The sequence below is a fragment of the Streptomyces sp. NPDC005496 genome, assembly GCF_042872045.1.
In the GTDB taxonomy this organism is placed as follows: Bacteria; Actinomycetota; Actinomycetes; order Streptomycetales; family Streptomycetaceae; genus Streptomyces.
Genome location: NZ_JBIAJQ010000004.1, coordinates 110,918 through 224,872, shown reverse-complemented (window position 1 = coordinate 224,872; position 113,955 = coordinate 110,918). Strand labels below are relative to the sequence as shown.

98 protein-coding genes and 3 pseudogenes (2 of these 101 only partly in view) are annotated in these 113,955 nt (G+C 72.4%); 54 read left to right on the top strand and 47 right to left on the bottom strand.

The window, feature by feature from the left end; all coding sequences use genetic code 11:
• On the top strand, positions 1–257 hold the 3' end of the coding sequence (locus tag ACFYQQ_RS13490; RefSeq protein ID WP_355787218.1) for an endonuclease NucS domain-containing protein. The gene continues 859 nt to the left of window position 1, outside the view; 257 of the gene's 1,116 nt are visible here — the last part of the coding sequence; the start codon falls outside the window, past its left edge; its stop codon occupies positions 255–257.
• Positions 258–306: 49 nt separating this feature from the next.
• Here the strand turns inward: ACFYQQ_RS13490 and ACFYQQ_RS13485 are convergent, their stop codons facing one another.
• On the bottom strand, positions 307–972 hold the full coding sequence (locus ACFYQQ_RS13485) for a hypothetical protein (RefSeq protein ID WP_355787221.1): 666 nt from the start codon (positions 970–972) through the stop codon (positions 307–309).
• Positions 973–1,078: 106 nt separating this feature from the next.
• On the opposite strand from ACFYQQ_RS13485, the gene ACFYQQ_RS13480 reads away from it, so the two are divergent.
• Complete coding sequence (locus tag ACFYQQ_RS13480) at positions 1,079–1,993, top strand: aldo/keto reductase (RefSeq protein ID WP_355787224.1); 915 nt, start codon at positions 1,079–1,081, stop codon at positions 1,991–1,993.
• A 64-nt stretch (positions 1,994–2,057) separates the two neighbouring features.
• Here the strand turns inward: ACFYQQ_RS13480 and thrS are convergent, their stop codons facing one another.
• The 4 genes and pseudogenes from thrS to ACFYQQ_RS13460 all read right to left on the bottom strand — a co-directional run bounded on the left by thrS (position 2,058) and on the right by ACFYQQ_RS13460 (position 5,157).
• On the bottom strand, positions 2,058–3,293 hold the full coding sequence (gene thrS, locus ACFYQQ_RS13475; RefSeq protein ID WP_388904552.1) for a threonine--tRNA ligase: 1,236 nt from the start codon (positions 3,291–3,293) through the stop codon (positions 2,058–2,060).
• A 308-nt stretch (positions 3,294–3,601) separates the two neighbouring features.
• Entirely contained in the window at positions 3,602–4,003 is a 402-nt protein-coding gene (locus ACFYQQ_RS13470; protein ID WP_356164222.1) for a hypothetical protein, read from the bottom strand.
• A 164-nt stretch (positions 4,004–4,167) separates the two neighbouring features.
• Positions 4,168–4,346: pseudogene (locus tag ACFYQQ_RS13465) on the bottom strand (MerR family transcriptional regulator); the annotation flags it as partial.
• 100 nt (positions 4,347–4,446) lie between these two features.
• Positions 4,447–5,157, bottom strand: coding sequence for a dienelactone hydrolase family protein (locus ACFYQQ_RS13460; RefSeq protein ID WP_355795406.1), 711 nt, complete (start codon positions 5,155–5,157; stop codon positions 4,447–4,449).
• Positions 5,158–5,536: 379 nt separating this feature from the next.
• Here ACFYQQ_RS13460 and ACFYQQ_RS13455 point away from each other — a divergent pair, with 379 nt between their 5' ends.
• Together ACFYQQ_RS13455 and ACFYQQ_RS13450 are read left to right on the top strand one after the other, a co-directional pair.
• Positions 5,537–5,935, top strand: a complete 399-nt coding sequence (locus ACFYQQ_RS13455) for a VOC family protein (protein WP_356164218.1) — start codon at positions 5,537–5,539, stop codon at positions 5,933–5,935.
• A gap of 70 nt (positions 5,936–6,005) precedes the next feature.
• The gene (locus tag ACFYQQ_RS13450) at positions 6,006–7,118 is read left to right on the top strand and encodes an adenosine deaminase (RefSeq protein ID WP_356242847.1); all 1,113 of its coding nucleotides are present in this window, start codon (positions 6,006–6,008) and stop codon (positions 7,116–7,118) included.
• 4 nt (positions 7,119–7,122) lie between these two features.
• Here ACFYQQ_RS13450 and ACFYQQ_RS13445 read toward each other — a convergent pair whose 3' ends face one another.
• From ACFYQQ_RS13445 to ACFYQQ_RS13435, 3 genes are all read right to left on the bottom strand, one after another.
• Positions 7,123–7,626 (bottom strand): DinB family protein, encoded by a 504-nt coding sequence (locus ACFYQQ_RS13445; protein ID WP_356242850.1) that lies wholly within the window; start codon positions 7,624–7,626, stop codon positions 7,123–7,125.
• Positions 7,627–7,914: 288 nt separating this feature from the next.
• Positions 7,915–9,225 (bottom strand): PHB depolymerase family esterase, encoded by a 1,311-nt coding sequence (locus ACFYQQ_RS13440; protein WP_355790212.1) that lies wholly within the window; start codon positions 9,223–9,225, stop codon positions 7,915–7,917.
• Positions 9,226–9,315: 90 nt separating this feature from the next.
• Positions 9,316–10,704 (bottom strand): endo-1,4-beta-xylanase, encoded by a 1,389-nt coding sequence (locus ACFYQQ_RS13435; protein ID WP_356242874.1) that lies wholly within the window; start codon positions 10,702–10,704, stop codon positions 9,316–9,318.
• A gap of 336 nt (positions 10,705–11,040) precedes the next feature.
• On the opposite strand from ACFYQQ_RS13435, the gene ACFYQQ_RS13430 reads away from it, so the two are divergent.
• The 4 genes from ACFYQQ_RS13430 to ACFYQQ_RS13415 are packed head-to-tail and all read left to right on the top strand — an operon-like array spanning position 11,041 to position 16,499.
• On the top strand, positions 11,041–12,345 hold the full coding sequence (locus tag ACFYQQ_RS13430) for an extracellular solute-binding protein (RefSeq protein WP_355792218.1): 1,305 nt from the start codon (positions 11,041–11,043) through the stop codon (positions 12,343–12,345).
• Positions 12,346–12,352: 7 nt separating this feature from the next.
• Positions 12,353–13,309: a sugar ABC transporter permease gene (locus tag ACFYQQ_RS13425; RefSeq protein WP_355792215.1), complete on the top strand. Its 957-nt coding sequence runs from the start codon at positions 12,353–12,355 to the stop codon at positions 13,307–13,309.
• Positions 13,306–14,124: a carbohydrate ABC transporter permease gene (locus ACFYQQ_RS13420; RefSeq protein WP_355792213.1), complete on the top strand. Its 819-nt coding sequence runs from the start codon at positions 13,306–13,308 to the stop codon at positions 14,122–14,124. The genes ACFYQQ_RS13425 and ACFYQQ_RS13420 overlap by 4 nt, the downstream gene beginning before the upstream one ends.
• Positions 14,121–16,499: a glycoside hydrolase family 3 N-terminal domain-containing protein gene (locus ACFYQQ_RS13415; protein WP_356242853.1), complete on the top strand. Its 2,379-nt coding sequence runs from the start codon at positions 14,121–14,123 to the stop codon at positions 16,497–16,499. Before ACFYQQ_RS13420 ends, ACFYQQ_RS13415 begins: the two co-directional genes overlap by 4 nt.
• Before the next feature lie 51 nt (positions 16,500–16,550).
• On the opposite strand, the gene ACFYQQ_RS13410 is transcribed toward ACFYQQ_RS13415, so the two are convergent.
• A complete protein-coding gene (locus ACFYQQ_RS13410) occupies positions 16,551–17,459 on the bottom strand; it encodes a LysR family transcriptional regulator (protein WP_356164207.1) in 909 nt (302 codons plus the stop codon).
• A gap of 111 nt (positions 17,460–17,570) precedes the next feature.
• On the opposite strand from ACFYQQ_RS13410, the gene mgrA reads away from it, so the two are divergent.
• The gene (gene mgrA, locus ACFYQQ_RS13405; protein ID WP_355788343.1) at positions 17,571–18,572 is read left to right on the top strand and encodes an L-glyceraldehyde 3-phosphate reductase; all 1,002 of its coding nucleotides are present in this window, start codon (positions 17,571–17,573) and stop codon (positions 18,570–18,572) included.
• Positions 18,573–18,587: 15 nt separating this feature from the next.
• On the opposite strand, the gene ACFYQQ_RS13400 is transcribed toward mgrA, so the two are convergent.
• Both ACFYQQ_RS13400 and ACFYQQ_RS13395 read right to left on the bottom strand, forming a co-directional pair.
• Complete coding sequence (locus ACFYQQ_RS13400) at positions 18,588–18,884, bottom strand: DUF1905 domain-containing protein (RefSeq protein WP_355788340.1); 297 nt, start codon at positions 18,882–18,884, stop codon at positions 18,588–18,590.
• 70 nt (positions 18,885–18,954) lie between these two features.
• Positions 18,955–19,341, bottom strand: a complete 387-nt coding sequence (locus ACFYQQ_RS13395; RefSeq protein WP_355788337.1) for a nuclear transport factor 2 family protein — start codon at positions 19,339–19,341, stop codon at positions 18,955–18,957.
• A 357-nt stretch (positions 19,342–19,698) separates the two neighbouring features.
• Here ACFYQQ_RS13395 and ACFYQQ_RS13390 point away from each other — a divergent pair, with 357 nt between their 5' ends.
• The 4 genes from ACFYQQ_RS13390 (at position 19,699) to ACFYQQ_RS13375 (ending at position 25,022) form a co-directional block, all read left to right on the top strand.
• Positions 19,699–20,109, top strand: coding sequence for a hypothetical protein (locus ACFYQQ_RS13390; RefSeq protein WP_355788334.1), 411 nt, complete (start codon positions 19,699–19,701; stop codon positions 20,107–20,109).
• Between the two features lie 91 nt (positions 20,110–20,200).
• Entirely contained in the window at positions 20,201–22,540 is a 2,340-nt protein-coding gene (locus ACFYQQ_RS13385; protein WP_355788331.1) for an FHA domain-containing protein, read from the top strand.
• Positions 22,541–22,545: 5 nt separating this feature from the next.
• A complete protein-coding gene (locus ACFYQQ_RS13380) occupies positions 22,546–24,021 on the top strand; it encodes a hypothetical protein (RefSeq protein ID WP_388904546.1) in 1,476 nt (491 codons plus the stop codon).
• Positions 24,021–25,022, top strand: a complete 1,002-nt coding sequence (locus tag ACFYQQ_RS13375; RefSeq protein WP_356164200.1) for a serine/threonine-protein kinase — start codon at positions 24,021–24,023, stop codon at positions 25,020–25,022. Before ACFYQQ_RS13380 ends, ACFYQQ_RS13375 begins: the two co-directional genes overlap by 1 nt.
• Positions 25,023–25,025: 3 nt before the next feature.
• Here the strand turns inward: ACFYQQ_RS13375 and ACFYQQ_RS13370 are convergent, their stop codons facing one another.
• The gene (locus tag ACFYQQ_RS13370) at positions 25,026–26,315 is read right to left on the bottom strand and encodes a streptophobe family protein (protein ID WP_356243396.1); all 1,290 of its coding nucleotides are present in this window, start codon (positions 26,313–26,315) and stop codon (positions 25,026–25,028) included.
• 166 nt (positions 26,316–26,481) lie between these two features.
• Here ACFYQQ_RS13370 and ACFYQQ_RS13365 point away from each other — a divergent pair, with 166 nt between their 5' ends.
• The gene (locus ACFYQQ_RS13365; protein ID WP_356164196.1) at positions 26,482–27,804 is read left to right on the top strand and encodes a DUF6777 domain-containing protein; all 1,323 of its coding nucleotides are present in this window, start codon (positions 26,482–26,484) and stop codon (positions 27,802–27,804) included.
• Between the two features lie 19 nt (positions 27,805–27,823).
• On the opposite strand, the gene ACFYQQ_RS13360 is transcribed toward ACFYQQ_RS13365, so the two are convergent.
• The 3 genes from ACFYQQ_RS13360 to ACFYQQ_RS13350 are packed head-to-tail and all read right to left on the bottom strand — an operon-like array spanning position 27,824 to position 29,057.
• On the bottom strand, positions 27,824–28,249 hold the full coding sequence (locus ACFYQQ_RS13360) for a PRC-barrel domain-containing protein (protein WP_356243540.1): 426 nt from the start codon (positions 28,247–28,249) through the stop codon (positions 27,824–27,826).
• Positions 28,249–28,896: a PRC-barrel domain-containing protein gene (locus tag ACFYQQ_RS13355; RefSeq protein WP_355782187.1), complete on the bottom strand. Its 648-nt coding sequence runs from the start codon at positions 28,894–28,896 to the stop codon at positions 28,249–28,251. The genes ACFYQQ_RS13360 and ACFYQQ_RS13355 overlap by 1 nt, the downstream gene beginning before the upstream one ends.
• Entirely contained in the window at positions 28,893–29,057 is a 165-nt protein-coding gene (locus ACFYQQ_RS13350) for a hypothetical protein (RefSeq protein ID WP_355782185.1), read from the bottom strand. Before ACFYQQ_RS13350 ends, ACFYQQ_RS13355 begins: the two co-directional genes overlap by 4 nt.
• Before the next feature lie 354 nt (positions 29,058–29,411).
• On the opposite strand from ACFYQQ_RS13350, the gene ACFYQQ_RS13345 reads away from it, so the two are divergent.
• Positions 29,412–29,750, top strand: a complete 339-nt coding sequence (locus ACFYQQ_RS13345; protein WP_355782182.1) for an STAS domain-containing protein — start codon at positions 29,412–29,414, stop codon at positions 29,748–29,750.
• Positions 29,751–29,762: 12 nt separating this feature from the next.
• On the opposite strand, the gene ACFYQQ_RS13340 is transcribed toward ACFYQQ_RS13345, so the two are convergent.
• Positions 29,763–30,248, bottom strand: a complete 486-nt coding sequence (locus ACFYQQ_RS13340; protein ID WP_355782179.1) for a MarR family transcriptional regulator — start codon at positions 30,246–30,248, stop codon at positions 29,763–29,765.
• Between the two features lie 253 nt (positions 30,249–30,501).
• Here ACFYQQ_RS13340 and ACFYQQ_RS13335 point away from each other — a divergent pair, with 253 nt between their 5' ends.
• From ACFYQQ_RS13335 to ACFYQQ_RS13320, 4 genes are all read left to right on the top strand, one after another.
• A complete protein-coding gene (locus ACFYQQ_RS13335; RefSeq protein ID WP_355782176.1) occupies positions 30,502–30,954 on the top strand; it encodes an ATP-binding protein in 453 nt (150 codons plus the stop codon).
• A 190-nt stretch (positions 30,955–31,144) separates the two neighbouring features.
• Positions 31,145–32,344, top strand: a complete 1,200-nt coding sequence (locus ACFYQQ_RS13330; protein ID WP_355782192.1) for a fused response regulator/phosphatase — start codon at positions 31,145–31,147, stop codon at positions 32,342–32,344.
• Positions 32,341–34,002, top strand: coding sequence for an ATP-binding protein (locus ACFYQQ_RS13325; RefSeq protein ID WP_388904542.1), 1,662 nt, complete (start codon positions 32,341–32,343; stop codon positions 34,000–34,002). The genes ACFYQQ_RS13330 and ACFYQQ_RS13325 overlap by 4 nt, the downstream gene beginning before the upstream one ends.
• A complete protein-coding gene (locus tag ACFYQQ_RS13320; RefSeq protein ID WP_355794499.1) occupies positions 33,999–34,442 on the top strand; it encodes a response regulator in 444 nt (147 codons plus the stop codon). The genes ACFYQQ_RS13325 and ACFYQQ_RS13320 overlap by 4 nt, the downstream gene beginning before the upstream one ends.
• 12 nt (positions 34,443–34,454) lie before the next feature.
• Here ACFYQQ_RS13320 and ACFYQQ_RS13315 read toward each other — a convergent pair whose 3' ends face one another.
• The 3 genes and pseudogenes from ACFYQQ_RS13315 to ACFYQQ_RS13305 form a co-directional block, all read right to left on the bottom strand.
• Positions 34,455–34,838 (bottom strand): STAS domain-containing protein, encoded by a 384-nt coding sequence (locus ACFYQQ_RS13315; protein WP_388904779.1) that lies wholly within the window; start codon positions 34,836–34,838, stop codon positions 34,455–34,457.
• Between the two features lie 33 nt (positions 34,839–34,871).
• Positions 34,872–35,920: pseudogene (locus ACFYQQ_RS13310) on the bottom strand (B12-binding domain-containing protein); the annotation flags it as partial.
• Complete coding sequence (locus ACFYQQ_RS13305; RefSeq protein WP_388904540.1) at positions 35,917–37,596, bottom strand: PP2C family protein-serine/threonine phosphatase; 1,680 nt, start codon at positions 37,594–37,596, stop codon at positions 35,917–35,919. The pseudogene ACFYQQ_RS13310 and the gene ACFYQQ_RS13305, both read right to left, overlap by 4 nt.
• A gap of 260 nt (positions 37,597–37,856) precedes the next feature.
• Here ACFYQQ_RS13305 and ACFYQQ_RS13300 point away from each other — a divergent pair, with 260 nt between their 5' ends.
• A complete protein-coding gene (locus ACFYQQ_RS13300; RefSeq protein ID WP_356243403.1) occupies positions 37,857–39,317 on the top strand; it encodes a diacylglycerol kinase family protein in 1,461 nt (486 codons plus the stop codon).
• A 99-nt stretch (positions 39,318–39,416) separates the two neighbouring features.
• Here ACFYQQ_RS13300 and ACFYQQ_RS13295 read toward each other — a convergent pair whose 3' ends face one another.
• The 4 genes from ACFYQQ_RS13295 to ACFYQQ_RS13280 all read right to left on the bottom strand — a co-directional run bounded on the left by ACFYQQ_RS13295 (position 39,417) and on the right by ACFYQQ_RS13280 (position 43,485).
• The gene (locus ACFYQQ_RS13295) at positions 39,417–40,313 is read right to left on the bottom strand and encodes an RNA polymerase sigma factor SigF (protein ID WP_355794149.1); all 897 of its coding nucleotides are present in this window, start codon (positions 40,311–40,313) and stop codon (positions 39,417–39,419) included.
• Between the two features lie 106 nt (positions 40,314–40,419).
• On the bottom strand, positions 40,420–40,647 hold the full coding sequence (locus ACFYQQ_RS13290) for a DUF5133 domain-containing protein (RefSeq protein ID WP_356164183.1): 228 nt from the start codon (positions 40,645–40,647) through the stop codon (positions 40,420–40,422).
• 344 nt (positions 40,648–40,991) lie between these two features.
• Positions 40,992–42,458, bottom strand: coding sequence for an esterase (locus ACFYQQ_RS13285; RefSeq protein ID WP_356164181.1), 1,467 nt, complete (start codon positions 42,456–42,458; stop codon positions 40,992–40,994).
• A 244-nt stretch (positions 42,459–42,702) separates the two neighbouring features.
• Positions 42,703–43,485: a class I SAM-dependent methyltransferase gene (locus ACFYQQ_RS13280; protein WP_355783833.1), complete on the bottom strand. Its 783-nt coding sequence runs from the start codon at positions 43,483–43,485 to the stop codon at positions 42,703–42,705.
• A 106-nt stretch (positions 43,486–43,591) separates the two neighbouring features.
• On the opposite strand from ACFYQQ_RS13280, the gene ACFYQQ_RS13275 reads away from it, so the two are divergent.
• Positions 43,592–44,062: a helix-turn-helix transcriptional regulator gene (locus ACFYQQ_RS13275; RefSeq protein WP_356164177.1), complete on the top strand. Its 471-nt coding sequence runs from the start codon at positions 43,592–43,594 to the stop codon at positions 44,060–44,062.
• A 556-nt stretch (positions 44,063–44,618) separates the two neighbouring features.
• On the opposite strand, the gene ACFYQQ_RS13270 is transcribed toward ACFYQQ_RS13275, so the two are convergent.
• The 4 genes from ACFYQQ_RS13270 to ACFYQQ_RS13255 form a co-directional block, all read right to left on the bottom strand.
• Positions 44,619–45,221 (bottom strand): ATP-dependent Clp protease proteolytic subunit, encoded by a 603-nt coding sequence (locus ACFYQQ_RS13270; RefSeq protein ID WP_355792151.1) that lies wholly within the window; start codon positions 45,219–45,221, stop codon positions 44,619–44,621.
• A 1-nt stretch (position 45,222) separates the two neighbouring features.
• Positions 45,223–45,876, bottom strand: a complete 654-nt coding sequence (locus tag ACFYQQ_RS13265) for an ATP-dependent Clp protease proteolytic subunit (protein WP_355792154.1) — start codon at positions 45,874–45,876, stop codon at positions 45,223–45,225.
• 128 nt (positions 45,877–46,004) lie between these two features.
• Positions 46,005–47,213 (bottom strand): epoxide hydrolase family protein, encoded by a 1,209-nt coding sequence (locus ACFYQQ_RS13260; protein ID WP_355792156.1) that lies wholly within the window; start codon positions 47,211–47,213, stop codon positions 46,005–46,007.
• A gap of 21 nt (positions 47,214–47,234) precedes the next feature.
• Positions 47,235–48,182, bottom strand: a complete 948-nt coding sequence (locus ACFYQQ_RS13255) for a LysR family transcriptional regulator (RefSeq protein WP_356243413.1) — start codon at positions 48,180–48,182, stop codon at positions 47,235–47,237.
• A 51-nt stretch (positions 48,183–48,233) separates the two neighbouring features.
• On the opposite strand from ACFYQQ_RS13255, the gene ACFYQQ_RS13250 reads away from it, so the two are divergent.
• Together ACFYQQ_RS13250 and ACFYQQ_RS13245 are read left to right on the top strand one after the other, a co-directional pair.
• Positions 48,234–48,842 (top strand): RBBP9/YdeN family alpha/beta hydrolase, encoded by a 609-nt coding sequence (locus tag ACFYQQ_RS13250; protein ID WP_388904535.1) that lies wholly within the window; start codon positions 48,234–48,236, stop codon positions 48,840–48,842.
• Between the two features lie 106 nt (positions 48,843–48,948).
• Complete coding sequence (locus tag ACFYQQ_RS13245; protein WP_356164168.1) at positions 48,949–49,431, top strand: VOC family protein; 483 nt, start codon at positions 48,949–48,951, stop codon at positions 49,429–49,431.
• Positions 49,432–49,544: 113 nt separating this feature from the next.
• Here ACFYQQ_RS13245 and ACFYQQ_RS13240 read toward each other — a convergent pair.
• Positions 49,545–50,253 (bottom strand): annotated as a pseudogene (locus ACFYQQ_RS13240) (ATP-binding cassette domain-containing protein); the annotation flags it as partial.
• Positions 50,254–50,504: 251 nt separating this feature from the next.
• On the opposite strand from ACFYQQ_RS13240, the gene ACFYQQ_RS13235 reads away from it, so the two are divergent.
• Positions 50,505–54,800 (top strand): discoidin domain-containing protein, encoded by a 4,296-nt coding sequence (locus ACFYQQ_RS13235; RefSeq protein ID WP_388904533.1) that lies wholly within the window; start codon positions 50,505–50,507, stop codon positions 54,798–54,800.
• Positions 54,801–55,011: 211 nt separating this feature from the next.
• Positions 55,012–56,631 (top strand): MFS transporter, encoded by a 1,620-nt coding sequence (locus ACFYQQ_RS13230; RefSeq protein ID WP_388904531.1) that lies wholly within the window; start codon positions 55,012–55,014, stop codon positions 56,629–56,631.
• Positions 56,632–56,639: 8 nt separating this feature from the next.
• Here the strand turns inward: ACFYQQ_RS13230 and ACFYQQ_RS13225 are convergent, their stop codons facing one another.
• On the bottom strand, positions 56,640–57,572 hold the full coding sequence (locus tag ACFYQQ_RS13225; protein ID WP_356243424.1) for an SGNH/GDSL hydrolase family protein: 933 nt from the start codon (positions 57,570–57,572) through the stop codon (positions 56,640–56,642).
• Positions 57,573–57,783: 211 nt separating this feature from the next.
• Here ACFYQQ_RS13225 and ACFYQQ_RS13220 point away from each other — a divergent pair, with 211 nt between their 5' ends.
• The gene (locus tag ACFYQQ_RS13220; RefSeq protein ID WP_355789663.1) at positions 57,784–58,986 is read left to right on the top strand and encodes an SGNH/GDSL hydrolase family protein; all 1,203 of its coding nucleotides are present in this window, start codon (positions 57,784–57,786) and stop codon (positions 58,984–58,986) included.
• 263 nt (positions 58,987–59,249) lie between these two features.
• Here the strand turns inward: ACFYQQ_RS13220 and ACFYQQ_RS13215 are convergent, their stop codons facing one another.
• Positions 59,250–60,266 (bottom strand): zinc-binding alcohol dehydrogenase family protein, encoded by a 1,017-nt coding sequence (locus ACFYQQ_RS13215; protein ID WP_355789666.1) that lies wholly within the window; start codon positions 60,264–60,266, stop codon positions 59,250–59,252.
• Between the two features lie 155 nt (positions 60,267–60,421).
• Between ACFYQQ_RS13215 and ACFYQQ_RS13210 the strand changes: the two genes are divergently transcribed.
• The 3 genes from ACFYQQ_RS13210 (at position 60,422) to ACFYQQ_RS13200 (ending at position 63,294) form a co-directional block, all read left to right on the top strand.
• Positions 60,422–61,222 carry a VOC family protein gene (locus ACFYQQ_RS13210; protein WP_355789660.1) on the top strand — a complete coding sequence of 267 codons (801 nt, stop codon included), beginning with the start codon at positions 60,422–60,424 and terminating at the stop codon, positions 61,220–61,222.
• Positions 61,223–61,544: 322 nt separating this feature from the next.
• Complete coding sequence (locus ACFYQQ_RS13205) at positions 61,545–62,591, top strand: helix-turn-helix domain-containing protein (protein WP_356243430.1); 1,047 nt, start codon at positions 61,545–61,547, stop codon at positions 62,589–62,591.
• Complete coding sequence (locus ACFYQQ_RS13200; protein WP_356164156.1) at positions 62,572–63,294, top strand: ribonuclease H; 723 nt, start codon at positions 62,572–62,574, stop codon at positions 63,292–63,294. The genes ACFYQQ_RS13205 and ACFYQQ_RS13200 overlap by 20 nt, the downstream gene beginning before the upstream one ends.
• A 58-nt stretch (positions 63,295–63,352) precedes the next feature.
• On the opposite strand, the gene ACFYQQ_RS13195 is transcribed toward ACFYQQ_RS13200, so the two are convergent.
• The 4 genes from ACFYQQ_RS13195 to ACFYQQ_RS13180 form a co-directional block, all read right to left on the bottom strand.
• Complete coding sequence (locus ACFYQQ_RS13195; RefSeq protein WP_356243433.1) at positions 63,353–63,805, bottom strand: SRPBCC family protein; 453 nt, start codon at positions 63,803–63,805, stop codon at positions 63,353–63,355.
• A gap of 337 nt (positions 63,806–64,142) precedes the next feature.
• Complete coding sequence (locus ACFYQQ_RS13190; protein ID WP_355794259.1) at positions 64,143–64,967, bottom strand: tyrosinase family protein; 825 nt, start codon at positions 64,965–64,967, stop codon at positions 64,143–64,145.
• A 34-nt stretch (positions 64,968–65,001) separates the two neighbouring features.
• Positions 65,002–65,370: a tyrosinase cofactor gene (locus ACFYQQ_RS13185; RefSeq protein WP_355794258.1), complete on the bottom strand. Its 369-nt coding sequence runs from the start codon at positions 65,368–65,370 to the stop codon at positions 65,002–65,004.
• Between the two features lie 349 nt (positions 65,371–65,719).
• Complete coding sequence (locus ACFYQQ_RS13180) at positions 65,720–66,211, bottom strand: hypothetical protein (RefSeq protein ID WP_388904526.1); 492 nt, start codon at positions 66,209–66,211, stop codon at positions 65,720–65,722.
• Positions 66,212–66,447: 236 nt separating this feature from the next.
• On the opposite strand from ACFYQQ_RS13180, the gene ACFYQQ_RS13175 reads away from it, so the two are divergent.
• The 3 genes from ACFYQQ_RS13175 (at position 66,448) to ACFYQQ_RS13165 (ending at position 69,835) form a co-directional block, all read left to right on the top strand.
• Positions 66,448–67,653, top strand: a complete 1,206-nt coding sequence (locus ACFYQQ_RS13175) for an FAD-dependent monooxygenase (RefSeq protein ID WP_388904524.1) — start codon at positions 66,448–66,450, stop codon at positions 67,651–67,653.
• A 92-nt stretch (positions 67,654–67,745) separates the two neighbouring features.
• A complete protein-coding gene (locus ACFYQQ_RS13170) occupies positions 67,746–69,245 on the top strand; it encodes an MFS transporter (protein ID WP_356243448.1) in 1,500 nt (499 codons plus the stop codon).
• A complete protein-coding gene (locus ACFYQQ_RS13165) occupies positions 69,242–69,835 on the top strand; it encodes a TetR family transcriptional regulator (protein ID WP_356164146.1) in 594 nt (197 codons plus the stop codon). The genes ACFYQQ_RS13170 and ACFYQQ_RS13165 overlap by 4 nt, the downstream gene beginning before the upstream one ends.
• Positions 69,836–69,911: 76 nt before the next feature.
• Here ACFYQQ_RS13165 and ACFYQQ_RS13160 read toward each other — a convergent pair whose 3' ends face one another.
• Positions 69,912–70,538, bottom strand: a complete 627-nt coding sequence (locus ACFYQQ_RS13160; protein WP_356243452.1) for an alpha-ketoglutarate-dependent dioxygenase AlkB — start codon at positions 70,536–70,538, stop codon at positions 69,912–69,914.
• A 310-nt stretch (positions 70,539–70,848) separates the two neighbouring features.
• On the opposite strand from ACFYQQ_RS13160, the gene ACFYQQ_RS13155 reads away from it, so the two are divergent.
• Positions 70,849–72,015, top strand: coding sequence for a tetratricopeptide repeat protein (locus ACFYQQ_RS13155; protein WP_388904522.1), 1,167 nt, complete (start codon positions 70,849–70,851; stop codon positions 72,013–72,015).
• Positions 72,012–73,151 carry a polyprenyl synthetase family protein gene (locus ACFYQQ_RS13150; protein ID WP_388904520.1) on the top strand — a complete coding sequence of 380 codons (1,140 nt, stop codon included), beginning with the start codon at positions 72,012–72,014 and terminating at the stop codon, positions 73,149–73,151. The genes ACFYQQ_RS13155 and ACFYQQ_RS13150 overlap by 4 nt, the downstream gene beginning before the upstream one ends.
• A gap of 149 nt (positions 73,152–73,300) precedes the next feature.
• Here the strand turns inward: ACFYQQ_RS13150 and ACFYQQ_RS13145 are convergent, their stop codons facing one another.
• On the bottom strand, positions 73,301–73,978 hold the full coding sequence (locus ACFYQQ_RS13145; RefSeq protein WP_355781627.1) for an AIM24 family protein: 678 nt from the start codon (positions 73,976–73,978) through the stop codon (positions 73,301–73,303).
• A 178-nt stretch (positions 73,979–74,156) separates the two neighbouring features.
• Between ACFYQQ_RS13145 and ACFYQQ_RS13140 the strand changes: the two genes are divergently transcribed.
• Together ACFYQQ_RS13140 and ACFYQQ_RS13135 are read left to right on the top strand one after the other, a co-directional pair.
• Complete coding sequence (locus ACFYQQ_RS13140) at positions 74,157–75,221, top strand: NAD(+)/NADH kinase (protein WP_388904518.1); 1,065 nt, start codon at positions 74,157–74,159, stop codon at positions 75,219–75,221.
• 109 nt (positions 75,222–75,330) lie between these two features.
• The gene (locus ACFYQQ_RS13135; RefSeq protein ID WP_356243462.1) at positions 75,331–76,335 is read left to right on the top strand and encodes a WYL domain-containing protein; all 1,005 of its coding nucleotides are present in this window, start codon (positions 75,331–75,333) and stop codon (positions 76,333–76,335) included.
• 167 nt (positions 76,336–76,502) lie between these two features.
• Here ACFYQQ_RS13135 and katG read toward each other — a convergent pair whose 3' ends face one another.
• Complete coding sequence (katG, locus tag ACFYQQ_RS13130) at positions 76,503–78,734, bottom strand: catalase/peroxidase HPI (protein ID WP_388904516.1); 2,232 nt, start codon at positions 78,732–78,734, stop codon at positions 76,503–76,505.
• Between the two features lie 433 nt (positions 78,735–79,167).
• Between katG and ACFYQQ_RS13125 the strand changes: the two genes are divergently transcribed.
• Complete coding sequence (locus ACFYQQ_RS13125; RefSeq protein WP_355795832.1) at positions 79,168–79,578, top strand: Fur family transcriptional regulator; 411 nt, start codon at positions 79,168–79,170, stop codon at positions 79,576–79,578.
• A 63-nt stretch (positions 79,579–79,641) separates the two neighbouring features.
• Here the strand turns inward: ACFYQQ_RS13125 and ACFYQQ_RS13120 are convergent, their stop codons facing one another.
• From ACFYQQ_RS13120 to ACFYQQ_RS13090, 7 genes are all read right to left on the bottom strand, one after another.
• Positions 79,642–81,537, bottom strand: coding sequence for a DUF2264 domain-containing protein (locus ACFYQQ_RS13120; RefSeq protein WP_388904511.1), 1,896 nt, complete (start codon positions 81,535–81,537; stop codon positions 79,642–79,644).
• On the bottom strand, positions 81,534–82,562 hold the full coding sequence (locus ACFYQQ_RS13115) for a hydroxyacid dehydrogenase (protein WP_355792177.1): 1,029 nt from the start codon (positions 82,560–82,562) through the stop codon (positions 81,534–81,536). Before ACFYQQ_RS13115 ends, ACFYQQ_RS13120 begins: the two co-directional genes overlap by 4 nt.
• A gap of 91 nt (positions 82,563–82,653) precedes the next feature.
• A complete protein-coding gene (locus tag ACFYQQ_RS13110; RefSeq protein WP_355792180.1) occupies positions 82,654–83,517 on the bottom strand; it encodes a carbohydrate ABC transporter permease in 864 nt (287 codons plus the stop codon).
• A complete protein-coding gene (locus tag ACFYQQ_RS13105) occupies positions 83,514–84,500 on the bottom strand; it encodes a carbohydrate ABC transporter permease (RefSeq protein WP_388904510.1) in 987 nt (328 codons plus the stop codon). Before ACFYQQ_RS13105 ends, ACFYQQ_RS13110 begins: the two co-directional genes overlap by 4 nt.
• A 33-nt stretch (positions 84,501–84,533) precedes the next feature.
• Positions 84,534–85,865, bottom strand: coding sequence for an ABC transporter substrate-binding protein (locus tag ACFYQQ_RS13100; protein WP_388904508.1), 1,332 nt, complete (start codon positions 85,863–85,865; stop codon positions 84,534–84,536).
• 92 nt (positions 85,866–85,957) lie between these two features.
• Positions 85,958–87,061: a substrate-binding domain-containing protein gene (locus ACFYQQ_RS13095; RefSeq protein WP_388904506.1), complete on the bottom strand. Its 1,104-nt coding sequence runs from the start codon at positions 87,059–87,061 to the stop codon at positions 85,958–85,960.
• A gap of 151 nt (positions 87,062–87,212) precedes the next feature.
• A complete protein-coding gene (locus tag ACFYQQ_RS13090; protein WP_388904504.1) occupies positions 87,213–88,409 on the bottom strand; it encodes a glycoside hydrolase family 64 protein in 1,197 nt (398 codons plus the stop codon).
• 290 nt (positions 88,410–88,699) lie between these two features.
• Here ACFYQQ_RS13090 and ACFYQQ_RS13085 point away from each other — a divergent pair, with 290 nt between their 5' ends.
• The 4 genes from ACFYQQ_RS13085 to ACFYQQ_RS13070 all read left to right on the top strand — a co-directional run bounded on the left by ACFYQQ_RS13085 (position 88,700) and on the right by ACFYQQ_RS13070 (position 93,483).
• Positions 88,700–89,386, top strand: a complete 687-nt coding sequence (locus ACFYQQ_RS13085; RefSeq protein WP_388904502.1) for a FadR/GntR family transcriptional regulator — start codon at positions 88,700–88,702, stop codon at positions 89,384–89,386.
• On the top strand, positions 89,383–90,801 hold the full coding sequence (locus ACFYQQ_RS13080) for a hypothetical protein (RefSeq protein ID WP_388904500.1): 1,419 nt from the start codon (positions 89,383–89,385) through the stop codon (positions 90,799–90,801). Before ACFYQQ_RS13085 ends, ACFYQQ_RS13080 begins: the two co-directional genes overlap by 4 nt.
• A complete protein-coding gene (locus ACFYQQ_RS13075) occupies positions 90,798–92,675 on the top strand; it encodes a GMC family oxidoreductase N-terminal domain-containing protein (protein WP_388904498.1) in 1,878 nt (625 codons plus the stop codon). Before ACFYQQ_RS13080 ends, ACFYQQ_RS13075 begins: the two co-directional genes overlap by 4 nt.
• Before the next feature lie 112 nt (positions 92,676–92,787).
• Positions 92,788–93,483, top strand: coding sequence for a hypothetical protein (locus tag ACFYQQ_RS13070; RefSeq protein WP_355791504.1), 696 nt, complete (start codon positions 92,788–92,790; stop codon positions 93,481–93,483).
• Positions 93,484–93,514: 31 nt separating this feature from the next.
• Here ACFYQQ_RS13070 and ACFYQQ_RS13065 read toward each other — a convergent pair whose 3' ends face one another.
• Positions 93,515–95,635: an alpha-galactosidase gene (locus ACFYQQ_RS13065; RefSeq protein ID WP_388904496.1), complete on the bottom strand. Its 2,121-nt coding sequence runs from the start codon at positions 95,633–95,635 to the stop codon at positions 93,515–93,517.
• 183 nt (positions 95,636–95,818) lie between these two features.
• Here ACFYQQ_RS13065 and ACFYQQ_RS13060 point away from each other — a divergent pair, with 183 nt between their 5' ends.
• The 12 genes from ACFYQQ_RS13060 (at position 95,819) to ACFYQQ_RS13005 (ending at position 112,248) form a co-directional block, all read left to right on the top strand.
• Positions 95,819–96,997, top strand: coding sequence for an ROK family transcriptional regulator (locus ACFYQQ_RS13060; RefSeq protein WP_356164118.1), 1,179 nt, complete (start codon positions 95,819–95,821; stop codon positions 96,995–96,997).
• Between the two features lie 91 nt (positions 96,998–97,088).
• The gene (locus tag ACFYQQ_RS13055; protein WP_356164116.1) at positions 97,089–98,402 is read left to right on the top strand and encodes an ABC transporter substrate-binding protein; all 1,314 of its coding nucleotides are present in this window, start codon (positions 97,089–97,091) and stop codon (positions 98,400–98,402) included.
• 26 nt (positions 98,403–98,428) lie between these two features.
• Complete coding sequence (locus tag ACFYQQ_RS13050; RefSeq protein ID WP_355795148.1) at positions 98,429–99,367, top strand: sugar ABC transporter permease; 939 nt, start codon at positions 98,429–98,431, stop codon at positions 99,365–99,367.
• Entirely contained in the window at positions 99,364–100,284 is a 921-nt protein-coding gene (locus ACFYQQ_RS13045; RefSeq protein ID WP_356164114.1) for a carbohydrate ABC transporter permease, read from the top strand. The genes ACFYQQ_RS13050 and ACFYQQ_RS13045 overlap by 4 nt, the downstream gene beginning before the upstream one ends.
• A 68-nt stretch (positions 100,285–100,352) precedes the next feature.
• Entirely contained in the window at positions 100,353–102,173 is a 1,821-nt protein-coding gene (locus tag ACFYQQ_RS13040; protein WP_355793913.1) for a carbohydrate-binding protein, read from the top strand.
• Positions 102,174–102,294: 121 nt separating this feature from the next.
• Positions 102,295–104,712 (top strand): glycoside hydrolase N-terminal domain-containing protein, encoded by a 2,418-nt coding sequence (locus tag ACFYQQ_RS13035; RefSeq protein WP_356164110.1) that lies wholly within the window; start codon positions 102,295–102,297, stop codon positions 104,710–104,712.
• Positions 104,709–105,950, top strand: coding sequence for an SGNH/GDSL hydrolase family protein (locus ACFYQQ_RS13030; RefSeq protein ID WP_388904492.1), 1,242 nt, complete (start codon positions 104,709–104,711; stop codon positions 105,948–105,950). Before ACFYQQ_RS13035 ends, ACFYQQ_RS13030 begins: the two co-directional genes overlap by 4 nt.
• A 61-nt stretch (positions 105,951–106,011) precedes the next feature.
• Entirely contained in the window at positions 106,012–107,505 is a 1,494-nt protein-coding gene (locus ACFYQQ_RS13025; RefSeq protein ID WP_356164106.1) for an FGGY-family carbohydrate kinase, read from the top strand.
• A 223-nt stretch (positions 107,506–107,728) separates the two neighbouring features.
• Positions 107,729–108,724, top strand: coding sequence for a LacI family DNA-binding transcriptional regulator (locus ACFYQQ_RS13020; protein ID WP_355789889.1), 996 nt, complete (start codon positions 107,729–107,731; stop codon positions 108,722–108,724).
• 170 nt (positions 108,725–108,894) lie between these two features.
• Positions 108,895–110,784, top strand: a complete 1,890-nt coding sequence (locus ACFYQQ_RS13015) for a discoidin domain-containing protein (protein ID WP_356243507.1) — start codon at positions 108,895–108,897, stop codon at positions 110,782–110,784.
• Between the two features lie 125 nt (positions 110,785–110,909).
• Complete coding sequence (locus ACFYQQ_RS13010) at positions 110,910–111,512, top strand: hypothetical protein (protein ID WP_355787230.1); 603 nt, start codon at positions 110,910–110,912, stop codon at positions 111,510–111,512.
• A gap of 10 nt (positions 111,513–111,522) precedes the next feature.
• Positions 111,523–112,248, top strand: a complete 726-nt coding sequence (locus tag ACFYQQ_RS13005; protein ID WP_356164100.1) for a fibronectin type III domain-containing protein — start codon at positions 111,523–111,525, stop codon at positions 112,246–112,248.
• Positions 112,249–112,287: 39 nt separating this feature from the next.
• Here the strand turns inward: ACFYQQ_RS13005 and ACFYQQ_RS13000 are convergent, their stop codons facing one another.
• The gene (locus ACFYQQ_RS13000) at positions 112,288–112,644 is read right to left on the bottom strand and encodes a hypothetical protein (RefSeq protein WP_355790191.1); all 357 of its coding nucleotides are present in this window, start codon (positions 112,642–112,644) and stop codon (positions 112,288–112,290) included.
• 182 nt (positions 112,645–112,826) lie between these two features.
• Here ACFYQQ_RS13000 and ACFYQQ_RS12995 point away from each other — a divergent pair, with 182 nt between their 5' ends.
• On the top strand, positions 112,827–113,492 hold the full coding sequence (locus ACFYQQ_RS12995; RefSeq protein ID WP_355790194.1) for an NUDIX domain-containing protein: 666 nt from the start codon (positions 112,827–112,829) through the stop codon (positions 113,490–113,492).
• Positions 113,493–113,501: 9 nt separating this feature from the next.
• Here the strand turns inward: ACFYQQ_RS12995 and ACFYQQ_RS12990 are convergent, their stop codons facing one another.
• A protein-coding gene (locus ACFYQQ_RS12990) for a PP2C family protein-serine/threonine phosphatase (RefSeq protein WP_355790189.1) crosses the window boundary here: on the bottom strand, positions 113,502–113,955 show its 3' end. 728 nt of this gene lie beyond the right edge of the window; 454 of the gene's 1,182 nt are visible here — the last part of the coding sequence; its start codon lies off the right edge, out of view; the stop codon is at positions 113,502–113,504.

Genomic DNA, 113,955 nt, shown 5'->3' with positions numbered 1-113,955 from the left:
TCGACGGTGACAGTCGGCGGATGGCCGACCTCCCCCTGACGGGCACCTACCGACGGGCCGGGGAGACGGCGGACCCGGGCGGGGAGGACGCTCGCGAGTGGGTCGTCCCGGTCACCTGGGAACGTGCCGTGCCGCGTGAGGCGGCGTTGTGGCGCACCGGGTTCTTCGCCAACCAGAACTCCGCGTGCAAGCTCCGCGCCCGCTTCACGATCGAAGAAGTGTCCCGCCACTTCGGCATCGACGCGGAGATCTCCTGATCGACGTCCAGCACGACCCAGCCCACCCGGGCGGATCCCGGCCCCGAACTCACCCCCGCGGAAGGCCGATCTCCGCGAGGTCCTTCGTGAGGTCGGCCAGGGTGATGTCCGGGTTCAGGAGTGTGACCACTTCCTCCGTCAGGGGGAGGGACGAGTAGACGTGGCGGACCGCCTCCAGGGGGACCGGGACCTCGTAGTAGTCCTCGGCCCACCGCTGGTACGCCTCGGGTGAGCGGTCCACCAGCAGCTGGAAGAGGTGTCCGGCACCGTCCGGGTCCCCGGTCCGCGAGTCCGGGAAGTCGATCGCCCCGGCGCGCCAGGCGTCGTCGCCCGCCTCGCGCCACAGGCACACGGTCACGACGGGCATCCCGTCCTCGTCGCAGAACGCGGGCTCCTCGACGCACCCCCGGAACACCTCGGGCACCTCGTCCAGCACCCCGGGCCACGGGCCGTCGTTCGCGTAAGGGCTCATGGGCGACTCGTGGTCGAATCCACGGATGTAGACACCGGCGGACGAGAAGACGACGGAGTACTCGTCGCCGGAGCCGTTGCTCATCAAGGCCGAAGACTCCCGCTCCGGCCAGCGGTCGGCGAAGGAGTGGTGGCGGTCCGGCCCGTCAGGGTCCAGAACCGCATCCAGGACGGCCAGGGCACGGCAGTGCTCACGCAGAACGGCTGCACCGGGCAGCTGCCGCGCGACATCAAGTACGGTCACCCGCACATCAAAGCGCACGGCACTGACAGGGCGTAGGCCGAGAGCGGCTCCGAGCGACCCTTGCGGCTCGCGCCCGCGTTCACCTGACCTGTGGCACACTGCCGCGATGACTCCAGAGGCGATCACCGCGGCCGCCGCCGGCACGTGGACCATGGGCGATCTCGTCGTCAACCGCGTCGGGTTCGGCGCGATGCGGCTGACGGGCAGTGCCGCCTTTCACCAAGGGAAGCCAAGCGACCGGGACCGTTCGATCGCCGTGCTGCGGCGGGCGGTCGAGCTGGGCGTCAACCACATCGACACCGCCGCGTTCTACTTCTCGTCCCTGCGCTCCGCGAACGAACTCATCAACAGCGCACTGGCCCCGTACCCGGACGACCTGGTGATCGCGGCCAAGGTCGGGCCGTACCGCGACTACTCGGGGGAGTGGCTCGCCCCGGCGCGACCCGAGGACCTGCGCGGCCATGTCGAGGAGAACCTGCGCCAGCTCGGCCGCGACCACCTCGACCTCGTGTACCTGAGGCGCATGCGGCAGGAGTCGATCTCCGAGCACTTCGGCGCGCTGGCCGAGCTGCGCCAGGCCGGACTGATCCGGCACCTCGGTGTCTCCTCCGTCGAACTCCGGCACCTCGCCGAGGCCCAGGCCATCGCGCCGGTGGTGAGCGTGCAGAACCAGTACGGACTCGGTGCGTCGGATCCCGGGACCGACAACGTCCTGCGGTCGTGCGCGGAACAGGGCATCGCCTTCGTGCCGTTCTTCGCCATCGCGGGCAAGGGCGGTGCGCAGGGCGCGGACGCCCCGGCAGGCCCGGACGACGACGCCGTACAGGCCGTCGCGCGGGCGCACGATGAGACGCCCGCGCAGATCCGCCTGGCCTGGACGTTGCGGCAGGGCCCGCACGTGCTGGCCATCCCCGGCACCGGCAATCCGGACCACCTTGCCGAGAACGTGGCAGCGGGCGCGCTCCGACTCACGGACGAGGAGACGGCCCGCCTCGACGCGGTGCATCAGGCGGCCCGATGAGAGTGGCCCGCACGCACGGCGGGCCACTCCCCGCCCGCCTCAACCCCCGCTCGCCCGAGGTCTGTTACGCGGTGTCACCGGCCCACAGTTCGGTGCTGTGGGCGCCGACGAGAGCGCCGATGCGGGTGAGTACGTCACCGGCCGGACGCGGGTCCAGCCGGCGGCCGTCACGCAGGCGCAGAGCGACCTGATCGTCGGCTGCCTCCTTGGCGCCGATGACGGCCTGGTAGGGAACCAGGCGTTCCTCCCTGATGCGGGCGCCCAGGCTGCCGCGTCCCGGTCCCACGATCCGGGCACGCAGTCCGAGACGGGCGCAGCGATCGGCGAGGGCCGCGGCGTCGGTCAGTTCGTCGTCGGAGACCGGGAGCACGACCAGCTGAGTGGGGGCGAGCCAGGCGGGGAAGGCGCCGCCGTGCTGTTCGACGAGATGGGCGACGGCTCGCTCCACGCTGCCGATGATGCTGCGGTGGACCATGACCGGGCGGTGTCTGGCGCCGTCCGCACCGATGTAGTGCAGGTCGAACCGCTCGGGCTGGTGGAAGTCGACCTGGACGGTGGACAGGGTCGACTCCCGGCCCGCCGCGTCGGTGACCTGGACGTCGATCTTGGGCCCGTAGAACGCGGCCTCTCCCTCGGCTGCCTCGTAGGCCAGACCGGAGCGGTCGAGGACGTCGGTCAGCAGGGCGGTGGACCGTTCCCACTTCTCGGGTGCGGCGACGTACTTGCCACCGCGGCCCGGCAGGGAGAGACGGTAGCGGGTCGCGGTGATGCCGAGCGCCGCGTACGCCTGCGCGATCAACTCCAACGCCGCCCGGGCCTCCTCGGCGACCTGGTCCAGGGTGCAGAAGATGTGCGCGTCGTTGAGCTGGATGGCCCGCACGCGGGTCAGTCCGCCCAGCACGCCCGAGAGTTCGGACCGGTACATGCCGCCGAGTTCGGCCATGCGCAGCGGCAGTTCGCGATAACTGTGCGAGCGGGAGCGGTAGATCACCGCGTGATGCGGGCACAGGCTCGGCCGCAGGACGACGTGCTCCCCGCCGAGGTCCATCGGGGGGAACATGTCGTCGCTGTAGTGCGCCCAGTGCCCGGAGATCTCGTACAACTCCCGCTTGCCGAGGACGGGTGAGTACACGTGCTGATAGCCCGCCCGCCGCTCGGCGGCACGGATGTACTCCTCCAGGGCGTGCCGCACGGCGGCGCCGTCGGGCAGCCAGTACGGCAGGCCGGCGCCGATCAGGGGATCGGTGTCGAACAGGTCCAGTTCACGGCCGAGTCTGCGGTGGTCGTGCGCGGTGGTCATCGCGGTCTCCTCGCTGGTGGCGGAGCGAGTGGCCGGGCATACGACGCAGCCCCGGGGCACTCGCCCCGGGGCTGCGGATCAGGTCGTCTGTCAGCGCGCCGGGACACTCTCCGGCGTCGTCGTGATCATGGCAGCGCGCTTCATGACGGGGACGTTAGCAGGGCGCGGCGATGTCCACAGGTCATTTTTCGTCGGCCGTGCCCGGGCGTGCGGAGGTGGCGACCCGCCGTACGGAAGCCTGAACGCCCCGCTGTGACAACGCAGTTGCCCGATCGTGCACCGCACGCGGTGAACGGGCCGACGGCGAACTACGACTGGCGCGCGTCGGCGATCCGGTCCAGTTCCCGCATCGCCTCGCTGTGCGCGCTCATCCGGCGGCTCACCGTGCCGGTCGTGAACAACGCGACGCCGACGACCGACACCGGCACGGAGAGACCGAGTACGGCGAGCGCCTCGGGCCAGTCGCGCTCGTTCCCGCAGTAGTCGTATCGCTGCAGCCCGTCGTTGGCCGTGCCGCGATCCGTGAACAGCCGCGACTCGCACTCCCTGGGGTACTGGTCGTCGGGCTTCCTCTCGACCTCGTAAGGCGTCAGTACGAGCACGGCGCACCACGCCCACAGGAGTCCCGCCAGAGCCAGCAGGCCGATGCCCCAGCCGCGTATCCGGCCGGACCGGTCGCGGAAGTCGAGGTCGTACTCACGTGATCGCATGACGGACGAATCTAGTGGCCGCGCAGCCGTCTTCACACATCGGCCGGACGGACGAGAGCGCCCCGCGGGAGCCGAAGCCGCCCTCGCTGCCGGAGCCGCCGCGAGGGGCGAGCCGCGAACAGTGAGGAGCCGGCCGCCGATCCGCACGGCAGCGGCCCCCGCGGCTAGCCGAGCCGCGCCGCGGCGTACGCCTCGATCGCGCCCCGCTGGTACGCGGCCGGCCCCGGAGCGATCGCCTCGTACGCGGCGGGCCAGGCGTCGTTGTCCACACACGCGCGCCCGATGGCCCGGTAGTTGCCCGGTAGTCCTCGGCGGACACGGCGCGCAGCCCCGTCAACGCCCTGCGCGAGTTCCCCGAGTCGGCCGGGACCCTTCGGTGTCACCACCGACGCCGTTTTGGACGGGCACAACGACGCCGTTCCGGACCGCCGTGTGCCCGCCGGTCAGTCCAGCTGGTCGTGCAGGAAGGACACCGTGCTCTGCCAGGCCTGCGCGGAGGACTTCGGGTCGTGGACCTCGGGGCGGCCGTCGTTGAAGAAGGCGTGCTGGGCCGGATAGACGCGGAAGTCCGGCGTGATGCCGGACTGCTGCTGGATCGCGGCCCGCAGCTGGTCCAGCTTCTCCGGCGGGATGCTCGTGTCGAGCTCGCCGTAGTGCCCCTGGACCTGGGCCTTGAGGGCGGAGAAGTCGGGCAGCTCACCCTGGATGACGCCGTAGTACGGGACGGCCACGCCGACCCGCGGGTCGGCCGCCGCCAGGTAGATCACGAAGCCGCCGCCCATGCAGAAGCCGACCGCGCCGACCGTCTCCGAGGTGACCTCGGGCAGGCCGAGCAGGTGGTCGACCGCGCCGGAGAGCAGCTCGACGCCGCGCGCCACGGGCAGGTCCTGCATCATCCGCAGGGCCTCGCCGCTCTCGTGGGCGACGTTGCCGCCGTAGAGGTCGGGAGCGAGGGCCACGAAGCCCTCCTGAGCGAGCCGGTCCGTGACGTCGGCGATGTGGTCGGTGAGGCCCCACCACTCCTGGATGACGATCACGCCGGGGCCCTGCCCGGACGGGGGCAGTGCCAGGTACCCGTGCGCGGTGGACCCGGCGCTGGGGAAGGTGACGTTCTGGTGGGCGGGGGCGCCGGTCGGCCTCGGCTTCTCGGTCATGCTCTCAACTCCTTTGGGGACAGCGCTGGGCGGGGGACTGGGTCCCGAGTCGATCTCCACGATGTCACGGGCGGACCCACACCCCGGTACCGGCCCGCGTGACCCGCCGGTACCGTCCGGCGACACCTATCCGTGCCGGTCCGCGACACCTACCCGTACCATCCGACGGCCCCCCCGGTACCGAGACGTAGGACCCGGCCGTACCGATCCGTGGGCCCGCAGACCCAGAGACCCTTCGTCCCGCCTCCAGGCGCCCGCGAGGACTCCCGAACACCGCCCCCGAACAGACGCCGCCGACCCCAGGCACCCCACCGTGGACACAGGCCCTTCGCCGATGCCGTACCCTAGCGTGTTACGTATAACTTCCGGAGAGGTCCTGATGAGACGCATCGCCCTGGTCACCCTCGTCGTCGACGACTACGACGAGGCGATCCGCTTCTACACCGAAGCCCTCGGGTTCCGGCTCGCCGAGGACGCCCCGCGGCCCGACGGCTCCCGCTGGGTCGTCGTCGAGCCGGGCGCCCCGGGCCAGGGCACCGGGCTGCTGCTGGCCCGCGCCAAGGACGACGCCCAGCGCGGCCGGGTCGGCGACCAGACCGGCGGGCGCGTGGGCTTCTTCCTGCACACCGACGACTTCGCCCGGGACCAGGAGAGGATGCGCCGCGCCGGTGTGACCTTCCTGGAGGAGCCGCGCCACGAGCCCTACGGCACGGTCGCCGTCTTCCAGGACCTGTACGGCAACCGCTGGGACCTGCTCCAGCCCGCCCCCGGCGCCTGAGCCCGCGCCCGCACCCCACTCCGCCCCACAAAGCCCGCCACCCGCACGACCAGCCGAGGAACCGAGACGCATGACCGCGCACCGCATCGACATCGACACCATCCGCCGCCTGCCGAAGGCGGTGCTGCACGACCACCTCGACGGCGGCCTGCGCCCCGCCACCCTGGTGGAGCTGGCCGCCGAGGTCGGCCACACGCTGCCCACCACCGACCCGCAGGCGCTCGCCGACTGGTACTACGAGGCCGCCAACTCCGGTGACCTGGTGCGGTACATAGCCACCTTCGAGCACACCCTCGCCGTCATGCAGACCCGCGAGGGCCTGCTGCGCACCGCCGAGGAGTACGTCCTCGACCTGGCCGCCGACGGGGTGGTCTACGGCGAGGTGCGCTACGCCCCCGAGCTGATGCTGAACGGCGGGCTGACCCTGCCCGAGGTCGTCGAGACGGTCCAGGAGGGCCTCGCGGCCGGTATGGCGAAGGCGGCGGCCGCCGGCACCCCGGTGCGGGTGGGCACCCTGCTGTGCGGGATGCGCATGTTCGACCGGACCCGGGAGATCGCGGACCTCGCGGTGGCGTTCCGGGACGGCGGTGTCGTCGGCTTCGACATCGCCGGCGCCGAGGACGGCTTCCCGCCGGCCGACCACCTGGCCGCCTTCGAGCACCTGCGCCGCGAGAGCGTGCCCTTCACCATCCACGCCGGTGAGGCGCACGGCCTGCCCAGCATCCACCAGGCCCTCCAGGTCTGCGGCGCCCAGCGCATCGGGCACGGCGTGCGCATCACGGAGGACATCGTGGACGGCAAGCTGGGCCGGCTCGCGGGCTGGGTGCGCGACCGCCGTATCGCCCTGGAGATGTGCCCGACGTCCAACCTCCAGACCGGCGCCGCGACCTCGATCGCGGACCACCCCATCACGGAGCTGCGCGACCTGGGCTTCCGCGTCACCCTCAACACCGACAACCGTCTGGTGTCCGGCACGACGATGACCCGCGAGATGTCCCTCCTGGTCGAGCACGCCGGCTGGACCGTCGAGGACCTGCGCACGGTCACGGTCAACGCCCTCAAGAGCGCCTTCATTCCGTTCGACGAGCGGGCCGCCCTCATCCGCGACGTCGTACTGCCCGGCTACGCCGCCGCCGCGTCCGGGCGTACGGACGCGGCGGCCGCCGCTCACGCGGGCGTCTGACTCCTCAGCGCCGCAGACCCCGGACGTACGCCGCCTGGCCGACGTGCTGGAGGTCGTCGGCCAGGACGCTGACCAGGCGCACGCCCAGGGTGACGGGCGGGTCCCACCGCTCGTCCACCACGCGCTCCAGGTCCTTGTCGGCCAGTCCGCGCAGGAGCGCCGACGTCTGTTCGTGCACGGCGTCGAAGTAGCCCGTCAGGAGGTCGCCCGAGTCCACCCGGACCCGGGCGACCTCCTCCGGCGTGTGCCCGTATCCGGTGTCCGACTCGGGCAGTCCGAGCGCGAAGCGGTCCGCCCAGCCGGCGGACAGCCAGACCTGTTCGCGGCCGGCCACGTCCGCGACGTGGTCGTCCTGCACGCGCGTGAGATGCCAGATCAGCCAGGCGATCGAGTTGGCCCCGTCCTGGGGCGGGGTGTTCAGCTCGTCGGCGGAGAGACCGCCGACGGCAGCGTGCACCTCCTCCTGGATGCGTCCGTAAGCTTCGGCGAGAACGTCCTTGGAATGCATGCCCCCCACCCTCTCTCAGCGGTGGCGTGAACGCGATCGACGCGCTGGCGTGTGTCCGTCACCGCCTCGGCGGCTCCCCGGGGGCCGAGCCGTGCCACTGAGCGGCCGGAATCCGACGGCCCGACCGCCTCCACCCCGCCCCGGCACACCCTGCGCCCGGCGTGAACTCACCCCGGCGGAACGGAAGGTGTCGCCGGCGACGGCGACGGCAAGAAGACGACGGGCTGCTCCGCAGGTACAAGTAGGGGTGGCGCGGTCCCGGCGGGTGTCCGGCCGGGACCGCGGCCCTCATCCGGTGGTGCAGGGCGTCCCGTTCAGCGTGAACGACGCCGGTTTCCCGGTGTCGCCGGAGTGGCTCGCCTGGAAGCCGATCTGCGTGGCGGCCCCGGCGGGCAGCGTGGAGTTGTACGACAGGCCCCGGGCGGTGACCGCGCCGCCGGCGGGGCTGTAGGCCGCTCCCCAGCCGGAGGTGATGGTCTGTCCGGGCGGCAGGGTGAAGGCGAGCGACCAGTCACGGACGGCGGCCGTCCCCGTGTTGGTGAGGGTGATGGTCGCCGTCAGGCCGCTGTTCCAGGCGTTGACGGTGTAGCCCACCCGGCACGCTCCCGGCGAGGGCTCGGGGCCCGGAGCGGTCGCGTCGAGACCGAAGAACGCGATCGCGCGTGCCGCCATGCCGGCGGTCGGCAGGGTGTGGCCGGTCCCCTGGATGCTGATCGCCTCCACGGGCGCCTGGGCGCCGGTGCCGCCGTGACGGGTCCGGGTCCAGCCGGACTGCGGCTGGTCGGTGTACGCGGGGGTCCGGCTCACCCCGTGCACGTTCGTCCACTGGTCGATCTCCTCGCCGAAGTTCGGGTAGCGCAGTGTGGTGTCCTCGGTGCCGTGCCAGATCTGCACGCGGGGGCGAGGACCGCTGTATCCGGGGTAGGCGGCCCGGGCCAGGTCGCCCCACTGCTGCGGGGTCCTGTCGACGGTGCCGTTGGCGCAGGCGCTGTTCCAGCCCGAGCCGTCGGTGGTGGCGAAGCAGGAGTGCGGTACGCCCATGAAGGCGGCCCCGGCCTTGAACACGTCGGGGTAGTCGCCCAGCAGCACGTTGGTCATCATGGCGCCCGAGGAGGCGCCGGTGACGTACACCCGCTCCGGGTCCGCGTTCAGATGCTGCTCGACGTACCCGACCATCGACCTGATGCCCACCGGGTCGCTGCCCCCGTCACGCCGGAGCGCCTGGGGCGAGGAGACGTCGAAGCAGTTCCCGCCGCGGGTCGCCGAGGGGTAGACGACGACGAACCCGTACCGGTCCGCGAGCGACGCGAACTCCGTGCCGGTGTGGAAGGCGGGTCCCGAACCGGTGCAGTAGTGCACCGCCACCAGCACGGCCGGCCGTGCGCGGACGCTGTCCGGCACGTACAGGTGCATCCGCAGACCGCTCGGGTTGGTGCCGAAGGAGGTCACCTCGGTGAGGGTGGCGGCCGACGCCGGGGGAGCGGCGGCGACGAGCAGGAGCGACGACAGCAGGGGCAGGACTCCCGCGAGGAGAGCCGTCAGCAGGGCTCGCACCGGTCGCCGTACGGCGGCAGGCTCGTGCGTGGATCCGCAGGTCATGTGCGCGTCCTTCCTGTGCGGGTTGCCGTACCGGGGAAGGCCGTCCGAACCCGCCTCGCGGGGCGGGGCGGACGGCCCGGACGACGCCGGTCAGGAGGCGGTGCAGCTCCCGAGCAGCGGCGGCGACGTGTTGCCGTTGGTCATGACGGTGAAGCCGAAGCTGGTCGACGCCCCGGCGGCCAGGCTGCCGTTGCCGTTCGGCCGCATCGTCATCACGTTGCCGCTGCTGTCCCAGGTGGGGGACCCGTTCCAGGTGGCGGAGACCTTCTGCGGCGGGGTCACGGTGACCGTCGCCGTCCAGCCGGTGATCGCGGTGCTGCCCGCGGTCACGGTCACCTGCCCGTTGAAGCCGCCGTTCCACTGCGCGGTCGTCGTGTAGGACACGGAGCAGGTGGCACCGCCGCCTCCGCCTCCGCCGCCCGTACCGCCGAGAGCGGAGATCACGGCGTCGTAGGCGGGCTTGGCGGCGTAGTTGCCGTCGAAGAGCAGGGGAGTGCCGCTGCTGCGCCAGGAGTACTTGTCGGTGATGCCCCAGACGGTGATGCCGGTGCACCGCGAGACCCCCAGACAGGCCTTGACCACGTTGCCGTAGCTGGTCGCCTGGGAGGAGCCGGAGCCCTCGATGTCCAGCTCGGTGATCTGTACGTCGACTCCGAGGTCGGCGAAGCGCTGGAGGTTGGCCCGGTAGTCGGAGGGCACCGGCGAGGCGCTGTTGAAGTGGGACTGGAAGCCCACGCAGTCGATCGGCACGCCGCGGGACTTGAAGTCCTTCACCATGTTGTAGACCGCGTTGCTCTTCGCGTTGACGCCGTCGGTGTTGTAGTCGTTGTAGCAGAGCTTGGCGGCAGGATCGGCGGTGCGCGCGGTGCGGAACGCCTCCTCGATGAAGCCGTTGCCGAGCCTGTCCTGGAACGGCGAGCTACGCCGTGCGCCGCTGCTCCCGTCCTGGAAGGCCTCGTTGACCACGTCCCACGAGTGGATCTTGCCCTTGTAGTGCTGCATGACCTGGGTGATGTGGTTGTTCATCGCGGAGCGGAGGTCGGAGGCGCCGAGTCCGCTCACCCAGCCGGGCAGTTGGGAGTGCCAGACCAGCGTGTGGCCGCGGATCTTCATGCCCTTGCTCTGAGCGTGGCCGACGATCTGGTCGGCCTGGCCGAAGCTGAACGAGTTCCGGTTCGGCTCGACGGCGTCCCACTTCATCTCGTTCTCCGGGGTCACCGAGGTGAACTCCCGGTCGAGGGTGGCCGCGTACGCCGACTCGCCGAGGTGGCCGGCCGCCACGGCGGTGCCGAAGTAGCGGCCCTGCGCGGCCGCCGCCGAACCGAGCGTGGTGGCGGCGTGGGCCGTGTCCGAGAGGGCTCCGACGCCGCCTGCGGCGAGGAGTCCCGCCGTGGCGAGGACGAGTGCCCTGCGGGCGCGGGACCGGCGGCGGGGCGGGGGTGCGGGCCCGCGGTCGACGGGCGGCGGGCTTGCAGTCATGTGCATGTCATCCCCTTCTACGGGTTGCCGGAGAGGTCCGGCAGCGTGCATGAGGGTGGGGCGGATGAGAGCGCGAGGCGCTGCATTCGAAAGTTGCGAGTGTGTTTCCGAATTGCTGCGCAGAACGTACGGGCAAGGGTCGTGCCGGTCAACTACTTGCGCGCAGATCCCGGGCCGTTGGGCCGAAAGGTGTGCAGGCGCGAAGGCGGTCCGGCCTCGTCGGTAACGGTTTGATCGCACGCCTGCACCCCCGTTGACCCCTGCGAAGTGCTCCTTTACGGTCCAGGAATCGCAGCGACTTTCGGCAATACAGCCGAAACTTTCGAAAGGTGCGCCATGAAGACACGTGCGCGGTTCCCCCGGATGCTCGCCGGAGGCGTGACGATGGCCCTGGCCCTGAGCCTGTCCGCCTGCGGGGACGGGGACAGCACGTCGTCCTCCGACGGGGGCAAGATCCACGTCCTCGTGTACGGGGACGCCACCAACAAGGTCGAGAAGCAGCTCGTCGCCGACTTCAACAAGACGTCCAAGGTCAAGGCCGTCCTGGACACCATCCCGGGCGCCGACTACCAGCAGAAGCTCCAGACGATCATCAGCACTCCGCAGGCTCCGGACGTCTTCTTCAACTGGGGCGGCGGCAGCATCCAGCCGTTCGTCAAGGCGGACCTGCTCCTGCCGCTGGACGACATGATCAAGGACGACCCCGACCTCAAGGCCAAGTTCCTCCCCTCGGTCTTCAACACGGCCGTGATCGACGGCAAGTCGTACGGCATACCGATGCGCGGCACCCAGCCCGTCCTGCTGTTCAGCAACAAGAAGGTGCTCTCCGAGGCGGGCGTCGAACAGCCCAAGACCTGGGACGAGTTGCTCGCCGCTGTCAAGAAGCTGAAGGCCGCCGACGTCACGCCGATCGCCCTCGGCGGCGGCGACCAGTGGCCGACACTGATGTGGTTCGAGTACCTCTACGACCGCGTCGCCGGTCCCGGGCTCTTCAAGAAGGCGCTCGACGGGGACAAGGACGCCTGGGCGAGCGCGGACAGCAAGAAGGCGCTGAGCATGCTCAAGGAGCTGATCGACGCCGGTGCCTTCGGGACCAACTTCGACTCGGTGAAGTTCACCGACGGCGGGTCGCCCGCCCTGCTGGCCGGCGGCAAGGCCGGCTTCGAACTGATGGGCTCCTGGGAGTACTCCACGCAGCAGGACGCCAACAAGGAGTTCGCCGAGAAGAACCTCGGCTACAGCGCCTTCCCGAGCATCGACGGCACCAAGGGCGACCCGGCCAACCTCGTCGGCAACACCAACAACTTCTACTCCGTGCTGAAGAAGACCAAGCACCCGGAGGCCGTCGCGGAGTTCATGAAGCTGATGTACTCGGACGGGTTCGTGAAGAAGCAGCTGTCCATCGGCAACCTGCCGACCACCACGAACACCGAGAAGTTCCTCGACACCGCCGCTAGCCCCGAGTACTCGCGCTACCAGTTCGACCTGGTGAAGAAGGCCCCGTCGTTCCAGCTGTCGTGGGACCAGGCGTACCCGCCGGCGGCCATCACGCCCATCCACCAGGCCGTGCAGCAGTTCTTCAACGGCCAGCTCGACGCGGACGGCTTCATCAAGGCCATGCAAGCCCTTCCGACCGCCTGAGTCCGGCATGACGACACAGATGACGCCCGTCCGTCCTCCCGCCCCGGCGCAGAAGTCGGCACCGCGCCGGGTGCGGAGCTCCCAGGTCTCCGGCGTGGGGCAGCCGGGATTCGCCTGGGCGCTGCCCGCCACCGTGTTCTTCGGCCTCTTCGCGATCGCCCCGCTGATCATGGTGGGGGTGCTGTCCTTCACGAGCTGGAGCGGCCTCGGCTCACCCGAGTTCGTCGGCATGGACAACTGGACCCGGGTCTTCGAGGACCCGGTCATGATCAAGAGCATCTGGCTGAGCCTGCTGATCACCGCGCTCGGCGTGGCCCTGCAGACCCCGCTGAGCATCCTGCTCGGCGTGTGGGCCGCCGGAAAGCAGCGCAACCGCGCCGTCCTCTCGACGATCTACTTCGTCCCGCTGCTGCTGTCCTCGACAGCCGTCTCCGTGCTGTGGCGGGCGCTGCTCGACCCGAACTTCGGGGTGCCGTCGCAGGCGAAGTGGCTGTTCGGCGACGGCAACCTGTTCGGGAGCCAGTCCACCGCGATCGGTGTCCTGGCCTTCGTGAGCACCTGGCAGTTCACGCCGTTCCACACGCTGATCTACCAGGGGGCCGCCCGCGCGATCCCCCAAGTGCTCTACCAGGCAGCGGAGATCGACGGCGCGGGACGCTACCGGCAGTTCTTCCACATCACCCTGCCGCAGCTGCGCAACTCGATCATCACCTCGATGATCCTGATGGTGGTCGGCGGACTCACGACCTTTGAGACGGTGCTCATCCTGACCCAGGGCGGGCCCGGCACCGACACCACCATCAGCGCCTACTACATGTACCAAAAGGCCTTCAAGGGCTTCGACTTCGGCGCCGCCTCGGCCATCGCGCTGGTCCTGGTGATCGCGGCCACGATCATCTCGCTGATCGTGGTGCGCGTCTCGGGCTACGACAAGATGCGCGGCTCAACGGAGGGTCTGTCATGAAACGACGCCCCAACTACGTGGCCGGGGCGGCCTCCATCGGCTGGCTCTTCCTCGTCGGGCTGCCGCTGTACGTCATGCTCGCCGCGACGGTCCAGTCCCGCTCCGAGTACGCCCGGAACGGCCCCCTGTCCTTCCCGGACAGCTTCACCTTCGACAACTACACCGGGGCCTTCTCCAACGGCTTCGGACGCTACTTCCTCAACACCGTCATCGTCACCGTCTGCGTCGTCGGCCTGGTGCTCCTGCTCGTGCCACCGCTCGCCTACGCCATCGTGCGGGCCCGCGGCAGGGTCACCTCCGGGATCTTCCGGCTGTTCCTGCTGGGCCTCGCCATCCCGGCCCAGGCCGTGATCGTCCCGATGTTCTACCTGATCAGCAAGGCCGGCCTCTACGACAACCTCATCGGTGTCATCCTGCCGACGGCCGCCTTCTGCATGCCGATCACCGCGCTCATCCTCAGCGGCGCCATGCGCGACATCTCCCAGGAGCTGTTCGAGGCCATGGCCATGGACGGCGCCTCCACCCGGCGGGTGTTCTTCCAGCTCGTGCTGCCGCTCTCCAAGAGCGGGCTGTCCACGATCGTGGTGTTCTCCGCGCTCCAGGCGTGGAACGGCTTCCTGTTCCCGCTCGTCCTGACCCAGTCCGACTCGACCAAGTTGATCACGCTGGGCCTCTACAACTTCCAAACCGAGCACGGCATCAACATCCCCGGCCTGCTGGCCGCCGTGGTCCTGTCCATGATGCCCGTCCTGCTCGTCTACCTGTTCGCCCGTCGCGCCCTGGTCCAGGGCCTGATGGGCGTCGGAGGAAAGTGACCGCCAACGTGGCAGTTGAGACAACCCCCGTCACCGTCCCGCACCTCTGGAACGACCCCGCCCAGGACATCGACACCAGGGTCTCGGCCCTGATCGACGCCATGACCGTCGAGGAGAAGGTCGCCCAGCTCTTCGGTATCTGGGTCGGCGCGTCCGACGAGGGCGGCGAAGTGGCCCCGCACCAGCACGACATGGAGGAGGCCGTCGACATCGAGACCCTCCTGCCGGCCGGCCTCGGCCAGCTGACCCGGCCCTTCGGCACCGCTCCCGTCGACCCCGCACTCGGCGCGCTCTCCCTCATGCGCACCCAGCAGCGGATCACCTCGGCCAACCGCTTCGGCATCCCGGCCGTCGCCCACGAGGAGTGCCTCACCGGCTTCGCCACCTGGGGTGCCACCGCCTACCCCGCGCCCCTGTCCTGGGGAGCCACCTTCGACCCGGACCTCGTCCGCCGGATGGCCACCGCCATCGGGCGCGACATGCGCTCCCTGGGCGTCCACCAGGGCCTCGCGCCCGTACTCGACGTGGTGCGGGACGCCCGCTGGGGCCGCGTCGAGGAGACCATCGGGGAGGACCCCTACCTCGTCGGCAGCATCGGCACCGCCTACGCGCAGGGCCTGCAGTCGGCCGGAGTCGTTGCCACCCTCAAGCACTTCGTCGGGTACTCGGCGTCGCGCGCCGGACGCAACCTTGCACCCGTCGGCATCGGGCCGCGCGAGCGCGCCGACGTCCTCCTGCCCCCCTTCGAGATGGTCCTGCGCGACGGCGCCGCCCAGTCGGTGATGCACGCCTACACCGACACCGACGGCGTGCCCTCCGCGGCCGACGAGGAACTGCTGACCGGGCTGCTGCGCGACACCTGGGGCTTCGAAGGGACGGTCGTCGCCGACTACTTCGGCATCGCCTTCCTCAAGATCCTGCACGGTGTCGCCGGGGACTGGGCCGACGCCGCCGCGGCCGCGCTGCACGCGGGCGTGGACGTCGAACTGCCCACCGTCAAGACGTTCGGCGCACCCCTGTTGGAGGCCGTCTCGGCCGGGCGCGTGCCCGAACCGCTCGTCGACCGCGCCCTGCGCCGGGTGCTCACCCAGAAGGCCCGGCTGGGCCTGCTCGACGCCGACTGGAGCCCGGTGCCCCCCGCGCTCGCCGACGCCGACCCGGACGACCCCCAGGCCCTGCGCGGCACGGTCGACCTGGACACACCCGCCAACCGCGAACTGGCCCGGGAGATCGCCGAACAGGCGGTCGTGCTGCTGCGCAACGACGGGACGCTGCCGCTCGCCCGCCCGCGCCGCATCGCCCTGGTGGGCCCCAACGGCGACGAGCCGACCGCCGTGCTCGGCTGCTACTCCTTCCCCCTCCACGTCGGCGTGCACCACCCGCAGGTGCCGGCCGGGATCGACCTGCCGACCCTGCGGGACGCCCTGGAAGAGGAGTTCCCGGACGCGGAGATCACCGTGGTGCGCGGTACCGGGATCGACGACGGGGACACCTCCGGCATCGCCGGGGCGGCGGAGCTGGCCGCACGGGCCGACCTCGTCGTCGCGGCCCTCGGCGACCGGGCCGGCCTGTTCGGCCGGGGGACCAGCGGCGAGGGCTGCGACGCCGACTCCCTGGCGCTCCCCGGCGCCCAGCAGCACCTGCTCGACGCCCTCCTGGACTCGGGTACCCCCGTCGTCGCCGTCCTGGTCGCCGGCCGGCCCTACGCGCTCGGCGCCGCCACGGACCGGGCCGCCGCCATCGTGCAGTCGTTCTTCCCCGGCGCGGAGGGCACGAAGGCGATCGCCGGCGTCCTCAGCGGCCGGGTCGGCCCCAGCGGCCGTCTGCCCGTGAGCGTGCCGCGCGGTCCGGGCGCACAGCCGTCCACCTATCTCGGCGCGCGGCTCGCCCAGGCCAGCGAGGTGTCGAACATCGACCCGACCCCGGCCTTCGGGTTCGGACACGGTCTGTCGTACACCACGTTCGCCTGGAGCGACCTCGCCGTGGACGCCACGGAGCGCCCCACGGACGGGGAGTTCACCCTCGCCCTCACGGTGCGCAACACCGGGGACCGGGAGGGGACCGAGGTCGTCCAGCTGTACCTGCGCGATCCGGTCGCCTCGGTGGTCCAGCCGGTCCAGCGGCTCGTCGGCTACACGCGGGTGCGGCTCGCGCCAGGCCAGGCGCGACGCGTCCGGGTGACCGTACCGGCCGACCTCGCGTCGTTCACCGGGCGCGACGGGCGGCGTGTGGTGGAGCCCGGGGAGCTGGAGCTGCGACTGGCGGCGTCCAGCACCGATCCGCGGCTGACGGCGACGGTCACGCTGACCGGTCCCGAACGGCACGTGGACCACACCCGGCGACTGCACGCCGACTTCACCCAGTCCGCCGGGTGACCGGTGACCGCCGCCGCGGACCGGTGTCCCCGGTCCGCGGCGGCGGCTCCCTCACACGTGTGTGACGTCCCGGGCGGGCGGCTGATCCGTGAGGACGGCCATCAGCGCCCGGGCCGCGGGACTCGTCGCCTCCTCCGGCGGCAGCATGGCGACCGTCTCGTACGACACGTCCTCGACGCCCTTCAGAGGGAGCGCGGTGAGCACGGACGCCTCCGGCTTGTGGCCGAAGTGCCGGGGGACGACGGCGATACCGAGGCCCTGCTGGATCAGTTCCAGCAGGCTGTGCACGTCGTTGACCTCCAGGGCGACCGTACGGTGGACGCCGGCCATCGCGAAGGCGGCGTCGGTGACGCGCCGCGGCCCCCAGTCGGGGTGGAAGTCGACGAAGGCCTCGCCGCCCAGGTCCTGCGGTGCGACCGGCCCGCCCCCGGCGAGGCGGTGCTCCGGATGGCACAGGACGGTCATCGGCTCGCCGGTGAGCGGCACCGAGCGCAGCTGCTCGCTGTCCGCCTGCGTCCGGACGGCGAAGGCCAGGTCCAGGCGGCCGGCCGCCACCTCCTCGGCCAGTGCCCCCGAGCCCGCCTGCCGCAGCCGGATCTCCACGTCCGGGTGCTGCCGCCGGAACGCCGCCAGGAGCCTGGCGACCCCGACCCCGGCGACGCACTGCTCGGTGCCCAGCGACAGGGTGCCGCGCAGGACGCCCTGCACCGCCGCCACCGCGTCGTGGGCGGCCCGCACCTGGGCGAGGATCCGCTCCGCCTCGCCCAGCAGGGCGCGGCCGGCCTCCGTGAGCGTCACGCGGCGGGTGGTGCGCACGAACAGCGGTGCCTGGAGCTCCCGCTCAAGGGCCCGGATGGACGCGGACAGGCCGGACTGCGACACCAGCAGCCGTTCCGCCGCACGGGTGAAGTGCTGGTCCTCGGCGACGGCTACGAAATGCTGGAGATGGCGCAGTTCCATGATTGAGAAGCGTAGACGCTGAATCCCATCCGATTCTCCTGTTGGACCGCATGCCGGTGCGCGGGTGAAAGTGGAGGACGTCCCTCTGGATCTCTCCTCCTGGAGCCCACGTTGTACACGCCGCACACCGACCGTTACGAGGCCATGCCCTACCGCCGCACCGGACGCAGCGGCCTGAAGCTCCCGGCGCTGTCGCTGGGGCTCTGGCACAACTTCGGGCCGGACCGTCCGGTGGACACCCAGCGGCAGATCCTGCGCCGCGCCTTCGACCTGGGCGTCACCCACTTCGACCTGGCCAACAACTACGGCCCGCCGCCCGGCGCCGCCGAGTCCGCGCTCGGGGACGCGCTGCGGGCGGACTTCGCGCCCTACCGCGACGAGCTGGTCATCTCGACCAAGGCCGGATACCTGATGTGGCCGGGCCCGTACGGCGAATGGGGATCGCGCAAGTACCTGCTGTCCTCGCTGGACCAGAGCCTGTCCCGGATGGGCCTGGAGTACGTGGACATCTTCTACTCGCACCGCCCCGACCCGGAGACCCCCCTGGAGGAGACCATGGGTGCCCTGCACTCGGCGGTCCTCCAGGGCAAGGCGCTGTACGTCGGAGTATCGAACTACTCCCCGGAGCAGACCAGGGAGGCCGCCCGCATCCTCGGTGAACTGGGCACGCCGCTGCTCATCCACCAGCCGCGCTACTCGATGCTCGACCGCCGGCCCGAGGAAGAGGGCCTCCTGGACACGCTGGACGAGCTCCAGGTCGGCTCCATCGCCTACTCGCCCCTGGAGCAGGGCCTGCTGACCAGCCGCTACCTCGACGGCATCCCCGAGGGTTCGCGCGCGGCGAGCGACAGCCCCTTCCTGAGCGCCGACAAGGTCACCGAGGAGCTGGTGGGGCAGCTGCGCGAGCTGAACGAGGTCGCCGAGTCCCGGGGCCAGTCGCTCGCGCAGATGGCGCTGGCCTGGGTGCTGCGCGGTGGGCGGGTGACCTCCGCGCTGATCGGGGCCAGCAGCCCCCGGCAGCTGGAGGACAGCGTGGCGGCGACGGGTGCGCTGGACTTCTCCGCCGAGGAGCTGTCCCGGATCGACGGGATCATCGGCGCGGCCGGCCGCTGAACCGGAGACCCTTCCTCAGCCGCCCGGCGCGTCGAGACGCTCCAGCAGATGGACGGTCACCGAGTCTCCGGCCTCCTTCCCGATCGCCTTGCGCACGTCGGCCTTCACAGGCAGCTTGTGCGTTCCGTCGCCCAGGGCCATGAAGGAGCTGCGGAAAGGGTGACCGTCGATGGTGCCCCGCACCTTGACGAGGCCGCGCGTCCCGAAGAACGCGGCTGAGCCGGGCCACACGACGTAGGTCCAGCCGCCCTTCTCCGGGCTCTTGAGCAGTTCCGCCGTGAAGTGCTCGTCCAGGTTGTTCGCCGTACTCATGTGTTCCTCCGCTCCCGGTGGTTCCTCTTCCCAAGAGACCACCGGGAGCGGCGGAACTCATCGCGGGCGCTCAGGCGGCCCCGGCCGGCACCCGGTCCAGGAAGCCGAACACGTCCTGGATGCGGCCCCCGGCGTCGAGGGTGATCACGTCGGATCCGGCGACGGGCGCCGAGCCGTCCGCGTCGGCGACCAGTTCCCAGCCGAAGCGCGCGATGTCGTGGTGGGCGTCGACGGCGCCCGTGAGCCGGAACGAGTGACCCGGGAACTGCTCCTGCGCCGCGGCGATCACGGCGGCGAGCCGCTCGTGCCCGCGGACGTCGGCGAGCGGATCGGTGTAACCCCCGTCGGTGGCCCACGCGGCGGCCACCGCCTTCACCCGGCTCTCCGGGTCCCGGGCGTTCCAGGCCTCGAAGTAACGGGCCACGGCGGATTCATGACGCTCATTGCCTGCGGACATGGTCGATCAGCCTCCATCGAGATGTACGTGCTGGTCAGAGACCGGATTCCGCGGTGTGTTCGCCCGCCGGGATCCGGTACCGCAACCATGCCGGGCCGCCCGCGGGAGCGTCGATTACCTCCGGGGTAAGAGGGCCCGAACCGTTTCGGCCAGTCGCCGCACGGAATATGCCAAGAGACTGGCTGGAATGGCATGGTGACAGAGTGTCAGTAGTGGCGATACTCGATGAACAGGGTGATTCAGCCACGCCCGCCGAGCACCCTCGCACCGAGAGCATCTTCGCACCACAGCACCGCACACGAGCCGCAAGGAAAGAGAGGCCGGACCGGCAGCGAGCGCCGTAATGGGGGAGCGATCGTGCATGACGAATTCCTGTGCCATGTGACCGCCTACGGAATATGCGGCGGCCAGCGCGTCGGCGTCCCCTTGGGGACCTACCGCGCACCCACACTGGCGCTGGCCCTGTGGTGGATGCGGGACCGCGCCTCCTGGATCGCCGAGCGCCTCGATCCGCGCCCGGACAATCCGAACTTTCCCCCGAACTCCATCACGCCGGTGGGAGCGGGCGTGCCCGACGTGCCGGCCGTGCTGCGCGCCTGGTGCGGCGACACCCTCCAACAGGAGGTCGTCGCCGAGGAGTTGGCCGCCGGGAAGCTGGTTCGCATCACCACGAACGACGACACCACCGAGTACGAACTGCTCGCCGAGTCCGTCGACGCGCTGCGGATGCAGCGCTTCGTCCCCGTCCTCTCCACGCCCGCGGCCTGACCCCCGCCCGTGCCCGGCCCTGACGCCGGTCCTGCCGCCCGTGACCGCTGCCGCCCAGGCGGGCATGCGGATGAATCGCTAGAATTCAGGCATGAGAGAACGGCCGGTCGCGACAGCGCCCGAGCTCGTCCTCGAGACCGAGGCGGGCTCCACGGTGATCAGTCCCAGCCGCGACTATCACGTCGGGCGGGACCCACTCAGCGATGTCGTCATCGACGACATCCGAGTCTCGTGGCACCACGCCGTACTGCGACCGGAGGGCGACCACTGGACGGTCGAGGACGAGGGCAGCACGAACGGCACCTTCGCCGACGGCCGCCGCGTCCACGAGTGGGGCGTCGGCCCGGGCAGCGTCATCCGCTTCGGCAACCCCTCGGACGGCCCCCGCGTCCTGCTCGTCGACCGCCGGCCGGCCGCGCCGGAACGCCCGTCCGCCGTCCACACCCCCTCCGCCACCGGGACCTTCCGGCAGCCGACCACCGTACGGCCACTGCCCGCCCGCACGGTACGCATCGGCCGCGGCGGCGACAACGACCTGGTCGTCGACGACCTCGTCGTCTCCCGCCGGCACGCAGAGCTGCGCGCCCGGGCCGACGGCACCTACGAGATCGTCGACCTCGGCAGCCACAACGGCACGTTCCTCAACGGACAGCCCGTCGAGCGGGCCGTCGTCACCGCCGGTGACATCGTCGGCATCGGCCACTCCGCCTTCTGCCTCGTCGGCGACCAGCTGCAGGAGTACGTCGACACCGGTGAGGTCTCCCTCGACGTCCAGGACCTCGGTGTCGCCGTCGACCACGGCCGCAAGACGCTCCTCGACCAGGTGTCCTTTCCCGTCGGCGAGAAATGCCTGCTGGCCGTCGTCGGCCCCAGCGGCGCCGGCAAGTCCACCCTGCTGAACGCCCTGACCGGGCAGCGCCCCGCCGACCGCGGCACGGTCCTGTACGACGGCCGGGACCTGTACCGGGACTACGCCGAACTGCGCCAGCGCATCGGGCTCGTGCCCCAGGACGACATCCTGCACGCCCAGTTGACCGTGCGGCGCGCGCTCACCTACGCGGCCGAACTGCGCTTCCCCCAGGACACCGCCAAGGCGGAACGCCGCGCCCGGGTCGACGAGGTGATCCGCGAGCTGGGCCTGGAGGAGCGGGCCACGCAGCCCATCCACAGCCTGTCGGGCGGCCAGCGCAAGCGCGTCAGCGTGGCCCTCGAACTGCTGACCAAGCCCTCGCTGCTCTTCCTCGACGAACCGACCTCCGGCCTCGACCCCGGCATGGACCGCTCGGTGATGCACATGCTGCGCGGCCTGGCCGACGACGGCCGGACGGTCATCGTCGTGACGCACAGCGTGCTCAGCCTCGACGTCTGCGACCGCCTCCTGGTGCTCGCGCCCGGCGGCAAGGTGGCCTTCTACGGGCCGCCCGAGGAGGCCCTCGCCTACTTCGGTTTCGAGGAATGGCCCGAGGCGTTCGAGGCCTTCGAGCGGGACCACGACCGGGACTGGGCGGGGGACTACCGCGACTCCGTGCTCAACCGCCAGTACATCCTCAACGCGTCCGCCCAGCCGCCCCTGCCGCAGGAAGAGCAGGCCCGCGTCTTCGGACCGCCGCCCAAGGCACAGAGCTGGGGCGCCCAGCTCGGCACCCTGGTCAGACGCTACGCCGCCGCGCTCGGCGCCGACCGCACCTTCCTCATCATCATGATCGCGCTGCCGTTCGTGATGGGCGCCATGGCCCGGGCCCTGGCCGGGAGCAAACTCACCCAGGAGACGGCGATGAACGCGCTGCTCATCCTGTGCGTGGGCGGCGTGCTCACCGGCGCGGCCAACGCCGTGCGCGAACTGGTGAAGGAACGCGTCATCTACCAGCGGGAGCGCGCCGTCGGCCTGTCCAGATCGGCGTACCTGATGTCCAAGGTCGTCGTCCTCGGCACCGTCACGATCCTCCAGGCGGTCGTCCTCACCCTGGTCGCCCTGCTCGGCGTCGACCTCAACGCGCCCGGCGGAGAAGGCGTCCTCATGCCACCCCTGGCCGAGATCACGGTGGCCGTGGCCATGCTCGCCTTCACCGCGATGATGCTCGGCCTGCTCGTCTCCGCGCTGGTCCGCAAGGAGGAGGTGACCATGCCGTTGCTGGTGCTGCTCGCGATCGTGCAGGTCGTCTTCTGCGGCGCCCTGCTCAAGCTGAACGGAGTGCCCGGCATCGAGCAGCTGGCCTGGCTGGTGCCCTCGCGGTGGGCGCTCGGCGCGATGGCCGGCACGATCGGACTCGCCCGCGTCGTGCCCGGGGACCTGACCGGTGATCCCCTCTTCAAGCACTCGGTCGGCGTGTGGCTGCTGAACATCGGGATGCTGGTCGTGCTCTCCGTCGTCTTCGGATACCTGGTGGCGCGCCTGCTGCGCCGACACGAGCCCGCGGTCATGCGGAAGTAGGTGCGATGACGGCTCCCGACTTCCGCCCCACCCATGTCGTCCCCCAGGACGGGATGTCCGCCTGGGAGACACCCGATCCCTCCCGGCCCACCGTGCCGCTCGACGCCCTGCTCCCCGTGCAGCTCGCCGAGCGGCGCGGGGACTGGGGGCGGATCGTCTGCGCCAACGGCTGGTCCGCCTGGGTCGACGGCCGCCTGCTGATCGCCGTCCCGCAGGCACCGCCCGCCGCGAGCAGCCCGCTCACCCGTACGGCGGACCCGCGCCCCCTCCTCACCCGCGTCCAGGAGTCGCTCGCCCGCTACCGGAGCGCGACGGAGGACCTGACCGCTGGCCGCCTCGACGGAGAGGCGTTCCGCGGCCGTACGCACGGGATGCGGGCCGGCGTGGTCGTCGACGGGGAGTCCGTGTGGCTGTACGACGCCGAGCACGAGCGGTGGGTGTACAGCGACGGCACGCGGCTCAGCACCTACGCGGCGCCGGGGGAGCCCTCGGCGGCGGCCCCGGAACCGGCACGGCCCCCCCGGGAGGCCACCCGGGTCGTCGAGGCCGACGCCGACCCGCCTCCGGCCGCGACCGCCGCGGAGGCCGGCCCCGCGACGGCCGGGCCCTCGGGACAACCCGGGCCCACCGGTCCGACGGGACCCCCGGACGATGCCGAGCCCGCCGGGCCGGCGCGCCCCGCGACGCAGGCGCCCGCCGGGCCGACCCGCTTCACGGGCGAAACGGCGTCCCCGCAGCCCACGCGGCGCGCGGGGGAGACGGACACCGAGCCGCCCCTCCCCACGGACGAACCGCCCCGCCTCGTCCAGGAACCGGGGCCGGGCGAGCCGACGCGCCCGGCCCCGGACCCCGCTCCTGACGGCGGGTATGAGCCGACGCGTCTCGTCGCGGAGCCGGCGCCCGACGGTGGACACGAAGCGACCCGTCTCGTCACCGAGTCGGACGCTGCCGGGGAGCCGACGCGCCCGGCGCCGGACCCCGCTCCCGACGGCGGACATGATCCGACCCGTCTCGTCACCGAGTCGGACGCCGCCGGGGAGCCGACGCGTCTCGTGCGGGACCCGGGGCCCGAGGGCGGGCACGGGGCACCCCCTCTCGTCGCGGAGCCGCAGCCTGAAGAGCAGGAGACGCGTCTGTTGCGGGAACCGGCTCCCGACGGTGGGCACGGGGCGACCCGTCTCGTCACGGGGTCGGAGGCCGCCGGGGAGCCGACGCGCCCGGCGCCGGACCCCGCTCCCGACGGCGGGCATGAGCCGACCCGTCTCGTCGCGGAGCAGCAGCCTGAAGAGCAGGAGACGCGTCTGTTGCGGGAACCGGCTCCCGACGGTGGGCACGAGGCGACCCGTCTCGTCACGGAGTCGGAGGCCGCCGGGGAGCCGACGCGTCTCGTGCGGGACCCGGCGCCCGACCGGGGGCACGAACCGACCCGGGTCGTGCGGCGTCCGGACGCGTCGCGGGGTGTGCGCCGGGGTGACCACTGATGGCCGAAACGCCCCACGACACGAGCGTGTACGCGGGGCGCCCCTCGGGTCTGGTCGGGAAGCAGATCGCCGGCTACCGGATCGAGCGCGAGATCGGCCGCGGCGGCATGGCGGTCGTCTACCGCGCCAAGGACCTGCGGCTGGACCGGACCGTCGCCCTGAAGCTGCTCGCACCGGAACTCGCGCGCAACGACACCTTCCGCCGGCGCTTCACCCACGAGTCGCGGGTGGCGGCCGCCATCGACCATCCGCACATCGTGCCGGTCTTCGAGGCGGGCGAGACGGACGGCGTCCTGTACATCGCGATGCGCTTCGTCTCCGGGCAGGACCTGCGCCATCTGCTGGACCGGGAGGGTCCGCTGCCCGCCGGGACGGCCGTCCGCATCGCCGCGCAGGTGGCGTCCGCGCTCGACGCCGCGCACGAGCACGGGCTCGTGCACCGGGACGTCAAGCCCGGCAACATCCTGGTGGCGCGCGGCACGGACAGCGACCACCCCGAGCACGTCTACCTCACGGACTTCGGCCTGACCAAGAAGTCGCTGTCGCTGACCGGCTTCACGACCGTGGGACAGTTCGTGGGCACCCTCGACTACGTGGCACCCGAGCAGATCTCGGGGCGTCCGGTGGACGGGCGCTGCGACGTGTACGGCCTCGCGTGCGTCGTCTACGAACTGCTGGCCGGGCGGCCCCCATTCCAGCGGGACGACGACATGGCCCTGCTGTGGGCCCACCAGTACGACCAGCCGCCGCCCCTCACCGAGAAGCGCCCGGACCTCACCTCCGGCGCCGACGCCGTCCTGGCGCGGGCGCTGGCCAAGACCCCGGACGACCGGTACGACTCCTGCCGGGCGTTCGTGGCCGCGCTGCGCGCCGCCGTGACGGGGCGGGTGGAGGGAGGTCACGAGCCGACCCGGGTGGACCACGGCGCCCTCGGCGCGCCGGAGCACCCCGGCGCGCCGCCCGAACCGCCGGAGTGGGCCCGCCCGGTCTTCCGCCGTTAGGCCCTACGGGTTGCGGTCGCGGGCTCCGGCCGCCGGGACCTCGCCGCGGCGACGCACCCGGGTGGCCGACAGGGCGCCGAGGAACCCGGCGACGAGCCCCCACAGCAGCGCGAAACCGACCGCCGTCCAGATCCGGGGCCGCAGCAGGAGCTGTCCGGAGAGACCGCCGCCGAGGTCTCCGATGCCCAGGAGCGACAGCCCGTAGTGCGCGGAGAGGCGGGCGAGGAGGCAGATCGCGAGCACCGTGAGCGCCAGGGCGACCGCCAGGTGCAGGGCGTGCTGCCAGGCGCGTACCCGGGCGGGGGAGCGGGTGGCCATGAGGAAGGCGGCGCCCAGCACCAGTACGGCGTCGACGGCCACCAGCCACCACACCCGGCCGTCGTACTCGGCCAGGGTGCTCAGGTTGAGCGTGGAGATGTCCCGGGTGCGGAGCACCTCGTCCAGGACGTGCGGCATGGGCAGACCGAACGGGCCCTGGACGCGGCCTTCCCAGGAGGCGCCCAGGCCGATCGTGAAGGCGAGCCAGACGAGGTTCGGCAGGCCGAGCAGGATCACCGCGAAGGTCTCGGCGACATGGCCTCGGGTGGCGGCGACGACCAGGGCGACGACGAGACCCACGGCCACGCAGGACAGGAGCAGGGCGACCATCGCGAAGGCGGCGGGGCGCACCGGCTCCTGGAAGCGCAGCAGCCGGGCGGGGAGCGGGGCGCGGGGCGACACGAGCACCGCCAGCACGATGACGCCGGCCAGCCACAGCAGCCCGAACAGCACCGTGAGCGGCAGATCCGCCTCGAAGCCCACCTTCGGGGACGCGCCGAGCAGGTCGCCGATGTCGGAGACGACACCGTCCCCGAGGGAGATCTCGAAGTCCTGCCGGGCGGCGAGCGCCAGTCCGATCAGCCCCAGCAGCCATACGACGGCGACCCGGGCGGCCCAGCCGCTCAGCTCCGAGGTGCCGGCCACGGCCCGGTGCCGCAGCGGGCGCAGGAAGCCGGCCGCGACCACGAGGGCGCCGGCGAGGGTGACCGACAACGGCATCGCGGTGAGGTCGGCCTGCGTGTCGGCGATGGCCCCGGCGTCGCCCGACAGCTCGATGCTGCCGCCGACCGCGGTCACCACGGCGGCGGCGACGACCCGGGGGAACGCGTTGCCGGGCAGGTCTGCCGCGCCGGCCGCCCAGAGTCCGAGGGCGGCGACCGCGCCCATCGCGATCAGCGCGGCCAGGACCGTGGTGACGGCCTGGATCCAGCCGTGGCGGGCGACGGTTCGGTCGGACGGTGTCTGGGCGCTCACGTTGTCACGCTAAGCAGGGCGGGAGAGGTCCGCCCGCCGGGGAGGGCCGACCGCGTCCGCTTGCGAGGGACGCGGGACCCGGGCACACAATGGGCTCGTTGTGGAATAGAGCGGCACAAAACGTACCGACTGTGCCGCGAGGTCCCTCCGCAGGGAAGAAGAGCTCGTGAGCGTCGAACCGCCGTCCTCCGGCCGTCCCACAGGCCCCCCTTCGGGCCCGCTGTCGGGCCCCTCGCAGCCGGGGCCGTCCCAGCCCGGTCCCACCCAGCCGAACGCCCGCCCCCCGCAGGGGCCCTCGGGTGACTCGGGCGCCGGTGGAACCGGTGGTCCCGGCGGCGACGGAGGCGGCGGTCCGTCCGGCCCGCACCCCTCCGGCGGCGCGAGCATGGGCGGCGGCCCCCAGCGGCCCTGGTGGAGGTCGGCCCCCCGGGTGGCGGTCATCGCCACCGCGGTCGTGGCGGCGGTGATCCTGGCCGTCGTCCTCACCCGTCCGGACGGTTCCTCCGGGGGCACGGCCGCCCCTGGTGGCGGCGAGGTCTTCCTCCAGGCCGCCGCGAAGACGGGACCCGACCCGTACACGGAGTCGACGGCGAAGGACAGTTCCACCACCCCCGAGACGCCCGCACCGCCCAGCGGCACCTCCGCCTCCGCGAACGCGCCGCGCGGCGTGGAGGGTTCGGCACCCGGCCTCTACGGCGGCACCCGCAAGGTCGCCAGCTGCGACGTGGAGAAGCAGGTCTCGGCGCTCGGCGCGGACCCGGCGAAGAACAAGGCGTTCGCGTCGGTCGCGGGAGTCCAGCCGTCGGAGGTGCCCGCCTACCTGCGCTCGCTCACCCCGGTCCAGCTGCGCATGGACACCTGGGTCACCAACCACGGCTACCGCAACGGCGCCGCCACCAGCTATCAGGCGGTCCTCCAGGCCGGTACGGCCGTGCTCGTCAACGACCGCGGTCTGCCGCGGGTGCGCTGCGCGTGCGGGAACCCGCTGACGGATCCGGTCCCGCAGAAGACGGCCCCCCGGACGACCGGTGACTCCTGGCCCTCGTACCGCCCCCAGAACATCGTGGTCGTCACCCCGGCGCCGACGGTCATCAACGTCTTCGTCCTCTTCGACCCGGAGCACGACGACTGGTTCCGCCGCGAGAAGGGCGACACCGGCAAGCAGGACAAGAAGACCGATCCGCCGTCCGAGCGGCCCTCCCCGTCGGTGACCGGCCCGAGTTCCGGCTCCGCGTCCCCGTGCGTATCCCCGCACGGTGTGACCCCGCCGCCGGGCTGCGGGACGACACCGCCCGAGTCGTCCTCCTCCTCGTCCTCGTCGCCGTCCGCGCCCTCGTCGCCGCCGACCTCGCCGCCGTCACCCCCGACGTCCGAGGCCCCGAAGCCGCCCCCGGACTCCTCGGCGGCCTCCGACGCCACGTCGGAGTCGGCGTCCACCTTCAGCGCCCCGGGGGCCTCCGGCCCCCGGTCGTTCCCCCGGGTGCTCTGAGCGAGGACCCGCCCGGCGGTCAGCCGGTCCGTACGACCAGGGCGTAGTCCCCGAGGCCGAGCAGCCGGTCGCCGGGGATCTCGCCCAGGGCCGTGTAGATCTTCTCGACGCGCCCGGTGACCGGGTCGAAGGAGACGTCCTTCACGGTGCCCCGTTCGTCGCCGTCCTCCGTCAGGACCCTGGCGCGCAGGGCCTCATGGTGCGGTGGCGAGGGTGCCGGCGCCGGGTCGGGCGGGAGGTCGGAGCGGACGAGGACGGCGTCGGGTCCGAAGGCGTGGAAGGCGTTCCAGGGGATCGTCGTCTCCTTGCGTCCGCGCGCGGGCGCGATCCGGGCGTGGCTGACCGTGCCGGACGCGGCGTCGACGGTCAGTGACTCGACCACCCCGATCTCGTCCGCACCGCCGAGCGTCACCACCGGCAGCCCGTGGGCCTGGGAGAACATCATCACGGCGCCGTCCCCTTCTCGAACCCGTCCCGGCTCCCGCCGGGAGCCCCCTCCTCGGGCGCGGCGGTCCGGGCCGCGCCGCCCCGGAGGTGGAACGCCTCCACCTGGCTCACGAAACCGGCGAGGTCGTCGGCGACGAACCGGGTGGCGTCGGCCGGGATCACGAGCGCCTGCCCGGAGACGGCCAGCGTCTCGCCCCGCGGCACGAACACCTTGTGCCGGCGGCGCTTGGAGCCGGGCTCCAGCGATTCCCGCGCGGCGATCCGGAACCCCACCACGCGCCCGCTGTCCCCGCCCTCCACCACGACGTCCAGCACCGTGCCGACCTCCGAGCCGGTGTCGGTGAGCACCCTGGCCCCCAGCACCCGGCCGTGCGTCGCCTCCCCCTTGGCGACCACCGCGGCCGGCTCCGCCAGCACCTCGGTGCCGCGGATCATGACCGCGTGCCGGCCGAGCGAGTGCACCGCGTTCCAGGGCAGACTCTGCTTCAGCGGACCCGCCAGCAGCCCCCGCCCGCTGAGCGTGAACCCGGTGACCCGGCCGGCGGGACCGTCGAAGACGGTGTCCTTGATCTGCGCGACGACATCACCGCCCAGCGTGACCACCGGGCGCTTGGTGAGGCCGCGCGCGGCCATCAGCTCGCTCACCGCGTCCCTCTCCTGCCGTCCCTGCCGCTCTTGCCGAACCCGCGTCCCCGCTGCACCGCGATGACGGTCCCCGACCGCCTGCTCGACTGCACCCACACCGTCGCCACCGCCAGCAGTGCCAGGGCACCGACAACGACGACCAGCCACACCCACCAGGCCACCGTCCACCTCCGGTCATTGATGCCTCCCGGCCGACGTCGGCCGGTCCGGCTCTGTCCATCTGCCCCAGGCGGACGGGAGGATGCGCCCCCGCCGGCACGGGAGGAAGCCCTCTCTCCGGTAAGGGCAACCTGGCCGCTCGGCAGCGGACTTGAGGCCGCCCGAGAGGTACCGGATCGTTACGGCAGGCAATTGTTGCCCAAGGTCAACGACCCGATACGGTAGGCGGACAACTGCTCCACGACGGCCCTGTACGCTGCCGTCCCCTGCGGCTCCCCCAGCCCCGCAGGCGTCCCTGTCCCCAGACATCTCGAAGGATCGCCGTGCATTCAGGTCGGAGTCCAGGTCAGGCGGCCATGTCGCTGTCGGTGCGCGAGGCCGGCCGGTCGACCGTGATCGCGGTCCGCGGGGAGGTGGATCTGGACAACGCGGGGCAGCTGGACGAAGCGATCACCTCGGCGGCGCTGGCCCGGCCGGGGGCGGTGGTCCTCGACCTGTCCGAGGTCACCTTCGCGGACTCGACGACGGTCAACGTCGTCCTGCGCTGCTACGGCGCGATCGGTCCGCGTCTGAGGCCGGCGGCGCTCTCCGCGTACATGGACAGACTGCTGACGATCACCGGCGTCTCCCAGGCGCTGCCCGTGTACGGCACGGTGGCCGAGGCGCTGGAGGCCGCGGACCCCGGACAGGGGTGAACCGCCCGCCTCTCAGGACGCTCCCCGGTCCGGCTCCGGACGCGCGTGGGAGAGGGACGGGCCGAGCGACCACAGTCCGGCCAGCAGCGCCCTGAGATCGGCGTCGGGCATCCGCAGCAGCGCGTCCTTGATCCACTCGGCGCGCTGCCTGTGCACCGTGTCGAGGACGCCGCGGCCGCGGTGCGTCAGGTCCAGGGAGATGCCCCGGCGGTCCTCCGAGATGAGGGAGCGGGTCAGCAGGCCGGCTCTTTCGAGGCTGTCGCACACCCGGCTGGCCCGGGAGCGGCTGATCTGCGCGCGGTCGGCGAACGCCGAGAGGCTCAGGCCGGGACTGCTGCCCACGAGGGTCAGCGCGCGCAGCAGCGACGGCGAGAGCCGGCTGTCGACCGCCGCCGCCGTACGCGCCGACACCGCCACCAGGATCTCCGCAGCCGCCGACAGCTGATCGGCGGCGCGAAACAGTACGTCCTCCCGTATCCGGGGGGTATGGCCTTCCATCTGTCCGAACCTCTGTCGTCGCACCGCACCCGGTGACCGTTCACGCTCTCCGACTGTGGGCCCTGCCCGGTCGCACCGGGATGACACCGGCGCCATGTGGGAATCCTGTGACGAAACTCGCAGGCCCGCTCACCGGCGGCCCGTGGCGCCGGTCCTGTGAACCCCGGGAAAATCGGGGTGACTGGGAAGGAGATCTCGGGGTACGAGCACTGAGCAGCAGTGAGTGACCCACCGGCCTCCGAGAGAGATACGCATGATCGAGCACCTGGGCGGAGCAGTGATACCGACTGGCTTCGACGTGCCCGTGGAACCGCTTCGGCGGACGGCGCACTACACGGGCGAGCCGGGATGCATCGCCGAAGCGCGAGCCTTCGCCGAACTGTTCCTGGAGCAGCTCCGGTCGGAGTGGTGCGCCGAGATCGCCCCGCAGCTCGGCGGCGACCTCCTGCTGATCGTGAGCGAACTGGTCACGAACGCGGACCGGCACAGCCAGGGTCCGTACATCCTGGAACTCGAAGGCACCGACACCTCCGTCGCGGTCTCCGTCTACGACAGCAGCGTGACCCTGCCCCGTCGCTTCCCGCGTGACCCCCAGCGGGTCGGCCGGCACGGGCTGGAGATCGTCCACGCTCTCGCCACCGAGGTCACGGTCGGCCGTGTCCCCGTCGGCAAGTGCGTCAGGGCCGTCGTCGACCTGCGCCCTTGAACCGGATCACCGCAGTGGAAGAACGGCCTCGAAGAGGCACGACGACGAACCACGGACGCCCCACGCGACGGACCGTCCGTGAGGCCGTCCGGTGTGCCGCAGTAGGCTCGCGGGAGTCGACGGCCGGCGCAGGTGATTCGAGGGGATGAGCGTGGCAGATCGCCCGCTGGGGATCAGTGAACGCGGTGTCATGCCTCGCCTCGGCAGCTCCGACCCGCTGTGGGAACTGGACGCGGCCCCCGCGCTGCTGCTGGTCGAGGACGACGCCGGAGACGCCCTGCTGGTGCGCGAGGTCCTCGCCGACAGCGGCCTGCCGATGGACGTCACCTGGTGCAAGTCCCTGGCGGAGGCACGGAGTTTCCTCAGGCGCACGCGGCACGCCGTGTGCGTGCTGCTCGACCTGCACCTGCCGGACACCCACGGACTGAGCGCGGTCCGGCTCGTACGCGACGCGTCGCCCGACGCGGCCGTCGTGGTGCTCACCGGCGTGGCCGAGAACGAGGCGGGCCTCGCCGCGGTCGCCGAGGGCGCACAGGACTTCCTCTCCAAGGACGGCCTGGCCCCGGAGTCGCTGAGCCGCGCCGTCCGCTACGCCCTCCAGCGCAAGCAGGTCGAGCGGTCGAGCGCCGAACTCCAGGCGAGCCGGCTGATCGCCCGGGAGAACGCGCGCCTGGAGCGCGGGCTGCTGCCCACGCCCCTGCTGCGCGGCGGCGGCTGCGCGGTGGCCTCCCGCTACAGCCCCGGCCGCGACCACGCCCTGCTCGGCGGGGACTTCTTCGACGTCGTCGAGAGCACGGACGGAACGGTCCACGCGGTGATCGGCGACGTCTCCGGCCACGGTGCCGCCGAGGCCGCCCTCGGGGTCTGCCTGCGCGTGGCCTGGCGGACCGCCGTGCTCTCCGGCTGCGTCGGCACGGACCAGGTCCGCCTCCTGGAGGAGATCCTCAGCGCCGAGCGCGCCGACGACTACATCTTCGCCACGCTCACCATCCTCCGGCTCGACCGGGACCGCAGCAGGCTGCGGGTGATCCGGGCCGGTCATCCCGGGCTCCTGGTACGGACCCCGGCGGGGCTCGACCTGTTCGAGCCGCCCCCCGGTCCCGCGCTCGGACTCATCCCGGACCGGGCCCGGTGGCCCGAGACGGAACTGCCCGCACACGACATCAGCGCCGTGACGCTGTTCACCGACGGCCTCTTCGAGGGCGTGGTGGCACCCGACCGGCGACTGGGAGAAGAAGGACTGCTCGAAGTGGCGAGGAAACACATGGGCCTGCAGGGCCGGCCCTTCGTCGACGCCGTGGTCGACGAGGTCGCGGAGCTGACCGCCGCCCACGGAGGGCTCGCCGACGACGTGGCCGTCCTGCACCTGTCGACGGACGGCGCCTCATGACCCGAGCGGAGCAGACCCCCGGGTCCGACGGTGGCGCGGGCGGCGGTACGGACGAAAGGCCCACGGTCGTCGCACGGCTGAGCGTCCAGGGCTGGATCCTCGTCGTGCTGGCGGTGAACGTGCTGCTGGTCGTCCTCTTCGCGGTGTCGGGCGGCGTCCTCCAGGCACGTGCGGACGACCGCACCGACCGGCTCAGCGACCACATCCAGCCTGCGCGGTCCAGGGCCTTCCAGCTGGAGACGTCGCTGGTGGACCAGGAGACGGGCGTGCGCGGCTTCGTGCTGAGCAAGGACCCCGGCTTCCTGGAGCCGTACGAGTCCGGGCAGCGGGAGGAGAAGAAGCTGCACGACTTCCTCGTCGACGAACTGGCCGCTTACCCCCGGATCTCCACCGACCTGCGTGAGGTCCGGGAGGCCGGCGAGTCCTGGCGCCGCGACTACGCGCGACCGCTCATCGCGGCGGCCCGCGCCTCCGGGGGACAGGAGAACACCCCCGGCCTGGAGGCGAGCAAGACCAAGTTCGACGAGACCCGGGCCCGCCTGGCCAAGCTGGAGAACGACATCAGCGAGCTGCGCGACGACACCCGCGCCTCGGCCGAGGACAGCCGCCGGCTCCGCACGTACTTCTTCATCGGCATGCTCGCGGCCTTCCTGGCGAGCGGCGTCGCGCTGACGCTGCTGCTGCGCCGGATCGTCGGACGCCCGCTGCGCGCCCTCGAAGCGGCCTCGACGGAGGTCAGCGGCGGGGACTTCCGGCGCACGATCCGCCTGGAGGGACCGCGCGACCTGGAGGCGGTCGCCAAGGCGGTCGAGGACATGCGCCGGCGCATCGTCGACGAGCTGTCCGAGTCCCAGGGCCGCGAGGTCCTGCTCAAGGAACAGGCGGCGGAACTCGACGCCCAGACACTCGAACTGAAGCGCTCCAACGCCGAGCTGGAGCAGTTCGCCTACGTCGCCTCCCACGACCTCCAGGAACCGCTGCGCAAGGTCGCGTCCTTCTGCCAGCTCCTGGAGAAGCGCTACGGGGACCAGCTGGACGACCGGGCCAAGCAGTACATCGACTTCGCCGTGGACGGCGCCAAGCGGATGCAGGTGCTCATCAACGACCTGCTCACCTTCTCCCGGGTCGGCCGGGTCGGCGAGGAGCACGCCACGGTGGCCCTGGACGCCGTACTGGACCGGGCGCTCGCCAACCTCAGCGTCTCCCTGGAGGAGACCGGCGCCCGGGTGGTGCGCGAGGGACCGCTGCCCTCGGTCACCGGCGACCCCACCACCCTCACGATGCTCTGGCAGAACCTCGTCGGGAACGCGGTGAAGTTCCGCCACCCCGACCGGGCGCCCGAGGTCGTCGTCAGCTGCGAGGCGGAGGGGGAGGACCAGTGGCGGCTGTGCGTGCGCGACAACGGCATCGGCATCGAACCCGAGTTCCGGGAGAAGGTCTTCGTCATCTTCCAGCGCCTGCACGGCCGTGACGAGTACGACGGAACGGGCATCGGACTTGCCCTGTGCCGGAAGATCGTCGAGCATCACGGAGGCGGTATCAGTCTGGACGGCACCGCCGGTGAGGGCACGCGCGTGTGCTTCACCCTGCCCGCGACGCCGCCGGAGCCCATCGACCGGGCCGAGGCCGAGCGTCCACACGAAGGAGCACGCACGTGACGTCCCCCGCGGAACCCATCCAGGTCCTGCTCGTCGAGGACGACCCCGGCGACGAGCTGATGACCCGTGAGGCCTTCGAGGACAACAAGATCCGCAACACCCTGCACGTGGTGCGCGACGGCGAGGAGGCGCTCGACTTCCTCTACCGCCAGAACCAGTACGCGGACGCGCCGCGCCCCGACCTGATCCTGCTCGACCTGAACCTGCCGAAGTACGACGGACGTCAGGTACTGGAGCGCATCAAGTCGGACGACGAGCTGGCGCTGATCCCGGTCGTCGTGCTGACCACGTCCTCGGCCGAGGAGGACATCCTGCGCAGCTACCGACTGCACGCCAACGCGTACGTGACCAAGCCGGTCGACCTCGACCAGTTCATCGCGGCCGTCCGGCAGATCGACGACTTCTTCGTGACCGTGGTCAAGCTGCCCAAGACGACCTGACGGCCCCGGCGGTCACCCGGGGCGCTCGGGCCCGCCCTTGCCCGGCGCACCGGGCACCGGTGCCGCGACGAGGTGTTCCCGCGTCCCCGTCACCTCCAGCAGCCGGTCCAGGCAGACACTCCCGCCCTCCAGCCGGATGCGCGCCCCGGCCTCCCCGGCCAGCCGCCGGACCATGAGCAGCGCGGACAGCCCCATCGCGTCGCAGGACGTGATGTCGGCGCAGTCCAGGCGCAGTTCGGTGGTCCCCGGATGATCGGCGAGCTGCCGGGAGGCGGCCGTCACGAGCAGGTCGGCGCTGTCGCGGTCGAGGGTGCCGCCGAGCCCGATGCGCAGGCTGCGCGGTTCGGCCGCGGACGGGGTGACCTCGAGCTGAGGTGAGGGTGGCGACGGGTTCATACCGGGCTTTCCTGATCCGGGGACAGGGTTCGTGGGGCTGTGGGACACGGCGCCGCGGGCCTCGCGCACCAGGCCGGTGGCCCGGGGGAAGTCACGCAACTGCGCGCACAGCAGGTCCAGGGCGAGCAGCGGCGCCCGCCGCGGCACGTCGCGGGCGCCGAGGACGGCGGCGGTCCACGTCGTGAAACCGGTGAGGAGTTCGGCGTCGTCCGTGTAGAGGCCGGCGGCGAGGGAGTCGACGAGCCGGGCGACGTCCTCGGCGGCGGGCTGGCCCCAGGGCGGGAGCCGTTCCGTCAGACCGGCCAGGACCGCCCCCACCAGCTGCGGCGCCGACCGGGCGACGAGGGTGTACTCCTGGTCGGCGAGATGAGGCAGGCGCGCGACCGGCTCGTGCGGTACCGCCGGAGCGCGGGGCGGTCCGCCGGCCAGCGCGTCCGCCGCGCTGCGGGCGTCGGGCGCCCAGGCGTCGGCGCCCAGCAGACGCGCGTACCGGCCGTCCGCGCCGAACGCCGCGCGCCGCCGGCCACCACGGGCACGGACGCGCGTCGGCAGGCGGTGATGGTGGCGTGGGCCGTGGGCAGCCGGGTCGTCAGTGAGCCGGACAGTGCCACGGCGTCAGGACCCGTGCGGTGCAGCTGTCGGATCAGCTCCGGAGCCGGAACCCGGGCCCCCAGCCAGTCGACCCGCCAGCCCCGCAGCCGCAGCACCTCGGCGAGGAGCCGGGCGGGCAGGGCATGCCACTCGCCGTCTACGCAGGCCACGGTGATCCGGCCGCGCGTCGGTGCCGCGCGGTGCGCTTCCGGATGCCGGGTGACCGCGGTGACGACCCGGTCGGCGACGGCGGTCGCGGCGTGCTCCCGGGCCACCGGGATCCGGTCGGCGGCCCATGCCTCGCCGACCTGCCGCTGGACGGCGGCGACGACCTCGACGAGGAACGCCTCGGCTGCCATGCCCGAGCCCAGGGCCGCGTCCACCACGGCGAGGGCGGCGGGTTCGTCGCCCGCCAGTGCGGCGGTCCGCAGCGCGTCGGCCCAGGGTCGTCCGGGCCCGCCGGACCGCCCGGCTGTGTACGGTTCCGTCATCCGGCGGACCTGCCGGGCCCCTGACCGTCCACCGCGCTGAACCGGCGGACGCGCGGGGCGCCGACCGCGACCACGGCCATGTCGTCGTGGGCGCCGCCGCCGACCCAGTCGGACGCCAGCATCTGCACCCGTTCCACGACGGCCTCCGTCGGCATGCCGGCGCACCCGGCCAGCGCGTCGCGCAGCCGCTCGTCGCCGAACACATCGTCCCCGAGCGGGCCGCCCCGGGCCTCGGTGATCCCGTCGGTGTAGAGGAGGCAGATCTCGCCCGGCGCGAGGCTCACCGTGGCCGAGCTCACGGTCACCGTGGGCAGCGCGCCGAGCAGGGTGCCGCGGGTGCGCGCCTCCTCGACCTGCCCGTCGTGGCGCACGATGAGCGGCGAGGGATGGCCCGCGCTGGACAGGCGCAGCCGCACGTCCCGTCCCCGGCGCAGGACGGAGCACAGCACCAGCGTGGCGAAGCGGGCGTGTCGCGAGGTGAGCAGGGCGCCGTTGAGCAGCGTCAGCATGCGTGAGTGGTCGTCGGCCAGCGGCAGCAGCGCGTGCAGCGAGTTGCGGATCTTGCCGGTCAGCACCGCGGCCTCGAGTCCCTTGCCGCAGACGTCGCCCAGGACGACGAGGGACTCCTCGCCCGAACCGGACGCGGGGTGCACGTCGTAGAAGTCCCCGCCGATCCGCTTGCTCTCCCCGGACGGGCGGTAGCCCGCCGCGAACTCGATGCCCGCGACCGGCGGCAGCGGGGGCGGCAGGAGTTCGCGCATCAGCGTCTTGGTGATGGACGCCTGTTCGGCGTACATCCGGGCCGCCGACAGGGCGGCGCCGGCGCGGGCCGCGAGCAGCCGGGCGAACAGTTCCTCGCTCTCGTCGAAGGAGGCCTGCCCGGACCTGCGCAGCAGGATCAGCGCACCCGCGGGCACGCCGTGTCCCGGCAGCGGCGTGACCACCATGGACCCGACCTCGCCGAAGCCGGGCGGTACCACCCAGTCCGGGGAGGCCGCCGGGTCGATCCAGCGCGAGGGGACGGGCGGGAAGCCTTGGAGTGCCTCTTCGAGGCCAGGGACGTCGGCCGGCGTGCCGGCGGAGCCCGCGCGGACCGGGGTGCCACCGCGGACGCAGTAGGTGACGGGATGGCGTCGGCCCGCGGCCGGGGCGACGACGAGCGCCGCGTCGGCGAGGTGTTCGGCGGCCAACCGGGCCGTCACGTCCATGACCCGGGACAGGTTGAGGGAGGACAGCAGGCGGGTGGACGCCTCCACGAGGAACGCGGTGCGCTGCCGCTCCGTCCGCAACTGCGCGTCGGCCAGGCGGTGTGCCGTCTCGTCGACGAACCACCACACGACGGCTCCGTCGCCGCGGACCACGGGGTGCGCGGCGAAGCTGCGCTCTCCGACGGGCCCGTGCGCGGCCGCGGCGTCCGGTCCGTCCGGGCTCGGTTCCGCTCGGAGCCCGCGCAGACGTCGGTGGGCGGCGGTGAACCAGCCGGGGGTCACGTCGTCGATCCGGACGCCGGGCGCGGCACCGGGGAGGACCGCCGCGGCCGCCCGGTTCACCTCGCGTACGGTGCCGTCCGGCGCGGCGATCAGGACGGGGCAGGGAGCGGCGTACCAGGCGGCGTCCGCCTCGGCACGGTCCGCCGGAGCGCGGGGACTCGGGGGAATTTCCAGTGGATTGACCACATATGCGGAACTCGCGGGGCGGGCTCCTTCACCTCTCAGTGTCGATGACACGTCCTGGTCGGGTGCCCCGCCCACGGCTATTCAGGCCGTCGCCTCTCCCGGAACGGCAGTTGGGGGTGACGGATGCGCCCCTGCGACGTGTGCGACATCACGGGGGAGTGAGAGGTCCATGAAGTCGGCGACTCGGGGCACAGTGAGGGGGGCGGCACGTCCTTGCCGGCCAGGAGATCCACAGTCGAGACGCAAGGGTGGGGCCGACCATGGCGAGAAGCAGGGCCGGACTGCGAACGGGCGGCGGGATCCGCGGTCTGCCGGCCGTCCGGACGGTGATGCGGGCGGGCCTGCGCAGCACGGGTGCGCCCGGCCGGGGGAGGGTCGTGGCGGGCGGGCTGCTGTGGGGCGCGGCGGCCGCGGCCCTCGGCGCCTCGGGAGACCGGACTGCACGCCGCGCGGCACTGCGGGGCATCGGCACCGTCGCGATCGCGTCGACGGCGACCCGCGCCCTCGCACGCCCGGCGGCGCGCAAGGTGCAGCCGCTGGAGGCGGCCGGACACGCGGCCTCCGCCGCCGCGTTCGCCGCGGGCGTCGTCCTCGAAGCACCCCGCTACGGTCTGCTTGTCGTCCCCGGCGCCGTCGCGCTCACCATGGCCCGCATACGGTCCCGCGTCCGGCACCCGGGAGACGTGGCCGTCGGCGTCGCGATCGGGGTCGGCGCCGCCGCGCTGACCGCGCGTTGGTGGCCGGTGAAGCCGGAGGCGGCCGCCGCCGCGGCACCACCGCGCAGGCCCGCACCGGCCCTGCCCGAGGGCGCCGGGCTGCACATCGTCGTCAACCCCTCCTCGGGTCTGTCCCGGAACACCGAGACACCCGACGTGGCCGAGCACCTGCGCACCCTGCTGCCGAAGGCCGAGATCCTGCTTCCGCAGCAGGGTCAGCCCCTGCCCGAACTGCTGGAGCAGGCCGCGCGACGGGCGAAGGAACAGGGAGGTGCGCTCGGCGCCTGCGGCGGGGACGGCACGGTGAATGCCGCGACCGAGGCGGCGGCCCGGCTCGGCGTACCCCTCGCGGTGTTCCCGGGCGGCACGTTCAACCACTTCGCCGTGGACCTCGGCAACCAGTCCGCCGAGGATGTCGCCCGGGCCGTGCAGGACGGCGACGCGGTCGTCGCGGACCTCGGGCGGGCCAAGACCCCGGGCGGGCCCGAGCAGATCTTCGTCAACACCTTCAGCCTGGGCGTCTACTCGGACCTGGTCAGCGCGCGGGAACTGCTGGAGAAGCGGATCGGGAAGTGGCCCGCGCTCGTGGTCGGCCTAGCCAAGGTCCTCGCGACGGGCAGCCCGGTGAGCGTGTCGGTCAACGGGAGCCCGAAGCGGCTGTGGCTCCTGTTCGCCGGCAACGGCCTCTACCACCCGGCCGGCTTCGCGCCGACGTACCGGACGCAGCTGGACGACGGGCTGCTGGACGTCCGTGCCGTCGACGGCGGCACGCCCTTCGCGCGCACCCGCCTGCTGATCGCCGTCCTGACCGGCACCCTGCACAACAGCCGCGTCCTGACCACGGCCCAGGTCCGCAGCCTGCGGCTCGAAGTGCGGCACGGCGACCCGCGGTTCTCCTACGACGGTGAGGTGACCAGCGCCGCGGCGCCCCGGCTGGTCCTGGACAAGCTGACGCGTGCGGTGACCCTGTACCGGCCCGCCGACAAGGACCAGTGGCTGCGCTGAGCCGGACCGTCCGCGACATCCGAAGGCCGGTGGCGCCACCCCTGACAAGGAAGGGGTGGCGCCACCGGCCTTTTCGGATGTCGCGGTGGAGGCGGACCGTCAGGCCCGCTCGACGCGCTCCACGTCACTGAGCATGCCGTTGCGCAGCTGCTCGATGATCCGCTTGATCAGTCGCGAGACGTGCATCTGGGAGCAGCCGAGGCGTTCTCCTATTTCCGCCTGGGTGGCTTCCTCCACGAACCGCAGGTGGATGATCTGCCGGTCGCGCTCACTGAGCTCCGCCACCAGCGGGGCCAGCGTGTGGAAGTCCTCGACGAGGCGCATGCCGTCGTCCTCGACGCCGATGAAGTCGGCGAGGACGGCTTCCCCGTCCTGGGTGCCGTCGCCCGTGAGGGCGGCGTCCAGGGAGGAGGAGTTGTACCCGTTCGAGGCGATCTGCGCCTCCACGACCTCCTGCTCCGACAGGTTCATGAGGGTGGCCAGTTCGGCGACGCTCGGGTCGCGGTCCAGGCGGCTGGAGAGTTCCTCGCGCGCCTTGGCCAGTTCCACGCGCAGTTCCTGGAGGCGGCGCGGGACGTGCACCGCCCACGTCGTGTCACGGAAGAAGCGCTTGATCTCGCCGACGATGTACGGCAGCGCGAAGGACGTGAACTCGACCTCGCGCGAGATCTCGAAGCGGTCGATGGCCTTGATCAGGCCGATCATCCCGACCTGGGCGATGTCCTCCAGGTCGTCGCCGCGGTGCCGGAAGCGGCCCGCCGCGAAGCGGACCAGCGACATGTTCATCTCGATCAGCGTGTTGCGCGCGTACTGGTACTCGTGCGTGCCCTCTTCGAGTTCCGCGAGGCGCTGGAAGAACTGTCGGGACAACTCCCTCGCGTCGCGGGGAGCCACGGCGCGCGGATCCTCGACGACCGGCAGACCCTCCTGACACGTTCCGGTCCGGGCGGACTCCTGGGTGACCTTCGACCGGCTCACGGCGGTGACGGTGTCCATTACCTCTCCCACGAAACTGTTCGCCCTTCCAAACATCGTGTCTCGCGACTACCCCGTAAGTGCGAACCCATGTCTGCTGATTCGGGGCGAGTTTTCTGACGGACCGTCAGCTCGCCAGTACGGAGTCGTCGGACGTGCGGGCTCCCGGCAGCCGGTGGCGGGCGGCGATGAGGGCCGCGTCCACGTCGTTGGTACCGGTCGCGACGCAGAGCGTGTACGCCAGGTCGTCCATGCGGCGGCGGACTTCGGCGCCCCCGCTCTCGGCGTGCAGCACCCGCAGCGTGTCGTACTGCTCGACGAGGTTGTCCAGGACGGCGGGGTGGGCCATCAGCACGGTGTTCTCCCGGTGGATAGTCGTCGACGGTGATCGACCGTCGATGGTGATCGTTCTCGACGCCCCCTACCCGGCGCCTGATGCCGTACGCCGTGCCCAAGGGCCCGAGTCCGCCGGGCCCTTCGCCCCCGTACCCGTGGGCCGTTGGTCCCGCCGACACGCACAACGCCTGAGCGGGCCCGCCGTTACGGACCACGCGGGCCCGGTTTGGGCCTCACGTGCGGCGAGGGTCCCGTCCCGCCACCGCGGCGGGCCGGGACCCTGTCGCCGTCGGCGCGGCCGGGGCGACACCCGGCCAGCGGGGGAGACGCGCGGCCGGGCCGCGACCGCGCGCCACCGGGGCGTCACTCGTCGATGGCCGCCCCGAAGGCCGCGTCGAGCGAAGGCGCCCCGAGCGAGGCCGCGTCGAACGTCCAGGACCCCGTCGCCGAGATGCCGCCGGCTCCGGCGGAGAGCACCCACACGAAGCCGTCGCCCGTGTTCTCGCCGGGCGCGGACGCCAGCAGCCCGAAGCGGCCGTCGGCGTTCGGGTCGGTCAGCCGGACCTGCCCGCCCCATTTGTCGCCCTTCTCGACGACGCCGGGGACGTTCGCCGAGTTCTGGTCCCAGGACTTGGCGCCGCTCGCGGTGAGCCCGGCGGCCGTACCGCGCAGCACCCAGACGGCACCCGCGTCCGCGACCGTGCCGACGTCCTCGCCGGACGCGCCCACGGCCACGTCCGCGTAACCGTCGCCGTCGGTGTCCGCGACGGACAGGTCGGTACCCCAGCCGTCGCCGGCCTCGGCGGTCCCGGGGACGCCGGGGGAGTCCTGCGTCCACCACTGGGGTTCGGCCGCGGGCCCGTCGGGGCCTCCGTGACGCACGCCGACGAGGCCGCCGGTCATCGACTCGCCCCCGTCGTCGGGGGAGTGCGGCTCACCGGTGACCAGGTCGTCGTAGCCGTCGCCGTCGATGTCACCGGACGCGGCGACCGGGCCGCCGCGCAGGTCGCGCTCGTACGTCAGCCCGTCCGCCTGTCCGGACAGCAGCGCCGACCAGCCGTGCCCCGGTTCGCCGCCCACGGTCACGCCGGACACGACGAGGTCGGCGTAGCCGTTGTCGTCGTAGTCGCCGGTGGTGAGTGACTTGGGAAGGATGTCGCGTTCCTCCGCCTGTGCGGAGAGCCGCTGCCGCGATTCGCGCTTGAGGGCGCTGGGCGAGCCCGCGTCGTAGCCGAACAGCTCCAGGTCGTCCCGGTCGAGTACGGCGAGCAGATCGCCCGGGGTCTCGGCGGTGAAGTGGGCGGCGGCCAGTCCCGAGCCGAACCGCTCGCCCGCGGTGGGTTCCTGGGTCTCCAGCCAGTCGCTGGCGGAGCCGGTGAGCCCGGACGCGGACCCCCACAGGATCGCGACACCGCCCGCGTCCTTGACGGTGCCGAGGTCCTCACCGGGGATGCCGACGACCGCGTCGTCGTAGCCGTCGCCGTCCAGGTCGCCGGTCGCCACCGAGGATCCGAAGCCGTCGGCGGGCTCGGCGGCGCCCGCGACACCGGACGTGGACTGGCTGAACCGCGCGGCGTTGCCGGTACCGATGCCTCTGGACGAGCCGTACTGCACGGTGACCAGGCCGGCGCCCTTCTGGCTGCTGACGGTCGCGCCCGGCGCGCCGACCAGGACGTCCTCGTAGCCGTCGCCGTTGAAGTCGCTGTTGCGGTCGTCGGCGTGGGTGCCGCCCGGTGTCCCCGCGTAGGCGGAGGGGGCGGCCGCGATGGCGGCACCGGTCACGAGAAGGAATGAGGCCGCGGCGAGGGCGGCCGAACGGTTCTTGCGCACGAGCGGCTCCTTGGAGAAAGGATGGCCGGGCAGCGCCGGGGGGTGTCCGGAAAGGGCCCGTTCCTTGTCCGGCGCCCTGTTCGACACCGCGTGCGGCGCAAGGGTTGTACGCCGGAGCGGCCCGGAACCGGAGCGGGCACGGTCTGTTTCCGGCCAGGGAGGACGAGGCGCGCGCACACCGGTCCCGTCGACTTCGTACGTAGGCGCGGCGCCCCGGCGGGTGGGACGTCGGGGGCCCGGCGGCTCAGCGGACGTCGGCGGCGGGCCGCTCGACGGTGATCAGCTCGTGCAGGTAGCGCTTCGTGATGCGGCCCGCGTGGCGCGTGTCGATCAGCTCGCGCAGGCACGCGAGGAGACCGTCCCGCGCGGTGGCCTCCAGCGCCAGATGACCCGAGTACGTCATCAGCACGTCGAGGTACTCGGCCGCGGAGTAGCCGATCTCCCGTGCGTGGCGGCTCGACGTGACCGGACCCAGCTGCTCCAGCTCGCGCGTGTCGGTGGCAGTCTCCGCCTCGTCCACCAGGCGCAGGCCCGGCGGGGTCGCCGGGTCCCAGCGCTCGTAACAGCCCTGCGCCCGGGCGAAGAAGGCGTCGCTGCCGCCGGCCACGTGGTGCGTGGTGACCAGGGCGAGGCAGCCGCCCGGCCGCAGCGCCCGCGCCGACTTGGCCACGCGCACGGCCGGGTCGATCCAGTGGAAGGCGGTGGCGCTGACCACCAGGTCGAAGGGCTCGTCGGGCAGGGGCCAGTCCTCGAAGGAGCCCACCTCGACGTGGACGCGCGGGAAACCGCTCAGGTTGCGCCGGGCGACCGCCGCCAGCGAGGGGCCCCGCTCCACGGCGGTGATCTCGCAGCCGGACTCGGCGAGCGCCGCGGTGAGCTGGCCCGTGCCCGGCCCCAGTTCGAGGACCCGGCTGTCCGGACCGAGCCCCGCCCGCTCGACGAGCTCGGCCGTCAGGGCGGGCGGGTACGACGGTCGTGCCCGGTCGTACCGCTCGGCCGCCCCGTCGAACGTGTCCCGCAGTTCCATGACCCCGCCTCCCGGACCTGTCCCCCCCGGCACGGTGTCACGAGTCGCGGTTCCACCGACAGCGGAACGCCGATCTCCCGGCGCGCGGCGCTTCTACGCTGGGAGGGTGAGCAACCACGTGCCGAACGAAGCCCGCGTCATTCCCCTCCGCCCGGCGGCGGGGTCCTCGTCGAGCGCCCCCGCGGCCCGCGCGCCGCAGGGCCCGCGACCGGTCGGCCCGCCCCAGGGGGCGCCCGGTGGCCGGCCGGCGCCCAAGGAGCCCCTGCTCCGTGACCTCGTCGGTGACGTGCTGCGCCGCGAGCGACTCGCCCAGGAGCGCACGCTCCAGGACGTCGCCGATGCCGCCCGGATCTCGATGCCGTATCTCTCCGAGCTGGAGCGGGGCCGCAAGGAGGCCTCGTCCGAGGTCCTCGCCGCTGCCGCCCGCGCCCTGGGTCTCGGCCTCGGCGATCTGCTGTCCCTCGCCCAGGGCGAACTCACGCGCCTCGCCCTGCCCCGCTCGACCGGCGCCCGCGCCGGTCACGGCCGGCGCACGTCGTCGACCGCGCCGTACAACGGCCTGTGCCTGGCGGCCTGACCGAAACCGACGAACCGGCCGCCCGAGAAGTCGGCCGGCCGGCGGCCCGGTGACCCGGACGGCTCTCCCCGCCCGACCGACGCCGCACCCGGCGCCGAGGAACGGGGACCGCCCCTCGGCGCCGGGTGCGGCGTCGGTCGTCGAGGGCAGGGCGCCGACGTTCTGTTCGGCCGCGACGGGCACGCTTCCCTCGGGGCCGCGACCGGCCCTGCGCCGCCCCTGTCGGGACGCGTATGGCGTGCGCCGAGGCGCTGGTCGGGGCGCGAAGTCGGACGCCTCCGCCGGGACGTGACCGGCCGGGCTCGACGCCCCGACGGGACGTAACCCTCGGTGCGGCGACGCCTCCGCCGGGCCGGGAACGGCCTGCGCTCCGACGCGCCGGTCGAGACGCGACCGTCCGCGCGGCGGTGGATTCGGCCGCGAATGTTCGCGCGCCGACGCACCGGCTGGGACGTGAACTGCCGTGCGCCCACGCTTCGTCGGGACGCGACCGGTCCTGCTCCGACGCCTGCGCCGGGACGCGACCGGCCGCGCGGCGGGCGGGCGTGTTCGGGGCTCAGGTCGTTGCGAGGCGGCGGCTCAGGACCTCGTCGGCCAGGCCGTACGCCACCGCCTCCTGGGCGGTGAAGACCTTGTCGCGGTCCATGTCCGCGCGCAGGGTCGCCACGTCGTGGTGCGTGTGCCGGGAGAGGACCTCCTCCACCTGGGAGCGGATCCGCAGCATCTCCTTCGCCTGGAGGCTGAGGTCCGAGACCGTCCCCTGCCGTCCGCCGCTCGCGGGCTGGCCCAGCAGCACCCGGGCGTGCTCCAGTACGAACCGCCGCCCGGGGTCGCCGCCGGCCAGCAGCACGGCGGCCGTCGACGCCGCCTGCCCCACGCAGAACGTGGAGATCGGCGCCTGCACGAACGTCATCGTGTCGTAGATCGCCATCAGTGAAGTGAACGAACCACCGGGCGAGTTGATGTAGATCGCGATCTCGCTCTCCGGGCTCGACGACTCCAGATGGAGGAGTTGCGCGATGACGACGTTGGCGACACCGTCATCGATCTCCGTGCCCAGGAAGATGATCCGCTCGGACAGCAGCCGGCTGAAGACGTCGTACGACCGCTCGCCCTGCGGGGTCCGCTCGACGACGTTCGGAATCGTGTAGGAACCCATGTCACAGCCCCATCCGTCGGCGGGACGCGGCGGGTCGGACGTCCTCCAGGGACTCCACGACCCGGTCCACCATCCCGTACTCCAGCGCCTGTTCGGCCGTGAACCAGCGGTCACGGTCGCCGTCCCGGGAGATCGTCTCCTCGCTCTGCCCGGTGTGCTCCGCGGTGATCCGCTCGATGGCCTTCTTCGTGAACTCCAGGTTCTGCGCCTGGATCTCGATGTCCGCGGCGGTGCCCCCGATGCCGGCCGACGGCTGGTGCATCATGATCCGCGCGTTCGGCAGGGCGAAACGCTTGCCGCGGGCGCCGACGCTGAGCAGGAACTGGCCCATGCTCGCGGCGAATCCCATGGCGAGCGTCGAGACGTCGTTGGGGATCAGCCGCATCGTGTCGTAGATCGCCAGGCCGGCGGTGACCGAACCGCCCGGGCTGTTGATGTACAGGCTGATGTCGGTCCGCGCGTCCTCCGCCGAGAGCAGGAGCAACTGGGCGCAGACCCGGTTCGCGGAGACCTCGTCCACCTGGGTGCCGAGGAACACGATGCGCTGGCCGAGCAGTTGCGCGGCGAGATGGTCGTCGAAGCGCGTCGCCTGGGTGTCGCCGTCCTCGGCCCGTGGCCGCGAAGCCGGATCCCAGCCGGTCATGAGTGATGTCATCGGTCCTCCTTGTCGTGGGCGGCTGCCTCGCCGCGCACTCCACTGTCGGCCCGGACGTCCCGTGGGACCGGCTTTCTTTGCCCGCAGCAGATTCGCCACGGGCAGAGGCGTTCCGGGGTTTCAGGCGCTCAGTGCTCCCCGCTCTCGCGCAGCTGACGGAAGAAGGCGCGCACGTCGGACACCAGCAGACCGGGCTCCTCCATCGCGGGGAAATGCCCGCCGCGGTCGAATTCCGTCCACCGCACGATGGAGTTCGTGCGGTCCGCGACATGACGCAGCGGAATGAAATTGTCGTGCGGGAAGACGGCGAGTGCGGTGGGCGCGGAGGAAGGGGCGGGTGGCTCACCCCAGTAGTCGGCGTGCGCGCGTTCGTAATAGATGCGGGCGGACGAGCCGGCCGTTCCGGTCAGCCAGTACAGCATGACGTCGGTGAGCAGCTGGTCCCGGTCGACGGCCTCCTCGGGACGCTCGCGCGCATCCGTCCACTGTTTGAACTTCTCCACGATCCACGCGAGTTGGCCTACGGGTGAATCCGTCAGCGCGTACGCGAGCGTCTGTGGGCGGGTGGCCTGGATGTCGGCGTATCCCTGTTCCTCCCGTGCCCAGCGCTGTCCGCGCCGCCATGAAGCGAGAGTGCGTTCCCTTTCCTCCGGGGTCAGTGCGGCCAGTTCCTCCGGCGTCGGCTCCGAGGTCGCGGACCCCGAGGGCAGCAGGTTCAGATGGACACCGATGACCTCCTCGGGGCGGATCCGGCCCAGCTCACGGGAGACGGCCGCTCCCCAGTCGCCGCCCTGTGTCCCGTAGCGCTGATAACCGAGGCGCCGCATCAGTTCCGCGAACGCGGCGGCCACCCGCCGGAATTCCCAGCCGGTCTCCCGTGTGGGTCCCGAGAAGCCGAATCCGGGAATGCTCGGCAGGACGAGGTGGAAGGCGTCGGCGGGATCGGCTCCGTGTGCCCGGGGGTCGGCCAACGGGCCCACGATGTCCTGGAATTCGACGATCGAGCCGGGCCAGCCATGGGTGACGACGAGCGGCGTCGCATCGGGTTCCGGGGAGCGGATGTGCGCGAAATGAATCGTGGCTCCGTCGATCTCCGTGCGGAACTGCGGCCACGCGTTGAGACGTTTCTCCGCCGCCCGCCAGTCGTACGTGTGCCGCCAGTAACGTACGAGCTCGCGGAGGTAGTCGCGTGGAACTCCGTATTCCCAGCCCACGCCCGGCAGTTCGTCCGGCCAGCGCGTGCGGTCGAGCCGTTCGCGCAGGTCGTCCAGATCGCTTTCGGGAATGTCGATGGTGAAGGGCCGGATGAGAGGGGAGGCGTTCTGCGGCGTGGTCATGTCCGCGAATGCTATCCCCGCTCAGCCGGGGGTGACGTGGGCCGCCGCCGACGCGCCCGCCGCGGCGAGCCGGTCCAGGACGGCGGTCAGCACGGGGTCGCTCTCCGCGCCGGCCCGGACCGCCGCGAAGACGTGCCGGGTGGGCCGCTGACCCTCCGGGGCCCGCAGCACGAGCCCCGGACGGTGCAGGGGCCGCACCAGTCGCGGTACGAGGGCCACCCCGGCGCCGGCCTCGACCAGCGCCGTCAGCGACTGCCAGTCGTTCACCGCGTGCCGGATCTCCGGCGTGAAACCGGCGGCCGCGCACACTGAGCGGGTCACCGCCCCGCAGCAGCTGCGCGCGTCCCCGACGACCCAGGGATCGGCGGCGAGTTCCCGCAGGGGGACCCGGTCCGCCCCGGCCAGGCGGTGCGTGGCGGGCAGTGCGACGTCGAGGACGTCGGCGAGCAGCTCGGTGCGGGTGTAGCGGCGGTCGGTGGAGGGGGGAGCGGCGGCGAAGTCCACGGCCACCGCCACGTCGACCTCTCCCGCGTCGAGCCGGGTGAACAGGTCGGGCGGCTCGGCCTCGACGACGGCGACGCGCAGGTCGGGACGCGTCCGCGCCAACTCGCCCAGCGCGACGGGCAGGAGGCCGGAGATCGCGCTGGAGAAGGCCCCGACGGTGAGGGTGCCGCGCTGCCCCCGGCCCCACGCCTGGAGGTCGGCGCGCGCCCGCTCCAGCTGCGCGGCGATGGCGTCGGCGTGCTCCAGCAGGATGCGCGCCTGCCCGGTCAGCCGGACGCCACGGCCCTGCCTCTCCACCAGGGGAACGCCCAACTCGCGCGAGAGCGCCGCCAGTTGTTGCGACACGGCGGACGGGGTCAGATGCAGGGCCCGCGCGGTCCCGGCGAGGCTGCCACGACGCTCCAGCTCCCGCAGCGTGCCCAGCCGGCGCAGATCGATACTGAAGCCGCCGCTTACCTGTTCCATCCACAAAGATTAACTGGACCTGATGATCCGGAAGGGCGGACGATCTCCGCCATGACCTCGATCCCCGCCTCCTTCGTCATCCTGCACGGCTGGCGCAACCGCCGTCCGGCCGGCCACTGGCAGCACTGGCTGGCACGCGAACTGACCGCCCGCGGCAGCCACGTCCACTACCCCCAGCTGCCCGACCCGGAGGACCCGGACCTCGACGTGTGGATCAACCGGGTGCGGACCCTGCTCACCGCGCGGCCGGACGGCCGGGACGCCGAGCGGGTCGTCGTCTGCCACAGCCTCGCCGCCGCGGTGTGGCTGCACGCGGCGGCCCGCGGGGTGGTCCGGGCCGACCGGGTCCTGCTGGTCGCGCCGCCCTCCGCCGAGGTGCTGCGGCGCCACGCGGAGGTGGCCGCGTTCGCGCCCGCCGGAACCACCCCGGGACACCTGGCCTCCGCCGCCGGGACGACCCGTCTGGCGGCCGGGGACGACGACCCCTACTGCCCCGGCGGAGCGGCCCGGATCTACGGGCGGCCGCTCGGCCTCGACACGGACGTGATCCCCGGCGGCGGGCATCTGGACCCCGACGCGGGCTACGGCCCCTGGCCGTCCGTCCTCGGCTGGTGCCTCGATCCCGCGGTCCGGATCACCGCCCGGCCCACCCCGGCGTGACCCCTCGGGGGCGCCGGGTACGGAGCCGCCCGCCGTGCGACCGATGAGTTTCCGGACGAGGATCGGTCGACACAGGTGAAGAGGTTCCCGCCCGAGGAGGTACCGCATGTCCACCGACGGATTCACCACGTGTCTGTGGTTCGACGGCCAGGCCGAGGAGGCCGCCGACTTCTACGTCTCGGTGTTCAAGAACTCCCGGATCGGCAGGGTCGGCCGCTACACCGAGGCGGGCCCCGGCCCCGCCGGCTCCGTGATGGTCGTCGAGTTCGAGGCCAACGGCCAGAAGTTCGTCGCGCTGAACGGAGGGCCGCAGTTCACCTTCAGCGAGGCGGTCTCCTTCCAGATCGCCTGCGCCGACCAGGAAGAGGTGGACCACTACTGGAACCGACTCACCGAGGACGGCGGCGAGCCGGGCCCCTGCGGCTGGCTGAAGGACAGGTTCGGCCTGTCCTGGCAGGTGTTCCCGTCCCGGCTCATCGACATGATCGCCGACCCCGACCCGGTGAAGGCGGCGCGCACGACCCAGGCCATGTACGCCATGAGCAAGATCGACCTCGCGGCCCTGGAGAAGGTCTACGCGGGCGAGTAGCACCCGGGCGGGATTGCCTGGACAGGGCGCACGCACGCCCTGTCCAGGCCCGCTGCGTCCCGGTGGGCACGCCCGCTCGCTGGGCTCCCGGCGCCCGGCCGGGACGGCGTCCGCTACCCGTGCAGCGCCGGGTACGCACCGTCGCGGCCCAGCAGCTCCTCGTGCGAGCCGATCTCCCGCATCTCCCCGTCCCGCATCATGACGATGCGGTCCGCGTCCCGGATCGCGGAGAGCCGGTGCGCCACCACGAACGTCGTCCGCCCGTGCAGCAGCCAGGCCGGCGCCTGCCGCAGGAGCGCCTCCGAGGGCGTGTCGAGCGCCGAGGTGACCTCGTCGAGGATCAGCACCCGGGGGTCCCTGATCAGCGCCCTGGCGATCGCGAGGCGCCGGCGCTGACCTCCGGACAGTCGGGCTCCGTGCTCGCCCGCCAGCGTGTCGAGTCCCTCGGGCAGCCGGTCGACGAACTCCAGCGCGTTGGCGTCCCGCAGTGCCTCCCGCACCACCGTCTCGTCGGCGTCGTCCATGCCGTACGCGACGTGCTCCCGGATCGTGCCGACGAACAGGATCGACTCCTGGGGCACCACCGAGACGAGGCGCCGGTAGGTACGCGGGCGACGACGTCGAGGAACATCCGGGCCGGTGACCCGGACCGCCCGTTGAGCAGGTCCAGCGCAGGCCCGAACTGAGCACCTGGCGCAGTGTGTTGTCCATCCGCCGCAGCGCCTTGCCCTCCAGCCCGTGGGCACGGGTGACCGAGATCAGCTGGGTCGTCTCAGTCACCCGCGAGGACGGGTGCTCGACCTCGTGGCGGAAGTGCTCGTCGCAGCCACACCGGGCTGTGCTCGACGGTGAAGACGACGTCCGGGCCGGAGTGCACACCGCAACGGCCGCCCCGCGTGCCCCAGTTGGCCGCTGTGTCCAGCTCGACAGGAGCGGGCAACTATCTCTGCACGGAGTGTGGACTCAACAACATCGGCATGCAACTCTCCAACAACTGAGCGCAAAAACACGACCCTTGCTCTCTCGTGACTCTTCCGCGTCCCCCCGTGACACCGCTCCAGGGCAGGAGAAGGATGACCAGACACCGTTGGAGAGGCCGCCTGTTGGCGGCCCTGCTGACCACAGCGCTCGCCCTCATCGGGCTTCCCGCGCTGACCACGCCGGCCGCCGCGGCCGGCGGACCCAACCTCGCCGCGGGCCGGAGCGCCACCGCGAGCAGCTCCAAGGCCGAGTACGGCGCACCCGCCACCACCGACGGCAACGCGGCCACCTACTGGGAGAGTTCGGGCTCCGGCTTCCCGCAGTGGGTGCAGGCCGACCTCGGCGCCGCCGCCCAGATCGACGAGGTGGTCCTGAAGCTCCCCGCCTCCTGGGAGAGCCGGAACCAGACGCTCTCGGTGCAGGGCAGCGGCGACGGCACGAGCTTCGAGACGATCAAGTCCTCGGCCTCGTACGCCTTCACGCAGAGCGCCGGCAACACGGTGACAATCGAGTTCCCGGCGACCCAGGCCCGCTACGTGCGGATCGCCGTCACGGCGAACACCGGTTGGTCCGCCGCGCAGCTCTCGGAGCTGGAGGTCCACGGCGCGAGCGACTCCACCGGGAACCTCGCTGCGGGCAGGCCGTTCACGGCCAGCAGCTCCACGCAGACGTACGTCGCCGCGAACGCGGGCGACGGGAACCGGGCCAGCTACTGGGAGAGCCGGAACGGCGAACTCCCGCAGTGGGTCCAGGTGGACCTAGGCTCGTCGGTGCGTGTCGACCGGGTGGTGCTGAGGCTGCCTTCCGGCTGGGGCGCGCGGACCCAGACGCTCAAACTGCAGGCGAGCACGACCGGTTCGGACTTCCAGGACCTGACGGCCTCGAAGGGCTACGAGTTCAACGAGGCGAACGACCTGTCGCAGAGCGTGGCCTTCAACGCCACCACGACCCGCTACGTCAGGGTGCTCGTGACGGCCAACACCGGCCAGCCGGCCGGGCAGTTGTCGGAGCTCGAGGTGTACGGGCCCGCCACCGGCGACACCCAGGCGCCGACCGCGCCCGCCGACTTGGCCTACACCGAACCCGCGTCCGGCCAGATCAAGCTGACCTGGAAGGCCGCCACCGACAACGTCAAGGTCACCGGGTACGACGTCTACGCCAACGGCGAGCTGCGGACCTCCGTCGCCGGTGACGTCACGACCTACACGGACACCCAGCCGGCCTCGGCGACCGTCGCGTACTACGTGCGTGCCAAGGACGCGGCGGGCAACCAGTCCGGCAACAGCAACACCGTCACCCGCAAGGGGGACTCCGGCGACACCCAGGCCCCGACCGCCCCCGCCGATCTCGCGTTCACCGAGGCCACCAGCGGCCAGGTCCGGCTCACCTGGCGGGCCTCCACCGACAACGTGAAGGTGACCGGCTACGACATCTACGCGAACGGCACCCTGCGCAAGAGCGTCGACGGCGACGTCACGACGTACACCGACACCCAGCCGGCCTCGGCGACCGTGACGTACCGCGTGCGCGCCAAGGACGCGGCGGGCAACCAGTCCGCCGACAGCAACACCGTCACCCGCAACGGCTCCACGGGCGACGGCGCGAACCTCGCCGTCGGCAAGCCCGTCTCCGCCTCCTCCAGCGTCTTCACGTTCGTCGCGGAGAACGCCAACGACGACCGGACCAGCACGTACTGGGAAGGCGGGCCCGGCAGCTACCCGAACAGCCTCACCGTCAAGCTCGGCGCCAACACCGACGTCGACACCGTCGTCCTCAAGCTCAGTCCGGACGCGGCCTGGGCGGCACGCACCCAGCGCGTCCAGGTGCTCGGCCGCGAGCAGAAGGCCACCTCCTTCACGAGCCTGGCCGCCGCGAAGGACTACACCTTCGACCCGGCGAGCGGCAACACGGTCCGCATCCCCGTGACCGGCCGCGTCGCGGACGTCCAGCTGGTGATCACCGCCAACTCGGGCTCCTCCGCCGGGCAGATCGCCGAGTTCCAGGTCCTCGGCACCCCGGCGCCCAACCCGGACCTGCAGGTCACCGGGATCACCTCGGCACCGGCGAACCCCGTCGAGTCCGACGCCGTGAAACTGACCGCGACCGTACGCAACTCCGGCACGCAGGCGTCCGAGGCGACCGGCGTCGAGTTCCGGCTCGGCGGCACCAAGGTGGGCACGGCCGACGTCGGCGCGCTCGCCGCGGGGGCCTCGGCCACGGTCACCGCCGACATCGGAGCCCGCGACGCCGGGACCTACCAGGTCGGCGCCGTCGTAGACCCGGGCGACAAGGTCATCGAGCGGGACGAGGGGAACAACTCCTACACCAGCCCCACCTCCCTCGTCGTCAAGCCCGTCTCCAGCTCCGACCTCGTGGCGTCCTCCGTCGGCTGGTCGCCCAGCGCACCCGCCGAGGGCAACACGGTCACCTTCTCCGTCACGCTGAGGAACCAGGGCACGGTGGCCTCCGCGAGCGGCGCCCACGGCATCACGCTGACGGTGCTGGACTCGTCGGGCGCCACCGTCAAGACGCTCACCGGCTCCTACGACGGCGCCATCGCGGCGGGTGACACCGCCTCCGCGGTGAAGCTCGGCACCTGGACCGCCGGCAAGGGCAAGTTCACCGTCAAGACCGTGATCGCGGCCGACGCCAACGAACTGCCGGTCAAGCGCGACAACAACACCAGCAGCCAGCCCCTGTTCGTCGGCCGCGGCGCCAACATGCCGTACGACATGTACGAGGCCGAGGACGGCACCACGGGCGGCGGCGCGCAGACCGTCGGACCCAACCGCACGGTCGGCGACCTCGCCGGCGAGGCGTCCGGCCGCAAGGCCGTCACCCTCAACAGCACCGGAAACTACGTGGAATGGACGACCAAGGCCGCCGCCAACACCCTCGTGACCCGCTTCTCCATCCCGGACGCCGCGGGCGGCGGCGGCACCAGCTCGACCTTGAACGTCTACGTCGACGGCAAGTTCCTCAAGGCCATCGACCTGACGTCAAAGTACGCCTGGCTGTACGGCGCGGAGACCGGCCCGGGGAACTCGCCCGGCTCCGGTTCGCCACGGCACATCTACGACGAGGCGAACCTGATGCTCGGTCAGACCGTCCCGGCGGGCAGCAGGATACGGCTCCAGAAGGACGCGGCCAACGACTCCAAGTACGCGATCGACTTCGTGAGTCTGGAGCAGGCGTCGGCGATCCCCAACCCGGACCCGGCCACGTACACCGTGCCGGCCGGCTTCTCCCACCAGGACGTGCAGAACGCGCTCGACAAGGTGCGCATGGACACCACCGGCAAGCTCGTCGGCGTCTACCTGCCGGCCGGCGACTACGAGACGTCGAGCAAGTTCCAGGTCTACGGCAAGGCGGTCCGGGTCGTCGGCGCGGGCCCCTGGTACACGCGCTTCCACGCCCCGTCGTCGCAGGAGAACACCGACATCGGCTTCCGGGCCGAGGCCAGTGCCAAGGGGTCGTCGTTCGCGAACTTCGCGTACTTCGGCAACTACACCTCGCGCATCGACGGCCCCGGCAAGGTCTTCGACTTCGCCAACGTCTCCGACATCACCATCGACAACATCTGGAACGAACACATGGTGTGCCTCTACTGGGGCGCCAACACCGACGGCATCACCATCAAGAACTCGCGCATCCGCGACATGTTCGCCGACGGCATCAACATGACCAACGGCAGCACGGACAACCACGTCGTCAACAACGAGGCGCGGGCCACCGGTGACGACAGCTTCGCGCTGTTCTCCGCGATCGACGCGGGCGGAGCCGACGAGAAGAACAACCTGTTCGAGAACCTCACGTCGATCCTGACCTGGCGTGCGGCGGGCGTCGCCGTCTACGGCGGGTACGACAACACCTTCCGCAACATCCACATCGCCGACACCCTGGTCTATTCGGGCATCACCGTCAGCTCGCTGGACTTCGGCTACCCGATGAACGGCTTCGGTACGACGCCCACGACCCTGGAGAACATCTCGGTCGTCCGCTCGGGCGGCCATTTCTGGGGCTCCCAGACCTTCCCCGGCATCTGGATGTTCTCCGCCTCGAAGGTCTTCCAGGGCATCCGCGTCAACAACGTCGACATCGTCGACCCGACGTACAGCGGGATCATGTTCCAGACCAACTACGTGGGAGGACAGCCACAGTTCCCGATCAAGGACACCGTCCTCACGGACGTGACGATCACCGGAGCGCACAAGAGCGGCGACGCGTTCGACGCGAAGTCCGGGTTCGGCCTGTGGGCCAACGAGATGCCGGAGGCCGGCCAGGGCCCCGCCGTCGGTGAAGTCACCTTCCACAACCTCAAGATGAGCGACAACGCACAGGACGTGCGGAACACGACGTCCACCTTCAAGATCAACATGCTGCCGTAGAGCGCCCCTCGCGCCGTCGGCCGCCGGATCGCCCGCGGGCGGCGGGGTCCCGTACCCCGCCGCCCGTAGGGCATCCAGGCCCACCGGACCGCCATCCGCCACGCGCACCAGCGCCGCCGGTGATCGACTGGTGCACCCGGACACCCCGGCTTACGTTGGTGAAGTGAATGTCGGCGACCGCGCCGGCCCGCGACGACGCACGGACATCTAGATGACGGCCTCTCACGCGACACCCTCGAAGTCTGCCGAATCCCCGGAGCGGGGCCGGGGCAGCGGCATCGCACTCCTCGTCATCGCCTCGTGTCAGCTGATGGTGGTCCTCGACATCACCATCGTGAACATTGCTCTTCCGCACATCCAGAACTCGCTCGGATTCTCGACCGAGAACCTGTCCTGGGTGATCAACGCCTACACACTCACCTTCGGCGGTCTGCTGCTGCTCGGCGGACGCCTCGGTGACATCCTGGGCCGCCGCAGAGTCTTCATGTTCGGCGTCCTGCTCTTCGTGTTCGCGTCACTGCTCGGCGGACTCTCCCAGGAGTCCTGGCACCTGCTCGCGGCCCGTTCCCTCCAGGGCGTCGGCGGAGCCATCGCGTCTCCCACGGCCCTGGCGCTGATCACCACCACCTTCCGCGAAGGCCCGGAACGCAACCGGGCGTTCGGCGTGTTCGCGGCCGTCTCGGCAGGTGGCAGCGCGATCGGCCTGCTCGCGGGCGGCATCCTCGTGGAGTGGCTCGACTGGCGCTGGGTCTTCTTCGTCAACGTGCCCATCGGCCTGCTGATCGTCCTGGCGACCCCGCGCCACATCCGCGAGTCCGAACGCCACCCCGGGCACTTCGACCTCCTCGGCGCACTCACCTCCACCCTGGGCATGGTGCTCCTCGTCTACGGCTTCATCCGCGCCTCGGAGGACGGCTGGAGCGACAGCGTGACCCTCGGGTCCTTCGCCGCCGCGTTCGTGCTGATCGGCGCGTTCATCGTCGTAGAGCGCCGGTCGAGACAGCCCATCACGCCGCTGTGGATGTTCCGTGACCGCAACCGTGCGGGCGTCTACGCCATGATGCTGACCCTCTCCGCGGCGATCTTCGGCATGTTCTTCTTCCTGACCCTGTTCGTGCAGAACATCCTGCACTTCAGCCCGCTGAAGGCCGGCCTCGCCTTCCTGCCGGTGAGCGCGATCATCGCGGTCGGCGCGGGAGTCGCCTCGCAGCTGCTGCCCCGGTTCGGTCCCAAGCCGTTCATGGCCGCCGGCTCGATCCTGGCCGCCCTCGGACTCGGGTGGCTGACACTCACGGACGTGGACAGCACGTACCTCGGCAGCATCCTCGGCCCGGTGCTGGTCTTCGGCTTCGGCATGGGCATGCAGTTCGTGTCGCTCACGCTGATGGCCGTCTCGGGTGTGGCGTCCCGGGAGTCGGGCGCGGCGTCCGGCATCCTCAACGCCACCCAGCAGGTGGGCGGATCGCTCGGCCTGAGCGTGCTGGTCACCGTTTTCGGCACGGCCAGCCGCAACGAGGCCACCCAGCAGATCCGCGACTTCATGGCCGACGCGAGCCCCGCCCAGCGGCTCGAGTTCCGCAGGACGGGACAGCTGCCGCCTCCGTGGAGCGACGAAGTGCTGACGTCCGGAATCTCCAGCGCCTTCGTCGTGGCGGCGATCCTCGCCGTCGTGGCCGCGCTGGTCGCCCTGATCGTCATCCAGGTGCGTCCCGACGATCTCGAACGGCTCCAGGGCGGCGCCGTCGCCGGAGTACCGGCCGGGGGCGTCCCCGAGGACGCGGCCCCGGTGGCGGGGCGGGACACGGACTCCCGTGGCGGCCCGCCGGGCTGAGGGGCGCCTCAGCGGAGGTGGCCGGCGACCACCCGGGTGATCTCGCGCGCGATCCGGGCGATCCCCGGCGAACGCACCGGGCACGCCCGCGGCTCGGGCGTGGTGGGTGCGAGGCAGAAGTGCAGGGGGTCGTCGTCGCGATGCAGGGCGGTACGGCCCGGCCGGGTGCAGTACGCCGGGTGCTCCCGTTCGTACGCGGTGCACGGCAGGTACTGCGCCCAGGTGTAGCGACCGGACGCCGGGCTCACCGCCCTGCCCGCGTCGGCGACCAGATCGTGCGAGGCGTCCGCCTGCCGTTCGTACAGGGCGTTGACCCTCCGGACCCGGTCGGGGGTGACCGGGTCGGGACCCTGGAGCACCCACACGATCCTCGGGCGCCGGGCGCCGCCCGCCGCCGCGATCTGGTCGGTGAGCCGGTCCGCGTCGGCCGCGTACCGCGAGAGGTACCTGCCCCGCGCCCTGTCGTAGGTGATCCCGTCCATGCACGGGGTGTAGCCCCAGGAGTTGCCCCAGAACTGGAGCACCACGAAGTCCGGCCGCAATGAGCGCACCAGCGCGGCCGCTTTGTCCTTCGCCGGCACCAGTGACCTGTCCGCGGTGCCCTCCACGTAGTCGCACAGGGTGGTGCCCGAGTAGGGCGCGCTCGTGTACCGGGCGCGCACCCGGGCCCGCAGCTCCGCGCCGAGCACCTTCTGACTCTCCATGGCCAGCGAGTCCCCGAGGTAGAGCACCGTGGGCGGCTTCACCTTCACCTTCGCCCTCGCCTTCGGGGGCGTCGCGGCGGGGGAGGCCGCGGCGCGCCGCTCGACGGTCGCGGACGGCGTCCCGGAGCCGCCCCCGGGCCCGACCGGCGCGGGCGCCCGCCCCTCGGACGCGGGGTCCCCGCAGGCGCCGAGCAGCAGCCCGGCCAGCAACGCTCCCACGATCCACGGCTTTCGCATCCGGCCACTCCCGCCCCGCCCGCCGAAAGGGCCTCCCAGGCAAGCACACGCACCCGGAAACGGGGAAGACGTACGTCGGCCACCGGGCCGCCCCCCCGGCCGGGCCCCGCCATGACGCGTTCTCGTCGTTGACGCGCCGGGCCGGCCTCCGGTCCAATGCAGCTGTCCGCCGGGGCGCCGTCGAACCCTTCGCACTCACGAGGTGAACGCCGTGTTCAAAGGCGCCAAGGCGCTTCTCGTCCCGCTCGCGCTGCTCCTTGGCTCCGCCGCACCCACCGAGGCCCGGCACGACGCCGTGCCGCCCGCGCGCGGCTGGGTCGGCACCTGGGAGGCACCAGCGGTCGTGGGCGTCTCGACACCCGAGGTCGCCTCGGGCGACTCGCTCCGCCAGGTCGTGCACGTCAGCGTCGGCGGGTCCCGCGTCCGCATCCGGCTCTCCAACGCGTTCGGCACACAGCCCCTGGTCCTCGGCCGGGTCACCGTGGCCGTCCGGGCGGCCGGCGCCGACGCCGTACCCGGTTCGGTGCGCCGCGTGAGCTTCGGGAGCGACGTCGTCCCAGCGGGCCAGGACGTGCGGAGCGACCCCGTACGCCTGGACGTCGCCCCGGACAGCGACCTGCTGGTGAGCGCCCACCTCAGGGCGGTCCCGCGATCGCAGACGGTGCATCCGCTGGCCCGGCAGGTCGCGTACGTCGCGAGGGCGGGCGACCGAGCGGACGACGTGGCGGGGGCCGCGTACACCGAGACGACCCCACAGCGCTTCTACGTCACCGGTGCCGACGTCTTCGCCCCGCCGGCCCGCGGCACGGTGGTCGCCTTCGGCGACTCGATCACGGACGGCTACGGATCGACGGAGGGCGCCGACCAGCGCTGGCCGGACCATCTCTCCGACCGGCTGCAGCGGCTGCCCGCGCACCGGCGGTCCGGGGTCCTCAATGCCGGCATCAGCGGCAACCGGCTGCTGCGGGACGGCGGTGCCTTCGGCGTGAAGGCACTGGAGCGGCTGGACGAGGACGTCTTCTCGCGCACGGACGTCCGCACGCTCGTCCTGCTGGAGGGCATCAACGACATCCAGCAGGAGCCGCACCAGACGGACCCGGCGGCGATCACCGCGGCGTACCGGGACATCGTGCGGCAGGCGCACGCGCACGGCATCAGGGTCATCGGCGCCACGCTGACCCCCTTCAAGGGCTGGCGCGTCCACGACGACACCCTGGAAGCCACCCGTCTCGCCGTCAACGACTACATCCGCACCAGCGGCCTCTTCGACCACGTCGTCGACTTCGACCGTGCCGTCCGCGACCCGGCCGACCCGCTGCGCCTCCTGCCCGCCTACGACGCGGGCGACCACCTGCACCCCAACGACGCCGGTTACGCGGCCATGGCGGCGGCCGTCGACCTGCGCACCCTGTGACACCCGACCGTCCCTCCCCGGACGGGAGCGCAAGCCCTGACGTGCCGTCAAGCGCCCGTGCCTGAAGTCCACTTCGAGCGACGCGTGCTCCCGGCACCTTAGAAGTGCCCCCGTCCGCCACCACACCGGGGGAGTCCTGGACGGCGGGCGGGCGGGCACGCGTACCCGAGGCGCGGGCGCGCCTGGGGGACGAGTCCGGGCTCGAACCGTGACCGGTGGCGCAGCGGACGGATGGCGCCGAGTGGCCGCCGCCGAACCGGAGTTCAGTGCCGGGGCGGCAGGTCGTTCACGAGGACGGCGGCCCCCTCGAAGCGGCCGGCCTTGAGGTCCTGCAGCGCCTCCTGGGCCCGTGACAGCGGATACGCGTGCGTGGTCGCGCGGACGCCGTACCGCGCCGCGAGGGTGAGGAACTCCCGCCCGTTCGCACGGGTGTTGGAGGTGACGCTGCGCAACTCCTTCTCGTAGAACAGCTCCCGCTCGTAGTTCAGCGGCGGTGTGTCGCTCAGGTGGATGCCCGCCACCGCGAGGACCCCGCCGCGGTCGAGGGCTCGCAGGGCGACCGGTACCAGGTCTCCCACCGGTGCGAAGAGGATCGCGCTGTCCAGGGGCTCCGGGGGAGCGTCGTAGGGTCCCCGGGCCGAGGTCGCGCCGAGTTCGAGCGCCAGCCGCCGCGCCGCCGCGTCCCGGGTCAGGACGTGCACCCTGGCACCCTGGGCCACCGCCACCTGCGCGCACAGGTGGGCGCTGCCTCCGAAGCCGTACAGGCCCAGCCGGCCGTTCGGCGGGAGCGCCGCCCGCAGCAGCGCCCGGTGGCCGATGATGCCCGCGCACAGCAGGGGCGCGAGGGCGACGTCGTCGAGATCCCGTGGCAGGCGGTACGCGAACGCGGCGGGCACCGTCGTGTACTCGGCGTATCCGCCGTCGGCGTCCCATCCCGTGTACGACGAACCGGGGCAGAGGTTCTCCGCCCCGCGGACGCAGTGCGCGCAGGTGCCGTCGGTGCCGCGCAGCCAGGCCACGCCCACCCGGTCACCCCGCGAGAACCCGCTCACGGCCGCCCCGGTCGCCGCCACCACGCCGACCACCTCGTGCCCCGGAGTCACCCCGGGCCTGCGCACCGGGAGGTCGCCCTCACTGATGTGCAGGTCGGTGCGGCAGACCCCGCAGGCGCGCACGTGCACCAGCAGTTCGCCCGCCGCCGGTACCGGTACCGGCTTCTCGACGAAGCGCAGCGGCTCCTTCTCGATCGGCCCCGGACGGGCCACCTCCCACGCGTGCATCATCCGTGTCCCGTCCCGTCGACGACCGCCGTGCCCTCTTCTTGCGTGCCGTGCCCCAGTCTCGTTCAGGTCGCCGCGCTCGGCGCGCGGCGCCGGGCCGGGCTGGCTAGCGTGAGGAGCGAGAACAATCCCGCGAACCGGAGAAGGTCGACGTCATGGCGGTACAACCTGAAGGAACACCGTGCTGGGCCGACGCGATGTTCGGCGATGTCGAAGGAGCCAAGGGCTTCTACGGTGACGTGCTCGGCTGGACGTTCGGCGAGTCGTCGTCGGAGTTCGGCAACTACACGCAGGCGTACGCGGACGGCAAGGCGGTGGCCGCCGTCGTACCGCCGATGCCGGGGCAGGACGGGCAGTCCGCATGGTGCCTGTACTTCGCCTCGGCGGACGCCGACGCCACCGCGCGCAGGATCCGCGAGAACGGCGGCGAGGTGCTGATGGAACCGATGCAGGTCGGTGACTTCGGCACCATGCTGCTGGCCCGCGACCCGAGCGGTGTCACCTTCGGCGTGTGGCAGGCCGGTGTCCACGAGGGCTTCGAGGCGACGGCCGTGCCGGGCGCCTACTGCTGGGCCGAGGTGTTCACCCGTGAGCCGGAGAAGTCGGACGCGTTCTTCCCGGCCGTCTTCTCCTACAACGCCCAGCAGATGGCGGACGAGCACGTGGACTTCCGGGTCTTCCGCCTGGGCGAGGGCCAGCCGGTCCTGGGCCGGATGCGGATGACGGAGGACTTCCCGCCGGAGATGCCGCCCTACATCAACGTGTACTTCACCGTCGAGGACTGCGACGCGGCGGTGGCGAGGGCGACCGACCGGGGCGGTGTCCTGCGGTTCGGGCCCATGGACAGCCCGTTCGGGCGCTTCGCCGCGCTGAGCGACCCGCAGGGCGCGGCCTTCACGGTGATCGACGTCAAGACCACCCAGGGCGAGATGCCCCAGCTCTCCGACGTCTCCTGAACGCCGGTCCGGCGCGCGGTGATCGGCCGGCCCGGCTCTCCGGAGCAGGGCCGGGCGAAAACCCCCGGACGGCGAATTCGAGAAGTCCGAATGCGGAATTCCGGTGAGTTGGATGCGTCGATTTCCGGTCGTTTCCGCGAAGGCTCCCGGCATGCGGGAAAAATGCCTGGTGAGGGCGCGGAATAGGAACGTCCCGAGAAAAAAGGCCGGCCGCTCGCCGCACCCCAGGGCAACCATGCGCAGTACTCGTTCGTCTCTTCCAGTGGCCGCTCCCGCTCCGGGCGGCTGACCCCCCACAGGGACTGGGAGTGGAAAAGACCGCATGCTCCGCATTCATTTCACCCCGCAGGATCTCCAGAATGTCCGCGTCGCCCGGCAGCCCGATCCGCTCTGGGAACTGATATGCAGCGTCTGCCGACTGGAAACCGGGGAGGCGCCGCTCGAATTCGGTCCATGGCGCCGGTCGGCGCGCGCCAGGCTCGCCGTCGACCAGGCGGCGAACCGCGCGCTGGGCCCGGTGCGCCGGCTGATCCCCGCGTCCGGCTACATCCCCGACTTCCTCACCCCGCCCGTCACCGGCGAGGGCCTCGCGGCCGGGCTCGAACGGGTGCGTGCGACGCCCCGTGCGCGGCTGGTGCACGACCTCTCCCGGCTGGCCGAGTCCCGGCCGCTGCCCGACTGGGCCGCCACGCTCGGCAGACCGGGCTCGGACTCCCTCACGCTGCTCGCCGGAGCCATGGGCCGCTCCTTCCGCACGCTGCTGGAGCCGTACTGGCCGCTCATCCGTACGGCCGTCGCCGGCGACGTGGATCTGCGGACCCGCACGCTGCTCGACGGCGGCACCCAGGCGCTGCTGGAGGGGCTCGGGCCGCTCGCGCGCTGGCGGCCCCCGGTGCTCGAAGTGGACTATCCCGTCCACCGCGACCTCCACCTGGAAGGACGCGGCCTGCTGCTCGTCCCCTCGTACTTCTGCTGGCGGCGCCCGACGGCGCTCGCGGACCCGGGGCTCGACCCCGTGCTCGTCTACCCGGTCGCCAAGCCGCCGCTGGACGTCGTCCGTACGGCGGAGGACGGGCTGGAGAAACTGCTCGGGCGCACCCGCGCCACGGTGCTGAGCGCGGTGGCCGGTTCGAGTGCCCGGACCAGTTCCGAGGTCGCCGAGGCGGTGGGCATCTCCCTGCCCAGCGTCAGCTACCAGATCGGGGTGCTGCGCGACGGGGGACTGGTGGCGAGCCACCGCGACGGGAAGTACGTGCTGCACACGGCCACCCCGCTGGGCCGGCGCCTGATCGTCGGGAACGGCGGCGGGGCCGGCCGCCCCGGGCCCGGAGCGGCCGTCGGGGCGTGGCATGATCGGGGGCATGTCTGAACGCGTTGTGGCCGCCTGTGACGGGGCTTCGAAGGGAAATCCCGGACCCGCCGGCTGGGCCTGGGTGGTCGCCGACGACGCGGAGACGCCCACCCGCTGGGAGGCCGGCCCGCTGGGCACGGCCACCAACAACGTCGCGGAACTCACCGCGCTGGAGCGTCTGTTGACGGCGGTCGACCCCGGGGTCCCGCTGGAGATCCGGATGGACTCCCAGTACGCGATGAAGGCCGTGACGACCTGGCTGCCCGGCTGGAAGCGCAAGGGCTGGAAGACGGCCGCCGGGAAGCCGGTCGCCAACCAGGAGCTGGTCGCGCGTATCGACGAGCTGCTCGACGGCCGTTCGGTGGAGTTCCGCTACGTGCCCGCGCACCAGGTGGACGGCGACCGCCTGAACGACTTCGCGGACCGTGCCGCGAGCCAGGCGGCCACCGCCCAGGAGCCCGCGGGCAGCGATCTGGGCTCCCCGCAGCCGCCTCCGTCACCGGACACGCCCGTGTCGGGGGCCCAGCGGCGCCGGCCCGCGGGCAAGTCCGCCCGTACGGGTGGCGGGGCCTCCCGCACGGGCGGTGCGGCTCGGACGATCAAGGCGAAGTTCCCGGGGCGCTGCCTGTGCGGACGCCCCTACGCCGCGGGCGAGCCCATCGCGAAGAACGCGCAGGGCTGGGGCCACCCGGAGTGCCGCACGGCCGACGCCGACGCCTGAGCACGTCGTACGCACCAGGACAAGGTGCGGCGGGTCGGCCGTACGGGACCGGGGTGGCTCACACGACGGTGCCGCGCCAGCCGCCCGTCTCCAGGCCACGGGACTCGATGTACTTCTTGAACCGCTCCAGGTCGCCCTTGGTCTGACGCTTGACGAAGCCGAGCTTGTCGCCGACGGTCTCGGCGAGGCCCTCCGGCTGGAACTCCATCTGGAGCATCACCTTCGTGCGGCTCTCGTCCAGGTGGTGGAAGGTGACCACACCCGCCTGCTTGGCCTCGCCGCCGACCGTGGTCCACGCGACGCGCTCGTCCGGGATCTGCTCGGTGATCTCCGCGTCGAACTCCTTGCTCACCCCGTCCACCTTGGTGACCCAGTGGGTGAGGGTGTCCGAGCGCTGCTCGATGCGTTCGACGCCGCTCATGAACTCGGGGAACGTCTCGAACTGGGTCCACTGGTTGTACGCGGTGTGGACCGGGACGCCGACCTCGATGGATTCCTCGACCTGAGACACGGGTTACCTCCTCGTCGGACGTGCGCCCGGACCATCCGGACGCGTCGACGCGGGTACCCGGCACCCACGATGCGAATCCCCGCATTCCGTTTTCTCACCTGACACGGCGTCACCGAGCCCCGCCCCGGCCCCGGTAGACGCACACCCCGCCCGGACGCCACACCGCCCACTCCTCACCCGTCCCGGCACAGGAGCGTCCGGTGAGGACGGCCGGTGTCAGATCCTCCCGCCCGAGACCACGCCAGGGCTCGGCCACCTTCTCGCCGTCAGGCGCGAAGCCGAGGGCGTCCAGCACTCGCCAGTACAGGTGGGATTCCGGACCGTCCGGTCCCCGGCGTCAGGCGGTGTCGAACGTGTAGTGCTTCGTGTGGTCCAGCAGGTCGGCCGGACGTACGTCGGACCACGGCTTCATCGTCTCGTTCAGGTCGACGACGTCCCGCGTCCCCCCGGTGGGGAGGTAGCCGGAATCGGGGTGGCGGCGCTGCCAGTCCGCCCACAGCTTGTCGATGTAGGCGTGGTGGAGCCAGAAGACCGGGTCGTTGGGGGAGACCCCGGTGGCCATCTGTCCGCCGACCCAGACGTGCACCCGGTTGTGGAGGTTGACGCCCCGCCAGCCTTCGAGGTGGTTGCGGAAGCCGTCGGCGGAGCTGTTCCACGGCGCGGCGTCATACGTGGGCATGGCGAGCACGGAGTCCACCTCGGCGCGCGTCGGCAGTTCCCGGTTGCCACTGCCGAGCGCACGGCGCAGGTAAGTCCGGCCGTCCACGCGTATGTTGATCGGCCAGGCGCCCGCGGACGCGGCGAACGGGCCGTCCGTCACCCGGCCGTCCAGGCTGCGGCCGGTGCCGCCAAGGAAGTCGGGGGCCCACAGCGAGGAGCGGACCGAGCGGTCGGTGCTCCAGTCCCAGTACGGCAGCGCCACGGCCGGGTCGATCGCCTGCAGCGCCCGTTCGAAGTCGAGCAGGAATCTGCGGTGCCAGGGCAGGAACGACGGTGAACGGTGGCCGGTGCGCTCGCCGTTGTCGGTGTCGCCGAGGACGAAGGCGTTGTGGGTGGTAACGAACTCGTCGTAGCGGCCGCTGCGCTTCAGCCGGAGCACGGCGTCGACGAAGCGCCGCTTCTCGTCGGTGGTCAGGGCGGCCTGGTTCCTGCGGACGGTCATGTGCGGGCTCTTCCGGTCTGCTCGGGGCGGGTTCTCAGCGGGCGGCGGGTGCGAAGGGGACGAGCGGCGCCCCCTGTAGTTCCACGACGGCGGCGCGGGCGGCGGCGAGCGGCGTGGGCACCGGGTCGTAGTGGCTGACGACGCTGATCCAGCGGCCGTCCGCGTTCTGCATCACGTGCAGTTCGACCCCGTCGACGAACACGCCGTATCCGGAGCCGTGATGGTGTCCGCCGCCGGTCGGACGGCCCTCTATGCGACGGCCGCGGTAGACCTCGTCGAACGGCGCCGGTCCCGACGGGTGTCCCGCGGCCGTCGCGGCGGGTGCGGTGACGCTCTGTGATCCGGCGGCCGCGGCGAGCGCGGCGGCGGCACCGAGGGCGCGGCGACGGGTGAGTTCGGGCATGCGAAGTCCTCCTGGAACGGCTCTCTTTGCTGACCCGGCATGCTTAGCGGGCTGTCCGGAGGCGGGAGAAATCGCCGGAATCCGGTTGGCTACGATCCGGACAATCCGGAGGAAGTCGTGCAGAGTTGAACCAGGATGATCTTGCTGTGCGGGACGTCCGGGGCTGACCCGAGGGGGATTTCCTCCCGGCGGCGGCTCCCAGGCGTGGACGATCTTGCGGAGCGAGGCGGCCCGCGTGGCGCGGCTCACGTGCGCGGACTGACGTGAAACAGGGCGCCGGGCGCGGCCGTGGACGTTGACTCCGTGCCGGGCCGGCGGCCGGGATGTGGCCGACCGCCCCGGTGTCCGGTCAGTGGGCCAGGGAGGCGCCGCAGCGGTTGCAGTAGCGGGCGTCGCTCTCCGTGGCCATGCGTCCGCACTCGGCGCAGACCTGCTGGAGCAGGCAGGCGGGCTCGCCGCCCCCGGAGGCCGTGCTGAGCCCCGCGTTCAGGGCGGGTCGCACCCCGGGGCGGGACGGACTCGGCAGGACCGTCAGGCAGTACAGGCCGCTCTCGCCCGCGTGCAGGCTCTCCTCGCGGTCGCGGGGGAGCCAGATCGCCGTGTGTGCCGTCACCTGCTGGTCGCCGTCGGCCGACCGCAGATGCCCGCGACCGTCCAGGACGATCACGAGAACCTCGCGGCCGCCGGGCAGCTCGACCGGGGCGCCAGGTGTGACCCGGACAGCCGTCACCTTCAGCTCCGATCCCGCGGCCTCCAGCCGCCAGACCTCGTCCCGGGGCCCGGCGACACCCCGCACCAGTTCGTCGAGGGCGGCCAGGACGGGTGCGACGGGCGAACGCATGGGGGCGGACCTCCTGATGTCGGGGGCGGGCGTGGCCGCGATCGTACGCCCGGTGGGTGGCGCGCGGACGAGCCGGTGCCGGGCGTGCCGCGGCCCCTGCGGCGGGCGGTACCAGGGCACTCCAGGGGGCGTGCCTTCGTACGCCTGAGCCCGCCGTGAACCGACTGCTCGCCCTCGACGCGCTGCTACTCTTCGTGACCAACTCATCGACTATGCGTGATGCAAGGGGAGTGCGCGTGAAGATCGCGTGCGTCGGCGGCGGCCCGGCAAGTCTGTACCTCTCGATCCTGATGAAGCGTCAGGAACCGTCCCACGACATCACCGTCCACGAGCGGAACCCGGCCGGCTCGACGTACGGCTGGGGCGTGACCTACTGGAGCGGCCTCCTCGACCGGCTGCACGAGGGCGACCCCGAGTCGGCGCGGGCCGTGCGCGAGGCCTCGGTCCGCTGGAGCGACGGCGTCGCCCACGTCGGGGACCGCACGACGGCACACCATGGCGACGAGGGCTTCGGCATCGGCCGCCACCGGCTGCTCGGCCTCCTCGCCGAGCGGGCGGAGTCCCTGGGGGTGCGGATCGAGTTCGAGCACGAGATCGCCGCCGGCGATCCGCTTCCGGAGGCCGATCTCGTCGTCGCCGGGGACGGCGTCCACAGCGGTCTGCGCGAGCGCCACGCCGACCACTTCGGCAGCGCCGTCGCCCTCGGGCGCAACCGCTACATCTGGCTCGGCACGACGAAGGTCTTCGAGGCGTTCACCTTCGCGTTCGTCGAGACCGATCACGGCTGGATCTGGTGCTACGCCTACGGATTCGGCGAGGACCGCAGCACCTGCGTCGTGGAGTGCGCACCGGAGACCTGGACGGGTCTCGGCCTCGACACGGCGAGCGAGGCCGACGGCCTGGCCCTGCTGGAGAAGCTCTTCGCCCACCTCCTGGACGGGCACCGGCTGATCGGCCGGGCGCAGTCCGACGGAAGCGCCCAGTGGCTGAACTTCCGCACCCTCACCAACCGCACCTGGCACCGCGACAACCTCGTCCTGCTCGGCGACGCCGCCCACACCACCCACTACTCCATCGGCGCCGGAACCACGCTCGCCCTGGAGGACGCGATGTCCCTGGCGAACGCCTTGGGCGCCCACCGGGAGCTGCGGCCCGCCCTCGCCGCGTACGAGCGCGAGCGCCGGGCCGCGCTGCTGCCGGTGCAGAGCGCGGCGCGGCACAGCGCCCAGTGGTACGAGAACCTGCCGCGCTACATCCACCTCCCGCCCGCGCAGATGTTCGCCCTCCTCGGTCAGCGGCATTCCCCGCTGCTGCCGTACGTTCCCCCGCAGCTCTACTACCGGATCGACTGCGCCGCCGGGAGCCTGGAGTCGCTGCGGCGGCTCAAGCGGTGGCTCGGACCCCGGATCGCCCGCACGGTGCAGGCCCGCTCGGGAAGCTGAAGGATGCGGCGTCGAACTAGGTGAATGGCCATTCACTAGATAAGGTGAATGGCCATTCACCTCGATCTCCCGCGCCGATTCCTGGAGTGCTCATGACGGCCGTACGCGAAACGCGCGGCGTCCGTGACCGCCTGACGGTCCCGGTACTGGCGTTCGGCGGGATCCTCATGGCCGTCATGCAGACGGTCGTGGTGCCCCTGCTGCCCGACCTGCCGCGCCTGACCGGGGCCTCCGCGAGCGCCGTGTCCTGGATGGTCACCGCCACCCTGCTGTCGGGCGCCGTCCTGACGCCCGTGCTCGGGCGCGCCGGGGACATGTACGGCAAGCGCCGGGTGCTGCTGGCCGCGCTCGCCCTGATGACCCTCGGCTCGGTGCTGTGCGCCCTCACCTCGGACATCGCCCTGCTCATCACCGCGCGCGCACTGCAGGGCGCGGCGGCGGCCGTCGTACCGCTCTCCATCAGCATTCTGCGGGACGAACTCCCGCCCGAGCGCACCGGTTCCGCCGTGGCCCTGATGAGTTCGACCGTGGGGATCGGCGCGGCCCTCGGACTGCCGCTCGCCGCGCTGATCGTCCAGTACGCGAACTGGCACGTCATGTTCTGGGCCACCAGCGCGCTCGGCGCCGTCGGTCTCGCGCTCGCCTGGTGGGCGGTGCGCGAGTCGCCGGTCCGTGAGCCGGGGCGGTTCGACACGCTCGGGGCGCTCGGCCTCGCCGCGGGCCTGGTGTGCCTGCTGCTCGGCGTCTCCCAGGGTGGCCAGTGGGGCTGGGGCAGCCCGGTGATCCTCGGCCTGTTCACGGCCTGCGTGCTCGTCCTCGCCCTGTGGTGGAGGCAGCAGCTCCGCGCCGAACGGCCCCTGGTCGACCTGAGGCTGGCCGCCCGGCCGCGCGTCGCGCTGCCCCACCTGACCGCGCTGCTGACCGGCTTCGCCTTCTACGCCAACTCCCTGGTCACGGCGCAGCTCGTGCAGGCGCCCGAGGCCACCGGCTACGGGCTCGGCCTGTCCATCGTGGCGACCGGACTGTGCCTGCTGCCGGGCGGGGTGACCATGCTGCTGCTCTCACCCGTCTCCGCGCGCCTCTCGGCGGCCCGCGGCCCGCGCGTGACGCTGGCTCTCGGCGCGGCGGTCATCGCCTTCGGCTACGGCATACGCATCGCGGACAGCCGCGAACTCTGGGTGATCATCCTGGGCGCCACCGTCGTCTCCACGGGCACGACCCTCGCCTACTCGGCCCTCCCCACCCTCATCCTGCGTGCCGTCCCGGCCGGCCAGACCGCCTCCGCGAACGGCGTCAACGTCCTGATGCGCACGGTCGGGCAGGCGGTGTGCAGCGCGGCCGTCGCCGCCGTGCTCGTCCACCACACGAGCCGGCTCGCCGGGGTCGCCGTGCCCACCCTGCACGGCTATCTGCTGGCGTTCGCTCTGGCGGGTACGGTCGCCCTGGTGGCCTGCGCCGCCGCGCTGTCCATCCCCGGCGATCCGGCGGCCCCCGCGTCCGGTGGGGCTCGGCGGCCCCGCGGCCGTACGGCGTCCCGGCGCGGGGCGGCGGGCCGTGGGCCCCGCGAAGACGAGGCACTCGAAGGAGCATGAGCACCATGAACAGCCCGCCCTCCGGTCTCGCACCGGCCGCACCGCCGCGCCGGGACGCCCGGACGACGAAGGCGGCCATCCTCCGGGCGACCCGGTACCTGCTGGCCCGGCACGCGCACGCGGACATCACGCTCAAGGCGATCGCCGACCGCGCGGGCGTCAGCGCGCCGCTGATCCTGAAGTACTTCGGGAACAAGGACACCCTCCTCGCGCAGGTGATGTCCTTCGAGGCGGACGCCGCCGCCCTCCTGGACGCGCCGCTCGACGCCCTCGGCCGCCACATGGTCCGTCATCTCCTGGTCAGTCAGCGGGACCACGGCGCCGACCCCCTCCTGCGGATCGTCTTCGCCCCGCTCCACGGCGAGCAGGGCGACATCCTGCGGGCCAACTTCCGCGCCCAGGTGGGCGACCGCCTGGCGGAGCGTCTCGACGGCCCGGACGCCGGACTGCGCGCCGAACTCGCGGTGAGCGTCCTGCTCGGCCTCGGGGTCATGTACGGCATCGCCCGGGGGACCCGGCTGCGCGCCGCCGACGTCGACGACATCGTCGACAGGTACGCGCCCGCGGTGCAGGCCCAGCTCACGCCGTAACGCGCCTCCGGTGACGGTGCCGCGCCGCCTTCCGTGATCCCTGCGGCCTGCGCGGACTTAGCCGGCCCGACGGGCCCTAGTTCACGCCCTGAGGGCGGAACTGGATGCTGATGCGGGGGCCCGTGGCACGCGTCGATTTCGGCACGGCGTGCTCCCAGGTGCGCTGGCAGGAGCCGCCCATCACGATCAGATCGCCGTGCCCGAGGGGGTAGCGCAGCGTCTCCCCGCCGCCGCGGGGACGCAGGGCCAGGTCCCGCGCCGCGCCCACGGACAGGATGGCGACCATCGTGTCCTCGCGGGCGCCGCGCCCGATGCGGTCGCCGTGCCAGGCCACGCTGTCGCGGCCGTCCCGGTAGTAGCAGAGCCCGGCCGTGGCGAACGGCTCCCCGAGTTCGGCGGTGTACCGCGCGCTGAGCGCGTCGCGTGCCTCGTCGAGGACGGGGTGCGGAAGCGTCCGGCCCGCCCCGTAGTAGGAGAGCAGCCGGGGTACGGCGACCACCTGCTCGTACATCTGGCGGCGCTCGGCCCGCCAGGGGACGTCGGCGGCGAGCTGTTCGAACAGCGCGTCCGCGCCGCGGAGCCATCCCGGCAGCAGATCGATCCAGGCCCCGTCGCCGAGCACGGTCCGCCGAAGACCGTCGAGGGAGGTCAGGCCCACGTCGTCGGTCTGGTCGAACAGTGAGCCCTGGAGGTGCGTGGACATGCTTTCAGCGTACCTCGCTAATCGAAAATATGTTCCATGAGGCGAGGTGGATCGGAAGTGTCGCTTCCGCGAGGCAACCCCGTGCGCGTCGGTGCCGTCTTGATCGACAGCGGCGGGACGGTGCGCGACGGCACTTCGGAGGGTTTCCCGGGCTGATGTCCGGTCCACTATGCGTTCGATGTATACACGGCATGTAGAGATGCTGTGTATACGAGGGGCGACCGGAATCCGCCCGCGCCGTCCGCCCGGTGACATCCCCGACCGGCCGCAGTGCACCGGCACCCCGCCGACGCCAGACCGAAAGGCACGTATGTACAGCAAGGCATTCGCCCCGGAGTACCAGGGCGCTCTGACCACCCTGTCGGTGAACTCGTCGCTGACGGACGTCCTCGCCGCCGGCACCGAGCGGCTGCGCGCCGCCGAGCGTGCCGGGGAGCACGCCGAGGCGGCCCGCTCCGGACTCGCGGTCGCCGAGGCCCACCGGCGGCTCGGCCAGGTGACGGACGCGGACCGCGCCTGGAAGGCCAGCTACCGCACCGCCCGGGAGGCGGGGGACACCGGTGCCATGGCCTGGGCGCTGTGGAGCGGCGGGACCCTGGCCAGGCAGCGCGGGGCCTTCCCCCTCGCCCGACGCCTGCTGCGGCTGGCCGCCGAGCTCGGCGAGGTCGCCGGGGACGTGGTGGTCCGCGGCTACTCGCTCGCCGGACTCGCGGAGACCGGGCGGATCCAGGGCGACTACGCGGCCGTCGCCGCGCTGCACGAACAGCTGCTGGCCGAGGCGCGGAAGCGGGGCGAGGCCCGCCACACCGTGTGGGCCCTGGAGGGCATCGCCCAGATGCACCGCAACACCGGGTCGTACGAGACCGCGTACGCGATGTTCGAGGAGGCCGCCGGGATAGCCGCGCGCGCGGAGGACCGGCGCGGCCACGCCTGGGCGCTGCGGGGGCTGGCCGACATCGTCTCCGTGCGCGACGGTGACACGCGCCGGGCGCTGGAGCTGCTCGCCGAGGCGGAGGTCTCCTGCCGGGAGATGAACCTGGTGAGCGCGCTCGCCTACAACCACAAGATGCGGGGCAACGTCCTGTACCGGGCCGGGCGCATGGAGGAGGCCCGGGACATGTACGCGCTGGCCCTCGCCGAGTTCGAGGGCATGAGCGAACCGCGTGGCCGGGCACTGGCCCGGCTCGGGCTGGTCAAGTCCCGGGCCCGGCTCGGCCGCGACCGCGCCGAGACTTCGGCGGACCTGACCGAGCTGGCCGGCCTGCTGGAGGACATCGGGCTGCGGCACGGGCGCGCCCTGATCGACCGGGCCCGCGCCGAACTCGGTCTCGACGAGTTCGCGTCGGCGGGAACGGCACCGGTCGGGACGGGGGCGGAAACAGCCCTGGCCCAGGGGCGGCCGGACCACGGCACACCCGGAACCACGGCCGACGGGACCGGTCCTGCCGCCGACGCGGGCGCGGAGGCGGGCCGGTGACCGCCCTCACCACTCCGTACGCGGACGAGCGGACGGCACCCGCCGACGTGTCCCGCCTGCTGCGCCGCTGCCGCGAACTGGTCGCACCCGCGCTCGGCGAGGCCGTCGGCACCCTGCACCCCTGGGTCGGGAAGATGGCCGGTTACGCGCTGGGCCGCGTCGAGGCCGGCGGGACGCCCACCGTGCGCAGTCCCGGCAAGGGCGTACGGCAGGCGCTGGCGGTGCTCGGCGCCGAGGCCGTCGGAGCCCCCGCCGAGGCAGGCGTGCCGGCCGCGGTCTGCGTCGAACTCGTGCACACCTTCTCGCTGTTGCACGACGACATCATGGACGGTGACCCGCTGCGTCGGGGCAGGCCGGCCGTGTGGAAGGCGTACGGCACCGGCCCCGCCGTCCTGGCGGGGGACGCCCTCTTCGCCCTCGCCGTCGAGACGCTGGCGGCAGGACCCTCGCGCGCCGGCGCCGTACCGCCGCGCCGGGTCGAGGCCGGTCCTGCCGAGTCCCTCTCGCGGAACGCCGGGCCGACTCCCGTCCACATGCCGGCGGCCGTACGCCGTCTGACCGCCGCGCTTCGCGACCTCGTGCACGGTCAGGCGGACGACCTGCAGTTCGCCCGGCGTCCGTGGTCCGGCCCCGAAGCGGTGAGCGTGGGGGAGTACGAGACGATGGCCGAGCGCAAGACGGGTGCCCTGCTCGGGTGCGCGCTGGCGCTCGGGGCCCAACTCGCGGGAGCGGGAGGGGAGACGGTCACCGCTCTGGACCGCGCCGGCCGTCATCTGGGCGTGGCCTTCCAGATCACGGACGACCTGCTGGGCATCTGGGGCGACCCGGCCGTCACCGGAAAGCCGGTCCACGGCGACCTGCGCCAGGGCAAGAAGACCCTGCCGGTCCTCGCCGCCCTGGACACGCCGGGCCGTGCCGAACTGACCGGACTGTTGGCCCGCGCCGCCCGGGACGACTCCGCCGTGCGGCGGGCGGCGCTCCTGGTCGAGCGGTGCGGTGGCCGCGCGGCGGCGCTGAGCGCGACCCGGCGTCATCTCGCCGACGCCGAGGCCCTCTTGGCGGCGGCCGCGCTGGCTCCGCGTCCGCTCTCCGAGCTGCGAAGCCTCCTCGCGGGCCTCACGCACCGCACCGTCTGACACCCTTCGGCCCCCGGTCCCGAGGACGGGCCGGGGGCAGGCGACGGGCGACCGCACACGCATACCGGCAGCGGCGACGAACAACTCGTCCCCGCAACGGACTTGGGACCGTCACCGGCGCGGCCGACGGTCCCGCGTCCTTCCGCCGGTCAGTGCTGCTGGGCCTTCTGCGGCGTCGCCTCGCTGGGCCGGACGACGACGAACCCCTCACCCTCCAGCTTGAGTTGCACCGCCTCGCCCGAACCGCCCCGGATCATGGACCCGAACGACTGCGAGCGGTGCAGCGAGGTGTTCAGGTGCGCGCTCCAGCCGACCACCGCGTCCGTGTCCACGTACACCGGCTGCTGCGGCGAGACCGGGATGACCAGCGGATTGCCCTCGCAGATCAGCCCGAGCCTGCCCTGCCCGGTGAAGACACTGTTGAACAGGCCGCCGCCGGAGATGCCCGCGCCTTTCACCGTCTTTATCTCGTACGACAGCGAGGCGTCGAAGCACAGCACGTTGCGTCCGTTGACGGTGAAGACGTCACCGGGCTCGACGTCCACGATGAAGCAGTTCTGCGCCTCGTGCGCGAACCACGCCTCGCCCTGTCCGCGCACCGCCATCAGCGCCAGTCCCTCACCGGTGACCGCCCGCTTCAGCATGCCCCCCACACCCTGGCCCTTGCGCTCGAACTGCAACGCCCCACGCCAGGCGATCATCGCCCCCTGCCGCGCGAACATCTCGCCGTTCACGGCGTACTTGATGGACTTGGCGTTCTGCACGGTCATGCCGGGCGCTACGGCCGGCTGCACCATGTGGTCACTGGAAAAGAGGTCACCCTTCATGGGCGCATCTTGTCCCGGAGCGGTCCGTTCCGACAAGATCGTTTCCCGTCGGGCGGCGATCCAGGACCGAACTGCAACATGGCACCGGTGTACCAGCGACGGCGGCGGGACGACCGCCCGGGTGTACTTCCCGAGGCGCCGGCGCGGGTGCTTCCGTAGGCTGGCCGGGGAGGCACTCATGACAGTCCGCCGGATCGGTCTCGTCACGCACGGAGGACGCCGGGAGGCCGTGGACGCGGCCCGCAGCGTCCGCGCCTGGTGCGAGGAACACGGTGTGCAGTGCACGGACATCGACGTGTGGCACGACGGCGGCCGGCACAGCGCCCACGAGGAGAACGAGGCCGCGGGCGACCCCGACCTCGTCGTCACCCTGGGCGGTGACGGCACCTTCCTGCGCGGAGCCCGTCTCGCCGCCGAGAACGACGCCCTCGTCCTCGGGATCGACCTGGGCCGGGTGGGCTTCCTGACGGAGGTGTCGGCCGCCGCGGTGCGCTCGGCACTGGACGCCGTACGCGAGGACCGCCTCACCGTCGAACAGCGCATGCTGCTCACCCTGCGCGCCTCCCGTGCCTTCGAGGTCCCGCCGGACATGGAGGCGCTCATGCGCTACGGACGCGGCCCCCTCCTGCCGCCTCCCGGGGTGCGGACGGACTGCGACACCGGTGACGAATGGGGCGTGGCCCTGAACGTCACCGCGCTCAACGACATCGTCCTGGAGAAGCTGTCGCGGGACCGGCAGGTGTCCGCCGGCGTCTACCTGGCCGGGCGGCTCCTGGCGTCCTACTCGGCGGACGCCCTGCTGGTGGCCACCCCGACCGGCTCGACCGCGTACAGCTTCGCCGCCGGCGGCCCGGTCGTGTCCCCCCGCACGGACGCGCTGATCTTCACCCCGGTGGCCCCGCACATGACGTTCAACCGGTCGGTCGTGGCCGCCCCCGACGAGCCGATCGCCCTGCGCCTGCTCGAACGCTCCGGCCAGGCGGCGGTCAGCATCGACGGCCAAGTGCGGGGCGTGCTGGAACCGGGCGACTGGATCGGCGTCTACGCGGCCCCGCGGCGGCTGCGCGCCGTCCGGCTGGGCCCGACCGACTTCTACGGCCGGCTGCGCGAGCGGATGAACCTCACCGATGCGCCCGCCGCGATCGCGGACGGGGACGCCGCCCCCCTGTGGCCGCAGACCACACCGCCGCCCCCGGACCTCGCGCATCTGGCCATGCCGCCCAGGCCGAACCCGCCCGGCTGAGAAGGGCGCCCCGGCGCCGACAGGGTGCCGCGCCGCCGTGCGGACCTGGCCGCGCTTCCCGTGGGAGAAGCGGTCAGGACCTGACCGCTTCCCGCGCCACGATGGGCGCATGCCGAAGACCTCCGCGCGACTGCTCTCCCTCCTCTCGCTGCTCCAGGCCCGCCGGGACTGGCCCGGAGCCCTGCTGGCCGAGCGGCTGGAGATCAGCCCGCGCACCGTGCGCCGTGACGTGGACCGGCTGCGGGAGCTGGGCTACCCCGTGGTGGCCACGAAGGGGCCCGACGGCGGCTACCGGCTCGACGCGGGCAAGGACCTGCCCCCGCTGCTGTTCGACGACGAGCAGGCCGTCGCCCTGGCGGTGGCCCTCCGGATCGCCGCCGCCACCACCGGCGCCGGCATCGAGGAGGCCGCGGTGCGGGCCCTGCACACCGTCCGGCAGGTCATGCCGGCCCGGCTGCGCCACCGCGTCGACGCCCTCCCCGTCACCGCCGTGGCGCGCCCCGCCGACCGGCCGGACCCGCAGGTCGACACCGGCGTCCTCGTAGCGCTCGGGGCCGCCGTCCACGCCCACGAGGAGCTGCGCTTCGACCACGTCCCCGGCGCGCCGAACCGGCCGGGAGGGGACGCCGCCGGGGCTACGCGGCGCCGCGTGCAGCCCCACCACCTCGTCACCTGGGACGGCCGCTGGTACCTGGTCGGCTGGGACCTCGACCGTGAGGACTGGCGCGTCTTCCGGGCCGACCGGATCACCCCGCGCACCCCCACCGGACCCCGCTTCGTCCCGCGTGAACCGCCCGGCGGGGTCGCCGCCTTCGTGGCCGGGAGGTTCCGGGGCTCCGAGAGTTCGGGAGGGTGGCCGTGCCGCGGTGAGGTGATCCTGGGCCTGCCCGCCGCCGCCGTGTCCCGCCACCTCCGGGACGGGATCGTCGAGGAACTCGGCCCCGACCGCTGCCGGCTCGTCCTGGGCTCGTGGTCGTGGGCGGCCCTGGCCGCCTCCGTCGGCAGGTTCGACGCCGACTTCGAGGTCGTCGGCCCGCCCGAACTGGCGGACGCCGTCACGCGGTTGAGTCGCCGCTGCGCCGGTGCGGTGAGCGCTGCTCCGCGTCCGCGGTGAGCACGTCTCCACGTCCGCGGTGAGCGGCGGGCCCCGTGGACGAACCGCTCCCGGCGGAAGGGCGGGCGCGTTCCCGGCGGATCACCGCCGGCCACCGCCGAGGGGCACGCACGGCAAAAAGGTCCGGGCCGGCGGTGGTGCTCGCCGGCCCGGACCTCGGACAGGGCTCAGACCAGGTCGAACCGGTCCAGGTTCATCACCTTGTCCCACGCCGCGACGAAGTCCTTCACGAACTTCTCCTTGGCGTCGTCACTCGCGTAGACCTCGGCCAAGGCGCGCAGTTCGGAGTTCGAACCGAACACCAGGTCGGCACGGCTGCCGGCCCACTTCAGCTCACCCGTGGCGGCGTCGCGGCCCTCGAAGGTGCTCTGGTCCTCGGAGGTCGCCTTCCACGTCGTCCCCAGGTCGAGCAGGTTGACGAAGAAGTCGTTCGTCAGCGAGCCCGGGGTGGTGGTGAGGACGCCGAGCTGCGACTGCCCGTGGTTGGCACCGAGGACGCGGAGGCCGCCGACCAGGACCGTCAGCTCGGGGGCGCTCAGGGTCAGCAGGTTGGCGCGGTCGAGGAGCAGGTACTCGGCCGGCAGGCGGTTGCCCTTGCCCAGGTAGTTGCGGAAACCGTCGGCGGTCGGCTCGAGCGCGGCGAACGACTCCACGTCGGTCTGCTCCTGCGACGCGTCCACGCGGCCCGGGGTGAACGGGACCTGGACCTCGAAGCCGGCCTCCTTGGCGGCGCGCTCCACGGCGGCGGCACCGGCGAGCACGATCAGGTCGGCGAGGGAGATCCGCTTGCCGCCCGACTGCGCGGCGTCGAAGGACTCCTTGATGCCCTCCAGGGTGCGCAGCACGGCCGCCAGCTGGTCGGGGTCGTTGACCTCCCAGCCGCTCTGCGGCTGGAGGCGGACGCGTGCGCCGTTGGCACCGCCGCGCTTGTCGCTGCCGCGGAAGGAGGAGGCCGAGGCCCAGGCGGTGGACACGAGCTGGGACACCGTCAGGCCCGAGGCGAGGACCTGCTCCTTGAGGGAGGCGACGTCCTCGGCGTCGACGAGTTCGTGCGTGAGGGCGGGCAGCGGGTCCTGCCACGGCAGCACCTCGTCCGGGACCTCGGGGCCGAGGTAGCGGACGACCGGGCCCATGTCACGGTGCGTCAGCTTGAACCAGGCACGGGCGAAGGCGTCCGCGAACTGGTCGGGGTTCTCCAGGAAGCGGCGCGAGATCTGCTCGTAGGCCGGGTCGAAGCGGAGCGCGAGGTCGGTCGTCAGCATCGTCGGGGCGAGCCGCTTCGACGCGTCGTGGGCGTGCGGGATGGTGCCCGCGCCCGCTCCGTCCTTGGCCACCCACTGGTGCGCGCCGGCCGGGCTCTTCGTCAGCTCCCACTCGTACCCGAAGAGGTTCTCGAAGAAGCCGTTGCCCCACTGCGTGGGCGTGCTGGTCCAGGTGACCTCGAGGCCGCTGGTGATGGTGTCGGCGCCCTTGCCGGTGCCGAAGGTGTTCCTCCAGCCGAGGCCCTGCTCCTCCATGGAGGCGGCCTCCGGGTCGGCGCCGACGTGGTCCGCGGGACCCGCGCCGTGCGTCTTGCCGAAGGTGTGGCCGCCCGCGATCAGGGCGACGGTCTCCTCGTCGTTCATCGCCATCCGGCGGAAGGTCTCGCGGATGTCGCGGGCCGCGGCGAGCGGGTCCGGATTGCCGTTGGGGCCCTCGGGGTTGACGTAGATGAGGCCCATCTGGACCGCGCCGAGGGGGTTCTCCAGCTCGCGGTCGCCGGTGTAGCGCTCGTCGCCGAGCCAGGTGGTCTCGGGGCCCCAGTAAACGTCCTCGTCGGGCTCCCAGACGTCCGCGCGGCCGCCGGCGAAGCCGAAGGTCTCGAAGCCCATCGACTCCAGGGCGACGTTGCCGGTGAGGATCATCAGGTCGGCCCACGAGAGGCTCTGGCCGTACTTCTTCTTGACCGGCCACAGCAGGCGGCGGGCCTTGTCCAGGTTGCCGTTGTCCGGCCAGCTGTTGAGGGGCGCGAAGCGCTGCTGGCCGGCTCCGGCGCCGCCGCGGCCGTCACTGATGCGGTAGGTGCCGGCGCTGTGCCACGCCATCCGGACCATGAAGGGGCCGTAGTGGCCGTAGTCCGCGGGCCACCAGTCCTGGGAGGTCGTCAGGACCTCGGCGATGTCCTGCTTGACCGCCTGCAGGTCAAGGGACTTGAACGCCTCGGCGTAGTCGAAGTCCTCGCCGAGGGGGTTCGCCACCGCGGGGTTCTTGGCGAGGATCTTCAGGTTGAGCCGCTCCGGCCACCACTGACGGTTTCCGCCGCCCTGCGTCGGGTGCGGCGCGCGCCCGTGCGCGACCGGGCAGCCACCGCCGTCCTCTGTTTTCGCGTCTGTGACGATTGCATCATGGTTCTCAGACATGGGAATCCTTCCGGACCAGGCGGATCACGGTGCTCAAAGACTGCGGGCGGTGGAACAGTTGAGGCGCGGGCCCCGGGAGGAGATCCCGGCCCCGATGGCCGGAAGGCGGTCGTCGGCGGTCGCGGCCGGGCGGGGGCCACGAACGCCGCGCGGCTCACCTCGGCACCGAGGCGGTCACCGTCCCCGACGGTCCGGAGCGGTGGGACGCGGACGGCCGCCGGCCGCCGTGCGGTGCCGCGGGGCTTCCCGGCGGTGATCCCGTCACGTCTCAGTCTCCTGCCGTACTGGGTCGTCCTGTCCCTTGGCTATTGCCGGAACCGATCCTACGATGGACAGAGTCCAAGTCAATAAGCATGCCAAATCCACAGGGGATCGAATCCGGACGTCCACGCCGAACGTGAACATCCCACCGAGCCTGAATAGGTGAACCGACATGAGTGACCTGCTGGAGCGACTGCGCGGGCGTGGCTGGCGGATGACGTCCCAGCGGCGCGTCGTCGCGGAGGTCCTCGACGGCGACCACGTCCATCTCACGGCCGACGAGGTGCACGCCCGCGCAGCCGAGCGGCTGCCCGAGATATCCCGGGCCACCGTCTACAACGCCTTGGGGGAGCTGGTGTCCCTCGGCGAGGTCATCGAGGTCTCCACCGACGGCCGCGCCAAGCGCTACGACCCCAACGCCCACCACCCGCACCAGCATCTGGTCTGCTCGGGCTGCGGCACCATCCGCGACGTCCACCCGACCGGCAGCCCGTTGGCGGACCTGCCTGCGGAGGAGCGGTTCGGCTTCACGGTGTCCGAGGCGGAGGTCACCTACCGCGGGCTGTGCCCCTCCTGCGCCTGAGGGCGCGAGGAGAGACAACCGGCGTCTTCCCGTCGGCGGGGGCGGGCTCCGGTCCCGGCCCGCTCAGCCGCCGTCACCGCCCGTGTGCCCGACGGCGAGGGGCTCGAAGGCGACGCGTGTCGTCGAGCCGTCGTCCGCCCAGCGCACCTCGACTCCGTGCCCGTCCGCCGACACCCCGGTGACCGCCCCGGCGAGAGGCACCGGTTCCGGCTCCTCGGTGAGCGTGGCCAGGCTCGCGTACACCGCGGTGCCCTCGGCCTCACCCGTGAGCCGCGGGACCCGGGCCCAGGAGGTGAACGCCGTGCCCTGGGGCGCCCGCGCCTCGTCCGCCTCGCTCCAGCCGTGCAGCGGATGCAGCGCGGAGTGCGGGCTCCCGTCGGGGCCGGTCGCCCAGCCCGTCTGCTCGACGAGCGCCCCGGGCGGGGCGCCCACGACCCGGTGCACCCGCAGTTCGAGCCGGCCGCGTACCACGGTGACGCTCTCCACCCGCAGCCCCGGCACGGTCGGCGGACCGCCCGCGAACACCGGCCGGTGCCAGGACGCCGCCCACCCCCAGCCGTCCCCGCCGCCCGCCCCGAGCGGATGTATCCGGCGCCGCACGCTGCGCGCCCCGCCGACGACCAGCCCCAGGTGGTTGTCCGCGACGTTCCCGGCGGCCGTGGGGCCGGTACGGGTGCTGTAGGCCTGACGGCCGTAGAGCGGGTCGTTCTCGGCCGCCGACTCGCCCTCGTGCGGGCGGACGTGGTCGCTGCCGTGGTTGTGCAGCCGGACGATGCCGTCGGAGCCCGTGCTCTGCACCAGGAACCCCGGCGCCGGCAGTGCCAGGACCCGGTCGGGTCCCTCGCTGGGCGCCGGCTCCTCACGGGCCGTCCACAGCAGGTGCCCGTCGGGCGCGAGCAGACCGACGAAGGCCTTCGACGCCCAGTACGGCGAGGCCGGACCCGAGTAGCGCTGCAGGGTCGCCGCGTGCGGGCCGTGCCAGCCGAGGCCGAGCAGGCCGTTCCCGTCGACGGCGCCCCGGTCCAGGAAGTGGCGCAGCGCGCCGCTCATCAGCCTGCGCGAGGTGCCCGGGGACAGCGGCGTGTCGCCGGTGACGGCGCCGAGCGCCACCGCCGAGGCGGCGGCGAACCGGTAGGTGAGCGACCGGCCGAAATGCACCGGCGCCCCGTCGGCCCCGAACATCAGGGAGTAGCTCTCCAGATGCTCACGCAGCCGGGCACCGTACGGGGCCGTCCCCTCCGTGCCGGCGAGATGCGCGTCGAGCACCGGATACAGGTGCAGGGCCCACCCGTTGTAGTGGTCGAAGGCGCGCCCGTCGCCGTCCGCGTACCAGCCCTGGCCCCGGTACCAGCCCTCCAGCAGCCCGAGCGCCCGCTCCCTCGCGCGGGCCGTCCGCGCGTCGCCGCGGCCGACCGACTCCAGGAACCCGGCGACGGTGTACGGGAAGAGGTACCAGTTGTTCGGTGCCGGTACGTGCTCCAGGGCGCCGCTCAGCCATCGCGCCGCCCGGTCCCGCACGTCGCCGTCGAGGCGGTCCCACAGCCACGGGCGGGTCAGGCGCAGGCCGAGCGCCACCGACGCGGACTCCACCATCGGCTGGCCCTGCACATGGTGGTCCAGGATCAGCGGCCAGGACTCGGCGTCGTCGCGGCCGGGCGTGCGGGTGCCGGCGGCCAGCCCGTCGGCGTAGCGGTCGAGCCAGCCGTGCGGGTCCTTGCCGTCGGCGCCCGCGGTCCGGAAGGCGGCGGCGAGGAACGTACGGGCGTACCCCTCCAGCCCGTCGGAGCGGGCGCCTGAGACCGACGGGGGTCCCGGCAGGTCGAGCAGGGCCCCGCGCGGCGTCGCCCAGCGCCAGGCGGCGCGCAGCAGGAGGTCGGCGGCCGTCTCCCAGTGGGCGCGGGTGTAGCCGGTGAAGGGGCTCGACTCGCGGTCGTCGGCGGGAAGTCCGGGCATGGTCATGCGAGGTAGGCCAGCCTTTCGTGTCGTACGGGATGGGCGAAGCCGTCGCCCGCGGCCCACCGGGCGACCTCGCCGACGGCGAGCTCGGCCAGGCGCGCCCACTCGTTGCCCTGGGAGCCCGCGAGGTGAGGGGTGATCAGGGCGCCGTCGCAGTCCCACAAGGGGTGGTCGGGCGGCAGCACTTCGGGGTCGGTGACGTCCAGGACCGCCCGGATCCGGCCCGCCGTGACGGCCTCGGTGAGCGCCTCCTGGTCGACCACCGCGCCGCGGGCGGTGTTGACGAGTACGGCGTCCTGCCGCATCGCCGCGATGAGTTGACGGCCGACGAGTCCGCGGGTCGCGGGCAACAGCGGGGTGTGGACGCTGACGACGTCGCTCCGGGCGAACAGCTCGTCGAGTTCCACGGCCCGCACACCCAGCGCGGCGGCCTCCTCGGCTGTGACGTACGGGTCGTGCAGCAGGACCCGCAGATCGTAGGGACGCAGCAGCTCGATCACCCGCCGTCCGACCAGGGAGGCGGACAGGATTCCCACCGTGCGGCGGAAGTTGCCGACGTCGCGCGGGGTGCCGAGCCAGTCGTCGCGGCGACGCGCCACGCGGTGGTCGCGGGCGCGTTCGAGGACGCGCTTGCCACTGAGCAGGATCATGGCGACCGTGTACTCGGCCACGGGCAGGGCGTTGGCCGCGGCGGCGGAGGACACGTCGAGGCCCCTGTCCCAGCACGCCGTGGTGACGTGGTGGCGCACCGACCCGGCGGAGTGGACCACGGCTCGCAGCCGGGGGGCGGCCTCCAGCACGGACGCGTCCAGCACGGGACAGCCCCAGCCGGTGACGAGCACCTCCACGTCGCGCAGGACGGCGCGGGCCCGTTCGGTGCCGAGGTCGTGTAGGGCGGGCGGCGGCACGAGGTCGCAGACCCGGCCCAGCGCCTCCACGGCGTCCGGGGTGAACACGGCCGCCGCGGCGTCCGGCCCCATGGCGAGAGCGGTGCGCGGGAGGGTGCGGCCGCCTGACGAGGTGTGCATGGTGCTCCTGGTGTACGTGCGGGTCCTGCCGGGGTGCGTGGGCCAACGCCGGTCCGGTGCGCGAACGCGCGTGCCGCACCGGCCCGTCGGGCTATTTCACCGCGCCCGCCGTGAGCCCCGAGCGCCAGAACCGCTGGAGCAGCACGAAGGCGGCGATCAGCGGCAGGACGGCCAGCAGGGAGCCCATGATCACGACGGGGTAGTACTCGGGCGAGACGGACGCCGAGCTGTTCCAGGTGTAGAGGCCGAGGCTCACCGGATAGAGGTCCTGGTCGGACAGCATCACCATCGGCAGGAAGAAGTTGTTCCATATCGCCGTGAGCTGGAAGAGGAAGACGGTGACCAGGCCGGGGCCGAGCATACGCAGCGACACCCGTACGTAAGCGGTGAGTTCGCCCGCGCCGTCCACGCGGGCCGCCTCCAGGACCTCGTCCGGGACGTAGCCCTGGCTGAAGATCCGCCCCAGATACACTCCGAAGGGGTTGAACAGCGCGGGGACGAACACGGCCCAGAAGCTGTTGACCAGTCCGGCACCGGACGCCATCAGGTACAGCGGCAGAGCGAGCACGGTCTGCGGCACCATCACGGCGGCGAGGACCAGGCCGAACAGCTTCTCCTTGTGCCGGAAGCGGTACTTGTCGAACGCGTAGCCGCAGGCGACGCTCACCAGCGCGCTGACCGCGGCGCCCAGCACCGCGTACAGCAGGCTGTTGGCGTACCAGCGGCCGTACAGGCCGCCGTCCATGGCGAAGAGGTCGCGCAGGTTCCGCGCGAAGGAGAAGCCGCCCGGTGACAGCACGTCGCTGCCGAACAGCGCGTCCCGGTTCTTCGACGCGGCCAGCACCAGCCACAGCACCGGCAGCAGGGTGTACAACACCCCCATGCCGACGACGGTGTTGACGGCGGCGCGGCCCAGCAGCCGGGGGCGCAGCGCGGTGGGGGAGCCGGTGCTCATCGGGCGGCCTCCTGTCGGGCACCCGCGCGGTTCGTCCAGCGGGTCACGCCGTACGAGAGGGCGATGGTGAGGATGAGCAGAATCACCGAAGCGGCCGCGGCGAGGCCGTAGTTGTTGCGGGTGAACGCCGCGTCGTAGATGTACATGCTTGGCGAGAAGCGGGAGTTGATCATCGGTGTGGACTGGCTGAGCAGCATCGGCTCGGTGAACAGCTGCAGCGCCCAGATGAGGGTGAACATGGCGACCATGACGACGGAGGAGCGCACCAGCGGCGCCTTGACGCCCAGCGCCGTACGGACCGGTCCCGCGCCGTCGACGACCGCGGCCTCCAGCACCTCGCGGGGGACGGCCTGCAACGCCGCGTAGAAGATCACCATGTTGTAGCCGAGATTGCTCCACAGGGCGATGTTCACGATGGCCGGCAGCACGGTGTGCACCCCGAGGAAGTCGACGGTGATGTCGGCCCGGCCCAGCAGTTCGACGACCGGGCTGATCCCCGGCGTGTACAGGTACAGCCAGATCAGGGCGGCGATGATGCCGGGCACCGCGTGCGGCAGGAACAGGCCGAGCTGTGCCCAGGACCGCAGGCGCACGACCCCGGAGTCGAGCAGCAGCGCGAGGGCGAGGGCGCCGGCCACCATGAGCGGGATGTAGACGAGGCAGTACAGCACCACGATCCCGAGGCCGCCGAGGAACGTGGGGTCGGAGAGCACGGCGGCGTAGCTGCGCAGACCGACGAAGACCCGGCGCTCGGGGCCGAATCCGAGCCCTGGCTGGTCGTCGCTGAAGAAGCTCAGCCACACGGCGGTCGCCACCGGAACCAGGAACACCGTGGTGAGGAGGAGGAAGAAGGGCGCCATCAGGACGCCGCAGGCGAAGCGTTCACGACGGCGTGCCGAGGCCCGCCCGGCGGAGCCGGCCGTGGCGCCGGCCGGGCGGGCCGTCGCGCGGACCGGGGGTGCGGTGGTGGTCAAGGTGGTCACCTGCCTTGATCGGTGAGGTGGGGTCCGCGTCGGTCAGTCGCTGTGCTCGGTGGTCGCCAGTCCCAGCGCCTTCAGGTCCGGCATCGTCCCCTCCTGCGCGGTCCTGACCGCGTCCACCAGGGACATCCGGCCGGCGCCCGCGCGGGCGAAGCCGTCCTGCATGACGCGGTTGGTCGCGGTCATCCGCGGGCCCCAGGTCCAGCCGTCGCGTATGACCGCGGCCTCCCGCTCGAAGAGGCGGTAGATGTCCTGGCCGCCGTAGTAGGAGCGGTCGAACGCCTCGCGGCCGACCTTCACCAGGGCGGGCGCGGCCGGGTACTGGCTGCTGGTGCCGCTGGACAGACGGGCGCGCAGCGCGTCGGGGTGCGAGACCTGCCACTCGATGAACTCCATCGCGGCCTCGGGGTGCGCGCTGTCCCTGGTGACCGCGAAGGTCGAGCCGCCGTGCGTGCCGACCGCGGGCCGGGCGGTGTCCCACCGGGGCATCGGCGCGATGGACCACTGTCCCTTCTGGCCGGGGCGGGCGTTCATCTGTGCCCCCGCGTCCCAGGCGCCGCTGAGCCGTACCAGGACCAGCCCGCCGCCGATCTGGGCGTCGCCGCGCCGGCTCTCCACCTCGTTGACGTGGACGAGGTCGTCGTCGACTAGACGCTGCCAGTAGGCGGCGACCTCCCGGGTGCGGGCGTCCGTCAGCGAGACGTTCCACGCGCCGTCGCGGGTGTCGAACCACTGCGCGCCCGCCTGCCACGCGTACGCGGCGAACTGGGAGGCCCCGTCGGTGGGGAACAGCGCCAGTCGCCTGGTGCGGGACCTGCGCCGCACAGTGCGGGCGAGTGCCTCGAACTCGTCCCAGGTGCGCGGGACTTCGAGGCCGTAGTGCTCGAACAGGTCCCGGCGGTAGTGCATCACCATCGGCTCCACGTCGAGCGGGACCGTGAAGACCCGGTTCTCGAAGGTGGTCAGGCCCCACGCCTGCGGGAGGAGCCCGGCGCGCAGCCGGTCGCTCAGCAGCGGGGTGAGATCGCGGGCGACGCCGTCGATGGCGAACCCGGGCACCTGCGGGTACTCGATGGTCGCCACGTCCGGGGCGTTGCCCGCCCGTGCCGCGTTGCTGAGCTTGGCGTATCCGCCCTGTCCGCCCGAGGGGATCTGCTGGAAGTCGACCTGGACGCGGTCGTGCGTGCGGTTGAAGGCGTCGACCACCTCCTGACTGCCCCGCAGCGCGGACCAGAAGGTGATGCGCGTCGCCCCGCCCCGGCTCCGCGACCCCCGGCTCTCCCCGGAGGAACAGCCGGCCGCCGCGCCGGTGAGGGGGACGGCGGCGATCGAGGTGAGCAGGGACCGGCGGCTCGGTCGGCCAGGCATGGACGCCTCCTGCGGCTCAGATGCGAGACACGGGCATCCTGATCGACTGAGTGAGTGGGGGTCAAGAGACCGATCAGAAGAAACGAAAGCGGTCAAACGATCGGCGCAGTGCGGGTGGATCCCCGGACCTTCAGCTCGGGCAGCAGCTCCACCCGGCGCGGCCGGCCGGGCGCCGACGCCCGCGTGCCGTCGAGCCGCTCCAGCAGCAGAGCGGCCGCCACCCGGCCCACCTCGGACTTCGGCGGCGAGACCGCGGTCAGCGGGGTGCTGCCCAGCGCCGCGACCACGTCGTCGTAGGCCACCACCGAGCAGTCCTCGGGGACGCGCATCCCGCTGTCGGCGAGCTGCTGTACCAGCATCAGCGCGTCCACGTCCCCGTGCAGCACGGCGGCCGTGGCGCCCCGCTCCCGCATCAGCGCGGCCAGCGACTCGGGGGCCGTCTCGCCGGAGTCCGCTCCCGCGTCCTTCGCGCTCAGCACGACCACGGAGTCCTCGACACCGGGCCGGTCGGCGACGATGCCGGCGAAGGCGGCCCGCAGCGCGCGTGCCGTGGGGCTGTCGTCGCGGGCGGCCAGCACGATGCGCCGGTGTCCCAGACCGGTCAGGTGCTCGACCGCCAGCCACATCCCGAACCAATGGTCGGAGCAGACCGAGTCGACGGCGTGCAGCGGTCCGCCGGGGCGGGGCCGGCGCTCCATCAGCACCGTCGGCACCCGGATGCGGGAGAGCCAGTCGGCGTCGGCGGCCTCCGACGCGGCGGTGCGCCAGCGGGGGGCGATCAGCAGTCCCCGGGCGCCGTCCGCGAGGGCCCGTTCCACGATGGGGCGTTCCGCGCCGGGCGCCTGGGGGGCGATGTGCAGGGCGACGCGCATCCCGGCCTCCGCCAGGACCGCACGCGCGCCGTCCATGGCCTCGTACAGGTAGGTGTGCCGCTCCGGCACCACGAGCGCCACCGGCCCGCCCGGCCGGTCCGGCGGGGCGGGCGGGGGAGTGCTCGGCTCCAGCGCGTCGGTGACCGGACGGGCGACGCCGTGACCGCGGCGCAGCCGGCCCGCGCGGGCCAGCTCCTCGACGTCGCGCCGGGCGGTGACGACGGAGACCTCCAGTTCGGAGGCGAGGTCGGTCACCTTGACGGCGCCTCGGGACTCCACGACCGCGAGAATCCGCTGCCGCCTGACCTCGCCCGGTTCCCGCATGCCCGTGATCCCCTCGCGGCCCGATCGCTCGTGTTCGTTTGAGCGTTTCGAGGGCGAGCATATCGGGCCGGGCGTGTCGTGGGTCCGGTGGGGATCACCCGGTCGGAGCACCGGCCGCGGTCCCGGACGGGGGCCGCGGCCGGTGGCCGGCTCAGCTGAAGGGGTCGAGGGTGAGGTACGCCTGCTGCGGGTTGCCGTCGTGCACCAGCGACTCGTGGTTGCCGACGTCGTCGAACGCGAACGCGTACGCCTTGCCGTCGGCCATCTGCGCGTGGATCTTCCGGGCGTAGTGGTTGGTCACCGTGTCCTGGTAGAAGCTCGCCGAGCCGGTGTCGGGCTGGTTGGGGTTGACCAGCAGCGTGGAGCGGTTGAAGCCCGCGCACAGGGTGCGGGAGATGGGACCGCGCACCAGGTCGTTCGGGGCGTCCAGGAGTTTGTAGCAGCCGAAGATGCTGTCGGAGTCGGGCTTCTGGAAGCTGGTGACGATCGCGCCCGCCGCGTTGGTGAAGTTCATGACGTTCCCGGAGACGCGGCCGTAGTACTTGGTGTTCGGCTGGTCCGCGAACGGGGTCACCGTCAGAGTCGACGAACTGTACTTCTGCCAGACGCGGTTGACGTAGTCGTCCATCACATTGCCCGGCAGCGCCCCGCTCTCGATGCCGTGTCCGGGGGCGAGGGCCCGCAGGACGGTGCCGTCGGGCGCGGTCTGGATCAGGTTGGCCCAGCCGCCGGGCTGTCCCCGCAGGGCGTTGAAGAACCCGGTGTAGCCGCCCGGCTTGAGGTGGCCGGTGTTCTTCGTGGTGCCGTCGGCGAGCTGGACGCCGACGGCGTAAGGGGCGGAGAACATGTCGACCTGCGTGCTGTTGAGCCACAGTCCGCTGTCGTTGAGCGTGTACTCGGACCAGTTGAAGAGGGTGTTGCGGTTGGGGTCGCTCGGGTTCTGCACGGCCGGCTGCACGAGACCGCCGGTCGTCAGCCGGAAGTCGAGCTTCTTGCCGTAGGAGAAGTAGATCCGGCCGGAGAACTTCGGGATGCGGATCGTCTTGGACTGCCCGTTGGCCGGTCCCACGATCGACGCGTCGGGCGCGGGCGTCGGCGGGTTGCCGCCGGTCGGCCAGGCGTGGAAGCTGCCGTTCTCGTCGGCCCAGCCCTGCTGACCCGTCGCCAGGAGCGTCCCGAGGTCGTAGATGTAGACGGGGCCGCTGCGACCGGAGTTGTTGGTGAACTTGAGCGGGATGGTCGCCGGGACCGCCGCCTCGGCGCGGGTCGGGGCTCCGAACGCCAGCAGTGCCGCGGCCAGGGTGGCAACGGCCGCCGTCAGTGATCGCCACTTGAGTTTTCTGGGCACGCGCGGCCTCCTCGCGAGGTGGACTCCAAGCGGACGGGAGACGTCCGGATTGTTTGAGAGCGCTCTCAAAGTCGCGCAGGGTGGCGTACATGTCAACTACTTGCGCAGGGGTCGGTGCGCAACCGCCTTTGCCGCAAGGGGTATTGACCCGGTCGCGAGGCACTGGTTGAGTGGCTCATCCACTGACCAAGTGGCTCAGCCACTCAGCCACCTCACGTGGCCTTCGGCCCGACCGCACTCCCCGCACCGCTCGGTCCGAGCGGCCCGCGCCGCCCGAGAAGGAGACCTCCGTGGAGGCACTGCCCCGCGAGACGATCGTGGACGTCCTGGAACACCGGCTGCGCGAGGACATCCTCGACGGCCGCCATCCGACCGGCGGTTACCTGCCCCCGGAACGGCAGCTGGCCGACGGCTACGGCGTCACCCGCACCACCCTCAAGCACGCGTTCGGCCGGCTCGTCCAGGCGGGCCTGCTGGAGACCAGGCACGGGGTCGGGACCAAGGTGCGCGACTACGTACGCCTGGGCGGCGCCGATCTGCTGCCCATGCTCGTGCGCCATGACGCCCGCTGGGTGCACGAGGTGTTCGAAGTGCGGCGCAGCATCGGCGCGTTGATCGCCGAACGGGCCGCGAGGAAGGCGACCCGATCCCAACGCGAGGAACTGCGCGCCCACTTGGCCGCCGTACGGGAGGCGGCGGGCGGCGACGCCGTGCAGCTGGCGGACGTCGAGGTGCACCGAGCGCTCGCGCGCGCCACCGGCAACCGGGTCTACGCCCTGCTCACCAACACGCTGTTCAACGCCTACCTGCCCGTCCGCGCCGCCCTCGCGGAACCCTTCGCCGACCCCGAGGCGGCCCACGACCGGCTGGCGCCCGTGGTGGCGGCCGTGCTCGCGGGCGACGGCCCGCGGGCGCACGCGGCCGCCGACGCCTACCTGGAGGCCACCGAGCGGATCATGCTGGAGGGACTCGCGTGAGGGGCACCGAGTTCACGGAGACGCTGCTCGGCACCGTCCGCCTCGACGACGGGAGCCGCGAGCGCCGCGTCCGCCTCGACCTGCGGGCCCGCGCCGACACCGTGACGGCTCCGCACCGGACGACCACGGCCCGCCTGACCGGGCGGGTCCGCGTCGTCGGCCTCGCGGACGACGGCCGAGCCGAGGGCGAGCTGGAGGTGTCGCCCCTCGCACGGCGGCGCATCCGCTACCGGCTGTCGTTCACGGCGGGCGGACGGCGGCTCGACCTCGACGGCTGGAAGTCGGTGACCCCGCGCCGCCCGGTGCGGTCGATGACCGTCCTGCCGTTCACGCTGTACGAGGACGGGGCGCGCGTGGGCGAGGGCGTCCTGCGCTTCCCGCTCACCACCGGACTGCTGCCCTTCCTCCTCAGTTTCCGCTTCCCGCGCGTCCCCGGCCAGGACACCGCTCAGGACCGGGCGGCCGGGGAGGCGGGCGCCGGGCACATGGCGGCCCGCTGGGACGGAACTCCCGGCCGTACCGAGGTCTGGTACACCACGCTCACCGACCCGGCGAGCGGCACCGGCCTCTGGCTGCACCACGAACTCACCGCGCCCGCCGACGGATCGGAGCCGGTGGCCCACGGCTGGGTCGCCGCCTACCCCCGGAACGGGCCGGTCGAGCACGCCCGCTTCGGGCCCGTCCTGTGGACCGCGCCGACCGACGGCTTCACGGGCGCCGGCGTCACGGCCCGCCCGGGACGACTCGACGGACAGGCCGGCGCGTTCTCCTGGCGGCTCACCGAACACTCCGACGGTCCACCCCTGTTCACCTTCCCGCGCTGGTCCTGGCGCCGCCCGCTGCTGCCCGCCGCCCAGATGCTCCCGGCCGCGCGGGCCACCTACCGGGGGGAGTTCACCCATGGCGGCACAACCCTGACCCTGGACTCGGCACCCGGCGCCTCCGCGCGGATCTACGGGCACGGCAACGCCCGGCGCTGGGCCTGGCTCCACGCGGACCTCGGCGGCGGCGACGTCCTGGAGATCGTCGCCGCCGTGTCCACCCGCCCGGGGCTGCGCAGGCTGCCGCCGCTCGTCTTCCTCCGGCTCAGGCACCGGGGCCGGACCTGGCCGAGGCGGGCGGAGCGCACGGCGGTGGGCTGGCTCGGCGCCGGACGCTTCCGGGCCCGGATCGGCCTGCCCGAGTGGAGCGTCACGGGACGTACGGCACTGCGCCGCGTCCGCGTCGACGTCGTCCAGCCGGCCGCCCGCACCCTGGACCTGGAGTACCGCGATCCGGACGGCGCTCGCGCCCGCTGCCGCAACAGCGAGTCGGCCGACGCCCACGTGGTGCTGGAACGGTGGTGGGGCCGCTGGCGCACCGAGGCGCGGTGGTCCCTGGACGGCACCGCGCACGCCGAGGTGGGGGAGCGATGACCGCCGAAGGACTCGTCGCCGCCCTGCTCGCCGACACCGGCCGGGACGACTGGGCGGGACGGGTGCCGCACCGGCTCGGCACCGTGCTCGCCTCGCTGCCCCGCCCCGCCCGGGCCGGCGTCCGCACCGCCGTCGCCGCGGTGGAGACCTACGCGGTGCTCCGCACCGGCAGGCGCCTCTCCTCGCTCGGCGCCGACGAGCGGGAAGCCGTGCTGGCCTCACTGGCCGCCCGGCCCGCGCTCGTCCCGCTCCTCGACGTCCTCAAGATGCCCGTGCTGCTCGCCGCCGGCACCGAACGGACGGCGGCGACACGGGAGGCGGCCCCGCACCTCCGAGCGGGCGCGCCGGCGGACCCGCCCCTCGACTGCACGCCCGCCGAGGAATGGCCCGCGCGCACCACCGCGGACGCGGTCGTCGTCGGGTCCGGCGCCGGCGGTGCCATGGCCGCCCGCACCCTCGCCCGCGCCGGACTGCGCGTCGTCGTCCTGGAGGAGGGCGCCCACCACTCGACGGCGTCGTTCGGACGCCGGGCGCCGCTCGACCGGTTCGCCGACCTCTACCGGGACGGCGGAGCCACCCTCGCGCTCGGCGACCCGCCGCTGCTGCTGCCGGTCGGCCGCGCCGTGGGCGGCACCACGGTGGTCAACTCCGGCACCTGCTACCGGACTCCGGACCACGTCCTGGAGCGCTGGAGCAGCCGTTACGGATTCGAGGCGGCCGAACGCTTCGGACCGCTGCTCGACGAGGTGGAGCGCACCCTGCGCGTCGCCGCCCAGCCCGTCGACGTGCTCGGCAACAACGGTCTGCTCGCGCTCGCCGGTGCCGCGAAGCTCGGCTGGCGGGCAGGACCCCTGCGCCGCAACGCCCCCGGGTGCAAGGGCTCCTGCCAGTGCGTCGTCGGCTGCCCCACCGGCGCCAAGCAGAGCGTGCAACTGTCCGTGCTGCCCGACGCCTGCGCGGCCGGAGCCCGCATCGTCACCGGCGCCCGGGCGCACCGCGTCCTGGTGCACCGCGACGGTCCCGGCACGCCACGGGCGGCCGGGTTGCGGGCCGGGCGCCGCGACGGCAGCGAGCTGGAGATCCTCGCCCCCCTCGTCGTGACGGCGGCCGGAGCGCTGCACACCCCCGGCCTGCTGCGCCGCTCCGGGCTCGGCGGGCATCCCCGGCTCGGCCGCAACCTCAGCGTCCATCCGGCCACCAGCGTGGCCGGACGCTTCGCCGAACCGGTCACCGCCTGGCGCGGCGTGCTGCAGAGCGCCGGAGTCGAGGAACTGCACGACCAGGGCATCCTCATCGAGGCGACCGCGAGCCCGCCGGGCATGGGCAGCTTCGTCCTGCCGGGCCTCGGCCGCGAACTGCGGCGCGAACTGGAGGACACGGCCCGGCTCGCCACGCTCGGCGCCATGATCGCCGACCGGCCCTCCGGCCGCGTCCAGGGGCGCGGGCGCACCCTCGTCCGCTACGACCTGGACCGCCGGGACGGCGAACGGCTGATGACGGCCGTGCGCGCCATGGGGCGACTGCTCTTCGCCGCCGGTGCCGAGGAGGTGCTCACCGGTCTGCCGCTCGCGCCCCGCGCCCGCTCGCTCGGCGAACTCGACGAGCTGCTCGCCGGTGCGGGACCGCGGAACCTGCACCTGTCCGCCTTCCACCCGACCGGCACCGTCGCGGCGGGCGCCGACCCGCGGCGCGCCCCGGCCGACCCCGAGGGCCGGCTGCGCGGGGTGCGCGGAGTCCTGGTGGCGGACGCCTCCGTGCTCCCCGGATGCCCGGAGGTCAACCCGCAGCTGAGCATCATGGCGGCCGCGCTGGCCGTCACCGGCGGCCAGGTCGCACGAGAGGGCGGGGCGGAAACCCGGCACCCGGGCACCTGAGCCGGCGTCCACCCCAATGGCCCGGCGCCGTTCGCGGCCCGCGCGGTCCGCGCCGAGCATGAGGCGTACGCGTAGGACGGGCGCCGGACCGGCGGGAAGAGGACGAACGGCCATGAGCACACGCATCCCCGATGGTGGAGACCGAGCGAGCCGGACCCACGGGACGGCGGCCCCCGACCGCTCCGGACGCGGGGGCGGACGTCCGGGCCGTACCCGTCAGGTCCTCGCGCTGGCGACGGTGCTCGTCGGCGGCGCCGCGCTCGTCTCGTGCAGCACGGACAGCGGGGACGAGGGCGGCGGGGCCTCCTTCAGCGCGCGGCCCACCCGGCCGGACAAGTCCTCGTTCACGGGGACCCCGCCGTCCGCGCTGGCCTCCTCGGCGGCCTCCGCCATCGACTCCGCCCGGGCGTCCGCGTCGGCGGCGGCCTCCTCCGCCTCCGCGGCCGCCTCCTCGTTCGGGGCGTCGGTCGCCGCCGACACGGCCCGTGGCTCCGCCGCGGCGGAGGCCGAGCTCAAGAAGGTCGACGGCCGCGGCAACGCCCTGTCCGAGGTCGCGATGACGGGCATGCCGAGGGCCCAGACCGGCGGGCTGCTCGCCGTGCTGGTCACCATCACCAACAAGACCGACCAGAAGGCGTCGTACGCCGTGCAGGTCGAGTTCAGGAATTCCGACGACAAGGTCGTGGAGACCCGGTTCGTCGGAGCGGAGGACCTCGCCCCGGGCAAGCGGGCCCAGCCCATCGCCTTCAGCCGGCAGCCCGCCGAGCCGAAACTCACCCCGTACCTGGCCAAGGCCCAGCGCTACTGACCCCGACGGCCGCCGCCCCGCCGGACGGCGCTCACGTCCCGGAGGCCTCTTCCGGCTCCCGCACCAGATGCACCGCCGTGCTGGACCAGTCACCCGGCGGCAGGTCAGGACGCAGGCCGTACCCGGTGAGCACGGCGGCGTGGTGGACGGTGCCCGTACGGGTGTCGCGGTAGCGGGCCGACGGTGTCAGGCCGCGCAGCCGGACCGGCAGTTCCGGGGTGCCGTGCCGGGCCGTGCGCCGCCAGCCGAGCAGCAGCACCTCCGAGCCGTCCCCGGCGGTGTACTGCACCACCGAGGGGAGGTCCGGTGAGGGCGCCGAGAGGCGGTCCAGCCTGCCGTGCTGCACGAGATGCCGCACCCTCTTGTACTCGGCCACCAGGTCGGCCGCCTCGCGCAGTTCCTCCTCGGACCAGCGGGTGAGGTCGCCGCCGATCCCCAGCGCCCCGGCCATCGCCACGTGGAAGCGGAAACGCAGGGGCACCGTGCGGCCCGTGAGCTGGTTCGGCACGTCGGTCACCCAGGCGCCCATGGTGCGCGCCGGGTAGACCTGCCCGTAGCCGTGCTGGATCCACATCCGGTCGGCGGCGTCGGTGTTGTCGGACGCCCACGCCTGGTCCGTACGCGCGAGGATGCCCAGGTCGACGCGGCCGCCGCCGCCGCTGCACGACTCGATCCGCAGGCCCGGGTGGTCGGCCCGCAGGCGGTCGATGACGTCGTAGAGGTTGCGCACGTACTCGTGCCACAGGCGGTCGGAGCCGTCCTGCCGCCCGGGCCAGCCGGCCTCGCTGAAGGCCCGGTTCATGTCCCACTTGAGGAAGTCGATGCCGTGGTCGCCGACCAGGCGGGTCAGCCAGTCGTGGGCCCAGTCCGCGACGTCGCGGCGCGCGAAGTTGAGCACGAGCTGATTGCGCAGCTCGGAGCGCGCGCGCTCGGGGAAGTGCAGGACCCATTCCGGGTGGCGGCGGTACAGGTCGCTGTCCGGGTTGACCATCTCGGGTTCCACCCAGAGGCCGAACTTCATGCCGAGCCCGTGCACCGCCCGGACCAGCGGGGTGAGCCCGTCGGGGAAGCGGTCGGGTGAGGGCGTCCAGTCGCCGAGTCCGGCACGGTCGCTGCGGCGGGCCCCGAACCAGCCGTCGTCGACGACGTACAGCTCGACGCCGAGCGCCGCCGCCCTTTCGGCGAGGGCCAGTTGGCCGGCTTCGTCGACGTCGAAGCCCGTCGCCTCCCACGAGTTGTAGAGGACCGGAGCGAGCTCGTCGGGGTGCGGCAGGACATGGGCGAGGATGTACGCGTGCCAGGCCCGGCCGGCCGCGCCGAAGCCGCCGTCGGTGCAGACCGCCGCGAACACGGGAGCGGTGAACTCCTCGCCGGGGGCCAGCGGCACGCTGACGCCGTCGTGGGCGACACCGCCGGTGAACGCGGCCCGCCCGTCCGGGGTGCGCTGGGCGGTGATGCGCCAGCTCCCGCTCCAGGCGAGGGCCGCGCTCCACACCCGCCCGTGCTCCTCGGTCGCCTCGCCCGCGTCGAGCATCACCCACGGGTTCGCGTGGTGGCTGGTGATGCCGCGGCGGCTGGTCAGCACCGTCTCGCCGTAGGGGAGCGGGTCGCGGCGCACCTGGCTCTCGGCGGACCACTGGCCGGTGACGTGACTGAGGCGGTAGTCCGCGAGCGCGGGCAGGGTCCACGCGGCGGAGTCGGCGCGCAGCAGCGTGACGGGTTCCGTGCCGTCGTTGCGCACGACGGTCCAGCGTTCGATGACGTCCGTGTCCTGGTGCACGCGGTAGTGCAGGTCGACGTGCAGTGGGTGGCGGCGGTCGCGGAACGACAGCACCAGTTCGCCGTCGTCGTGGCGGTGGCCGGTCGGCAGCCACTCGAAGGCGCGGGATCCGTCGGCGAAGCGGACCTGGAGCGAGGGCGGCCCGTACCGGGTGCCGCCGTCGACGGGGAGTTCCTCGCCGACGCCGGGTGTCCCCTCGAAGCTGTTGCCCGCCGGGTCGCGGGGCGCCACGAGGTCCCCCGCCTCCGCGAGGGTCAGGCGCGGGCCCCAGGCGAGATGGCAGGGCGCCCCGGCCTCGTCGACTCTCAGCGCGTACGACGTCCGCGGCGTGGACAGCAGCCAGACCCCGGTGTCCGGGGCGAAGGAGATCATCGACAGGGTTCCTCACGTTCCGTGGCGCGACGAGACACGCGAAAGCCAACCGCGACCTTCGATCATGTGTCAACACCCTGCCGCGAGTTTCCATTTGTAGGTCACAGGCGCCGCAGAGGCGGCACTCACGATAATCCTGTTTCTTTCATTGACAGCAGAAAATAAGGGCCCTAGGTTCCGGCCATGCGCTCGACCACTCGGACCGAGGCGTTCCCGGCCCACACGCCGGCCGCCTCACAGATCTTCACCACCGTGCTGTCCCACGGTCCGCTCACCCGTTCCGACATCGCCGCCCGGACCCGCCTGTCGGCCGCCGCGGTCACCAAGGCGGTCCGGCCCCTGATCGAGGCCGGGTACCTCCGCGAGGACGTCGGCGAGGACGCACGGCAGGTGTCGCTCGGCCGCCCCGCCAACCCGGTGCGGGTCGACGGGGGGAGGGCGCTGTTCATCGGCGTCAAGATGACCGGCGACGAACTCATCGCCGTGCTCACGGACCTGTGCTGCCGGATCAGGGTCGCCCGGCACGTGCCGCTCACCTCGCACGACCCGCAGGCCGTACTCGCCTCGACCGCGGCGCTGGTACAGGAGCTCCTGACCGAGGCGGACGGCTTCGGGGTCCGGGTGCAGGGGCTCGGCATCGCGGTGTCCGGAGACGTGGACCGCGCCGACGGGGTGGTGCGCTACTCGCCGTTCCTGGAGTGGCGCGACGTCCCGCTCGCCGAACTGGCGGGCATGGCGACCGGGTTGCCGGTCACCGTCGACAACGACGTCCGGGCCCTGACCGTCGCCGAGCAGTGGTTCGGCGCCGGGGTGGGCCTGTCGGACTTCGCCCTGGTGACCGTCGGCGCGGGCATCGGCTGCGGTCTCGTGGTGCACGGCCGGGTCGTCTCGGGGGCCCACGGGGTCGCCGGGGAGATCGGGCACGTCGCCATCGACCCGGCCGGCCCGCTCTGCCACTGCGGCAACCGCGGCTGTGTCGAGGCCATCGCCTCGGACTCCGCGATCGTCGTCGGGGTCAGGGAGGCGACCGGCGTGCACGTGGCCGACGCCGCCGAGGCCCTGGACCTCGCCCACGCCGGCGACCCGGGAGCCCGGGAGGTGTACGCCCGGGCCGGCGAGGCCATCGGCCGGGGCATCGCCACGGTCGCCAACCTGCTGGGCCCCGAACGCGTGATCATCTCCGGCGAGGGCCTGGCCGCCTACGACCTCTTCGCCGAGCAGATCCGCGACGCCTTCGCCGGCGCCGCCTTCGGCTCGGCCGCGCGGTGCGACGTACAGACGCGGCCCCTGCCCTTCGAGGAGTGGGCGCGCGGCGCCGCCGCCACCGCGATCCAGTCCTTCACCACCTCGCACACGAACTGAACAGACCCATGGCCGGCCGTAGTCGGGCCGCGCCCGGCGGTGCGGACACGTACCGCGGACAGACACGTCCTGACATGCACGAGGAGTAGCGATGACGCAGCAGAGCCGCATACCCCTGGCTGCGCGTGGACCCGGCCGGCGCAACGTCGTCGGCGGGCTGTTCGGGATCGGTGCCGCCGCCCTGGCGGCACCCGTCCTGACCGCGTGCGGCGGGGGAGCGGCGGCCGACCCGAAGTCGGTCACCTTCGGATCCAACGGCGCCGACGCCACCCCCAAGTCGGCCTACGCCGCACTGACCAAGGCCTTCGCCAAGGACAGCGGCCTCAAGGTGAAGACCAACACCGTCGACCACGACACGTTCCAGAAGGGCATCTCCACCTATCTGCAGGGCACCCCGGACGACGTCTTCACGTGGTTCGCCGGGTACCGCATGCAGTACTTCGCCAAGAAGAGGCTCTGCAGCCCGCTCGACGACGTGTGGGACACCATCGGCGCCGGCTTCAGCGACGCCACCAAGCAGCTCTGCCGCGGCGAGGACGGCAAGTACTACTTCGTCCCGCTCTACAACTACCCGTGGGCCGTCTTCTACCGGAAGAGCCTCTTCGAGGAGCGCGGCTACGAAATCCCGCGCAAGTGGGGCGAGTTCGTGGCCCTGGCCAAGCGCATGAAGAAGGACGGCCTCTCGCCGATCGCCTCCGGGTACGGCGGCGGCGACAGCTGGAGCGTCCTCGGCGCCTTCGACTACCTCAACCTGCGCACCAACGGCTACGACTTCCACATGTCCCTCATGCGGGGCGAGGTCGCCTGGACCGACAAGCGCACCCTCGCCACACTCGACCACTGGCGCGAGCTCGCCCCCTATCACCAGCAGGGCGCCGGCGGCCGCTCCTGGCAGGACGCCGCCCAGTCGCTGCTCGACAAGAAATCCGGCATGGCCGTCATCGGTCTCTTCCTCGGCCAGCAGATCACCGACGAGAAGATCCGCGGCGACATCGACTTCTTCCCCTTCCCGGAGATCGACGCCGCCCACGGACAGGACGCCGTCGAGGCCCCCACCGACGGCTTCATGCTCAGCCGCAGGCCCAAGAACGAGGACGGCGCCAAGAAGTTCCTGAAGTTCCTCGGCCAAGCCCGCGCCGAGGAGCTCTACATGGACGTCGACCCGAGCAACCTCGCCGTCAACGAGCAGGCCGGCACCGGCTCGTACAACGCGCTGCAGAAGAAGTCCGCCGAACTCATCGCCTCCGCCAAGCACATCACCCAGTTCGCGGACCGCGACAGCGACCCCGGCTTCATCTCCACCGTCGTCCTGCCCGGACTCACCCAGTGGCTCGGCCACCCCGACGACGGCTCGGGCATGCTCAAGAAGATCGAGTCCCAGCGCTCACGCTTCTTCACCGCCTGACCGGGACCGGAAAGGCCGCACCCACCGTGTCCTCCACCCCCAGCACAACGCCCGCTCCCCGCAAGGCCCGCGCGCGCCGCCTCGGTCCCGGCGACCGCGTCTTCCTGACCGTCGTCATCGGCATCCCCCTCGCGGCCCTCCTCTTCTTCGTGTGGCTGCCCGCGCTGGCCTCCCTGGCGCTGTCCTTCACCACCTGGGACGGCATCGACCTGGCCGACATCCACTGGACCGGCCTCGGCAACTACCGCGAGATCTTCACCAACTACCCGCCGTTCTGGCCTGCCGTGCGCCACAACGTGGTCTGGCTGCTCTTCACGGCCCTGCTGCCGACCCCGTTCGGCATCTTCCTCGCCTACCAACTCGACCGGAAGATCCGCTTCACCCGCGTCTACCAGACCGCGATCTTCCTGCCCATGGTGCTCTCGCTGGCCGTCGTCGGCTTCATCTGGGAGATCATCTACAACCCCGACACCGGACTGCTCGACGGCCTCCTGAGCGCCATGGGAGCCGGCCACCACGTCGACTGGCTCGGCGACCCCGACCTGAACCTCTGGGCCGTCCTCGTCGCCTCCGGCTGGCGGCACACCGGCTACATCATGATCCTCTACCTCGCCGGACTGAAGGGCTTCGACCCGGCGCTCAAGGAGGCCGCCGCGCTCGACGGCGCCAACGGACGCCAGACCTTCCTGCGCGTGGTGTTCCCGGCCCTGAAGCCGGTCAACATCATCATCCTGGTCGTCACGGTCATGGAGTCCCTGCGGGCCTTCGACATCGTCTACGTCCTCGGCGGCGGCGTCGGCAGCAAACCCGGCCTGGAACTGCTGTCCCTGCTCATCACCGACAACATCATCGGCGAGTCCAGTCACATCGGGTACGGCTCAGCCCTCGCCGTCGTGCTGCTCCTGGTCTCCCTTGCCGCCATCGGGACGTTCCTCGTCCAGACCATCCGCAAGGAGGACCAGTGACCACCACCGTGCCGCGCCCGGCCTCCCCGCCGCGCACCCGGCCGCAGGCGGCCGGCGCCCCGTCCGGGCCGCGGCGGCAGACCGGCCGCCACCTGATGCTGACCGCCGTCGCCGTCCTGTGGCTCGTCCCGCTGCTGTGGGCCGTGCTCACCTCGCTGCGGCCGTACTCGGACACCGCCCGGCACGGCTACCTGTCCTGGCCGCACAGCCTGGGACTCGGCAACTTCGCGGACGCCTGGAACCAGTCCGGGATGCCGCACTTCTTCCTCAACTCCGTTCTCATCACCGTCCCTTCCGTCCTCGGCACCCTGCTGTTCGCGGCCGCCGTCGCCTTTTTCGTCTCCCGTTTCGACTTCCGCTGGAACATCGCCCTGCTGATGCTGTTCACCGCGGGAAACCTGCTGCCGGCGCAGGTCCTCATCACCCCCCTGTACCGGATGTACCTGCTCGTCCCGCTGCCGCAGTGGATGAGTGACTCGCTCCTGCTCTACAACTCGGCCTGGGGCATCATCGCCATCCACATCGCCTACCAGTGCGGCTTCTGCACCTTCGTGCTCAGCAACTACATGAAGACGATCCCGAAGGAGATCTCCGAGGCCGCGCTCGTGGACGGCGCCCCCGTCTGGCGGCAGTTCTTCCAGATCGTCCTGCCGCTGTGCCGGCCGGCGTTCGCGGCCCTCGCGACGCTCGAGTCGATCTGGATCTACAACGACTTCTTCTGGCCCCTCGCCCTCATCGAGACCGGCGACAAACGCCCCGTCACCTCCGCCCTGGCCAACCTCCAGGGCGCGTACTTCACCAATCCCAACCTCATCGCGGCCGGCGCACTGATGACCGCGATCCCCACGCTGCTGGTGTACTTCGCGCTCCAGCGCCAGTTCATCAGCGGACTCACCATCGGCTCGGGCAAGGGATGAGCCGCCCGACCGCAGGGGCCTGAGCCGCCCCACCGCCCCCGCCGCCCCCGTCCCAGGAGGTCCGACCCATGCGGTCATCCTCGTACCCCGTCCTGCCCGGAACCGCCCGCCGCTCCCTGAGAGGGCTGGTCGTCCTGGCCCTCACCGCGGGCTTCGCCACCGCCTTCCCCGCCGCCCACGCGGACACCCCGAGCGACCCCGCCGGCACCACCGCCGTCGCCGCCAAGCCCTTCATGGGCTGGTCGAGCTGGAGCATGCAGTCGTCCAAGTACCCGGGCCTCAACCCGGACGGCCACTACAGCTACCTCACCGAGGCGAACGTCCTCAAGCAGACGGACGCCCTCGCCGCCAAGCTGAAGAAGTACGGCTACGACCACGTCAACATCGACGCCGGCTGGTGGATGGACAAGAACTGGAAGACCGGCTTCGACCGGTACGGCCGTCAGACACCCGACCCCGTCCGCTTCCCCCGCGGCATGAAGGCGGTCGCCGACCACATCCACGCCAAGGGACTCAAGGCCGGCATCTACCTCCCCGTCGGCCTGGAGAAGGGTGCCTACGGCGGCGGCGAGGTGCCGATCTGGAACGCCCCCGGCTGCACCACCGGCGACATCGTCTACCCGGACCTGCGCACCACCAACGGCTGGGACAACGCCTACAAGATCGACTTCGGCGACGCCTGTGCGCAGAAGTACATCGACTCGCAGGCACAGCAGTTCGCCGACTGGGGCTACGACTTCCTCAAGCTGGACGGCGTCGGCCCCGGCTCCTTCAAGTCGGGTGACAACTACGACAACGTCGCCGACGTCGCCGCCTGGCAGCAGGCCATCGCGACCGCCGGCCGCCCGATCCACCTCGAACTCTCCTGGTCCCTCGACATCGGCCACGCCGCCGACTGGAAGAAGTACTCCAACGGCTGGCGCATCGACACCGACGTCGAGTGCTACTGCAACACCCTGGTCACCTGGGAGAACTCGGTCGACGACCGCTGGGACGACGCGCCCGCCTGGAGCCGCAAGGCGGGCCCCGGCGGCTGGAACGACCTCGACGCCGTCGACGTCGGCAACGGCGAGATGGACGGCCTCACCAAGGCCGAGCGGCAGAGCTACATGACGCTGTGGGCCATCAGCAAGTCGCCCCTGTTCACCGGTGACGACCTCACCAGGCTCGACGGCTACGGCGTCTCCCTGCTCACCAACCAGGAGGTCATCGCGGTCGACCAGAACGACTCGCCCGTGGCACGCCCGGTCACCACGGTCGGCGACCAGCAGGTCTGGGGCACCGAGAACCCCGACGGCAGCCACACCGTCGCCCTGTTCAACGTCGGGGACTCGCCCGCCTCCGTCACCGCGCAGTGGGCCTCCTTCGGATTCACCGGCAACGCCGCCGTGCGCGACCTGTGGAACAAGGCGGATCTCGGCACCCACAAGAACAGGATCACCGCGGCCCTGCCCGCGCACGGCTCACGGCTCTTCACCGTCAGGCCCGCCGGGAGCACCCTGGCCACCACGAGCTACGAGGCGGAGTCCGCCGCCAACACCCTCTCGGGCAACGCCTCCCCGGCCGGCTGCGACGCCTGCTCCGGCGGCAAGAAGGTCGGCAACCTCTACGGCGGCGGCAAGCTGCGCTTCAACGACGTCACGGTGAAGAAGGACGGCATCTACACCGTCCGCGTCTCCTACGTCAGCGGAGACCCCCGCTCGGTGACCGTCCTGTCCAACAGCGGCAACGGCAGCAGCCAGAAGTTCCCCTCCACGGGCGACTGGAGCACCGCCGAGACCGTCAGCGTGCAGCTGGCGCTGAAGGCCGGGACCAACACGATCACCTTCGACAGCGGCGACGGATACGCGCCGGACATCGACCGGATCGTCGTCCCGCAGTCCGTCTGACCCGCTTCCCAAGGGGCCCGGCGACCTGACCCGCCGGGCCCCGCGGGACCCCGTACGCCCCACCCGACGGCCCCCGCCGTCGTCCCCGCACGAGCCGCTCCCCGGATTTGGAGTGCACACCGTGGACATCCAGCCCACCGCCCCGCACGACGACAGACCCAGCAGACGAGGCTTCCTCGCGCTCGCGGCCGCGGCGGGCACGGCCGCCGCCCTCGGCGGCCTGCCCGCCTTCACCGCGTCGGCGGCGCCCGCCCGCCCCACCCGGTCACCCCTGCTGTCCGCGGCCGACGCCGCCCGGAACACGCTGTGGTGGCAGGCCCCCGGCTCCGCCACGTCGATGATCGAACAGGGCCTGCCGGTCGGCAACGGACGCCTCGGGGCGCTCGTGAGCAACGACCCGGCCCGCGAACTCATGATGATCACCGACGCCACCCTGTGGACCGGCGGCCTCAACGACAAACTGCAGAGCGACGGCCAGTTCCCCTACGGCCGCGACGACTTCGGTTCCCTGACGCTGCTCGCCGAGCTCACGCTCACGCTCACCGGCCACGACCTCGGCCGCGTCGACAACTACCGCCGCACCCTCGACATGGCCCAGGGCCTGGTCACCACCACCTACGACATCGACGGCGTGACCTACCGGCGGCAGATCTTCGCCAGCCGCCCCGACGACGTCATCGTCCTGCACCTGTCCCAGCAGGGCGGCGGCAGCCACACCGGCACCGTCTCCCTGGCCGGCACCCACGGCGAGTCCACCACCGCCGACGGCGCGGGACGGTACGCCTCGTTCGGCGCCGCCTTCGCCAACGGACTGGCCTACGGCGCCGCCGTCACCGCGCGCAGCGGCACCGGCCGGGTCCGCGTCGACGGGACCTCGATCGCCTTCAGCGGCTGCAAGGAGCTGACCGTCGTCGTCAGCGGCGGCACGAACTACGCGCCGGACGCCGCCGCGAAGTACCGCGACCCGTCCGTGGACCCGCGAGGCCTGGCGAGGACGAAGGTCCTGGCCGCGGCACGGCACACGGCGAGCACCCTGCTCGACACCCATGTCGCGGACTTCCGCCCGGTGTTCGCGCGCCTGGACATCGACCTCGGCCCGTCCTCCGCCGCACAGCGCGAACTCGACACCTGGGAGCGGGTGCGGGCACGCCACCGGGACGACGTGCCCGACCCCGAACTGGAGGCCGCCTACCTGCAGTTCGGACGCTACCTGATGATCTCCGGATCGCGGGGCAGCCTGCCCATGGGACTCCAGGGCCCGTGGCTGGACGGCAACGACCCGGACTGGATGGCCGACTACCACACCGACATCAACATCCAGATGAACTACTGGATGGCCGACCGCGCGGGCCTGCCGGACTGCTTCGACGCCTACACGGACTACTGCCTCGCGCAGCTGCCCGACTGGACGGACGTCACGCGGCGGCTGTTCAACGACCCCGCCAACCGCTACCGCAACTCCACCGGGAAGATCGCCGGCTGGACCGTGGCCATCTCCACCAACCCCTATGGCGGGGGCGGCTGGTGGTGGCACCCGGCCGGCAACGCGTGGCTGTGCCAGAGCCTGTTCGAGCACTACGAGTTCACCCAGGACCGGGCCCACCTGGAGAAGATCTACCCGCTGCTCAAGGGCGCCGTCGAGTTCTGGGAGGCCCGCCTCGTCACCACTACCGTCACCGACGCGTCGGGGGCCGAGCGCGAGGTGCTGATCGCCGACAGCGACTGGTCGCCCGAGCACGGCCCGCTCGACGCCAAGGGCATCACCTACGCCCAGGAACTCGTCTGGAACCTCTTCGGCAACTACCGCACCGCCGCCGGGACCCTCGGCAAGGACACCGCCTACCGCACGACCGTCGGCCGGCTCCGCGAGCGCCTGTACCTGCCCGTCGTCAGTCCCGAGACCGGCTGGCTGGAGGAGTGGATGTCGCCGGACAACCTGGGCGAGACCACGCACCGGCACCTCTCCCCCCTCGTCGGACTCTTCCCCGGCGACCGGATCCGCCCCGACGGCTCCACACCGAAGGACGTCGTCGACGGCGCGACCGCCCTCCTCACCGCGCGCGGGATGAACAGCTTCGGCTGGGCCAACGCCTGGCGCGGACTGTGCTGGGCGCGGCTGAAGAACGCCGAGAAGGCCTACCGGCTCGTCGTCAACAACCTGAAACCGTCGACGGACGGCGGCAACGGCACCGCGTTCAACCTCTTCGACATCTACGAGGTCGAGAAGGGACGCGGCATCTTCCAGATCGACGCGAACTTCGGTACGCCCGCCGCCGTCGTCGAGATGCTGGTCTACTCGCGGCCCGGTCACGTCGAGCTGCTGCCCGCGCTGCCCGCCGCCTGGGCGGCGTCAGGTTCGGTGTCCGGCGTCGGCGTTCGCGGCGGTTTCGTCGCAGACCTCGCCTGGCGGGACGGCAAGGTCACCCGGGCCACGCTGAGGAGCGTCGGCGGCCGGGAGACGACCGTCGTAGCGGGCGGTGTCTCGCGGCGGGTCCGCCTCGCACCCGGTGAGTCCGTCACCCTGCGGAACCTCGGATGAGCGCCGCTCGCGGCCGTCGCCGCTCGGCGGGCGCCGTCTGCGCACTGCTGCTGGCGGTCCTCGTCACCCTTGCCACCCCGTCGTCCGCACAGGCACGGACCCCGCCGGCCCCCGCGAAGGGCACGCACTCCGTGGTCACGTGGGGCGCCTCCGCCGACCGGCAGGGCGCCGGCCCCGCCGACCGCAGCTACCGGCTGATCGTGCGCACCAGCGTCGGCGGCACGAACCTGCGCATCCGGCTGTCCAACGCCTTCGGCGAGCACCCGGTGACCTTCGCGAGCGCGTACGCCGGGCTCCAGAAGCAGGGCGCGGAGCTGGTCCGCGGCTCCAACCGCGCACTGAGCTTCGGCGGGGCCGCGTCGGTCACCGTCCCGGCCGGGCAGACCGTGCTCAGCGACCCGCTGCCGGGGCGGCTGGCGGCCCGCAGCAGTCTGGTCGTCAGCCTGTACGTCACGGGCGCGGAAGGCCCGACGACCGGTCACGGCATGGCGATGCAGACCAACTACGCCACCGCGGGCGACCACGCCGCGGAGGAGGGCGCCGCCAACTGGACCGACCCGATGGGCTCCTGGTACTGGCTCGACGCCGTCGCCGTGGAGACCTCGACGGCGACCGGCTCGGTGGTGGCCCTCGGCGACTCCATCACCGACGGCTGGGCCTCCAGCACCGACGAGAACCGGCGCTGGCCGGACTACCTCGCCCGGCGGCTCCAGGCGGCGTCCTCCTCGACCGTGAAGGGGGTGGCCAACGAGGGCATCTCCGGCAACAAGGTCCTTGCGGACGGCGCCGGGGAGTCCGCGCTGAAGCGACTGGGGCGTGACGTGCTCTCCCAGCCCGGTGTGAGGACGGTGTTCCTGTTCGAGGGCATCAACGACATCAAGGCCCACTCCGGGGTCACGGTGGACGACATGATCGCCGGCTACCGGGAGATCGCCGACCGGGCGCACGCGGCCGGCAAGTGCGTCGTCGGCGCGACGGTCATGCCGTTCAAGGGCTGGTACGAGTACGACGCCGCCGCCGAGGCCGTCCGCCAGGGCGTCAACGACTGGATCAGGAACAGCGGCGAGCTCGACGCCGTGACGGACTTCGACCGGATCACCCGCAGCCCCTACGACCCCGAGCTGCTCCTGCCGTTCTTCGACGGCGGCGACCACCTGCACCCCAACGACAAGGGTATGCAGGCCATGGCCGACGCCGTCGACCTCGCGAGCCTGGAGTGCGACCGCGCCGCGGGCTGAGCGTCCGGCCGCCGGTGTCCGCGCGAGCGGACACCGGCGCGATCGCCTACGCTCCGGACGCATGACCGTGCTCGGAGTCGACATCGGGACCTCCAGCAGCAAGGGCGTGCTGGTCGACGAGGACGGGACCGTGCGCGCCACCGCCGTACGCCCGCACAGGGTCGACCGACCCCGTCCCGGGCACGTCGAGATGGACGCCCGCGTCTGGTGGGAGGAGTTCGTCTCCCTCGCCGGCGAGCTGGCCGGGCAGGGCGCGCCGGTCACCGCCGTGGGCGTCAGCGGCATGGGCCCGTGCGTCGCCCTGGCCGACGAGGCGGACGAGCCGCTGCGCCCGGCGATCCTCTACGGGATCGACACCCGCGCCACGGACCAGATCGCCCGCCTGGAAGCCGAGTTGGGCCGTGACGCCGTCCTGCGGCGCTGCGGCTCGCTGCTCTCCACGCAGGCCGTCGGACCCAAGATCGCCTGGGTAGCCGACCACGAGCCGCGGGTGGCGGAGCGGGCCCGGCGGCTGTACATGCCGAGCTCCTACCTCGTCCGCCGGCTCACCGGCGCGTACGTGCTGGACCACCACTCCGCGAGCCAGTCCGTGCCGCTCTACGACTCGGTGGCCCAGGACTGGTACCGGCCCTGGGCCCGGCGGATCGCCCCGGACCTCGAACTGCCGCCGCTGCGCTGGCCCGGCGAGACCGCCGGACACCTCACCGGGGAGGGGGCCGCCGCCACCGGACTGCCCGCCGGCATCCCCGTCGTCACCGGGACCGTCGACGCCTGGTCCGAGGCGCTGAGCGTGGGCGCCCAGCGCACCGGGGACCTGATGCTCATGTACGGCAGCACCATGTTCCTGATCAACACGGTCGCCGAACGGCTCCTGGTGCCCGAGCTGTGGAGCACGGTCGGCGCGCTGCCGGGCACGCGGAGTCTCGCGGGCGGCATGGCCACCTCGGGCATGATCACCGACTGGCTGCGGCAGCTGTTCGGCGACCCCGCGCACGCCGAACTGCTCGCCCGGGCCGAGAGTTCCGGTCCCGGCGCGCGGGGTCTGCTGATGCTGCCGTACTTCGCGGGGGAGCGGACGCCGGTCGCCGATCCGGACGCGCGCGGGGTGATCGCCGGGCTGACCGTGGAGCACACACGCGGCGACCTGTACCGGGCCGCGCTGGAGGCGACCGCGCTGGGGGTGCGGCACAACGTCGGGGCGATGCGCGCGGCCGGCGCGGACATCCGCCGGGTCGTCGCCGTCGGCGGAGGCACGCGCGGCGGATTGTGGACCCGGATCGTCTCCGACGTCACCGGTCTGGCGCAGGAGGTCCGCGCGGTCACCGTGGGGGCGAGTTACGGAGCCGCGTTCCTGGCGGCGGGAGCCGTGGGGGACCCGGACATCGACGCCTGGAACCCCGTCCGCGCGCGCGTGGAACCGGACCCGGGTCTGCGGACGGCCTACGACGAGCTGTACGAGCTCTACCTGGACCTGTACCCGGCGACCCGCGACATCGGCCACGCCCTCGCCCGGCGCCGACGCGCCGCGTCCGGTCCGCCGGAGCCCCGCGACTGACCGCGTCCGCCGGGGCGCGGACCTCGTGCCCGCCTCCACGGACGGCCCCCGGAAGCGTTCAAGATCTGAAGCCGGACGGCTCCTCACGGCCGGGCGGGAACGATTCCGGTGTGAAGTATTGACGGCTACATGACACTCCGGTTGACTCGCGGCCCAGCGCTGGAACCGGTACCGGTACCGGTTCCGTGGGCGCAGTCGTCCGCCGGTGCGTCAGGAGGCAGCCGTGCGCGTCACCATCGCCGATGTGGCCCAGGCGGCCGGAGTGAGCAAGACGACCGTGTCGCGGGTGCTCAACACCCGCGGCGAGGTCGACGCGTCGACCGCGGCGAAGGTCCGCCACGTCATCGACCGCATGGGTTACGTGCCGAGTTCGGGCGCCGTCGGCCTCGCCCGCGGCAACAGCAGGACCGTCGGCATGCTGGTTCCCTCGCTGACCTGGCCCTGGATGGGCGAGGTCCTCCAGGGCGTGGTCGACACCGTCGAGGCGGCCGACTTCGGCCTGCTGCTGTTCACCTGCAACCGGGGCGCCGAGTCCGTCGCCCGCTTCACCCACCAGGTGTCGGCCCGCGCCTTCGACGGGCTGCTCGTCGTGGAGCCTGAGAACACCCTCGGCATGCTGACGGCCCTGCACCGGGACGGACTCCCCGTCGTCCTCGTCGACGACCGCGGCCACCACCCGGAGTTCCCCTCCGTGACGGCCGCCAACGCCGAGGGCGGGGCCGCGGCGGCACGGCACCTGCTGGCCGACGGCCGGCGCCGGCCGCTGGTGCTCACCGGCCCGCTGCGCTTCGGCTGCGTCCGCGACCGGCTGGCGGGATTCCGGGCCGCCTACGCCGACCACGGCATCGACGTCGGCCAGGTGACCGAGGGCGACTTCACCGAGGCCGACGGCCGGGCCCGGGTGGGCGCGCTGCTCGCCGCGGGGCGCCGCTTCGACGCGGTCTTCGCGCACAACGACCTGGCGGCGATCGGCGTCCTGGGCGCCCTGCGCGACGCCGGACTCCGGGTGCCGGAGGACGTCGCGGTGATCGGCTTCGACGACATCCCGGTGGCCCGGCACACCGAACCCTCCCTCACCACGGTCCGGCAGCCGATGCGCGAGATGGGGGAGACGGCGGCGCGCCTGCTCCTCGCCCGGCTGGCGGGGCACCCGTCCCCGTCCTCTCCCGTCGTCCTGCCCACCCGGGTCACCGTCCGGGGCTCCGCTCCGGCCCGCTAGCCGCCACCCCCACGCTCCCCTCCGCCGAGCGCCCCGGCAGACCCAGGACGCCCGGCACCCGTACCCGGTCCGGCCTCCACGGCGTGCACCGGCATCCCCGCACCATCCAGCACCTCGGCACACCCGCACCGCACATGACCGGCACCCCCAACCTCCTCCAGGAGAGCCGCATGCCAGCCCGTACCTCCCGCCCGCTCATGACCGCCCTCGCCACCCTGTCCGCCCTGTCCCTGCTGACGGCCGGGACCGCCCTCGCCGCCCAGGACCCGCAGAGCGGCGCGGTCGCCGCGGCGGCCTGGGACACCGACCGGGCCGCGGAGGCCTACGCCCTGAACCCGGCCGCCGTCACCGCCTCCGGCAGCGAGAACGCCGGCACCGCCCCCGGCCTCGCCTTCGACGGCAACGCCTCGACGCGCTGGTCGAGCCAGTTCGCCGACGACGCGTGGATACGCGTCGACCTCGGCGCCACGCTGCGCATCGACCGCGTCGCCCTGGAGTGGGAGGCCGCCTACGGCAAGCGCTACGTCCTGGAGGTGTCCAGGAACGGCACCGACTGGACCCCCTTCTACACCGAGACCGCCGGCACCGGAGGGTCCGTCACCGCGCACACCTACCCGCAGGAGGTGACCGGCCGCTACGTGCGCCTGCGCGGCGTCGAACGGGCCACGCCCTACGGCTACTCGCTGTACTCCTTCAAGGTCTACGGCGGCGAACCGGCCCCCGCCTCGACGACCCGCTCCAACCTCGCCCTGCACCACCCGGCCTACTCGAACCTCTACCAGCACGCGGGCAACTCGCCGGCCTTCGCGACCGACGGCGGCTGGCCCGCGGACCTCAAGAGCGACTCCAGCCGCTGGTCCAGCGACTGGAACGCCGACCGGTGGATCTCCGTCGACCTGGGCGCGACGTCCACCATCGACACCGTCGACCTGTACTGGGAGGCGGCCTACGCGGTCGACTACGAACTGCAGGTGTCCGACGACAACAGGACCTGGCGCACCGTCCACCGGCCGTCCGCCGCCGAGGTCGCCGCCCGCCGCGCCGACGTGAAGTCGCCCGGCGAGGCCGTGGGCCGGCACGACAGCGTCCGGCTGTCCCAGCCGGCCACCGGGCGCTACGTGCGGATGCTCGGCAAGGAGCGGCGCTCCTTCTACAACCCGGCGCCCGCCACCGCCCAGTTCGGCTACTCCCTCTACGAGTTCCAGGTCTGGGGCACGGGCGGCAGCGCCGCCGCGGCCTATCCGGCCCTGCCCGGCGAGCAGTCCGGCACCTACCAGACCACGTTCTTCGACGACTTCACGTCGGCGAGCCTCGACCGCTCCAAGTGGCGCGTGGTCAGAACCGGCCAGGAGATGGGTTCGGTGAACGGCGAGTCGCAGGCCTACGTCGACTCCGCCGACAACATCAGCACGCAGAACGGCAGCCTGCTGCTGAAGGCGAAGTACTGCAAGGGCTGCACCCAGGCGGGCGGCGGCACCTACGACTTCACCTCCGGGCGCATCGACACCAACACCAAGTTCGACTTCACCTACGGGCGGGTCAGCGCGCGCATGAAGCTGCCCGTCGGCGACGGCTTCTGGCCCGCCTTCTGGCTGCTGGGCAGCAACGTGGACGATCCGTCGGTGTCCTGGCCCGCGTCCGGCGAGACCGACATCATGGAGAACATCGGGTACGCCGACTGGACCAGCACGGCACTGCACGGCCCGGGTTACTCCGCCGACGGCAACATCGGTGCCCGCCAGACCTACCCCGACGGCGGGCGGGCCGACCAGTGGCACACGTACGCGGTCGAGTGGACGCCCACGGGCATGCGTTTCTACGTCGACGACCGGCTGGTCCAGGAGACGACGCGCAACAAGCTGGAGTCCACGCGGGGCCAGTGGGTCTTCGGCCACAACCAGTACGTCATCCTCAACCTCGCCCTGGGCGGCGCGTATCCGGCGGGCTGGAACAAGGTCACCACGCCCTACTGGGGGCTGCCCCAGTCCAGCGTCGACCGCGTCGCCGCCGGGGGAGTGCGCGCCGAGGTCGACTGGGTGCGCGTGGAACAGAAGCGGTGACCCGGGGCTGCCGGGCCCCTTGACGGATGATTGGTCCAGTCCTACCTTCCAGTCACCCGTTCATTGACGGGGTCGCCGTTCATGTGCATGAACTGCGAAACCCCCCACGGACCAAGGGAGTCGGGATGCTCGCACGCCTGCGAGCGCTCACCGTCACCAGCGCGGTGTGCGCCTCCACGATCCTCACCGTCCCCTCGGCCTTCGCCGAGGTGGAACCCGGCGGATGGACGCCGGTCTCCCCGAGCTACACCGAACAGGAGCGGGGGTGCGGGCAGATCGACGGACTCACGTTCCGGCTGACCTGCTCCACCGCCGACGGAGACCAGCGGGCTGAACGCCGCTACGCCACCTACACAGGAGGGACCCGGCAGTTCGAGGGCTACTTCCGCGTCGCCGCCCTCAGCGGGACGCGGATCAGCCTCAAGCAGACCTTCAACGAATCGGCCGCGGGCCCGTACTTCATGCTCGCGGTCGAGCGCGGCGGCCGGCTGTACGCCGTGCACGGCGGCGACACGCTCTCGGGCGCCGGCACCGTCGGCGCGACGGTACGCGTCAACACCGTGCATCAGGTGGGCAACCAGCACCACACCTACATCAACGGCTCGCTGAAGCACACCTACGCGAGCCCCGGCGGCAGCTTCTACGACAAGTTCGGCGCCTACCGCACCAGCAGCGGCAACGGACCCGCCACCGTGGTGTGGAGCGACGTCCGCTTCTGGCGCAAGTAGCCGTCGCCCCATGCGTACGCGCACACGGGTGGTGGTGCCGGCAGTGCTGCTCCTGGCACTGCCGGCCTGCTCATCCGACCCCGGGACCCGTCCTCCGCAGGCCGGCCGGACGCTGCACGCCGTCCGTGCCACCCCCACCGACATCGACCTGACCTGGAAGAAGGCCGGGCCCGGCACCTCCGGGCACGTCCTGGAGTTCGCGACCGAGGAGAAGGGCCCGTACACCGTCCTGCGGTACCTCCCGCCGGGCGTGACCTCCTACCGCCACCCCGACCTGATGCCCCGCACGACGTTCCGCTACCGGCTGCGGCCGTTCTCGGGACCCGCCTCGAAACCGGTCCGCGTCGACCTGCCGCCGGGCGGGATGACGGCCGCGGACGAGGACAGCGGACACGACTGGCTGCCCGCCCGCACGGACCGGGCCCGCAAGGTCCCTGGCCGGCCCCTGCGCGTCTCCGGCGCGGGTGCGCCCTCGGGCCTGCGTGCCGAGATCCGCCACGCCAACGGCATCCGGTTCACCTGGACCGACAACGCCTCCGACGAGGTGGGACTCCTGCTGGAGATCCGCCGCCGGCCCGGGGAGGAGTACGAACCGGTCGTCGTCATGGACCCCGACACCAACGCGACGGGGCTGATCACCCTGCCGGAGGAGAAGCACGCTGCCTACCGCGTCCGCGCCTTCACCTACGGCCCGGCCTCGAACGTGGTCCGTCTGACCACGGGCGGAAGCGGGTGAACGCGCCCCGCCCGGCCGCGCGGACCGGGCGCCCGCCCGTCAACTCCCCTCGCCCGCCCTCGACATGCGCAGGGCGAGCTGCTGGAGCAGATCCGCCGACTTGACGTCGGTGCGGCCCGAGTCGTGCACCTCGGCGAGCTCGGAGAAGAGGAACGCGAAGGCCCCCACCAGCGAGATGGTCGCGGGCAGATAGGCGTCCGCGACGGCCTGCCCCGCCTCGGCGGGACCGGCGTCCGCGGGCACCTCGACACTGGGGAACACCTCCGTCACGAGCGCGCCGAGCTGCGTCTGGGTCGAGTCGACCTCGGCGTCCTCGTCCTGAGCGATCCTGCGGACCATCGCGTTGGTCTCGGTGAGGACGCCGATGGCTCGCAGGATGATCTCCGTCTGTTCCATGCCGTGAGCCTAGACGTGCGACCGCCTTGACGGTCATGACCCTCGCAACCTCCGTGGCCTCGCACACCGGAACCTGCCCGGTCACGCCCCCCCCCGGGGGGTCCCGCGTCTGACAGCGACCGGGACGAAATGGTAGAAGCGTGCATGACCAACTCCAGCTCCACGCGCCCCGCCCGCGTCCGATGACCGCCGGCATCGACACCCCGGACCGCCGGGGCCGCACCGGACTCGACCGCACCGGCCGGGACCTGACCGGCAACCCGCGGGTCAAGATCCGCGACGTGACACTGCTCTCCAGCCACTGGTACGTGGAACGCACCACGACCTTCGACTTCCGGCACGCCGACGGCACCTGGAGCACCCAGGAACGCGAGACGCACGACCGCGGCAACGGCGCCACCATGCTGCTGTACGACGCCGAGCGCGAAACCGTGCTGCTCACCCGGCAGTTCCGTTATCCCGTGTACGTCAACGGACACCCCGACGGGATGCTCGTCGAGACGCCCGGCGGACTCCTCGACGAGGAGGACGAGCACCCCGAGGTCGCCGTACGGCGCGAGGTGGTCGAGGAGACCGGGCACACCATCGGCGAGGTCCGGCACGTCTTCGACGTCTACATGAGCCCCGGTTCGGTCACCGAGCGCGTGAGCTTCTACGCCGCCTCCTACGGCCCGTCCACCCGTACGCACGAGGGCGGGGGCCTGGAGGAGGAGGGTGAGGACATCGAGATCGTCGAACTCCCCTTCCGCAGGGCCCTGGAGATGATCCGCACCGGCGAGATCGCCGACGCGAAGACCATCATGCTGCTGCAGTGGGCCGCGCTGGAGGGCCCGTTCAGCGCCGGATGACGCACGGCGTCACCGGGTCGGCGGGCGCCACTCGAAGAGGATGATCGTGGCGTCGTCCTGGAGATGGTCGCTCTGGGACTCCACGATGGAGTGGATCAGCCGCCGCAGCACCTCCGGGGGCAGCTCGCCGCCCGCCGTGGCGCGGATGACGGAGTCGGTGAACCGCGCGAGGCCGAACAGGCCGCCGTCCCAGGTCCGCGCCTCGGTGACACCGTCGGTGTACATCAGGACGCGGTCGCCCGGCTCCAGGGTGATCTCGTGCACGTGGCGCGAGCGCGCGGCGAGCAGGGAGGGCAGCCCCATGGGCGGCTCCGCCTCGCGGTCCATGGCACCCTCCACCACCCGTTCGTCCCGGATGAGCAGGGGCGGCGGGTGCCCGCAGTTGATCCACCGCAGCAGTCCGGTGGCCAGGTCGAGCTGGCACAGGACCGCGGTGCAGAACTGGTCCGGCAGCCACTGGCTC

Coding starts and splice junctions, on each gene's coding strand:
- ACFYQQ_RS13480 (WP_355787224.1), top strand. CDS start 1,079: ATGACTCCAGAGGCGATCACCGCGGCCGCCGCCGGCACGTGGACCATG.
- thrS (WP_388904552.1), bottom strand. CDS start 3,293: ATGACCACCGCGCACGACCACCGCAGACTCGGCCGTGAACTGGACCTG.
- ACFYQQ_RS13470 (WP_356164222.1), bottom strand. CDS start 4,003: ATGCGATCACGTGAGTACGACCTCGACTTCCGCGACCGGTCCGGCCGG.
- ACFYQQ_RS13460 (WP_355795406.1), bottom strand. CDS start 5,157: ATGACCGAGAAGCCGAGGCCGACCGGCGCCCCCGCCCACCAGAACGTC.
- ACFYQQ_RS13455 (WP_356164218.1), top strand. CDS start 5,537: ATGAGACGCATCGCCCTGGTCACCCTCGTCGTCGACGACTACGACGAG.
- ACFYQQ_RS13450 (WP_356242847.1), top strand. CDS start 6,006: ATGACCGCGCACCGCATCGACATCGACACCATCCGCCGCCTGCCGAAG.
- ACFYQQ_RS13445 (WP_356242850.1), bottom strand. CDS start 7,626: ATGCATTCCAAGGACGTTCTCGCCGAAGCTTACGGACGCATCCAGGAG.
- ACFYQQ_RS13440 (WP_355790212.1), bottom strand. CDS start 9,225: ATGACCTGCGGATCCACGCACGAGCCTGCCGCCGTACGGCGACCGGTG.
- ACFYQQ_RS13435 (WP_356242874.1), bottom strand. CDS start 10,704: ATGACTGCAAGCCCGCCGCCCGTCGACCGCGGGCCCGCACCCCCGCCC.
- ACFYQQ_RS13430 (WP_355792218.1), top strand. CDS start 11,041: ATGAAGACACGTGCGCGGTTCCCCCGGATGCTCGCCGGAGGCGTGACG.
- ACFYQQ_RS13425 (WP_355792215.1), top strand. CDS start 12,353: ATGACGACACAGATGACGCCCGTCCGTCCTCCCGCCCCGGCGCAGAAG.
- ACFYQQ_RS13420 (WP_355792213.1), top strand. CDS start 13,306: ATGAAACGACGCCCCAACTACGTGGCCGGGGCGGCCTCCATCGGCTGG.
- ACFYQQ_RS13410 (WP_356164207.1), bottom strand. CDS start 17,459: ATGGAACTGCGCCATCTCCAGCATTTCGTAGCCGTCGCCGAGGACCAG.
- ACFYQQ_RS13400 (WP_355788340.1), bottom strand. CDS start 18,884: ATGAGTACGGCGAACAACCTGGACGAGCACTTCACGGCGGAACTGCTC.
- ACFYQQ_RS13395 (WP_355788337.1), bottom strand. CDS start 19,341: ATGTCCGCAGGCAATGAGCGTCATGAATCCGCCGTGGCCCGTTACTTC.
- ACFYQQ_RS13385 (WP_355788331.1), top strand. CDS start 20,201: ATGAGAGAACGGCCGGTCGCGACAGCGCCCGAGCTCGTCCTCGAGACC.
- ACFYQQ_RS13380 (WP_388904546.1), top strand. CDS start 22,546: ATGACGGCTCCCGACTTCCGCCCCACCCATGTCGTCCCCCAGGACGGG.
- ACFYQQ_RS13375 (WP_356164200.1), top strand. CDS start 24,021: ATGGCCGAAACGCCCCACGACACGAGCGTGTACGCGGGGCGCCCCTCG.
- ACFYQQ_RS13360 (WP_356243540.1), bottom strand. CDS start 28,249: ATGATGTTCTCCCAGGCCCACGGGCTGCCGGTGGTGACGCTCGGCGGT.
- ACFYQQ_RS13345 (WP_355782182.1), top strand. CDS start 29,412: ATGTCGCTGTCGGTGCGCGAGGCCGGCCGGTCGACCGTGATCGCGGTC.
- ACFYQQ_RS13340 (WP_355782179.1), bottom strand. CDS start 30,248: ATGGAAGGCCATACCCCCCGGATACGGGAGGACGTACTGTTTCGCGCC.
- ACFYQQ_RS13335 (WP_355782176.1), top strand. CDS start 30,502: ATGATCGAGCACCTGGGCGGAGCAGTGATACCGACTGGCTTCGACGTG.
- ACFYQQ_RS13330 (WP_355782192.1), top strand. CDS start 31,145: ATGCCTCGCCTCGGCAGCTCCGACCCGCTGTGGGAACTGGACGCGGCC.
- ACFYQQ_RS13325 (WP_388904542.1), top strand. CDS start 32,341: ATGACCCGAGCGGAGCAGACCCCCGGGTCCGACGGTGGCGCGGGCGGC.
- ACFYQQ_RS13315 (WP_388904779.1), bottom strand. CDS start 34,838: ATGAACCCGTCGCCACCCTCACCTCAGCTCGAGGTCACCCCGTCCGCG.
- ACFYQQ_RS13300 (WP_356243403.1), top strand. CDS start 37,857: ATGGCGAGAAGCAGGGCCGGACTGCGAACGGGCGGCGGGATCCGCGGT.
- ACFYQQ_RS13295 (WP_355794149.1), bottom strand. CDS start 40,313: ATGGACACCGTCACCGCCGTGAGCCGGTCGAAGGTCACCCAGGAGTCC.
- ACFYQQ_RS13280 (WP_355783833.1), bottom strand. CDS start 43,485: ATGGAACTGCGGGACACGTTCGACGGGGCGGCCGAGCGGTACGACCGG.
- ACFYQQ_RS13270 (WP_355792151.1), bottom strand. CDS start 45,221: ATGGGTTCCTACACGATTCCGAACGTCGTCGAGCGGACCCCGCAGGGC.
- ACFYQQ_RS13265 (WP_355792154.1), bottom strand. CDS start 45,876: ATGACATCACTCATGACCGGCTGGGATCCGGCTTCGCGGCCACGGGCC.
- ACFYQQ_RS13260 (WP_355792156.1), bottom strand. CDS start 47,213: ATGACCACGCCGCAGAACGCCTCCCCTCTCATCCGGCCCTTCACCATC.
- ACFYQQ_RS13255 (WP_356243413.1), bottom strand. CDS start 48,182: ATGGAACAGGTAAGCGGCGGCTTCAGTATCGATCTGCGCCGGCTGGGC.
- ACFYQQ_RS13250 (WP_388904535.1), top strand. CDS start 48,234: ATGACCTCGATCCCCGCCTCCTTCGTCATCCTGCACGGCTGGCGCAAC.
- ACFYQQ_RS13245 (WP_356164168.1), top strand. CDS start 48,949: ATGTCCACCGACGGATTCACCACGTGTCTGTGGTTCGACGGCCAGGCC.
- ACFYQQ_RS13235 (WP_388904533.1), top strand. CDS start 50,505: ATGACCAGACACCGTTGGAGAGGCCGCCTGTTGGCGGCCCTGCTGACC.
- ACFYQQ_RS13230 (WP_388904531.1), top strand. CDS start 55,012: ATGACGGCCTCTCACGCGACACCCTCGAAGTCTGCCGAATCCCCGGAG.
- ACFYQQ_RS13225 (WP_356243424.1), bottom strand. CDS start 57,572: ATGCGAAAGCCGTGGATCGTGGGAGCGTTGCTGGCCGGGCTGCTGCTC.
- ACFYQQ_RS13215 (WP_355789666.1), bottom strand. CDS start 60,266: ATGCACGCGTGGGAGGTGGCCCGTCCGGGGCCGATCGAGAAGGAGCCG.
- ACFYQQ_RS13210 (WP_355789660.1), top strand. CDS start 60,422: ATGGCGGTACAACCTGAAGGAACACCGTGCTGGGCCGACGCGATGTTC.
- ACFYQQ_RS13205 (WP_356243430.1), top strand. CDS start 61,545: ATGCTCCGCATTCATTTCACCCCGCAGGATCTCCAGAATGTCCGCGTC.
- ACFYQQ_RS13200 (WP_356164156.1), top strand. CDS start 62,572: ATGATCGGGGGCATGTCTGAACGCGTTGTGGCCGCCTGTGACGGGGCT.
- ACFYQQ_RS13190 (WP_355794259.1), bottom strand. CDS start 64,967: ATGACCGTCCGCAGGAACCAGGCCGCCCTGACCACCGACGAGAAGCGG.
- ACFYQQ_RS13185 (WP_355794258.1), bottom strand. CDS start 65,370: ATGCCCGAACTCACCCGTCGCCGCGCCCTCGGTGCCGCCGCCGCGCTC.
- ACFYQQ_RS13180 (WP_388904526.1), bottom strand. CDS start 66,211: ATGCGTTCGCCCGTCGCACCCGTCCTGGCCGCCCTCGACGAACTGGTG.
- ACFYQQ_RS13170 (WP_356243448.1), top strand. CDS start 67,746: ATGACGGCCGTACGCGAAACGCGCGGCGTCCGTGACCGCCTGACGGTC.
- ACFYQQ_RS13165 (WP_356164146.1), top strand. CDS start 69,242: ATGAGCACCATGAACAGCCCGCCCTCCGGTCTCGCACCGGCCGCACCG.
- ACFYQQ_RS13160 (WP_356243452.1), bottom strand. CDS start 70,538: ATGTCCACGCACCTCCAGGGCTCACTGTTCGACCAGACCGACGACGTG.
- ACFYQQ_RS13155 (WP_388904522.1), top strand. CDS start 70,849: ATGTACAGCAAGGCATTCGCCCCGGAGTACCAGGGCGCTCTGACCACC.
- ACFYQQ_RS13145 (WP_355781627.1), bottom strand. CDS start 73,978: ATGAAGGGTGACCTCTTTTCCAGTGACCACATGGTGCAGCCGGCCGTA.
- ACFYQQ_RS13140 (WP_388904518.1), top strand. CDS start 74,157: ATGACAGTCCGCCGGATCGGTCTCGTCACGCACGGAGGACGCCGGGAG.
- ACFYQQ_RS13135 (WP_356243462.1), top strand. CDS start 75,331: ATGCCGAAGACCTCCGCGCGACTGCTCTCCCTCCTCTCGCTGCTCCAG.
- katG (WP_388904516.1), bottom strand. CDS start 78,734: ATGTCTGAGAACCATGATGCAATCGTCACAGACGCGAAAACAGAGGAC.
- ACFYQQ_RS13125 (WP_355795832.1), top strand. CDS start 79,168: ATGAGTGACCTGCTGGAGCGACTGCGCGGGCGTGGCTGGCGGATGACG.
- ACFYQQ_RS13120 (WP_388904511.1), bottom strand. CDS start 81,537: ATGACCATGCCCGGACTTCCCGCCGACGACCGCGAGTCGAGCCCCTTC.
- ACFYQQ_RS13115 (WP_355792177.1), bottom strand. CDS start 82,562: ATGCACACCTCGTCAGGCGGCCGCACCCTCCCGCGCACCGCTCTCGCC.
- ACFYQQ_RS13110 (WP_355792180.1), bottom strand. CDS start 83,517: ATGAGCACCGGCTCCCCCACCGCGCTGCGCCCCCGGCTGCTGGGCCGC.
- ACFYQQ_RS13100 (WP_388904508.1), bottom strand. CDS start 85,865: ATGCCTGGCCGACCGAGCCGCCGGTCCCTGCTCACCTCGATCGCCGCC.
- ACFYQQ_RS13095 (WP_388904506.1), bottom strand. CDS start 87,061: ATGCGGGAACCGGGCGAGGTCAGGCGGCAGCGGATTCTCGCGGTCGTG.
- ACFYQQ_RS13075 (WP_388904498.1), top strand. CDS start 90,798: ATGACCGCCGAAGGACTCGTCGCCGCCCTGCTCGCCGACACCGGCCGG.
- ACFYQQ_RS13070 (WP_355791504.1), top strand. CDS start 92,788: ATGAGCACACGCATCCCCGATGGTGGAGACCGAGCGAGCCGGACCCAC.
- ACFYQQ_RS13065 (WP_388904496.1), bottom strand. CDS start 95,635: ATGATCTCCTTCGCCCCGGACACCGGGGTCTGGCTGCTGTCCACGCCG.
- ACFYQQ_RS13060 (WP_356164118.1), top strand. CDS start 95,819: ATGCGCTCGACCACTCGGACCGAGGCGTTCCCGGCCCACACGCCGGCC.
- ACFYQQ_RS13055 (WP_356164116.1), top strand. CDS start 97,089: ATGACGCAGCAGAGCCGCATACCCCTGGCTGCGCGTGGACCCGGCCGG.
- ACFYQQ_RS13040 (WP_355793913.1), top strand. CDS start 100,353: ATGCGGTCATCCTCGTACCCCGTCCTGCCCGGAACCGCCCGCCGCTCC.
- ACFYQQ_RS13030 (WP_388904492.1), top strand. CDS start 104,709: ATGAGCGCCGCTCGCGGCCGTCGCCGCTCGGCGGGCGCCGTCTGCGCA.
- ACFYQQ_RS13025 (WP_356164106.1), top strand. CDS start 106,012: ATGACCGTGCTCGGAGTCGACATCGGGACCTCCAGCAGCAAGGGCGTG.
- ACFYQQ_RS13015 (WP_356243507.1), top strand. CDS start 108,895: ATGCCAGCCCGTACCTCCCGCCCGCTCATGACCGCCCTCGCCACCCTG.
- ACFYQQ_RS13010 (WP_355787230.1), top strand. CDS start 110,910: ATGCTCGCACGCCTGCGAGCGCTCACCGTCACCAGCGCGGTGTGCGCC.
- ACFYQQ_RS13005 (WP_356164100.1), top strand. CDS start 111,523: ATGCGTACGCGCACACGGGTGGTGGTGCCGGCAGTGCTGCTCCTGGCA.
- ACFYQQ_RS13000 (WP_355790191.1), bottom strand. CDS start 112,644: ATGGAACAGACGGAGATCATCCTGCGAGCCATCGGCGTCCTCACCGAG.
- ACFYQQ_RS12995 (WP_355790194.1), top strand. CDS start 112,827: ATGACCGCCGGCATCGACACCCCGGACCGCCGGGGCCGCACCGGACTC.